This window comes from Steroidobacter cummioxidans, from assembly GCF_003104955.1.
Window position 1 is genome coordinate 115,344 of record NZ_LSRW01000022.1, and the last position, 115,343, is coordinate 230,686.

Genomic DNA, 115,343 nt, shown 5'->3' on the forward strand with positions numbered 1-115,343 from the left:
GCTCGCGCCGCCGGAACGCGCGAGCATGGCGAAGGTGTTCTCCCAAGTCGTCGACGGTCTGTTCATCGATCCGAAGGCGCAACAGCAGGCTGGTCCGAACGCCGTCATCTTGCCGCCGGCGAACATCGCGACTGTGGGGAAGTAAACGATGCGAGCCACATCTCACATAGTGGTCGCCGTACTCGCGCTCGCTGCCGCGCCGGTGCTCGCGGAGGGTATAGCGTCAGCAACCGTGCCTGAGGACGTGAAACCCATCCGCGTCTCCGGCCTCGGCATCCGAGTGAGCGACCTGGAGCGCTCGAAGCAGTTCTATACCGAAATTCTTGGTCTGAAGGTCGCAGCAAAAGTGCCCGCGCAAGGCGAGCCCCATGAGTACTTGCTCGGCCTGACCGGCAACATTCGCGAGGACACGCTGATCGTGATTCGCAAGGGCGAGGTCAAGCCTGGCGCCACCGAGTTCGGCTCGATCACCATCGTCGTTCCGAATGGCCGCGCCATGGCCGAGCGGGTCGTTGCGGCTGGTTATCAGAACGCGCGTCCGCTGGTGGACGGAACCAACTTCGTGCGCGATCCAGACGGTTATCTGATCGAGTTGTATCAGCGACCTGCGACACGGCGACCCTAGCCGATTTCACCTGGCAAACCAGCACTGGGAGCCTTGGTCACGTCTGAATCAGTAGTGGTGAGAACGTCAATAAAGCGTGCAGCGACGCGTCGCCTGCAAGTCGTCAGTCCATGGGGGAAACATGAAATCAAAAATTGCCATCGGCACCCTGATCGGTGTCACGAGCGGCGTCTTCAGCATCTGCGCGCAGGCTCAGGAAGCCAGGGCGCTGGAGGAAATCATAGTCACGGCCCAGAAGCGGGCGGAAAGCATCCAGGACGTGCCGATCGCAGTGTCGGCGTTTTCGGCGGAGGCGCTGCAAGAGCAGCGGCTCGACGGCGCCTACAACCTGCAGAACGCCGTTCCCAATCTGGTTTTCTCCGGCGGCACCGGCTCGACGCCGAACTTCAATATTCGTGGCGTTGGCTCCGCGAACGGCACCGGCTCGACGGGCGATTCCGGCGTACTGCCCCATCATAACAACGTACCGTTGACGGTGAGCCGCATCGGCGTCGCGGACTTTTATGACGTGGAACGCATTGAAGTCCTGCGCGGTCCGCAAGGCACCTTGTACGGTCGAAATGCGACCGGCGGTGTGCTGAACGTCATCACCGCCAAGCCGGAGCTGACGCAATTCACTGCCTCGACCTCGCTCGAGTATGCGGACTACGACACTCGCAAGGCGAAGGGCCACATCAACATCCCGATGGGAGATAAATTCGGTCTGCGTCTGGCCGGTAATTATCTGCAGCGCGACGGCTACACCGAGAACATCGCAACGGGCAATGACATCGATTCGCGCGACTTATGGTCGGCGCGAGCGACACTCGCATTCGAGCCGACAGATAACTTCCGCGCGTATGTGCTCTACGAGCGCTTCGAAGAGGACGACTCGCGCAACGGCGGAGGAAGGACGTTGTGCATAAAAGATTCCGGGCCGACCGCGGTCGGGTCGACGCCGATCAACAGCGCCGTTGCTCGCAACTACTTGAGCCGTGGTTGCTTGCAGGGCTCCATCTATCAGCCCGCGGCGTTTGGCACGGTAAACAGTGTGGCGACGTTCGGCGGCATGTTCTCGAACGTGCTCGGTCTGACGACCGGCGATACCTTCGCGGGGCAGATGAACGATCCTGACCTGCGTCGCTCCACTGCGTATCGCGATCCGAGTTACGACGCGACGAACGACTTGCTCGAGCTCGAAACGCAGTGGGATATCGTCGATGGGTTGACGCTGTCCTTCCTGGCGTCGTACACGAGCGATGAGGCGCTCTCGGCCAGTGGCAGTCAACAGTCCGAGATCGGATTCAACAACACTGCGGTGACCCCGGGCGGCGTGTTCAACGATCCCCAGGGCGGCCCGGGCACGGGCGTGCGCACGCTCGTCTATTCGACCAACGACGACATTCAACGCACCGGCGAGCTGCGCCTGCAATCGAGCTTGGATGGTGCGGTTAACTTCAACGTCGGTGTGTTCGCGCTGAATCTGCACCGCTCGACCACGACATTCACGTCGACCAACGCCACGAATGCGTTTCATCGAGCGTCGGGCAACACGAGCTTCTACGATCCGACGCCGGGTATTCCCGTGAGTGGGCTCGGTCACAACTACTTCTTTGTGTACACCCCATACCAGCTCGAATCGCAAGCAGTGTTTGGCGAGCTGTATTGGGACTGGACCGATGCGCTCAAACTGACCGTCGGGGCCCGCTACACCGAAGACGAGAAGAGCCGAGTGTATTACCCGGTCAATCTGCTGGCGCCCGCCGGAGAGGGCGGAGTCGTCGGAGCGCCGGGCTGGAACGAGAGCCGGGTGCTTGCAGAAAAGCTCGAATCGAATGCCACGACGGGGCGCGTGACTCTGGACTGGGCTGCCAGCGCCGACACGCTCCTCTATTTGACATTGAGCCGAGGTTACAAGGCCGGTGGATTCAACACCCCGACCACGCTGGGATCGGCAGCGCCCTATGATCCGGAGACCGTCGATGCCGTGGAGATCGGCGCCAAGAACTCGCTGTTCGACGGCCGCGTGATGCTCAACGTCACCGGGTTCATGTATGACTATCGAGACTATCAGTTCAGCAAGCTCGATGGCTTCGCGAGCCTGGTCGACAATCTCGATGCGAAGGTTCGCGGCATCGAGATCGAGGCCGTCTGGTCGCCGATCGATGCGCTGCGCCTGAATGCCCAGATCGGTTATCTCGACAGCAAGATCACCGCAGGCAGCTCGGTGGATCCATTCGATCGTACGCAGGGCGATCCGTCGTTACATTACGCGAAGTCGCTCGAAGGCGGCTGCGTCGTGAATCGGGCCGCACTGGAACGCGTGATCGCCGCAGTCAATGCAGGAACGCTGCCTGCAGCAGCACTCGCCCCGTTGCCGGGTGCTGGACTGTGTGGATCCGCGGCGTTGAATACGAGCTTCGGTCTCAATCGCAGTGCTGGCGTGCCGGTCGACCTGGCGGGCAATCAACTGCCCGGTGCGCCCGAATGGACTGCGGCAGTGGGCGCTCAGTACACGCTGGCGCTTAGTGCAGATTGGGAAGCGACGCTGCGCGTCGATTACTACCGTCAGGCGGAATCTTATGCGTCTCACTTCAACACGCCGGATTACGCGCTGAAGAGCTGGGACAACTACAACGCAAGTCTGCTGTTCCGTAACCGCGCCTGGGATCTGGATGTGCAGGTGTACGGCAAGAATCTCGCCGACGATGACGTCATCGTTGGCCTGGAGGTGCAGTCCGAGCAGGTCGGCCTGACGCGCAACGTGCAACTGCTCGAGCCCCGTTTGATTGGCGTGGCGATCACCAAGCGCTGGTGAGCAGGGGAGAAGTGCAAACAATGTTCGAAGATCTGTTCTCACTCCGAGATCGAGTGGCCTTGATCACCGGCGGCTCGCGTGGCATCGGCAAGATGATCGCGAAGGGATTCATTGCCTATGGCGCGCGTGTATATATCAGCTCGCGCAAGGCGGATGCTTGCGAGGCTACCGCACGTGAGCTGTCGAGTGGCGGAGGCTTCTGCGAAGCCTTGCCCATCGATGCGTCGACGAAGGAGGGCGTGGCCGCATTGGCGCACGCGTTCGCGATGCGCGAACCAAAACTGGATGTGCTCGTCAACAATGCTGGCGCCGCCTGGCTGGCCGAGTTCGATGAATTCCCTGAGAAGGGCTGGGACAAGGTCGTCGATCTGAACATGAAGACTCCGTTCTTCCTGACGCAAGCGCTGGCTACGCAACTGCGCGCGGCGGCGAGCCGCGACCGGCCTTCCAAGGTCATCAACATCGCATCGATCGACGGGATCACTCTGAATCCGCAGGAGACCTACTCATACGCAGCCAGTAAAGCAGGCTTGATCCATCTCACGAAGCGCATGGCTGCGCGCTTGGCTCGCGAGAACATCGTCGTCTCCACGATCGCACCGGGAGCCTTTGCGTCCGAGATGAACACCGGTGCCCGCGATCACGGCGATGAAGTAGCGAAGCGCATTCCTCTAGGACGCATCGGTACAGAAGAGGACATGGCGGGCGCGGCAATCTTTCTTGCGTCGAGGGCCGGCGACTACGTCGTCGGATCGACCGTCGCTGTCGATGGCGGTGTGGCCTATTGGCGGCAGGTGTCATAAGAGATCTCAGCAGCGCTAAAAGCTGATGAGGATCCGTAGCCCGGGATGCGCATCTTCCAAACGCAGGTCCGCCTGATGCGCTTTGACGATGGCGTGGACGAGGCTAAGTCCGAGGCCATGCCCCGGTGTCGAGCGGCTGCGCTCCAGCCGAACGAATCGCTCGAGGACGCGAGGCCGATCGGAGGAGGGAATACCGGGGCCGTCATCTTCGACCATGAGCTGCGGGCGGCCGAGTTGCGACTGCAGACACACCTGGATGCAGGTCCCCGGCGGTGTGTGCCGCATGGCATTTTCAACCAGGTTGACCAGAAGCTGTGAGAGCAGCTGGGCGTGCCCATGGATCTCAATGCCGTCGGCGACGGCAGCTTGCAGCTTGCGATTGCCGGCTTCCGCATCAGGGGCGAATGCTTCGACCACTCGACGAGCGAGCTCGCTCAAGTTCACGGGCACGAACGACGCGCGTAGTTCCAAAGATTCGATTTCGGAGATGTCCAGCAGCGCCGAGAATAGTTGCAACGCCTGCTCGCCGATGCGCCTCGCCTGCTCGATCGCGTGGCGATAGTCCGCCGCGTCTTTGCATTCTGCCAGCGCGAGCTCGAGCACTTGCTGCTGACGACCGAGCGGAGTGCGCAGGTCGTGAGCAATATCGGTGGACACCTGGCGCAGATTGAGCAGCAGCTCGGCGTTGCGATCGAGCATTCGATTGAGCGTTCCGGCGAGCACATCCAACTCTCCCGCACTCCGATCGCGAGGCATGCGCTGTTCGAGGTCACCATCGATGATGGCGAGCGCGACGTTGTTGAGTCGCTGGATGCGACGACTGAGCAGCACGCCGAACAACCAGGCGCCGCCTACGCTGATCAGCCCCATAACAGCGCTCGTGCCGAGGGTAATCTTCTTGATGGTTGCGTCGATTTCCTCGACGGGCTCGCGATCGGCCGCGACGACCAGGCGCTCACCGCCTGCCAACACGCTGGTCAAGGCATGCGCACGATGAGTACCGGCTTTGCTCTGTACCGACAACGATTCGGTCCAGCCGGGCTTGGGAACGGCAATCTCCAGTTCTCCGGCGATGCGCATACCGTCGGCAGCCACGAGCAGATAACCCATGCCGTTTGCGGTGTGCTGCCCATCGCGTCGCTCCAGCGCGGCGATGAGTGCGACCACGCCACCGGTTGTATATTCCTGGATGAGCAGCGCCGCTTCATCTGCGATGCGTCGATCGAGCTGGCGCTCCAGTTCCTCGTGCGCTGCGTACCGCGACACGTAACCTGTAGCGATGGTAAAGCCGCAGACGATGATGCTGATCAGCGCGGCCAGACCGAGCGTGCTGCGAGGAATCAGTCGTCGCATGTGCTACGGATCATATAGCCCGCGCCTCGCACGGTGATGATGGCGTCTTGCTCGAAACCCGCATTCAGTTTGGCACGCAGGCGGCTGATATGGGTTTCCACGATGTTGGTCTGAGGATCGAAACTGAATTCCCAGATCTGCTCCAGCAACATCATCTTGGTCATCACTCGATGCGGATTGCGCATCAGCACTTCGAGCATCATCAGCTCGCGTGGCTGCAGATCCAATCGCTTGCCGGCCCGGCGCGCCACGCGTCTACTGAGATCGAGCTCCAGATCCAGCACACGCAAGGTGGTTTGCGGTTCTGCCGCCGCCGGTCGTCGGACAATGACGTTGAGACGCGCGATCAATTCGGCGAGCGCGAACGGCTTTACCAAGTAGTCGTCCGCACCGCTCTCGAGCCCTTCGACACGATCCGCGATCCGGCTCATCGCGGTGAGTAGCAACACCGGTGTACGGTTGCCTCCCGCGCGCAGCATTTTGAGGACGGACAAGCCATCGAGCGATGGCAGCATCCGATCGAGGATGAGGGCGTCGAAGGATTCGCTCATCGACAGCATCAATGCCTGATTGCCGTCGCGTACGGTCGACACGGTGTGTCCAGCCTGAGCCAGGCCTCGACGGATGTACTCCGTCGTGTCCTCGTGGTCCTCGGCAACTAGAATCTTCACGAGCGGGATATTAGCGAAGCGAGGCGACATTTGCGCTAGGTTCGGCTGCATCGCTTTCCCATCCGCCGCCCAATGCGCGCAAAAGTTGTACTTGCAGCTGTGCGATTCGGCCACGGGAGGCCGCGACTTGCAGAGTCAAATTGGCTTGCGTGCGTTGTGCATCCAGCACCAGCAGATAGCTGTCTGCGCCCAGTCGAAATCGAGCCTCGGCGCGGCGCATCGCCTTGTCGCTCTCTTTCAGCGCCGCATCTAGAGATTGTGAGCGGTCTCGCTCCAATCGGTAATCGACGAGAGCTGTCTCAACCTCACGGAGCGCGCGGAGCAGGGCTGCGTCCCACGTCGCAAGAGCAGCGGCCTGCGCTCCTTTGGCCGCCGCGAATTTCTTTTTGCACGAGCCACGCTCTGATTGGGGAAGCTCCAGGTGATCAGTGGGGTGAGAAAGCTGTCAAACCCTCCTGAGATTCGGCCCGCCGAGCCACCGAGCATGATGCGCGGATATAGGTCGGCGGTGGCGACGCCGATGCGGTCGGTTGCGGCAGCGAGCCGGTGTTCGGCTTCGCGAATATCCGGTCGCCGCGAAATCAGCGAAGCACCATCTCCCACTGGCAGTGCTCGCGCAATGAGCGGTGGTGATTCGCAAGCGGGCCGCAAGGGCTCCGCTGCGGCTGGTGTCATTCCCTCCAGTGTGGCGAGTCGGAACAATGCGCGCGATTGATCGGCCTCAAGGGGCGGCACCGCCGCGCGCGCGCTTTCGAGTGCCGCGAGCGACTGAGCTTGTTCGAGCTGGGAAACTTCACCTTCGCCCAATTGATGAGTGACCAACCCCACGCTGCGCTGCTGGATGTTCACCAAGCCGGCAGCGATCTCCCGGGTCGCGGTGGCCGTGCAGTAATCGATGTAGGCCGACACAGTATCTGCAATGACAGCGACCCGCACGGTATCCCGAGCCGCCGTGCTTGCTTCCGTCTCCGCACGGGCTGCTCGTGAAGCAGCGCGCAGGCGACCGAACAGATCGATCTCATACGCCACTGTCGCGCCGAGCTCGTAGCTGGTTTTGAGCACGCTGCTCGTGCTGGGTTGACGATCCGCCCGCTCCGGGCCGGCGCCACTTTCGATGACGGTGGCAGGAAGCTGCGCTGCCTGCGCTAGACGCTGTGAGGATCGGGCGATGTCGAGATTCGCGACGGCTACGCGCAAGTCAGTGTTCGCAGACAGCGCGCGGCGCACATGCGAATCGAGCGCGGGATCATCGAAAAGATTCCACCAATCAGGCGCAGTGGCTTCGGAAGTAACACTGGCTGCGGCAGCACCGATGAACTCGCCCTCGGCACTCACCGAAGGGCGAGGAGGGCCATCCGGGCCGAGCGACATGCAACCTGACAGCGATGCGGCACAGATCAGATAGAAATAGCGAGGCGAGAAATTCATGCCGAGACTCCCGCGACGGAAAGTTCTGACGAATCGTGCTGATGCGGCTTGGCAAAGCGCAGATACAGCGTCGGCATCAGCATCAGATTCAACGCGGTCGAGCTCACCAAGCCGCCGAGAATCACCAGCGCCATGGGATGTTCGATCTCGTGACCGGGCGCATCGCCACGAACGACCAGCGGCAGCAGCGCGAGCGCTGCGCACGAGGCGGTCATCAGGATGGGAATCAAGCGCTCTTCAGCGCCGCGCAAAGTCAGCGCCAGGCCGAAGGTCTGTCCCTCATCGGATTGCAGGTGTCGATAGTGGCTCAGCAGCATGATGCCGTTGCGTGCGGTGATCCCGAGCACGGTTACGAAGCCGACCAGCGCTCCAAGCGACATGACGCCGCCCGACAGCGACACCGCGAGCACACCACCGAGCAGTGCGAACGGCAGGCTCAGGGCGATGAGCGCAACGTGTCTCAGGCAGCGAAACTCGATCCACACCAGCAGCAGAATGCCAGCCAGACACAAGACGCCTAATCCCAGCAGCTGTTGGCGAGAGTCTTGAAGCGCGGCGTACTCACCCAGGAACTCCGGATAGTAGCCACTGCCGAACTCGAGCTCGCGTACGCGCCGCTCCACCTCAGTTGCTACGGCTCCGAGGTCCGCGCCTGCGATATTCATCGTCACATCGATGCGACGTGAGCCGTTCTCTCGCTTGATCTCATTGGCGGCGGGGACGACACGAACGTCGGCGAGATCACCGAGTCGCACTGTCTCGCCACCGCGCGCCACGATCAGCAGATCGCGCAGCGCGTGCAAGTCGTTTCGAATGTGGCTTTCACCCCAGACTGCGACATCGATGCTGCGTTGATCGCGATAGATTTCTCCCGCCTTGGTGCCTTGGATCAGCGTCGCTGCCGCACGCCGGACCTCGCCCGGCGTGAGACCGTAGGCGGCGAGCTGCTCGGGCCTCGGCTTGATCTGGATCTGCGGAATCAGGCTTTGCTGCTCGACCTTCAGATCGGCGACGCCGTGGATGCCGGCGATGGCATTCTTGGCAGACTCGGCGAAGTGCCGCAGTGAGTCCACGTCCGCGCCGTAGATGCGCACTACGAGCGTGGCGCCGGCTCCCGTCAGCACTTCTTTGATACGTTCGCGCAGATAGGTAAGAACGTCGCGATACAGGCCGGGATAGCCGTCGATGACCTTCTGGATGGCCGCGACGCTGGCATCGTAATCCACGCTTTCATCCAGGCTGATCCATAGTTCAGTGAAATTGGGTCCGTAAACTTCATCGCCTGCTTCGGCACGACCGATGTGCGCGCCGAAGTTTCGGACCCCAGGGATTGCTCGCAACTCACTGCTGGCGCGCAGCGTGATGCGGTCCATTGCCTCGATGGACGTGCCAGGCTTCTCGACGAAGTGCATCAGGAAGTCGGTTTCCCGGAAGTTGGGCAGAAACTGATCCTGGAAGCTGGAGTAGCCGACCGCCGCGACCAGCAGGCCGACGACGATCACGCCCATGGCGGCGTGCGGTCGTTGAATGATCCTCGGCAGCAGGTGACTGTAACGACGCTTCAGCGTGCGGGAGAAACCAGTCTCATGACTGGCGGCATGTCCCTTGGGAAGCAGGAACATACAAAGCGCCGGCGTGACCGTGAGCGCGACCAGCAAGGAGCTGGCGATTGCGAGTACGTAGGCGAGGGCGAGCGGACGAAAGAACGATCCGGACACGCCGGTCAGGAACACGATCGGCAGAAACACCAGGATCACGATGAGGCTGGCGAAGAGCACGGCGCCTCGCACTTCGAGCGATGCGCCGAGCACGATTTGAAACGTCGGCAGCGGCGCCGCCGATTGGGCATTCAGTCGCAGCCGACGGCCGATGTTCTCCACGTCGATGATAGCGTCGTCCACGATCTCGCCCAATGCGATGACCAGTCCGGCGATGACCATGGTGTTGATGCCGATGCCAAACTTCGACAGCATCAGGGCCGCGGCGAGCAGCGACAAAGGAATGGCTGTGAGACTGATCAACGCAGCGCGCCAGTCGCGAGTGAAGAGCACCAGCACGGCGGCCACCAGCAGGCAGCCGATGACCATTGCTTCGACAAGATTGTGCAGCGAACGTTCGATGAAGGTCGCTGGACGGAAAATGGTGCTGTCGACTTCGATGTCGGTCAGGGCCGGCTTCAACTCAGCAAGCGCCTGCTCGATGCCGCGCGTCACGTCGAGCGTGTTGCCACCCTGTTGTTTCTCCACGATCAACATGATGCCGGGACGATCGTTGATGATGGCGTTGCCGATTGGCGCGCCGTGACCTTCGGTGATCGTCGCCACGTCTCCCAGGCGAATGGGTGAGCCGCCCGATAGTTTCACGACCGTGCGTGCCAGGTCTTCAGGTGTTTCAAGCGGAGAGAGGTGGCGCACAGCGAGACGCTGGTTGGCGGTATCGACAAAGCCTCCGCCGATGACGAGGGCAGCATCGCCAGCGGCCGCCTCAACCTCACTCAACGTGACACCCGCAGCTCTGAGGCGCGCGGGATCCACCAATACTTGCAGCTGTCGATCGCGCTGTCCCCACACCGCGACGTTGGCAACGCCCGGCACAGCCATGAGACGCGGACGAATCGTCCAGCGCACGGTATCCGACAGCGCAATCTGATCGAGCGTCTGCGAGGTTAGGCCGATCTTCATTGCTCTGCTGGTCGCCGACAACGGCGGCAGCATGACGGGCGGGCGAATGTTTGCGGGTAGTCTCGGCGCGATCACCGCGACTCGTTCCTGGACGAGTTGGCGCGCGCGAATGAGATCCGTACCTTCCGCGAAGATCAGCACGACCGAGGAGAGTCCGAGAACGGATTTCGAACGTAGCGTCGCAAGCCCCGGCACGCCAGTGACCGCAGCTTCCAGCGGTACGGTGACGAGATTCTCGACTTCTTCTGTCGACAAGCCAGGCGCTTCGGTCTGCACCTCGACCATGGGAGGAGCGAACTCCGGAAAGACATCGAGAGATACGCCGCGCGTCGCGTTGACGCCGAGCAGAATCAACACCGCGCTCAGCGCAAGCACGAGCACGCGTTGTTTCAGCGCGTTGGTAACGAGCCAGCTCAACATTGCTTGTCAGCTCCTACTTCGCGCCGAATTCGGTGCCAAAGAGTTCCGCCGCACCGGCGGCGACGACGCGGTCGCCCGGATGGAGTCCTCGTGAGAGAAGCGCAACGCCGTCTTGAACAGCGGCAACTTCGACGCGTCGGCGCTCGTAGGTGTGGTCTGCCGTCGTCACGTACACCCATTCGCCACCGTAGATGTCGAGCAGCACGGCGGAGTGGGGAATCGCGAGTCCTTTGGCCTGGCGATTGGCGGGTAGATTGATGGCGACACGCTGGCCGATGCGAAAGCTCGCACCGGGATTTTTCATTGCATAGTAGAGATCGACGGTGGCCCAAGTAGCGTTCGCAGAAGGTGGGCCAGGTACCGGCTTCGCCGCGGTCTGCTGCTGCCCACCGATGGCGCCCACACGTGCGTCGCCTGCGGATTGCACTCGTATCAGATCGCCGACGGGGACCGACACTCGGATCCAAACATCGGTCATGGTGTTGAGAGCATCGATGGCAGGACCAAACTGCGCGCGTTGTAATTGCGCTGCATGCAAATTCGCTCGGGCGACTGCGAGCGCCGCCAGTGATTCATCTCGCGCACGCACGCTGCCTGCCTCTTCGCGCAATAGTGCCTCGGCCCGATCGGCATTCCTCTGCGCGATCTCGAGATCGGCCCGCGCTCTTCCCAGATCCGCATCTGCCCGAGTTTGGTTCGCAGCCAGGGCGGCAAGATCGCTCGTGGAACTCACCGGCAGGCTGCCGACAGCAGATGGCGCGACGATCTCACCGTGCAGTGAAATCCAGCCTGCAACTGTGTTGTCCGTGGCGCTGGCCAGGTCGATTCCCAAGCGCTGCTCCGCCTCGGGCGTCAGCGTCAGGCGCAAAAGCTCAGTTTCATGAGCGATGAGTGTCGCGGTCGCGGGTGCCGACGCGACCTCGGGGAGGGTGGAGTCACAAGCTGCAAGACACCCGCCCGCAAGCGATATTGCGAGGGCGGCGGAACGCCGGAAGCGATGCATTGAGATTGATTCCGTGGGTACGTGGAGCGGACGACGATACCGGTGGCTGATTCGCGCCGGCTCGCCGTTTCTATACAGATTGCGAAGGTTCGGCCGCGAGAGTTATTGCGCTTTCGAGCCGATGACCTGTCCGTTGGGCAGGCGCACCCAGCCGTCCGCATCGCTCTGAACGCTATTGGTAGATGCCGGTGGGAACACTTGATTGGTCAGATCGACCACTGTGGTCTGCGATGCCTCGATGGCGACGGGAATGTTGATCAATCCGAAGCCGGGGGCGTTTGCGGTCACCGTGTAGTAGCCGACCGGCAACTCGACGCTCGCCGGTGCGCGCCCGGAAGGTGCATTTCGATTGTTCACCGAACGCAGCAGCTTGCCATCCTTGGACGACAGTCGGTAATCGCTGTGTGGTTCATAGTCTGAAGGGTCGGCGCCAGGCCGCTCCGTTTCGGTGTACACGATCAGTGAACCGGTCGCTGCCGTGGGCGCTGTCTGCAGCGGTCCGATGATTTCGGGCACGCTGAAAGGTTGCACCGGCGCGCAGCCCGCGAAGGTCAGCGCCAGGAGAACGACATGCGTGCGGAGGAATGTCATTGCGATGTCACCCAGGGCAGTCAGCTATCGTGATTGGATATCTGACTTCACCGTAGCACCGTTGACGGCCGCGGCTGAGGAAGCTTCGTAAACTGTATAGATGCGTACACCCGGCGGGAAGAGCGGGTGACGCGTAATCCGCCCGAGTAGCGCAGGAGGGAGAATCGCTGCGCTACAAGGGCGGGACGGCTGTTAGAACGACGTCGTGAGGGTGGCGCGGAATGCGCGAGGCGAACCCGGGGTGATGTTGGTGTTGTTGTGGGCGAACTGGTAGTAATCCTTGTCCAGCAGATTCTCGATGTTGACCTGCGCACGAATGCGGTCGCTGAACGTGAAGTAGGCGGCGGCATCCACGCGGGTGAAGCTCGGCAAGGTCACGTTGACTCCGTTTGGCGCCAGATTCTGCGTCGCTGCCAGCAAGTCATCTTTGCGGATGATGCCGAGACCCACGCCCCATGTCGAAGAAAAGTCATATCGATTCCACAACGAGAAGGTGTTCTTCGGCAATGCCGCCAGGCGCGAGCCTTTCAGCACCGTTGCGGATTGGTCGCGAGTCACTTCACCGTCCTGGTAGGCGAACGCACCGATGATGCTCCACTGATCGGTAATGCTGCCCGTGACGCCCAGCTCGATGCCTTGATTACGCTGACCATCGACGAGGATGGAGCGAGTGTCCGGATTGGCGGGATCCGGGATGGCGATATTGGCGCGCTCCAATCGGAACAGCGCGGCGGTCAGCGCGAGGCTGGGGGACGCATCCCACTTCGCGCCGATCTCGTAATTGGTGAATTCTTCTGGATCGAGCGACTCGTTGGTTGCCGACAGCGAGGCGAGTTGATCGCCAGCACGCGGCTGATAAGTCAACCCATAGCTGGCATACAGAGACAAAGTTTCCACAGGCTTGTGGATCAGCGCCAGCCGAGGCGAGAGCAGATTGTCCGTCGAGCTGAACTTTGCGCCGGTGCGATTGTTGGTCAGGTCCACCTTGAAGTTGTCGTAGCGCAGACCCGCAACGATGTTCCATTTGGGGGTCAGCACGATCTCATCCTGGACGTAGAGTGCTGCAATTTTCGCGGTGCTTTCGTTGTCGGCATCCGAGGGCGACTGACGCCAGGTGATTGGCGACGCCGTGCGCGGGTTACTCAATGGAACCTGAGTCGAGGTCGCGTCACCGAAGTAGCCGGTTTCCCGGAAATTCGTGGTCTCCTGCCGGCCGAGCTCGACGCCGGTCAGGAAGTTGTGTTGTACGGCACCCGTGTCGATCGTAAAAATCAGATCGGTCTGATTGAAGGCGTTCTGGCGCTGAGTGTCATTGTTGTATGCGGAAATCTGCACCGTGGTGCCGGCCGCATTGACGGCTCCCGGAAACACGTTCTGATAGAACTTGTCGTAGTCGCCATAGCGAAAGCGGCTGCGCAGCACGGTTGTGTCGCTGAAGCGATGCTCGACCAGTGCATTGGCCATCTTCACCGTCGTTGCGGTGGGTGAGCGGGCCGGGTCGCCGAAGAACGTTTCAGGATCGACATTCAAAGGGCGTCCGAGATAGGACGAAACGCCCCGGTCGGCAACCCGCTCATCGTGGAAGTACTCGACGCCAAAGGTGAGCGTCGTGGCGTCGCTTGCCTGCAGCGTCACGGTCGGGTTGATGCCATATCGCTCCAGCGTGACGCCGTCGCGATAGCTCTCCGAATCCTCGTACATGGCGTTGACGCGAAAGGCGAGTCCAGCGCCGAGGCCCTGGCCCACATCCACTGCCAATCGCTTGTTGTCGTAGGAGCCCGCTTGCAGCGTGATGTCTCGGACCTGTTGACCGTCGGCTTGCTTGCTGACGCGATTGATCAAGCCTCCGACGCCGCCGCGACCGAACAGCATGCCATTCGGACCCTTGAGCACTTCGACCTGTTCGATGTTGTAGAGATCGCGATAGTACTGGACGTCATCGCGCATGCCGTCGAGGAAGAAATCACCGGTCGAGCTGTTGCCTCGAATCACCGGCGTTTCACGGTTGCCTTCACCTTGCGCCATGCCGATGCCAGGGACGTAGGCAACCGCGTCACCGATGCTCTGCATGTTCAGATCGTTCATGGTTTGCCGCGTGACCACGCTGATGGACTGCGGGACGTCGCGTAGCAAGGTGTCCGTCTTCGTCGCAGCGGCGAACGGGGTGCTATAGCTTTCGGCGTCCGCCGTGGCACGTACTTTGGGAAGTACCGTGGGGCTTTCTTCGGCGTGCGCAAGAGCGCTGGCCAAGACTGACGCGACAGCAACAGAGATTAAAGAGTGGCGTAGACGAGTTGGGAGTGACATAGGGATCTCGATTTTCGAACGGCCAGAGGCTGTTGTATAATTGTAACAATAATGATTCGCGTTACGATAGCCGGAGTATTGTCGAATCTTTGGCAAAAGGAACGTGTGGAACGTTCGTATCTATGGGCGTGAGAGGCGCGGTCGACGTCGTCGAGCTGAGTCTGCGTGGTCAGCGCTTGATCGCAAGTAACAACACGCCCGCACCGACCAGAGAGATGCCGGCCCAATCCTTGAGCGCCGGGCGCTCGCCCAGAAATGCGACTGCGAAGATCGCTACCAGGATCACGCTCAACTTGTCGATGGGCGCGACCTTGGCCGCCTCACCCAATTGCAGCGCTCGGAAATAGCAAACCCAGGAAGCTCCGGTGGCCAGCGCCGACAGCACCAGGAAGGTCCAGTTGCGCGCCGAGAATGTGAGCGGGTTGACCCACTGGCCGGTAAAGCGAACGAACATTGCCAGCAGCACCGCGATGATGATGGCGCGAATCAGTGTCGCGATATCTGCATCGATGCCCTCCAGGCCCACTTTCGCAAAGATAGCCGTGAGTGCCGCGAATACCGCGGACAATAGTGCCCAATGCAGCCAGTTCATCTGTCATCCCAGAGTTCTGCGCGGCCGTCGCGCGTTGTGATTGTTATAGCACCGCCAGATGAGCGCGAGCCGGTGTAAGCGATCTTGGGCCAGGGCGGGATTTGACCGACAGCACTCGGCCACGGAAATTACTGTCTCGTTACGGCACTGCCTCAGAGTGAGAATCCAGTTCGAGGCGAACGAATCGACGCCTGTGTGATTTCATGCCGGAGAATTGTCATGGCTTATGAAGCAACCGTAGAGGACTTCCTGGGGCGGCATCACCTCGCACATGAGCTCGTGGAGCACGCACCCACAGGCAGCAGTCTCGAGTCGGCCCGGGCGGCTCATATTCCACCGCAGCGGATTGCCAAAGGCGTGCTATTGAATGCAGACGGTAAATATCTGCTGGCGGTAACGCGGGCCGATTGCAATCTCGACCTGGACGAGTTGCGCAGACAGTTGCAGCTGTCGGTCGAGTTGGCGACTCGTGCTGAGGTGGAGAGCGTGTTCGATGGTTGTGCGCGGGGCGCAGTGCCACCGCTGGGACCCGCTTATGGCATCGAGAGCGTTTGGGACGAGCAGCTCATGTCGGAGCCGGAGCTGTACTTCGAACTCGGCGACCACAGACACCTGGTACACGTACGCACCAGGGACTACCTGGCACTCCTCGACAACGAGCGCCACGGCTTGTTCAGCGAGCCCACGATGTCGAGCATCGGCCTGTGGGGAACGGCGTGACGATGAGTCAGCCGGCGGCTCTGAGCCTGGGACGAATGTTGCGCAGAATGACCGTATGGCCGTGCCCGGAGCGCTCGTAATCGTAGTCGCTCAGCGCCGATTCGAGCGCTGCCGTGCAGCCTGGACGATAGCGATCGTGCAGTTCGATCAATAGATTGCGGACTCTGCTCAGCCAGTCGGCGCTGTGGCTCAACACTTCCAGCTCCGCGCCTTCGATGTCCATCTTGAGAATGTCGATGTGATCGACGCCATGCAGTTGCATGACGTCGGCGATCGACACTGCTCGGATGTCGGTCGGCTCGTCGGACTCGACGACGCGATAGCTCCAGGTCGCCGCTTCCGGATTCTCGATTGCCAGCCACGTGCTGCGGCTCCACAGTCCCGCGCGCATCGGCCGGACTCGAGGATAGGCCCTGACGTTCTTGCACAGGACGTCGAAGTTGTTCGCGTCCGGCTCGATCGCGATCACCGCTGCGCCGTGAAATCTCTCGGCAAAGAACACGCTGGCCAAACCGATGTGCGCTCCGGCATCGAGGATGACGCTCGGAGCGGCAACGTCAATGTCGTATTCACGCGCCACGAACACTTCGTCGAATACGCTCTGGTCAGCCGTGCCCGGGCGAATGGCGAGTGCATGGCGGGTTTCGGCCTCGGCCGCCGAGATGAAGCAAATGTCCGGATGCAGCAGCAAGGCGACATAGCCGGTGAGGGCGCGCAGTATTCCGAAGCGGACGCGATACCAGCTCAGCCAGGACCACTGCGAGCGGCTTATCAGTCTGCGAGCGATGCGCTTGAGCACTGCTGGATGGGTCTATGAGAGGTTCAGCACGAGGCAAACGAGGTCGCGCCCTGACCTCGTTACTAAATATTAGACAGAACGCCAGCGGTCGCTGACCCCACCGTGACTTCCCGCGGTTCGAATGAGTCTCATGCTATTTTGTGCGCTGTTCGGGAGGAACCCGCCGTCACACACATGCACACCAAAGCCGAGCCAATTCGATACAACTTGCTACGCGATCTGTCGGTCTCGGCCATCGCTGCTGGCTTCGTGACGGTGCTGGTGGGATTCGCCAGCTCCGCCGCCATCGTGTTCCAGGCGGCACAGTCGCTTGGCGCCACGCCGGATCAGATCAGCTCCTGGGTATGGGCGTTGGGGCTGGGAATGGGCTTCACTTGTATCGCCTTGTCGCTGCGCTACCGCGTACCCGTGGTAACGGCCTGGTCCACACCTGGTGCAGCCATGCTCATCAGCAGCGCCGCCGGAGTGCCGCTGTCCGATGCCATTGGCGCATTCGTACTGTCGTCGGTGCTGATAACGGTCGCAGGCTTCACCGGTTTCTTCGAGCGGATGATCAGTCGTATCCCGGTGTCGCTCGCCTCCGGCATGCTCGGCGGCGTGCTACTGCGCTTTGGGTTGGAAGCGTTTCAAGTGGTCAGAACTCAGCTCGGGCTCGGGCTGACCATGTTCGCGGTTTACGTGCTGGCGCGCCGACTTGCGCCACGCTACGCAGTGATTCTTACGTTGCTCATGGGGGTCGCGTTCTCGGCTGCGACGGGGCTGCTGAACGTCGACGGGCTGGCGCTGCAGTGGGCGACGCCGGTGTTCATCGCGCCGACCTTTTCCATCGCCGCGATGGTCGGAGTCGCGTTGCCGTTGTTCATCGTGACCATGGCTTCGCAGAATGTCCCGGGTGTGGCAGTGATGCGCGCCTCAGGCTATAGCGCCCCGATATCGCCCACCATCGGTTGGATCGGCGTGACCAACACCGTCCTGGCGCCTTTCGGTGCGTTCGCGCTCAATCTGGCTGCGATCACCGCCGCGATTTGCATGGGCCGCGAAGCCCATGAAGATCCCGAGCGACGCTATGTCGCCGCCGTCGCTGCCGGCGTGTTCTATGTTTTGATCGGTTTGCTCGGCGCTTCCGTTGCCGCGCTGTTCACGGCGTTTCCGAAGGAGCTGATCGTAGCGATCGCCGGGTTGGCATTGTTGGGCACGATCGGCAACAGCATGGCGCAGGCGTTACGCGAAGAATCCGGACGCGAGGCGGCGCTGGTGACCTTCCTGGTTACCGCATCCGGCATCTCGCTCATGGGCATCGGGTCGGCATTCTGGGGATTGGTGGCGGGAAGTCTCACCCTGCTGGCCTGGAAGCGCTGACCAGAAGGCGGTCATGATGACTTCAGGGCTTCGGCCACGATCTGCTGCGCCTCGGCGATCAGCATCTGCAGGTGATGCGAGTCGCGGAAGCTCTCTGCATAGAGCTTGTAGAGATTCTCAGTACCGGACGGGCGGGCGGCGAACCAGCCATTGGCAGTCACCACCTTGAGTCCACCGATCGGCGCGTCGTTGCCCGGCGCGCGAGTCAATTTTGCAATGATCGGATCACCCGCGAGCGCTGAGGCTCGCACCGCCTCGCCGGAGAGCTTGGCGAGACGGGCTTTCTGTTCCGGCGTCGCGGGTGCATCGATGCGCGTGTAACTCGGAGCACCGAACTGTGCTGTGAGTTCGCGGTAGTGCTCGCCAGGGTCCTTGCCAGTGCGCGCAGTAATCTCGGCTGCGAGCAGTGCGAGGATGAGTCCATCTTTGTCGGTGGTCCACACTGTTCCATCCAGGCACAGGAAGCTCGCGCCTGCGCTCTCTTCGCCGCCGAAGCAGACCGAGCGGTCGAGCAAGCCCGGCGCGAACCATTTGAATCCGACCGGCACTTCGAGCAGTCGGCGCTTCGCTGCCGCAACCACACGATCGATCAGGCTGCTCGAAACGAGCGTCTTGCCCACCGCCGCGCTCGCGCTCCAACCCGGGCGAGCGTCAAGCAGATAGCGAATTGCGACCGCCAGATAGTGGTTCGGATTCAGCAGGCCCGCCGAGGGCGTGACGATGCCATGGCGGTCGGCATCCGTGTCGTTGCCGAAAGCGACGTCGAACCGGTCCTTCAGCCCGAGCAGGCCGGCCATCGCGTAAGGACTCGAACAATCCATACGAATCTTGCCGTCGTGATCCACGGTCATGAACGAGAAGGTCGGGTCCACGCTCGGATTGACCACATCGATATCGAGGCCGTACACGCGATTGATCGGCTCCCAGTAGTGCACGGCTGCACCGCCGAGAGGATCCGCTGCGATCTTCAATCCTGCGGCGCGGATCGCATCCATGTCGATGACCTGTCGCAGGTCCTCCACATACGACGCCGCGAAATCCTGTTCCCGGATCGTTGAATTACGCTGTCCCTCAGCGAGTGACACTCGCTTCACCCCGCGGTTGCCTTCGTGCAGCAGTGTGTTGGCGCGCGCCTGAATCCAACCCGTCACGTCGGATTCGGCCGGGCCACCGTTCGGTGGGTTGTACTTGAAGCCGCCATCCGCTGGCGGGTTGTGCGACGGGGTGATGACGATGCCGTCGGCCAGCCGGTCGGTGCGATCGCGGTTGTGCACCAGAATCGCGCGCGATATCGCGGGCGTCGGTGTGAACCCATCTGCGCTCTGGATGATCGTCTCGACTGCGTTGGCGGCAAGCACTTCCAAGGCGGTACGTTGCGCCGGCCCAGACACCGCATGCGTGTCGCGGCCCACGAAGAGCGGCCCACTGATGTCGTGCATACGCCGGTAGTCGCAGATCGCCTGACTGATCGCGACGATGTGCGCTTCGTTGAATGATCCGTTGAGCGGCGAGCCACGATGCCCGCTGGTGCCGAAGCTCACCAGCTGTGCCGGATCGTTCGTGTCGGGCTGGCGTGCAAAGTATTCACGCTCGAGCTGCACGGGGTCGATCAGCAGTTCCTTGGGCGCCGGTTTGCCGGCCAGCGGGGACAGAGCCATGCGATACCTCGTTAGAAAGCCGGGCAGGGACGCACGTGCCAGATCTCGCTGGCGTACTGCGCGATGCTTCGGTCGCTGGAGAACTTTCCGGATGCTGCCACATTCAGTATCGCCTTGTGCGCCCATGTGGTCGGATCGCCGTAGAGTTGTACCGCGCGCGCATCCGCATCGAGATAAGAATGCAGATCGGCGAGATGCATGTAGTGATCTCCGTGAGTCAGCAGCGCGTCACGAATCGGTGCGAACACGCCAGGCTCGTAGCGACTGAAGTGATCGGTGAAGATGAGGTCGAGTGCGGCCCGGATCTCGGGCTCATGATTGTAGTGCCAATGCGGGTCATACCAAGGGCGGGAGTCGGCCACCTGCTGCGCAGTCAGCCCGAACAAGAAGAAGTTCTCTTCGCCGGCCTCTTGTGCCATCTCGATAGTGGCGCCGTCGCGCGTGCCTATCGTGAGGGCGCCGTTCATCATGAATTTCATATTGCTGGTGCCGCTCGCTTCATAGCCCGCGGTGGAGATCTGGTTGGACAGGTCGGCGGCGGGCATCAGTCGTTCGGCGAGTGTGACGTCGTACTCCGGGAGGAACACGACCTTGATCCGTCCGTGCACTGCCGGATCCCCGTCGATCGTTCCGGCGACGTTGTTGATCAACTTGATGATCAGCTTGGCAAGCCAGTAGGCCGGCGCGGCCTTGCCGCCGAATATGAAGGTTCGAGGCTGCAACTGGAGATTGGGGTGCTCGCGCAGTCGGTTGTAGAGCACGATCACACGCAGCACGTTCAGGAGCTGACGTTTGTATTCGTGGATCCGTTTGACCTGGCAGTCGAACATGCTGTCGGGATCGATCGCTACATTGGTGCTTGCCTTCAGCCAGTTGGCGAACTGCACCTTGGCCGCGCGCTTTGCCTCGAGGAACTCGGCTTGGAAGCCACGGTCTGTGGCGAGCGCCCGAAGCGCGCGCAGCTCCTCTAAATTCGTGATCCAGGCATCGCCGATAGCGTTCGATATCGCGCTCGACAGTGCCGGGTTGGCCAGCTGCAACCAGCGGCGCGGCGTGACGCCGTTGGTCTTGTTGTTGAAGCGCTCGGGGAACATTTCGGCGAAGTCCCTGACCGTGTGAGTTCGCAGTAGGTTCGTGTGAATTTCCGCGACTCCGTTGGTGCTGTGGGAGCCGAGGATGGCCAGGTGCGCCATGCGGACATGCTTGCCCCCGGCCTCGTCGATCAGGCTCATGCGCGCAACTCGCTGATCGTCTCCAGGGAAGCGCGCCCGCACCTGGTCGAGGAACCGTCGGTTGATCTCGAAAATGATTTCGAGATGACGTGGCAACAGTAGCTGGAACCATTCCAGTGGCCATTGTTCCAGCGCCTCGGGCAGCAACGTGTGATTCGTATACGCGAGGGTCTGCTGCGTCACGTTCCACGCTTCGTCCCAACCGAGATGTTCCACGTCGAGCAGGATGCGCATGAGCTCGGCGACCGCGAGCGAGGGGTGGGTGTCGTTGAGTTGGATCGCAACCTTGTCGGGCAGCCTGTACCAGTCCGTGTTGGCGCGCCGAAAGCGTCGCGTGAGGTCTCCGAGCGAGCAGGCGACCAGAAAATACTCCTGCACCAGGCGCAGGCCCCGGCCACGCGTGGTGGAATCATCCGGATACAACACTCTAGTCAACGATGCGGCCAGCAATGATTCCGTCAAAGCCCCCACGAACTCGCCCGCGCTGAATTGCTGAAAATCGAAGTCGTCCGGGGCGGCGGCGCCCCATAGCCGCAGCGTGTTGACCGTCTGGCCGCCATAGCCGACCACCGGTCGGTCGAATGGCACCCCGATCAAGGTCGACGGGCGATTCGGGATCAGCTCGAAATTACCGTTGTGCATCACGAACGAGCAGCCGAAAGCAACTTCGAGGCACTCTTCGGGACGAGCGATCTCCCAGGGATCGGGGCGCCGCAGCCAATTGTCGGGCTGCTCGTGCTGCCAGCCGTCGCGAATGGACTGTTGAAACATGCCGTACTCATAGCGCAGCCCATAACCCATCGCCGGCAGTTGCAGCGTGGCCATCGAGTCCAGGAAACAGGCCGCCAGGCGCCCGAGTCCGCCGTTGCCGAGGCCCGGATCCGGTTCCTGATCGAGCAGGGCCAGCCAGTCGATGTTTTTCTGAGCAGCGGCGCTCTGCGCGAGGTCATCCAACAGCAGGTTCGTGACGTTGTTCGCGAGCGAGCGGCCGATCAAGAACTCCATCGACACGTAGTACACCATCTTGGGGTCCTGACGAGCGTACGTCTCCGTGGTGCGCGCCCAGCGATGTGCGAGCACATCCCGCACCGAGTGCGCAAAGGCATCGAACTTGTCTCGCGCGGACGCGGTGGCGGGATCCTCCGCCTTGTCGAAAAGAAGATGACGTTCGTAGAAGGTGTTCTCGTTGCCGGTGAGCTGGATTCCACCGCATCCATAGCGTGGAGGCAGATGCGAATCGATGTGCGGCTGCGCGCGCGCTGTAAGGGGCTCAGGCTCCATGGGGGCTCTCGTTTACGCGAGCTAGGAAGGCATGGCAGCGTGCGCTTAGCCTGATGAAAGCGTCAAGGCTGCGTACGATTGACATTACGAGAATCCTCGTAATATCGTATGGATCATGGAAACCAAGCATGCCGTCGAAGCCTTGGGTGCGCTTGCGCACGAGCACCGCCTCGGGATTTATCGACTTCTGGTAGAGAGGGGGCCCGCAGGGCTTGCCGCTGGCGCGATCGGTGAGGCCCTCGGCCTGGCGCCTTCGTCGCTTACCTTTCATCTGCAGAATCTGCACCGTGCTGGACTGATCGTGCAGCGGCGTGAGAGTCGCAGTCTGATCTATAGCGTGGATTTCGCTGCGATGAACGATCTGGTCGGGTATCTGACCGAGAACTGTTGCGCCGACAGCGGCAGTGCGTGTGTCACTGCCTGCAAGCCCGCTTCGTCGTCGAAGACGGGCAAGCGAAAAAAGGTTGCATAGCCATGGCCACGATCCCGTCCCATGACATCATGTCGCACCTGACTACGCAGGTACCAAACGTTCACGTCGACCATTTTCGGGCGCCGGGCAACGATCAACTACTCGCGGCTCGCCGTTCGGCTCACGCGCCGCGCATCTTGTTACTGTACGGATCGGTCCGCGTTCGTTCTTACAGTCGATTGCTCGCGGAGGAGGCGGGGCGCTTGTTGACAGTCATGGGCGCCGAGACGAGGTTCTTCAATCCTTCCGGAATGCCACTGCCGGACGACGCTCCGGAGAGCCATCCTAAAGTGCGCGAACTGCGCGAACTGGCGCAATGGGCGGAAGGTATGGTGTGGAGCTCGCCGGAGCGTCACGGCGCCATGACCGGGATCATGAAGGCGCAGATCGATTGGATTCCTTTGAGCGTCGGCTCGGTGCGTCCGACGCAAGGCAAAACGCTCGCCGTCATGCAGGTGTCCGGCGGATCGCAGTCCTTCAACGCAGTGAGTCAGATGCGGGTGTTGGGGCGGTGGATGCGCATGATCACCATCCCAAACCAGTCGTCGGTGGCAAAGGCGTATCAGGAGTTCGACGAAGAGGGGCGTATGAAGCCGTCGCCGTACTACGATCGCGTCGTCGATGTGATGGAAGAGCTCGTCAAATTTACGTTGTTGACGCGTGACGTAGCCAGCCATCTGGTCGATCGCTACAGCGAGCGTAAGGAGAGTGCAGCAGCTCTATCCCGACGCGTACAGCAACAGGCGATTTGATGGGATTGTCGCCCAGGCGGAATGCTGTCCCGCCACATTCCTTGAAAACAAGCTAGCGCTGTTGATCTAGCGCGGGACAGCAAGCATGCTCGGGTGGAGAACAATTACATTCACCTGCTACGACCCGGCCCATGAAAAGTTTCCGACGCCTGTTGCTGGAGAGACTGGTCGCGGGCCGTCCTCGCCGAGCATTGCAACTCAGCTGCGCGCACCTGGAAGTATGCGGTGTTCGAATGCGTGTGCCGCAGGACAGCCCGCTGTTTGACGCCAAGGGCGGAGAAATCATCGATTTGCCCATGGATGGGGTGATCGCGCCGTATGTGCTCGATCATGGGCGATGGCAAGCCGAGGAGCTCGATTTTCTAGGTGCGCATTTGCCGAATGGCCGCTGTGTGCTCATCGATGTCGGTGCAAACATCGGTCTGATCACGCGTCAGTTGATGCATCGCTTGCCAGCCATCGCGGCAGCAGTGTGTTATGAGCCCCATCCGGGAAATTTCCAGCTCCTCAAGCGCAACCTCAGTCATCTTCCGCAATGTCATCTGGTACAGGCCGCCGTGGGCACGGCGGAGGGGCAGCTGACTTTCTATGAAGACCAGCGCAATGCCGGCAACTATTCGCTCAATCTGAGCGCCATGCGAAATACAGAGTATCGAACCAGCGTCGTCCACTGCCTGCCGGCAACGGAAGCGCAACTTCTGGCACCGTTGGATGAGGGGTTGCGTCTGCTGCCGATGATATGGAAGTCAGATACTCAGGGGTTCGATGAGCTCATCATGGCCACGTTGCCCGATGAGTTCTGGGCGCGCGTGCATGGTGGCGTCATGGAGATCTCGCGAGTGGAGCGACCGCCCTTCGATCGCGCTCGACTGCGTTCCATTCTGGCGATGTACCCGATCCGGCGGTTCGGTCACGAGCTCGACCGAAATGTCTCAGTGAACGAGATTCTGGGGTACGCCGAGGGTGACGACGATCAGCATCGCGACTTGTTCTTCGCAAGGGCCTGACTTCGGGGAACGTCCGCAGCGCCAGACTGGGTCAGGTACAGCTCCAAGGTGCGCTGGCCGATGGCGTCCCAGTCGTAGGCGCTGAGATCGGCCGTTTGACCCTCATCGAGGCACGCGTCGTCCATTGCTTGCAACAGATGCTCGCTCGTCAGCTGGCCGCTGAAGAGAGTCACCCAACGCGCCCCGACGTGACTTTGGATCTCCGGCAGCGCTCCCAGGTTGGGGGCGAGCACGGCGCGATTGAACGACAGCGCCAGAAACACACTGCCGGAATTCAGGATGTCTTCAAAGGGCAACACTACGACGTCAGCGGCGCCGACGTATAGCGGCACTTTGTCATCGGGGACGAACTCCAACGACAGGCGGATGCGGCGGTCATCGGCTACCAATTTCTGCAGCTCGTCGGTGCGGATCATGTGACCTGGTTGACCGGCTATCACGAGCTGCACGTCCTGCCGCGGCAACTGTCGGAATGCCTCGATCAACAGGGGGACATTCTTGTAGGGGCGGATGTTGCCGAAGAACAGAAATGTGAATCGATGCTCGAGGCCCAGCTGGTTCCGACAACTCTGCCGGGGCGGCGCGTTCAGGTAGGCATCGCGATAGTGTCCATGAGGAATCACCGCTGCGGCCTTGTTGTGTAGCGGCGGGTACATGGCCAGCGCGGATGCCAGTCCATTGTTCGTGAGCGCGATGGCGTGCGTGCACGCGCGCGGGAACCACAGCGGGAACAGTATTTCCCCCAGTGGCAGATGGCGCTCATGCGGCTTCAAGTTGTGCACTGTCCAGACGATACGGGTTTTGAGCAAACGCAGCAGAGCAAACAACAGCGCGAGGCGCATATGCTTGAGGAGCGCGCGAAACGAAGAGCGGGCGCGTAGGTGCAGGTCGGGCCAGTGGATGTGCAGGACGTCGTAACGTCGTTTCAGTGCTCGTGCAAAGGTGAAGTTGTCGACGCGCACGCCGCGTCGCTCGAGACTTTCCGACAAGCTGCGTAGATAGGGGTTGTCGCCGTGCTTCGGAAACATCAGCACGCGCAGCGGCGAGTTCCGGGAAGTCCGATCCGATAGGTTGTTCTTGGTCACGGTGCCGACTTGAATCACGATTCGCGCCGATCGATTTGTAATGAGCCGCCAAGCGCGGCGAGTCTATAGCGGCGCGATGGTGTGCACAATGCGATCTGCGACCAGTGGAGCGAATGTTTGTTTTATGCGCGCCAGAACAGTGCCGCGGGTGGATGTTCTTGCACCAGTCTGAGATGGCGGCACAACCGTTTCGCGCCCGATACTGTCCTTTGGTTGGATCGACAGGCGCCAGAAGCTCCGTCTTCTGATCGTAACAACCCAACTGTATAACGCCACGCTCCGATAACCCGACGGAGCGTTTTGAATGCTGAATTTCGTACCGCGCGGTCCCGCGGCATGTGTCGTATTTGTTTCGGCTGGCGTACTGGGCGCGGCTTGCTCTGCCTCGGCACAAGAGATGCCAGAGGCCACGCTGGATACGGTCATCGTCACCGGCACGCGCGATGCCAAGCGCACGCAGTTCGACACGCTGACTCCGATCGATGTGATATCGAGCGATGCTGTCAATGGCTCAGTTGCCAACGAGCTGGGCGACTCGCTCGCGCAGCTCGTCCCGTCTTTCAGCGTTCAACAGCAGCCGAGTGCCAACGGTCAGCAGTTCGTGCGGCCCGCGCGCTTGCGTGGCTTGTCGCCGGATCAAACGCTAGTGCTGGTCAACGGCAAACGCTTCCACCGCTCGTCGCTCATCAGCGTGCGTGGTGCGCAGGCGCCGGATCTGGCGCAGATTCCATCCTTTGCGATCAAGCACATTGAAGTGCTGCGCGACGGTGCATCCGCGCAGTATGGATCGGATGCGATTGCGGGCGTCATCAACATCATCCTCGATGACTCGCAGGGTCTCCAAGGCTTCAGCCAGTACTCGAAGTTCTATGCGGGCGACGGAACGGATCGCCAGCTCGGCATCCGCGGCGGCCTCGCGGTCGGCGATGGTGGATCGGTGGTCGCGACCGCGGAGTGGGCGGATACGGATGCAACTTCACGCACTCGCCAGCGGCCGGATGCAATTGCGTTTCAGAGCGCGCACCCCGACTTGGACGTTTCAAATCCCGTGCAGCGCTGGGGCTTGCCGGAGAATCGCTGGTACCGCTCGGCTCGCTGGACATCTACAACATCGATGTGAGCAAGCGCTTCAGCCAGTCGCGAACGTTTGCTGTGACGCCTGCGATTCGTCAGCAGTTGATCGCGGCGGGCGTGCCGGGTGCAGAGTCGTTCACGGGCGTGAGCTTCTTTACGAACGACTTCGACACACGCACTCGTGGCGTCGATCTGGTCGCTGCGTATGCGAAGCGAGTCGGTCCTGGCCGGTTGAGCTTGACTGCTGCGTACAACTACAACGATACGGAAGTCACGTCCGGATCGCTCACAGCGGATCCGACGCAGCGGACGGTGTTCGAGGAAGGTATCCCTTCGCGGAACCTGACGGCCGCGATGGGATACGAGTTCGGTCCGCTGAAGCTCACGACGCGGGCTCGTTACTACGGTCCTTGGACCGATTCAACGGGCAATACGACGGGTGACCTGACGCAACGCTTTGGCTCATTCACTCAGCTCGATCTCATGGCGGAATGGACGCCGACGGATACCGTGTCTGTGGCGCTCGGTGCCGAGAACGTGTTGGATGAGTACCCCGACGAGGCGGTCTTCCAGGCCAGTCGAGGATTGATCTACTCGCGCAATTCGCCTTATGGTACGGACGGTGGGCGCTACTACGTGCGCATGAATGTGAAGTACTGATGATGCAAACACTCTCGCGGCGGACCTTCCTTGGCGCGAGTGCCGCCGCGAGTTTCATGGCAAGCGCGCCGGCCCAGCCCGTTTCTATAGCGAGCGCGCCGACCCTTGCCGCGGACGAGTCGTACTGGGCCAAGATCGCGGCCCAGTACGACCTGCCTAGCGGCGTCATTCAGCTCGAGAACGGCAATTGGGGCGTGATGTCACGACCCGTGCTCGCCGCCTACGAGCGTCACCAACGCATGGTGAACCAACAAAGCTCCTACTACACGCGACGCGAGTATGGACCGGACTTTCAGCAAGTCCGGGAGCGCGTTGCTAACGCGCTAGGCGTTGGCGCGGAGGAGATCGCTCTCACACGTAACGCGACGGAAGCGTTGCAGGCACTGATCGGCGGCTACAACCGCCTACGGCCGGGAGACGCGGTGCTGTATGCGGATCTCGATTACGACAGCATGCAGGCTGCGATGAACTGGCTGCGAGACCGGCGCGGCGTGGAAGTCATCCGCATCGCGTTGCCCGAGCCTGCGAGCTATCAGGGCTTGATCGACGCTTACGAACAGGCGTTTCGCAAGCATCCACGCATCAAGCTCGCTCTGCTTACGCACCTCAGCCATCGCACCGGGCTCGTGCTGCCGGTGAAGGAAATTATAGAGCTGGCGCGCACGCATTCGGCAGATGCGATCGTCGACTCCGCCCATGCGTGGGGCCAACTCGAGTTTCGGCCTGCCGACCTGGGCATCCAGTTCATGGGCGTCAATCTGCATAAGTGGATGGGCGTGCCGCTTGGGGTCGGCGCGATGTACATCCGTCGCGACCGCATCGCCGACATCGATCCCTTCATGGCTAACGACGAAGTGCCCGCCACGGATATTCGCGCTCGCGTGCATACGGGGACGGCGAATTTCGCTGCGTATCTAACCGTGCCGGACGCGTTCGACTTCCATGAGCAAGTCGGCGGCACACCGGCGAAAGCGGCACGTCTGCGTCATTTGCGCTCGTTGTGGGTGGCGCCGCTTCGCGATCATCCACAAATCCAGATACTCACGCCGGATGACCCGCGACTCAGTGGAGGCATCACTTCTTTCCGGTTGAGGGGTCGGGAGAGTGTGGCCGTCGCGAAGGAACTGCTCGAGCGACACAAGATCTTTACGGTACACCGCGTGGGTGTCTCAGCCGGACCTTGTGTACGCGTGACGCCAGGCATCTTCAATTCTGCGGATGATCTGCAAAAGCTGGTGCACGCGCTGAAGGAGATGGCGGGGGCTTGAACCAAAAGGTCACGCTCCCGCGCGCTCGATGTGCCAAAACGTCGACAGGTACAAATAACTGCCTACACTTTGCCACATGGCTCGCCCGGCGGCGCCGCGGGCATCCGCCCGCAATCAGATCACCCGCCATTCATCCGCACGGCGCCATCCCGCGAACAACGTCACTGCCGCGACGAGCGCAAGCCACAGCGCGAAAGGAACAATCGTCGCGATCCGAGCGCTCTCGGACGCTTCCGCCATGACAAACTCGGGTAACGCGAGCGGCTCCAGAAGGTTGAGTCGGCCGCGTGTTTCACGGACCCCCGGTGCCGGCGGCTGAGTAATCTCGGCCTGCACGAGGGGGTATACGTGAGTACGCAGCAGCTGCTGATATTGGCGAGCTGCTTGTTCGAATCGGCGTTGGCGTTCCGAGTCAGTGCCGGCGAGCGCGGCGAATGCCGTCTCCATGCCAAGCGTTGGCATGAGAAAGCCCGCGGCATACGCGACCCGCTCCTGTCGAGCGAGATGGTCGTCCATGGCGGATTTCAATGATGACAGGCGGCGCTCGGTTTCCGGCACGAGAAAGGTCAGTCGGGTCGCGTGGTCGAGGCTCGTGACTTTGCTCAGGTAGGGCGACAGATCGGGGCGAGAGCTCAGCGCCTGAGCGAGTAAGGTATCGCGCTCGCCGTCGATGGCATCGCGGACCTGACGCTGGTGATCGACATACTCGACCGCCGACGGTGGCGGATCGAACGTTGCGAGTAGCGCCGAACCCGCCATTGGTAAGCCGATGATGAGCAACGCCCAGATCGCGGCCAGCATGCCCAGCGCCGCGCCTGCGCCGGGCTGGCGGGCCAGCACGAACAGCGCGACGCCGGACCAGAACAGCACGTAGAGCAGGGTAAGTAACAAACTGATGGCCAGCGCCGGTGCGACTTCTCCCAGTGACACGCCGGCGATGGCGAGAGCGACGACCTGAGCGAGCAGCACGGCCGGAATGAACCAGGCCAGGATGGCCGTCATCCGTGCGCCGAGCCAGCGGCGTGGTCCAGTCGCTTGCGCGGCCACGAGGCGTAACATGCCTCGATCACGCTCGAATGTGATCAACAGCGCGCACAACAGAAGCAAGCCGATAGGTAGCAGCACCACGATCGCGAATGCGAGATCGAAACGTCCCAGCGCCAGGCCGCGCGGATTCTCGAAGTCATAAGTGTCGATGAATCCGAACGGCGTGTTGAGCTTGATTTCCAAACGGCTCGGTGCGAGGTCGCTCACGCCCGAGGCGAGCGGCGACAACGGCAGGTGCGGCTTGAGTGCGTGCCGCCGCACGAAATATTCGCTGTAGCCGGCGACGTTGGTCGGATCCTGCCAGTACGCCACCTGGCCCGCGTCTTCGGACACTTTGTCTCGATAGGCGAGCGCCCGCTCGAGTGTGTTCGCGATCAGCGCTTGGTCATCATTGCGTGCGCGATCCAAGGCGGAGCTCTGCTGAGCATGCTTGGCAGCCGTCGTCGCGGCGCCCCAGGTGAAGCTCGCCAGCAGTATGACCACGACCGACCACAGCAACGGCGAACGGCCGACGCGCAGCCACTCCCAAAAAAACAAATCACGAAACTTCGGACCACTCACGGCGTGATTCATGGGTGCAGCCCTCGGGCGGTAACGGTGAGCGACGACCCGGCAATGGCGAGCCAGGCGAGCAGTGCGACGAAGGCAGGCCACGCGGGCATCGAGGCCGTGCCAATTCGGGGCGCGGCATAGGCGAACTCGGGAATCTGCGACCACAGCCGTTCGTCATTCACGTGACGCTCGGTGCCATGGGCTGAATGCGCCATGCCGTCGGCATTCATTCGGTTGACGAGGTCGCGCCGGTAGCGCTCGGCAGTGTCGATGAAGTGACGGTGATGACTGAAGTCAGTGCCCGCGAGCGCCGGCGAACCCGCCTGGATCGCAATGGTGGGAGACAAAAAACCGAGCAGCGCGAACCAGCGATCCTGGCGCTCGACCCGATCGTAGAAGGGCTTCAGGACTCGATCGAACGCTGCATGGCTGTGTCGCTCCATGAAGTCGAGCTCGGCCATGCGCGGATTGGGAATATCTTCGAGCCGGCTCACGCCGTAGCGGGCCAGCAATGCCTGCTTGTTCCGTTGCGCCTGCTCGTCGGACCAGAAGGCCGGCGCTTCGCTTGCCATCTGCTGGTGAATCGACTGGCTGGAGGGCAGCGGGCTGGCCGTGTCGACCAGGGTGCTCGCGGCTCGGGGCAGTGCGAGCGAGAATGCGATCCACAATCCAAACAAAATGGTCATGGCCAATCTGGCGTTACGGGCTCGTAACGAGATCGTCACACCGATCGCGGCGAGCAGCGCGATGTACGCGGCCACAGTCGCGCACCATGCAAGGATCCTCGCCAATGTGTCTGAGCTCAGGTTGCCGAACAGGGCGAGCCCGCCGAGCGTGATTGCCGCGACAGGAACGATCAGCAGGGCGGTGGTACTCACCCACACTGCTAACGTCTTGCTGATGACGATGGTGCTTGGGTGAATGGCCGCGCCCAACGCCAATCGTGTCGTGCCTCGCTCGCGCTCTTGTGCAACGAGCGTGAAGGCGAGCAGAAACACGATCAGCGGTGCCACCCCGGCAATCAACGCGACCGGGCTGGCAAAGCCGATCCGCTGCAGGGGCGAGGCGTTCTGTTGCGGTCGGTACAGCATGTCATTCTGATGGTGGGCTTCGAGCCATACTGTCTGGCCGAGGAATGGATTGCCGCCCGGGTCCAGCGCGCTCAGCGCTGGCGCGGGTTTGAAGGCGAAAATGCTGTAATGAGCGGCGCTGTGAGGGTCTTTCTCACCCTGTCCCAGCCAGCGTTGTCGCTCGGCGGCCGCCACCTTTTGTTTGGTGGCATCCACGCGTGCGCTGTCCACGGCGATCGAGATGCAGGAAAGGACCACGACGATCGCGAGGGCCAACAACGACCACCAGGCGCGACGATCCCGCCGCAACATGGCGGTTTCCAATCGAAGCAACGAGAGAATCATGATGCCAGCCTCTGCAGATAGAGCTGCTCCAGCGCCACAGGATCCAGCGTCGCGGCGTCGCGCTCATCGACCATTCGCCCGGCGCGGAGAATGCCGAGTCGATGCGCCACGTCCTTGACGCGAAACAAGTCGTGCGTCGCCATTAGCACCGCAATGCCACGCTCGGATGCGGCCCGAATGACGTTGGAAAGATCGTTCGCGGCGCTCGCATCGAGCCCCGAGGTCGGCTCATCGAGCAGCAGCAAATGAGCCTGTTTCGCCAGTGCGATCGCGACCCCGACCTTTTGTCGCATGCCCTTGGAGAAGTTACCCGCCAGACGCTCATGCGCTTCGGGCTGCAGGCCCGCCTCACTGAGCAGCTGGCGCGCGGTCGCTGCGTCGATCTTTCTTCCTGCGAGCAACGCAAAGTAAGTAAGGTTCTCGATCGCGCTGAGCGAAGGATGCAACATCACAGTCTCTGGCAGATAGCCGATGCGTGCGCGCGCACCGAGCGGGTCGGCGGCAGCATCGGCGCCCGCGACCGTGATCGAGCCACGGTCGGGTCGCAGGAATCCGAGAATCATATTCAAGGTCGTCGTCTTACCGGCGCCGTTGGGGCCGAGCAGCGCATAAACCTCGCCGGGCTGCAGGTGCAGGGAAAGATCTTCGACCGCGTGCACGGCGCCGAAGGCAATCGATACGGAATCGAGCTCGAGTGTCGACATGGTCACCTCAGAAGCTGGCGAGCAGGGCGATTTCCACGGTGCGCGGTGCGCCGACCTGGAATTGACTGGGCGATACGTCCGAATAGTCCACGTAGAACTCATCGTTCAGATTGCGCCCACGCACCGAGATCTCGCCGAAGCTCACCTTGTAGCCGACCGCCGCATCGATGGTCGTGTAGCCGCGGGCGCGGATGGTATTGGCGTTGTCGGTGTAGAAGCTGCCGGCGTGCCGCAGTCCCGCGCTCAGCGTGACGGGTAGGGAATCGAAGCTGTAGAACGCAAACAGATTCGCAATCGTCTCGGGAATGCGCGGCGGCGTCTTGCCTTGGCGACTGATGCCGCCGGCTTCGATGAGCTCATCGAACTTCGCATCGAGTTTCGTGTAGTTCGCATCGATCCGCAGCTGTGATGTGACAGACGCGGACAGCGACAGCTCGACGCCGCGCGAGGACTGTCTGCCGCCCTGAATGCTCAGTGCGGGATTCGCCGGATCGCGCGTGATGATGTCGTCTTGGACCAGGCGATAGCCTGCAAGCGTTGCATCGATGCGATCGTCCCAGAGGCTGCTCTTAATGCCGAGCTCCACGGACTCGCCTTTGGTGAGGTCGAAGCGCGAATTGGCGGACGACAGGGACAGGATGTTGCCGACCGGTGCGACTGCCTTACTGTATTGCGCGAATAGTTGCGTCTTCGGCGCGAGGTCATAGACGGTGCCGAGTCGATAGGAGAGGGCGCTGTACTCACGCTCGAACTTCGGTGAGTTGACGATGAGTCGGTCCAGATCGATCCAGTCGTGACGCGCGCCGCCGGCCACCCTCCAGCGCGACGTGAGATCGATGGCGTTCTCGAAGAATACCGCCGTCACGTCCACTTCCGATTTTTGATTGATGGGCTCAAGAGAATCCGTGCCGCCCGGGAAGGTGCCGCGCTCCGGCTCGAACAGATCGACGGATGTGGTCGTTGCGAAGTAGCGTCGCGTGGCGAACGACAACCGGCTCGCCTCCGCGCCGATGGCAAAGCGGTTGCGCAGTCCGCCGATCGTGATATCGCCCGATAGCGTGGGGCGTTCGATCGAGTATTCGATGTCGTGGGTGACGATGCCCGTGGACCGATCCAGCAGCCCGCTCGAAGGGTTGAAGTTGAAGATCTCGGCGTTGATGAAGCTCCGGTCGGAGCGGTAGTTGCCGAATTCGTTGCTGAATGCGAGCGCATCGTTGATTTGCCAGCGCACGCGCGAGCGCAGCCAGAGCGTGTCGGAATCCAGGACGGCGTCGGTGACGTTGAAATTCGTTCTGCGCAGGGCGCGATCGATCACCAGATCTCCCGGTGCAGTTGCTGCAGACGAGGGACTACGAGCGATTGCACGTGGCACTAGCGGCGTGCCTAAGTCGGCCGTGTCGTAATCGTCCTCGCTGTAGTCGGCGGCGAACTCCAGCAGCAAAGAATCCGTCGGCTTGAGCGTTGCGCTGAGACTGGTCGCAAGGAGCCTGGAATCGCTGTCGTGCACCCAACCGGCCGATTGGCCGCGTGCAGCGATACCACGAATGGCCGCGCGCTCACCGAGCGGCAGATTGACGTCGCCGGCCAGGCGCACCGTGTCGTAGCTGCCATAGCTGGCGATGGCCTCGATTTGATCCGTGCCGAGCATGGCTTGCTTCGGTACCAGGTTGATGGCGCCGGCCAGCGCGCCCTCTCCGTAGAGCACCGAGGCTGGCCCTTTGAGAATTTCGATACGTTCGAACATGAAAGCGTCGCTGGCGCGCGAATAGATGAGCGGCGAAGCCACTCGCATGCCGTCGTACAGCAGGCCCACCGCCGCGCCGCTGAATCCTCGCATCGTCGGGGCGCCAGGACTGGTCGCCGGCAGCGAGGAAGTGACTCCCGGGGCGCGATTCAGTGCTTCGATGTTGGTGCGGGCCCCCAGTTCGGCGATCTGTCGTTCGGACAGAATGTCGACGATTGCCGGGGTCTCGCGCGCGGTCAGCCCGATTCGGCTGCCCGTGTCAGTGCGTGCATCCAGCAGCAGTTGACGATCGGCCACGCCGGTCACGATCACCTGTTCGAGCGTGCCGTCGGACTGTTGCGCGTGGCTGGTTGAAGTCAGGAGGACGAAAGAAATAACCGGCAGGCTCACGCCCGCCGAACGGATCGACTTTGATGAAATACGCATGGATCACCGTCTGCAAACAATTGCCGACCAGCAGCGCACGCTCGCACGGACCAAGGTCGTGCAAACGCAATGGCTGATGGAATAGCGGCCAGCTCAGGCGGCGTAGGGCCGGCCTGCGCAAGGGCTCGCGGAATGAGCAACGTTCAGACGGCGGGAGGTGCTCTGCTTCGATACGAAGCAGCAGCTTGGGAAGGGGCAGCCGGCAGGATTTCGGCGGGTGCCGCAACGTGCTGGCGATCAGAGGTGGCTACATATGCGACGACAGCGGGCGCCGCGCCGGCACTGGGCAGTGAGACGCAAAACGCGCATAGCTCTTTGTGGGTGTGTTGGCCGCCCAGATCTTCTGCCGGCACATGGAAGTGCGTCGCGGACGCAAACATCCAGACGCAAAGCATCATCGACAGCACGACGGCGAGGCGTCGTTGCAGGCGATGAGGCGGCAGTGATGAGGAGGACGATTGTCCCACGGTAGTTCGAGGCGCGACCAGGTCGGCGCGGACAATAACACAATGTTCGTGTCACGGAAGACCCTCGGCGTTCAGAAACATTCCCTGACGGTCCAGCAGCGATCGTTGAGACGAATGAACTTGACGACTCGAGGAACGCGGCGCGACACTTTGGTGCGATGACGCGATCGGTCACTCTCATCCGCACTTCCTCTCTGGCGCGACGTTATAACGTCATCGCGCTCGGGCTGGTGTTGTGTGCCTGGCTGGTCACGGCGGCCATGCACCTGCACGTCAAGGATCAGGACGCCGGCAACGCCGATTCGACCCACTGCGCCTATTGCTTCACGCTCTCGGCCGGCGCTGCGCCGGCCCCAGAGTTTCGCGTTCCGCCCATCATCGTCGTGCCTGCTGGCGTGGTCGCTTGCAGTGATACGACGGTCGACGATCGAACCACTCCGGCGTTTTATTTCTCTCGCGGTCCTCCCGCCGCCTGAAGTTCCCTTTGCTGACGATCCAAGTCGCGACGGCCACGAGTTCGTTCGCGATTTCGTGACGTTGGCGCTTCAAACATGAGTCCCATGGTGCGCGTGTCCGCTAAGGCGGATGCGTGCCGGTTGCGTCTGCGTGCGATGAAGTGCGCGGGCGGGAGGAGCTATGAAGAGTCCCGTATTTCTCATTGCGGCAACGGTGTTGCTGCCGCAATTCGTTCTGGCACAGCGGGCGGACGATAACGCCGTCACCGCGGCGGAAGATGCATTCGGCGCCACGTTGGGCAATGAAAGCATCGGTTTGTATTCCACCTCGCGCGTACGAGGTTTCTCCCCGGTGACGGCTGGCAACGTACGCCTGGAAGGCTTGTACTTCGATCGTCAGGCCTGGTTACCGAATCGCCTGGTCGAGGGATCGACCATTCACGTAGGCATCGCGGCGCAGGGATATCCATTCCCAGCGCCTACAGGGATCGTCGACTATCGCTTGCACAAGGTCGACGAAGCGAACGTCATCAGTATCGCGGGCGGCTTCAATGCTTATGCCGCGCCGTTGCTCGAAGTGGATGCGAAGATTCCGCTGATTCCGGAACGGTTTGGTTTGGCCGCCGGCCTGTCCTATGCGCACGAGGAATATTACGACGGCGCGGATGCCTACTACCTGCGAGCAGCACTTATTCCGCGCTGGCGGATCACGGAAACGTTCGAGGTCATTCCTTTCTGGGGGCTGACTCGGGGTCGCGACGAAGAGGTGGCCCCGACGATCGTCACGGCGGGATCCTTCGCGCCGCCCGAAATCGAGCGCCGTCGCTATTTCGGCCAATCGTGGGCGCAGAACGAGTCGGACAGCACGACCTATGGTGTCCTAACGAAGGCTCGCATCGGCGAGTCGTGGGCGCTTGCCGCTGGCGTGTTTCGCTCCGTCCAGGAAGAGATAACAAGCTTCGCGGACATCTACATGGGGACGCAGCTCGACGGCTTGACCAGTGAGCGGTTGTTTGCCGATCCGGAGCAGCGGTACGCCTCCACCAGCGGTGAGCTCAGGGCATCGCGCAGCTTCGTCGAGGGTTCGCGATTACACACGCTTCACATGTCTCTTCGCGCCCGAGAGCTTAGAAGCGTGTACGGCGGGTCAGTCGCTTACGATCTGGGATCACGCCTGTTGGGCAATCGGCTACCGGTCGAGCGTCCGTCCAGCTTCGCGTTCCGAGAGCGTACCCGCGACGCCGTCGATCAAACGACGATCGGTCTTGGCTATGAATTGCGCTGGCGCGGGGTGGGTGAGGCGAGCGTGGGATTGCAGCGTGCTGACTATGAGAAACGCATCCAGCAACCTGGACTGCCGGAAGTGAGCACCAAAGACGACCCCTGGCTCGTAAGTGCCACGCTCGCGGCCCATGCATCGTCGCGTCTGGCGTTCTATGCGGGCTTCACGCGAGGTCTCGAAGAGAGCGGCATCGCTCCCGACACGGCCGCCAATCGCAACGCGGCCTTGCCTGCTATCCGTACGCAGCAGATGGACGGCGGTGCTCGGCTGGCGTTGACCCAGGATCTGAAACTGGTTGCCGGTTTGTTCGAAGTCAAGAAGCCTTACTTCAACACCGACGAGAGCAACGTTTATACGACCCTCGGCGACGTTCGCCATCGCGGCATGGAGGTGAGCCTCAATGGCATGCCACATCCGGATTGGAGCGTCGTCGCCGGCGCGGTGCTGATGGAGCCACTCGTTACTGGTCAGCCGGTGCGGGAAGGGCGCATCGGCCGCAAGCCCGTCGGCCAAACGGAACGGCTGTTGCGACTCAATGTCGAGTATCGCCCGCCGGCGTTACGCGCGTTTTCGGTCGATCTCGCTGTCGCCAACTATGGTGAGCGAGTTGCGTCCAACGACGGGGGCGCCGTGCTGCCCGATTACACCCTGGTCGACATCGGCGCGCGTTATCGAATGCAATTCGGCGGAAAGCCCGCGACGTTGCGGCTCTGGGTGGGCAATGTCACGGATGAATTTTTCTGGGACGTCACCGCCAGTAACAGCTTCAGCTTGAGCGACGGGCGCCGCTACTCGGCGACTTTGTTCGTCGATATCTGAGTCCTGATTTGGCCGTCGCCTGCGATGACAGCCTGCTGGCACGAGGCGTACGATGAATGGCGGTACTCGAGCAGGAGCAACAGCGATGACGATGCGTGTGTTAGCGGGGCTCGCGATGACGGTCATCGCGGTGGCGGCGTTGGCTCATTCCACCGTGAAAAGCACCGTTCCGGCCAGCAACTCAACTGTGCCGGCGTCGCCGCCGGAGGTGGTCATCAACTTTAACGAGCCTGCACGGCTGGTTGCCGTGGTCGTCGCGCGAGCGGGCGCGTCAGAGCGCAAGTTGCAGTTCACGCCCGTCGGTGAAAGTACATCGTTCACCATTGCCGCGCCCCAGCTGGAAAACGGACGCAACGAGATCAACTGGCGGGCGTTGTCGAAAGACGGTCATCCGGTCAGCGGCACGATCGTCATCGTTGTGAAGCCCGGCGCCTGACACTCACTGTCCGTGCGGCGACGTGTATGTCGTGAGTATCGCCGTCGCAATGAGCACCGCGCCGATGCAAGCGAGCTCGGCGCCAATCGTCATGCGCAAGCTGCGAACGGCGCTCGCGTCTCCTTTCATCAGGCGTGCGGTGAGACGAATCTTGTTATAGCTCGCCAGCGCTAGAGCGAGCCCGGCGAGCACGACTTTGAGCGCCAGCAGCCTGCCATAGCTCGACAGCCAGGGATCGTTGTTGAAGTCCACCAATATTCCTATCAGCAGCAGTCCGGCGATCACCAATCCGCCGACCAGTCGGAAAGCGATAGGGCTGAAGCGCGCGACTAGCGCTGCGACTGTCGCGAAGTCCATGCGAGCGCAGGCGTCTCGCAGAATCCACAGCCCAGCGAACCACCAGGATGCGAACGAGACATGCAGGAATGCAACGAGCCCTGAGGCGAGGCCGTCCGCGGCGGCGTGACCGTTGAATGCGAACGACGCGGTCACGAGTGCGGCATTACTTAGCTGGGTGGCGCGGGCGGATTCATCGATTGGCTCCGTGCTAAGGAGCATCGCGGAGCCCGCGATCCGCAGGCACAGTGCCGCGCCGACTCCAGACAAGAACACGGCCGAGAGCGTGGCCGTATCGAATCCCGCGCCAAGTTGCAGGAATAAACATGCGGCATGGGCCAACGCCGCAAAAATCGTGAGCACGGCGCCGCCTCGCACGAGCCGAGACACTACCCATTCGCTGTCGGGTGGAGGGCGTAGCGTCGCCTGAGCGAAAACGCCACCGGCGCAGGATAGAACCCCCGCATACAGCAGCGCCTTCAGCAACGCGGCAAGCGCATCGAGCATTCGATTTGCCCCGGGACGTTCCCTGCGGCGCATTGTACCGAGGTTGCGTCCGACGCATCGGTTCTTCTGGATGCGCGAAAGATTCTAAAGACTCCGAAAATGTAGCTATAGTTGAACGCCGGGCGCAATAAAATTCGCCGCATGTCCATGCTTCGCTACTCCTCGCTTGTCCCGGTGCTCGCCATCCTGGGCGCGGTCACATTCCTGGCGCTCGGCACCTCCTGGGCCAAGTACGCTCTTTTCCCTTTGATCGGCGCCCAGGGTACGACGGCTGTGCGTGTCGGCTTTTCGGCCGTGCTGTTACTGCCGCTGTGGCGTCCGTGGCGCTGGCGCATTACCCGCGACGATGCCTGGAGAGTTGCCTGCTACGGCGCTGCCTTGGGCGCGATGAACCTGTGCTTCTATCTGTCCCTGCGCACGATCCCGTTTGGCGTGGCCGTGGCGATCGAATTTTCCGGACCGCTGGCGGTGGCGGTGTTGTCTTCGCGCCGTCCCATCGATTTCGTCTGGATCGCGCTGGCCGTCGCGGGGTTGGGCATGCTCTTGCCGCTCGGAGACAACGTCGGCGCGCTCGATCCTGTTGGTGTGATGTTCGCGCTAGTGGCGGCGGTCTGCTGGGGCACGTACATCGTGTTTGGCAAGCGAGTGGGGCACCTGCATGCCGGCCATTCGGTCTCGCTGGGATTGTTGGTGGCCGCGCTGGTGGTAGTGCCAGTCGGCGTGGCGCATGCAGGTGGCGCCTTGCTCTCGCCCTGGGTCCTGGTGGTGGGCGTGGGCGTGGCGGCGCTCTCGAGTGCCATCCCGATCTCTCTGGAGATGGTGGCGCTGAAGCGTCTTCCGCCGCAGACCTTCAGCATCATGGCTAGCATAGAGCCGGCAGTGGCGGCCTTGCTCGGACTGGCTTTGTTGGGCGAGCAATTAAATGCTACGCAATGGCTGGCTATCGGGCTGATCATGGCGGCATCGATGGGCAGCGCTGCAACGGCGCATCGAGCGGCAGAGCGTGCTCGTCGTTACGCGGATCCTGGGCTAGGAGGCTAGCACCTCCCATCGGCGCGGCAGGTCCACGCGTTCCGTCAGCGCTCTCGACGTACCCTATGCACCGCGTCCGCAAGAATGCGGACGCCACGCTCGATTTGTCTTGGGCTCAAGGCCGAGTACCCCATGACCAATCCGACTTTGTTCTGGGCGGTCCGGCTTGACTCATAGTGTGGAGTCACCGAATGAACTCCGACACCTGCGCTTCGGGCGGTCTCGATGAGAGTGCTTTCGAGTGAACGAGGCAGCTCGTCGAGCCAGACGACGACATGCAGGCCGGCATCGGCGCCTTCGATGGTGATGCGGTTTGCGAACGTGTGTTGAAGCGCGTTCAAGAGCGTCTTGCGTCGGTCGCCGTTCAGCCGGCGGGCCCGGCGCACGTGCCTGTCATACGCTCCCTCTTCGATGAGCGACGCCAATGCCTCTTGCTCGATCACCGGCGAGTGGCGGTCGGTGAGCTGCTTGGCCGATGCGAACACTTCCTGCAGCTCCGTTGGGACCACGAGATAGCCGATTCGCAGAGTCGGAGACAGCGTCTTGGAAATCGTCCCGAGGTAGATCACGTTGGCGTGGGATTCCAGACCGTACAGCGGCGGAACCGGGCGTATGTCGTAGCGATACTCGCTGTCGTAGTCGTCTTCGATCACAAAGGCATTGCGCTTTCTGGCCCATTCCAGCAACTCGTGACGGCGTGAGATCGACAGCACGCCGCCCGACGGAAATTGATGAGACGGCGTAACGTAGGCCAGCCGTGCATCGACGTCCGCCAGTAGCTCCGTCCGCAGGCCGTCAGCGTCTACAGGGATTGGCACGGGCGTGGCGCCCGTGCAGGAGAAGATGCGTCTCGCCATGACATAGCAGGGATCTTCGATCACGAAACGATGACCGGCATCGAGGATCAACCGGGCACACAAGTCCAGTCCCTGCTGCGAGCCGCTGACCACAATGATCTGTTCGACGTCGCACTTGAGTGTACGAGCACGCCACAGATAGGCCTGCAATGCGAGGCGCAGGCGGTGCGAGCCGCGGGGATCCTGATAAGCCAGCAGCTTCGGTTGCTGCTGCATGGCTGAGTTCATCGCGCGTTTCCAGACCGACGTCGGAAAATCCTCCGACGACAGACTGCCATAACGGAAATCGGCGACGAGTTTGGGAGCTGAGTAGTAAGGCCATGCGGGCAGTTTCCGAATGCGCTCGCCGAACGCCGCAAGGGGGAGCGGGCGCGAAGGACGTGGCGCTTTGTCGCGCGGTCCGTCGCTGATCCGGGAAAGGGCGACTCTGGGCCGCGAACCCTGTTGCACCTCAATGAACCCTTCGGCGAGCAACTGCTCATAGGCCACTGTCACGGTCGTGCGAGAAACACCAAGCTCGGTGGCTAACGTTCGGGAGGACGGCAACTGCCCGCCGGATCGGAAAACGCCGCTCGCGATCTGGCCCTTCAAGGTGTCGTAGATCGCTCGTGCGCCCGGTCGGTGGGCAACAGTCTTGCTCGGATTTTTCATCGGCTGGCAGAGTAACTGGCACAGCGAGTTGCTGGCAAACTGGACCTGTTCATCAGGCCAGCGCCTGCTGAGAATGCGGCTACGAAAAGCTTGCCAGGAGCATCATGTACGTTCCCGCCCACTTCGATGAGTCACGCATCGACCTGCTATACGATTTGATCGAGCACAGCGCGCTTGGTGTCTTGATCACCAATGGCAAGAGCGGACTCGATGCGAACCACATTCCGTTCGATCTGGACCGCTCGCAGGGAAAATTGGGATCGCTGTACTGTCACGTCGCACGCAACAATCCGGTTTGGCAGGACATCGGCAATGGCGACGAAGTGCTGATCGTCTTTCGAGCAGCAGACGCATATATTTCACCGCAGTGGTTCCCTAGCAAGCACGAGACTCACAAGCAGGTGCCGAGCTGGAATTATCTGGTTGCTCACGTCTACGGGCGCGTCACGATTCGAGACGATGAACGATTCGTGCGAGGCAACGTTGCTCGCCTGACACGCAAGCACGAGGCGTCGCAACCGCAGCCGTGGAAGATGACTGACGCGCCCGAGGACTACATAGATCTGATGCTCAAGGCCATTGTTGGCATCGAGATTGAAATTACGCGCCTGGTGGGCAAATCCAAGCTCAGCCAGAACAAGGAAGTGCGGGACATCCGCAGTGCCGGCGAGAGGCTCGTCGCTCAGGGCGACACGAGGGTAGGCGAGGCAATGCTGGTCGCTGCTGCCGCCAAAGCCGAGCGGGAGTGAGCGAATGCGTTCTTGGGGCGCTGCATGAACGTCCCGGATATGCGCCTGAAAGACAAAAACTGTTCTGATACGAGGTCAATTGCCAGGACAACGTGCTGCAATGCCCCGCGATGCGCCACCGAGTAGGGCCAATGTCCTGCCGAGAATCCGTGAGACTTGGCGCACGACGTAGCTTGGGAATGGGTCGATGAGTACCAGAGCAGAGGCATTCGATCGGTGGATCCGCAGTTCGTTTGTGGATCTCAATACGGAACTGGAGGAGCTGTACTTCGCTCAGGAGGAGCGAGCTCAGGTGCTGGGCGTTGGCGACCCGATCAAGGAGCGGCTGCGAGCAGAAGGGCACGTGCATGTTGTGGCACTGCTGGAGGAGGGAAACACCGGCGCTGGATTCGATACGGCATTCGGTGTGCTCGGCAACGTCGGCTTGTATCTGGCGGCGCTGCGTCGTCATGAGCTGACCAATCCCGCTCGCGAAGATCGCTCTCCATTTCCGGAGGCCTCGGCGCTCGCGTTGCATGTTGGCGTCTCGCTTGGCATGGCGCCGCGATTTGCCACCGCGCACCTTGCCATGAACAACCTCGCTGTCGCCGGCGTGCGCAAGAGTTTTACGTGGTTGCCGGATGAAGTGCTGTTCATCGATGAGAACACTCGCGGCATCTTGTCGCTGCAGACTGCCGCCGACGCTCTCATGCGCATCGTGCATCTCGGAGTCTCGAGCCCTGTCGCGGACGTGCTGTTTCGCACTACCAAGCAAGCACTGCAGGACGTGATGGCAGTCAATCAGCGACTGTTCGATCGCTTGGACATTCAACGATTTTTCTATTGCGTCCGCCCGTACTACAAGCCGCATCGCGTTGGCCGGCAGGAGTATCGAGGTGCCAACGCCGGCGATTTCTCCGGCATCAATGAGCTCGATCTGCTGTTGGGCCTGTGTCGGGCCAACGACCCGTACTACGCTCAGCTGCTGGTCGACAAGATGCTGTTCATGTTGCCGCAGGATCAGGCACGCTTGCGCGATTGCATGACACGCACCAGCTTGCTGGATGAATTGCTCAGGCTGGGGGAGCGGCACTCGCGAGCCGACTGGTTTCAGCAGAACGCTCGCATGTATTTGGAGATCTGCGATTTGTTCGGGCAGACGGCAGCCCAACATCACGACGCTCTGGTGAAGCGCTTCATTGAACAACCGGCGGCGGATCTAAAAGAGGACAAGCTGCCAGGCCTCACCGCCAGCGGCCCACCGTTGCCCGTCCTGCTGCGCTCCCTGGAAGTCCTGCGAGACATGCGGATGGCCGCCGACCGATCCGACATCGTCACTCGTCATCGCGACGTGGCTCGACTGCGAGCGCTGGTCGACGCAGGCGCCAGCGCCTGACCGCTCCATCCCTCAGAGAAAAAAACACATGACAAATCGCAGCGACGGACAGACTGCCGTAGCAGATGGGGCAGGGTATTTCTTATATCACTCGATCGGCATGTTCCGAGGCAAGCAGCAGCTGATCGAACAAGGGCTGAGTGCATACGCAAAGCTGTGGAGCGCGACCGATGATTCGCAGTGGCCGCAGGCGCTCGGCATTCGCCAGCGCTTCATCGATCGCTGGCGCGGGCTGATCAACGCCGACCCGGGAACGCTGACGACCGCGGACAACGTGACGACTGCACTCTACAGTTTGATCGGATCTTTGCCGGCAGCGATGCTCAAAGGGCGGCGACTGCTGGTCGGCGCCGACTGCTTTCCCAGCTTGCATTTCCTGCTCGCGGGCATGGCGCAGCGGAGCGGTTTCATACTGGATACTGTGCCGCTGAGAACCGGAGAAGCCTGGGTACGCGATGAGGATTTCTGCTCGCGATGGAGCGGCGATGTGGCGGTGGCACTGCTGACTCAATGCACGTCAACGGCATCATATCGTTGTGACATACCCACTCTCGTGCAGCACGCGCGCAGCGTGGGCAGTCTCGTCGGTGTTGATATCACTCAAGGCATAGGGTTGCTGCCGTTCGATGTACGCGCGCCCGAGGTGGATTTCACGGTGTCTACCAGCTTGAAGTGGCTTGGCGGTACGTCGGGTGCGGGGATTTTACATGTGCGCAAGGATCTGCTGACTCAATGCAGTCCGGAGCTGCGTGGCTGGTTCAGTCAAGAGAATCCGTTCTCATGGGCACTGGATGCCTTCGAGTATGCATCGGACTCGCGGCGCTTCGACCATGGCACCCCCTCAGTCGTTGCCTGCGCAGGTACGCTCCCAGTGCTCGAGTGGCATGCACAGCAGAATCAGAGTGAGCGTCTTGCTCACAATCGGCGTCTTGCTTCCAAAATCATCGCCGCCGCCGATGGAATTGGCCTGCCTCTGGTGAGCCCGCGCGAGGAGGAGCGGCGTGGCGGGAGCGTCATGCTCAGACTGCCTCCTTCTGCGGATACTCGCGCAATCATCGGCAATTTGCGTGCTGCCGGCGTGTACGCGGATTGTCGGGGTTCAACGCTGCGACTGTCGCCTGGCGACCTGACCACCGACGCCGGTGTCGAGCAGCTGGAGGTGTCTTTACGATCACTGCGTTATTAAAAAATGACATCCATGAAGTAACGCTTTGACGTGGCGGATACTGTGCTTGTGCTCGCGGCTTTGTGACGCCTTACGGATTTTCCATGAGTCGCGTGATGCGATACTCCCCAAACAGGGAGTCCAACATGCTGCCATATAAGAACGTCGTTGCAGCTTTCGTGCTGCTCTTCTCGGTCGCTCCAGCGGTCGTTGCGGAAGGAGCTCAGTGCCAGGGGCTACTCTGTGGGGCGTCTATACGCAGACGGCGCTAGCGCGTTGGTACATCGGAAATTCCAGCTGCAAAGCGGGAAGATCTATTATCTCGGCGCCATCACCATGAACATGCCTGAATGCGGCCCGGTAGACATCGCTCAGGTGGACAAGAGCGACAGAGATTTGGCCATTTTCCGCGAGCAACATCCTCAGTTCGCTTCAGCCGAGATTGAATTCCTGTCGTTCGACCTCGGCACGCGAGGAGTGCTCGACGGCAAGCGGCAGCCGATCGAGGATAGTCTGCGCTCGTATTTCACTCACTGAGGGCCCAACGTGCGCAACCTCGCCCTCATCGTACTGAGCGTCCTCACTTCTGCGTGTGGAACTGCCAAAGGACCGCCGTTTTCACCTGCGCAGCCACCCGGTGACGACCAGGCGCTCATCTATATATATGCGCCGCCTAGCGATGTCCCCGCATTGGCATCGTTCGGCTACGACTGCGGACTGGCATTGGACAATCAACAGATCGGTCGGCTGCAGCCGCACGGCTATACACACATTTATTTGCAGCCGGGGCGCCACGATGTGGATTCCTGGCTGGGGGCGTATACGTATCCACCCCTGAGAATCACTGACCGGTTCGAAGCAGGGCAGACTTACTACTATCGCTTCGAGGTGACCGGCAACCCACGGATGCTCCAATGGGCCATCCGCCAGGTTTCGTCGCAGCAGGCTCGTCGGGAGATCGTCGAGTACCGTCACCAACCGAACACGTACAAGCAGTAGAGGTCGCTGCCCGCGGCGTGTGCCGCATGGCGGTTGACGTACCGCGATCTTCCTCCTATCTTTCACGCCATCCTTGGTGCCCGCTTCCGATGAAGCCGGGCTGAAAAGGGAATCCGGTGACCGCTCGTGAACCCACGACGCGCATTCCGGAGCTGCCCCGCAGCGGTAATTGGGAACGAACGGCGCTTACAGCACTGGGTCCTCGGACCTGGGAAGCAGCGCCTAGTAGGTCGGCATTTCATGCCGGTGCCCATGAGCCCGAAGACCTGCCAAGGAGCGCGCGCCCGACTGCGGCGCGCATGCTGTCGGGCTCTCGTGGGAAGGGGCTGATGGAAACAGCCTCGCTACGTTCGTAGCCGACGCTTCTTTCCAGCTCCACTCATTCGAACCCGATTCGCTCGCGGGAGCGAACGCCAGCTATCGACGGCACCGTCAACCGGTGCGTACCGTCGTGGCCGTGTGTTCTCGCGAGTCATTCGATCGAAGGGAGCGCGGGATGACTTTGCGAGCAGTGCGTGGACCGTTCGTTACGGCGCCTGTAACGCCGTTAATCGGCGCCGCGACAACGTTAAATAACTTGTGGCGTGTGCGGCGCTGACGATGATCGCGCCATGAGTTGGAAGCGTCAGTTATTCCTCTGGCATCGCTGGACAGGCATCGTCCTGTGCCTGTTCTTCGCGCTCTGGTTCTTGAGCGGCATCTTCATGATGTACGTGGGCTTTCCGGAGCTCACCCGAGCCGAGCGTTTTGCCGGGTCGCAACCGCTGCGCTTGCCAGCGACCGCGCTGGCACCGGACGAGGCTGTTGCCAGGCTGACGCCACAAGACTTCTTGACGAAAGCCACGCCGACGGCGATTGAGTACCTGAATCCCAGTGCTGTCGTCACGGCGCGATCGATCCGGCTCGCAATGATTGCGGAGCGACCTGCTTACGTCATCTCCGCCAGCAATGGTGCTCAGCCTCGAGTCGTCTTTGCCGACAACGGCGAGGTTCTGCGCGAAGTCACGCCGGAGGCAGCGCAGCTCGTTGCGGCATCTTTCGTAAAACGCTCTGGCGCTCCAGCGTCGGTGGACTCGATTGCTTTCGATGCGCGCATCCAGACGGACCAATGGACCGTCTCCGGGCTCAACGAGCATCGGCCGTTGCTGCGTTTCCGATTGAACGATGCCGCGGGCACCGTGCTGTACGTCTCGTCGACCACCGGCGAAGTCGTTCGCGATACCCATTCCACGGAGCGGGCGCTCAACTACCTGGGCGCGGTCACGCACTGGATCTATCCCACGTTCATTCGCAAGTATCCGCTGCTCTGGGAATGGATCGTCGACGTCCTTTCGGTCATCGGGGTCGTGCTCGCGGTCAGTGGGCTTTGGATTGGCATTCTTCGTTGGAATCGGCGCGCACCGCCGGGCAAGCGCCAGGTTCCTTACAAGGGGCTGATGCGCTGGCATTACTTCACCGGCATCGTGTTCGGGCTGGTGACGATTACCTGGGTCTTCAGCGGGCTGATGTCGATGAACCCCCTGAGCATCAATCCGCCGCGCCGCGCCAGCGCCGATCAGCAGTTGTTGTATTCGGGAAAGCGGCTCACGCCGTCCGACTTTCAGTTGCCGGTCACCGGTTTCGGCGATCTCGCCATGGAGGCGGAGCTGATCCATTACGACGGCCAGCCGTTCTATCGAGTCACGGATGCCGACATGTCGGTTCGGCTCGTTGCAGGAGCGCCCACGGCGACCCGCCTGCCGGACTGGCAGACGATGGCATCACGCGCGCCGCAACTCATTCCCGATGCGCCGCTGGTGGAATCAAAGCTGCTGACGAGCTACGACAACTACTTCTACTCGCGACACCCCGAGCGCGGCGACCGGCGTCTGCCGGTCTTACGTGTGCGCTTCGGTGACGAGCAGAGCACTTGGTTCCACCTCGATCCAATCACGGGACAGCTATTGGATCGCAGCACGTTCACCAACCGCGTCTATCGATGGCTGTACAGCGGGCTGCATTCCTTCGACATCTGGTGGCTGTGGCAGCGCCGGCCGCTATGGGACATCTGCGTCATCACATTTTCACTGGGCGGGCTGCTGCTTTCGGTGATTGGTGTCGTGATCGGCTGGCGACGCTTGCGCTACAAGCCCATGCGTCGTGCGTCGAGCCGCGTCGATGAAATTGAAAAGAACAGTTTGGCAATTCGAGTACAGCGATCATGAGACGAGCATCGAAGCATTCCCTGCACTTCGTGGGATTGGGGGCGGGCATCCTGCTGACTTCCTTCCAGGTCGGTGCAGCCGAGGCGGATTCTGGAACCCTGCGCCGCATCCTCGTCGAGGATGCCAGCATCGATCAGCTGGGGCTGGATCGACCCGCCAGCAGTGCGAGCCGCTTGAATCTCACGCCGCTCGAAACGCCGGCGAACGTCGAGATCCTGTCCGGAGAGAGCATCGTCGCGCGCGGCGACTCCAGATTCGTCGATGCCATCAGTCGTGCGACGGGCATTACCAATGTCAGTTCTCCGGGCACGGGCAATTCGCTTACCGCGCGCGGCTTCTCCGGGCACACCTCGGTGATGACGCTTTACGATGGGATGCGCTTCTTCGCGGCGGCGAGCACGTTGACGTTTCCGTTCGATACCTGGTCTATCGATCGCATCGAGGTACTGCACGGACCGGCGTCGGTTCTATATGGCGAGGGCTCGCTCGGCGGTGCGATCAACGTGATCCCCAGAAAACCCAGTCGCCAGGAAAGCTATCAAGCGCGTTTCTCCGTCGCCGATCACGATACGTACCACTTGGGACTGGGCGCGGGCGGACCGCTTGGCGAGCGGTTCTCCTATCGCACCGACGTGAGCTATCGACAGAGCGAAAACTGGTTCGAGAACGGCGATGCGGAGAGCCTCGCGATATCCGGCGGTTTGCGCTGGGATCTGACGGACAGCCTCTCGGCCACGCTCATGTACGACTACGGCGATCAGGATAAAGCGCCGTACTACGGCGTTCCGTTGATCAATGGCCGGTTGAACAAGGCGTGGATCGAGCGCAACTTCAACTTTGGCGATGCAGTCATGAAGTGGCGCGACGACCTGACGCGTCTGAACCTCACTTGGAGCGTTGCCGAGGGCGTCGCGCTGACCAACGATACTTACTACATCAGCAGCAATCGCCATTGGCGCAATGCTGAAGCGTACGCATACGTCGCGGCCACCGGGCTGGTCAACCGCTCCGATTTTCTGGAGATCTATCACAATCAGATCCAGCGCGGCAACCGCACCAACCTGGTCGTGAATCATTCGCTATTCGGGCTGCAGAATGATGTCTCGATCGGCTTCGACATCAATTCCGTGCGCTTTCTCGGCCCGAGCAATTCCCCGTTCCGCGGTAGCGATGCGATCGATCCGGATGACTTCGTGCCCGGGCAATTCAACAGCCCCGATGCTACCCGGCTCACTTATCGGGCCGAGACGCAGCAGTATTCGATCTTCGCTGAGAATCGCTTGAAGGTGACCGACCGATGGGCGCTCGTCGGCGGTCTGCGCTATGACGATATTCAGGTGGATCGCGATCAATTCTTCGATGCCAACAGCTTCGAGAAGGGCTATTCGCCGCTGAGCTGGCGCATTGGCTCAGTGTTCGACATCACCAGGACGTTCGTGGTGTTCGGGCAGTACGCGAGCAACTCCGAGCACGTGAGCACATTGATCACCAGCTCCGTCGCGCAGGCACCGTACCGGCTGACGCGCGGCGAGCTCTACGAAGTCGGCGTCAAGCAGATCTTCGCCGATGGCCTCGGGCAGTGGACGCTGACCGCCTACGATCTGACCAAGTACGACATCCTCAGTCGTGACCAGGACAACCCGAACGTGCAACAGCAGATCGGTGCGCGCTCTGCGCGTGGATTGGAGTTCGCCGTGGCGCTCGCACTGGGCGAGAGCTGGGCGATCAACGCCAACGTTGCCGCATTGGATGCGCGCTATGACGACTTCAAGGAAGTCACCGGCGGTCAGATCATCGTGCGCGATGGAAAGACGCCGACTGGCGTACCCGAGCGAACCGCGAATGCCTATGTCACTTGGGACTTCCTGCCGGACTGGCAGGCTGGTGCGGGCTGGCGTTACGTCGGTAAACGCTATGCCAACAATGCCAACACGCTGACCGCCAAGGCATACAACGTCGCCGATCTCAACGTTCGCTGGCAAGCCATGGACGAGATGGGGTTGACGTTGCGTCTCGATAACGCCTTCGACAAGGTCTATGTCACGTCGACCAGTCAATCACAGTGGAGCATCGAGAAGCCGCGGACGCTGGAGTTGATGGTCGACTTCAGATACTGACCGCCGCCGAACGGCCCATAGGACACGTGTTCAAGAACCGCCGCTGGCGGCTCTGCGTTCGGTGCGCATTGCCCAGGTTGAACTGAGTATCCGCGCTCGGCATTATCGTGGGCTATGCCACCACTCGATTTCGTTCAGCTCGTCAAGAAAGCCGTCAATCTCTGGCTGGATCGGAATGCGTTCCAGCATGCCGGTGCATTGGGCTTCTGCACGCTGTTCTCGCTGGCACCGCTGGTGATCATTCTGGTGGCCATCGTCGGCTTCGTCTATGGCGAAGAGGCGGCGAGCGGAGAGATCTCGGCGGAGATTGCCGATCTCGTGGGAGCGCAGGCGGCAGCGGCGGTGGAGGAGGCCGTGCGCCGATCGCAATTGAAGGAGGCGGGGATTCTGCCCACGCTGCTTGGGCTGGGCGCGCTCGTGTTCGGCGCGACGACCGTGTTTGCGCAGATGCAAAGCTCGCTCAACCAGTTCTGGGGCGTCGTGGCCCGGCCCACGCGCAGCGGCATCCTGACCTTCATCACCGTGCGTCTGCTGTCGTTGAGCATGGTGTTGATCATCGGATTCCTGTTGGTCACATCATTCGTCGTCAGCGTCGCCATCACCGGCATCGTCCAGTACGCAGATCAGCTGATTCCCGTGCCGCCGCTGGTGGTGACCGGCATCGATGTGGCCGTTTCGCTGGGGGTGACGACGCTGCTCTTCGGAATGATTTTCAAAGTGCTGCCGGATGTCCGTTTGCAGTGGAGCGACGTGTGGCGCGGTGCTTTCATCACGGCCGTGCTGTTCGCGGTCGGCAAGTACCTCATTTCGTTCTATCTCACTCACGTAGCGCCGGCCTCGACCTATGGTGCGGCGGGATCGCTCATCCTCGTCCTGCTGTGGGTCTATTACTCCTCGCTGATTCTTTTCTTCGGTACGTGCCTCACCGTGGTGACGATCCTCACACGCGATGGCGCCGTCACGCCAAAGAGTACGGCTGTGCGCTTGAACATCGCCGTTCAAGAAGAATAGCTGCACAACAGCACGCCAGCGACTGAGCGTGCGAGAGCAACTTTTAGCAAGGCTGAACCATTACCCTGCATGGCGCCACTCACTACTCGAGTGCGCCGGTTCGAGTAACGGTTCGCCGAACAGCCGGGCTATACGGTGTGATTGACGCACCCATGCTCTCAATCCTGATCGCCCATTCCTACTTCCTATGCTTCGATCGCCGGCAGCTCGAGCGGTCAAAGCCCTATCCTCCGTTGGCCACTCTGCAGGTCGCCGCGCTGTTGCGCACAGCCGGTCATCAAATCCATTTCTTCGATGCGATGTTGGCCGAGGGTCTCGAAGAGTATGAACGCTGCCTGGCGAGCGCCGCGCCGCAAGTCCTGTTGCTTTATGAGGATTCGTTCAACTTCCTGAGCAAGATGTGCCTGGCGAACATGAGGCGCGCTGCCTGCGAAATGATCGCCGGCGCGCATCGCCGTGGCATACGGGTGATTGCCGCCGGCTCCGACGTCACAGACGCTCCAGGTGCATACCTCACAGCGGGAGCCGATGTCGCACTGCTTGGGGAAGGACTGCCTGCGCTAACGGAGTTGGTGAGGCGGCTCGACACTCATCCGACAGTAGTACGAGAGGAGCTCGTCGAGGGAGTGCCGGACATTGCATCTTTGCACGACGGCGCTGTGCGGACGATTCGCGTGCCTCGCACGGCATCGCGCACCACGCCCGACCTCGACCTGCCTGCGTGGGATCTGGTCGATATGGATCGCTACCGTGCTGCGTGGCTGAAGGCTCATGGTTTTTTCAGTCTCAACATGGCCGCTTCGCGAGGCTGTTCGTTTCGTTGCGCCTGGTGCGCCAAGCCGATTTGGGGCAACCATTACTTACAGCGCGCCGCGACCTCGGTCGCTGCGGAGATGGCATACCTCAAACATCACTTCAGGCCCGATCACATTTGGTTCGCCGACGACATTTTTGGCTGGCGAGTCAGCTGGGTTCTGTCATTTGCACACGCGGCCCGCGCCGCTGGCGGGCCGGTCGAGTTCACGATTCAGACGCGTGCCGATCTCATCACCGATCGCATGGCGCTGGCGCTGCAGGAGGCCGGCTGTTGCGAAGCCTGGATCGGGGCAGAAAGCGGCAGTCAACGCGTGCTCGATGCGATGGACAAGGGCACGACGGTCGCCGAGATCGTTACCGCCCGCGCGCGGCTGAAAGATTGCGGTGTGCGCGTGGGCTTTTTCATTCAACTGGGATATCTGCACGAGCAGCTCGAGGACATTCTCGCCACGCGCGAGCTGCTCCAGCAGGCTCGGCCCGATGCTGTCGGTGTCAGTGTGTCCTATCCCTTGCCCGGCACTCGATTCTACGAGCAGGTCAAGGAACAGCTGGGGAGCAAGACTCACTGGCGCGACAGCGGCGATCTCGAAATGATGTTCCGCGGCACATACCAGTCGGATTTCTACCGCTCGGTGCGGAATCTGCTGCACGAAGAGGTCGATCTGGAGCAGCCCGGGATCACCCGCGACGCGGCCGAATATCACCTGGCCCGGCAGCAGCTCGAGCGCCGCTGGGCGCTGCTCGTTGCCAAGGCGAACGATTATCTCAGTGATCCGCCAGTAACGGTGGCGGGCTGAGTGCGCAGGGGGGCAGTCAATGACTCATGTTCTGCTGACCCATGGCTACTTCCTCTCGGAAGACGAGAAGGAACAGCAGATCATGAAGCCGTATCCTCCACTGGGGCTGTTGTACCTTGCCGCCTACCTGAAAGCCCGGGAACAGTCTGTCGAGGTCTATGACAGCACGTTCGGTTCGCGCGCGGAACTGCTCAACCGGTTACGACGAACTCGCGGCATCGTTGGCATCTATACAAATCTCGTGACGCGCAAGTCGGTCTTGCAGCTCATTACCGCAGCCAAACAGGCTGATTGGACAGTCATCCTCGGCGGTCCGGAGAGCGCGAACTATCCGGCGGAGTACCTGCGAGCCGGCGCCGATGTGGTCGTCATTGGCGAAGGGGAGGCGACGTTGCTCGAACTGCTGGGGGCACTGTCCACGGTTGGGCCTCAGCAGTTGCATCGGGTGTGTGGTATTGCGTTCAAGAGCGAATCGGGTGAGGTCGTGCACACTCCGCAACGACCCATGCTCGCGGATCTCGATGCTCTGCCGCTGCCGGATCGCGATGCCATCGATCACCAGAAATATCTGGACGTCTGGCGCACCCATCACGGTGCCAGCAGCATCAATCTTATAACGGCGCGTGGCTGTCCATACAAATGCCAGTGGTGTTCCCATGCCGTGTATGGTCATTCGCATCGGCGACGCAGCCCTGCGGCAGTGGCAGAGGAGGTGGCGTGGATTCAGGCGCGCTACCGACCCGATCAGCTCTGGTATGCGGATGATGTTTTCACGATCAACCATCTCTGGCTGGAGCGCTACGTGCACGAGCTCGAGAGCCGGGGCATTCACCTGCCGTTCGAGACCATCACACGCGCCGATCGTCTGCAAAGTGAAGCGGCGGTGCGCGCTCTGCGCCAACTCGGTTGTTATCGCATCTGGATTGGCTCGGAGAGTGGCAGTCAAAAAATTCTGGATGCCATGAAGCGCGGCGTGACGGTGGAGCAGGTGCAACGTGCGGTCGGCCTGGCGCGGCGGCATGGTATCTCCGTCGGAATGTTTCTGATGTGGGGCTACGAAGGAGAACAGATCGAGGACATTGCGGCGACCGTCGAGCATGTCAGGCGCAGCGATCCGGATGTCTTCTTCACCACGGTCGCCTATCCGATCAAAGGAACTCCTTACTTCGAACGGGTTGCCGACAGAGTCGAACTGCCACTGAAGTGGGAGGAGGCTTCCGACCGCGATTACATCATCGGCGGCAGGCACGACAGGCAGTACTACCAGCTCGCCGATATCTGGCTGCGAAATGAAGTGGAGGCCTCACGGCTCGCGATGACCGACCCGCAGCGGGCGGCGCAGCTATCGGCTGCGGCGCGACAGGCTCGCGAGCAGATGCGGAGTTACTCATGAAGGAAAGCGATGCCATTCCCGCTCCGAAGGTTCTGCAGCAGGCCTTGCGCTCAACCACCGAAACACTGGCAGCAGAGCTCGCGTCGCCGGGATCTGTCGCGCCGGAGTGGTCCGAGCTGCAGTGGCAAACCGCTCGTGCGGTGGCTGCCATCCATGGTGTGTCTGCGCTGCTGGCCTCACGGCTGCGCTGGAGTGGTCCCGCTGAGTGGCAGTGTTTCCTGCGGCAGCAACGTGAGCACACTCTGATCCGTCACGGACGAATGCAGCAGCTGTTGCAAGCTCTTGACGTCAGCCTGAAACAGGCTGCGATTCCCGCGGTCACGCTGAAAGGGGCGGAGTTATATGCAATTGGCCTTTACGAGCCCGGCGAGCGACCGATGGGGGATCTGGACCTGCTCGTGCGCGGGCCCGACGTAGAGCGCGCCACTGCTGTCCTGCATTCACTGGGTTTTCGGGAATCGTATCCGCATTGGAAACACCAGGCCTTTGTTCCCGAGGTCGCGCGGACCCCCGGGCCGCTTGGCGAGCATGCCGACAACGACATCAAGATCGAGCTGCATGAGCGCGTCTGCGAGAGGCTCCCGCTTGACGAAATCGATATCTCGCAGATCGTGTTTCCCGCGCGGCCGCACGTGGGACTCAATGCCTATCCGTCGAAAGCGGCGCTGATCACCCATCTGCTGCTTCATGCGGCTGGCGCCATGATGTGGCGCGGATTGCGGCTAATGCACCTGCATGATCTCGCGTTGCTCTGTTCCCGCATGACTGAGTCCGACTGGACTCATTTCATGAGCGATGCCGCAGGTGGACCGGGAGTGTGGTGGGCGATGCCGCCGCTCGCGCTTACCGCTCATTATTATCCTCACGCAGTTCCGAAACATCTGCTCGCGATTGTTGCAGCGGACTGTCGGTGGGTATTGCGCAGGGCTTCGCGACAGTACCGACTATCGGATGTTTCGCTCTCACGATTGCACATCGAGGCATTTCCCGGGATCGAATGGGCTCAGTCGCTGCCGGAGGCGTTTCGCTATGCTGTCAAACGCGTTCGACCGGATGAGGAAGCGCGCGCCGTGTATGCGCATATCGTGAGCTACGAAGCGTGGGCTTCCAACAGCCCGTGGTTTCAGTTGCCGCATTACCGACGCGCACTGCGCTGGGTGACATCTCGTCCGACTCGGCAAGCCACCATGCATGCGGTTCGCGCCGCTTTCCGGGAGCGCTTGTGAGCGTCTGCACCAGCGAGATTGCTGTCACCGGCGCAGAGTATCTCGCGGCCATGACGGTGCGAGCGTCCGATCGTCGGGCTCGTGCCGCTTTTCAGTCACTAGCGATGGATGTCGCTGGACCTGCGGCAACGGTATTCGATTTTGGCGCTGGCCCCGGCGTTGATGCCCGTTGCTATGCCGAGCATGGTCGTAGAGTGGTCGCTTATGACATCGATCCGGGCATGGCCGCATTCTTTGCCGAGTATTGCCAGGATCTCATCCGGGACGAACGCGTCGAGCTCCATACCGGCAGCTATCAGGATTTTCTCGCACGGGGGGCGTTTTGCCAGCAGCGCGTCAATCTGGTCACCGCGAACTTTGCTCCTCTGAGTCTCATCACGGATTTGCGCGAGCTGTTTGCTTGCTTTGCCTGGATGACTCGGCCGGACGGCGCCGTGCTCGCGAGCGTTCTCAATCCATACTTTCTCGGCGATCTGCGCTATGGCTGGTGGTGGAGGAATGCGTACCGGCTGCTACGCGACGGACACTACAGTCTGCCGGGCGCGCAGGGGAACATCGTGCGGCGGGGCCTCGATGATTTTTCCAGGCAGTGTGCCCCACACTTCGTGTTGCAGCGAGTGTTTGCGGCGCCTTCGGCTGTATCGCTTTCAACGCGCGGCTACGCCGCACCGACCGGGCGCGGGCTGGCGTGCCTGCGACTCACCGCTTGTCGGTTCATGTTTCTACTGTTTCGCAAGCCGGTGCGTCGATCGGCGTCGCACGCCGATGGCCTCCTCGTATAGAGCTTCAAACGTGCGGGCTGTGTAGTCGGCATCTTGCCGCACCGCTCGCGACCAAGCCTCATGCGCGATGCGCAAGCGCTGTTCCTCGTCAGAGAGCAGTAGTGCGGCTTCACGAGCCAGGCTTTCAGCATCGCCAGGGCGTACGGCCACCGCTGCTGTTGGCGCCCACTCGGCAATGTGACCGACGGCCGATCCAACGGTTGGCACCCCCGTCATGGCGGCCTCGATCATCGCCACAGGGCCAGCTTCGTGCTGAGAGGACATCATCATGAGATGTGCCGATTGCATCAAGGCGCGTAGCGGCTGCTGGGGAAGAAATCCCCTGAAGCGAACGTTGTTCGACAAGGACAGACTGTGGCTCAAGCGCTGCATTTCACCGTTCAGGGTATCCGTCCCGACGACGTCCATCTCGAAGTCGATGCTTCTATCCCGCAGCCGCGCGAGCGCGAGTAACAAGGTCGGCTGGTCTTTCACGCGGTTCAGACTGGCAGTGTGGATGAGCTTCGCAGGCTGTGAGATGTCACGACGGCGCGGCTCGCTCGGCGTCCATATTTCAGTATCGACTCCGAGAGGAATGCGCCGCGCTGCTATTCCGAGCGAGCCCAAACGATCGATCATCGGCGCGCTCGGCGCGCTGACTGCGAACGCAGCTCGAAGAACGAGCGCTTCCCGGACGCGCCCGCGCCATGTCAGTCGCCCGCCATAGCCGATGTCTGCAAGCGCGACGAGCTCTCCACCCCCCAGATGCACCAGGCTCGGAATACCCAACATCCAGGCAGCGGACACGGCGATGAGTCCTGGGCTTCCTGAGAAGATCGCATGCACGACATCGAAGGGGCCGGCGCGATGCTCCGCCCGGATTGCGCGAACTGCTCTGATGCGCGTGTGCCGTACGCCGATGTTGTGAATACGCGCGCCCAACAAATCCCAACTGCGCGGCTGCGGCTCCTGAATGAGGGCGAAAACGTGCACCTGATGATGCAGCGAAAGGCGGCGAATCAACGCAAGCAGTGCCGGGATGACTCGGTACTCTCCCGAGGCATCGACTCCTCCAGGCACGATGAGCGCGATTTTCAAGCGGACTCCAGCAATTCACTCAGAACCTCCGCGGCTTCCAGCGGATGATCGCCTCTTCGCAACTCGAACGCTGGCAACAGCGTCAAGGCGCGTTCGAACGCGCTCCAGCCCGGCTGGTTTGCCGCGTAACGTTGGTTTTCCGCGAGTCTGGAAGCGAGCGCTTCCCGATGCACGGGAACGAGCAGCGACTTCCCGGGAGCAATGTCGTTCGAGAGGAACACGACCGCAATCGTGCACAGGGGCGAGGGCGCCAGCGCGTAGGAGGGGCCTCGCAAATCGATCTCCAGTTTCTCTACGCCACTCCTGCGCTGGATGACGGGAGAGTTTGCTATGGACGCCGCCTGCACGGGGTTCGTCAGGAATCGCAACGAGTCGTGACGCAGGTGTAGGAAACTTGCCAGTCCCGTCGCCAACAGATTTTCTGGTTGGACCAACACGCTGTCCTCAGCCAGAAATTCCAAGCCGCGCAGCACGCACTGGAGAGTGACTGTTGATTTCCCAGCGCCGCTCGGGCCCATCAACAGAATGCCGCAGCCGCTGCGGCCGATGCAGGCGGCATGCAACGGAATGAGCCCCTGCGCACGCGCTGCAAGTGTGTAGACGGCGAACTCGATCAACTCATAGCGCACGTGATACGGGAACGGGAGCATGCGCTCACTCACGACCAACAACGCCGACTGCCGCAGCGGGTCGATGATCGCGCAACTCGACTCGTCGAGCGCGCCACAAAGGATGTCATTGCCCGCGAGTGGCCGCATTTGTGGCGGTTCACTCGCTGCAACGTTCGTGCACGCGGACGGCGTCAGGAATAGCCGTACCGTAAAGCGGGGCGGGGGATGAGAAAAGGTGTGGGCCGGCAAGTTCTGGTACGCATGGCGCACGATTTCCAGTAACTCCGGACTGTCGGTCTCGAAGTGGAATTGCCCGCCCAGTACTTGCGCCTGTTGATGCAGAAGCGGCGGCTGCCGCTCACCGAACGGGTCCGCCGAAGGAACATCGCAGGCAACAGCGTCGCGCGACATGGCGAGCCCTCAGCGTAGATCGGCAATCCGTCGGAAGGCCTCTGAGCTACTCAACAGCGCGTCGTAATTGCCAGCGGCCGCGAGCTTGCCGTGCTCGAGCTCGAAGATGACGTCGCACCAGCGTACTGTGCTCAGCCGATGCGCCACGAGGATAATGGTGCAGCGTCCGCGCAGTCCGCGTAAGGTCGCAATCACTTCCTGTTCGCTGAGTCCGTCGAGCGCATTGGTCACCTCATCCAGCAGGAGCACGGCGGCATTTCGATACAACGCCCGCGCGATTCCCAGTCGCTGACGCTGCCCGCCGCTCAACGTAACACCTCGCTCGCGGACCCGATGCTCGTATCCGCGAGGCAGCCGCCGAACGAAGTCGTCGAGTTGCGCGAGGTGCGCGGCTTCGAGCAGCCGCTGCTGATCGATCGCGTGCGCTTCGACGCCGAACGCAATGTTCTGCGCGATGCTGGCATCGAGTAGAAAAGGTTGTTGTGGCACGTAGGCGAGATGCGACTGCCAGACAGTGCGATTCGAGGCATCGATCACTGTCCCATCAACTTCCAGAGCGCCGGCCGCCGGCTGCAACTCGCCGGCGATCAGATCGAGGAGTGTGGTTTTTCCCGAGCCATTGGCGCCGATCAGTGCGGCCGCCGCACCCGCCGGTATAGTCAGAGTGACCTCATGGATCGCTGGAGTATCTGCGGCGTTGTAGTGAAACGATACGTCGCGCAGCCGAATTTCCTTGCGAGGGATGTTGCATACCCCTGAAGGAGAGTCGGGCGATGTCGCGTGAGCCGCATTTGCGCATCTGAGATCTGGCGCAAGGTGTGCCAGTGCCGCCCGGTCCGCACGAATTTTCACGAGGGCCGCGAATGATTGCTGCAGACTCGGCAACAACCGGTATCCCGCAAATGCAACAAAGGTCAACTGACCGAGCCATGCGCCCATGCCATCCGCATCCGCCGTTACTGCTACAGCCACACTGACGAGGGCCGCGACAGCCACGCACTCCATGAGCGGCTTGGGACTCTGCCCGACCGTGTGATGGTGAGCTGCCGCCGAAGCGGCACCAGCGCTCGCCGACTCGAACCCGCGGCGGAAAAACTCCTGCACGTGCATGAGCCTGACTTCCTTGATCCCGCCCAAGCCCTCTTGAATGATCCGCGTCTGCTGTTCTGAGTAATGGGATTGCGCTTGCCCGGCCTGGAGCAAGCGATTGCGGACGCCGAGATAGATCAGAAGATAAGCGCCACCGAGCCCTGCGAGGATCGTCACAGCCAGCCATGGATTCAACACCAGCAGACACAGGATGATGAATGCAGCCGTGATGGTTTGGCTCGCGAGGGTGAATAGATTCTCCAGAATGCCGCGGGTGAGGCGGGGAACTTCGTAGAGTATGTTGTTCGACAACACTGCACCGCCGGCCAACGTGTGAAAGCCCAGCGGGCGGCGTAGATATTCGCCGAACAGTCGCGTCTGCAGCTCGGCCCCGATCTTGAGGGCCACGCGATTCATCGTCAGCGTGCCCGCCAGATTGATGCAATTCGCCAATAGCACGACCGCAATGAAGGCCATCCCCAGAGTCGTGATGAAAGTGTGCCGGCTGGTGAACCCTCCCTGGGTGTAGAGCCACTTCAGCAAGGTGTTGTGCTCGATCAGGCGCGGGTCGCCCAGCACCGAGAAGAACGGCACGATCGCCGTCATGCCGGTAATGGTAGAGAATGCCATCAGGAATGAGATGGACTGTGCAGCGAGTGCATATGCGCGTTGCTTCTGGGTGAGGATGCTCCAGATGTCTCGCACGACGCTCACAGGCTGACTCCTCGGCGTGACCAGGTCGATCCCCGCTTGCGCATGAGCAAGTCGTGATACGCGGCAGCCAGCTTGCGACCGACAGATTCAAACGACAGCTCGGCGTCGAAGTGCGCCCTGACGGCAGCGCGTACTGGCGAGCCAATGTGGTCCGTCATGGCTAACAGCGCCTCGCAGAGTGCGTGCGAGTTGTCCGGCGGCCACAACATTCCCACGGCACCTTGCCCCGTTAGCGCACGAAACGAAGGGATGTCGGTCACGACGGGCGGCAAGCCACACGCCAGTGCCTCGATGAGCGAGTAGCCACTGCCTTCGCGATGGCTGCCGAGAACAAACAAATCCGCGGCTCGCATCAGAGTCTCGATCTCGGCATGGCTCGCGCAACCCAACAGACGCACGCGATCGCGCAGCACGGGATCCCCATCGATGCGCTTGCGGACAGCGGTCAACAATGGCGCAGTCCCGAAGCAACACCAGAGCTGCGCGTCCGGCAAGTTACGCGCGGCGAGACTCAGACCCTTCAGTACAGTGAGCGGGTCCTTGTTGTCGTTGAGATGTCCGACCCACAGGATGAGGGGTGCCGCCGCGGCTACACCGAGCGCGCGACGCGCCTCTTCCTGATTTCCCGGAGTGAAGCGGCTGCTCGATTCGGGAATTTCATAGATTGGCACCCGCCGCTGCAGGAGTCCTGCGTCAGCAAAGCGTTGCGACTGTTGACGTGCGCAGAATGCAACTCCTGAAATCACCGCCGCATTGCGCCGCCAGGCTGTGCGTCGCCAGAATCGCGGGGGCGCGTCTGCATGATCCTGTAACAGGATTGGCGCGTCCGGCGCGATCTGGGAGAGTTGAAAAACATCCTGTCCAAATCCAAGCCCGTGGACATGGAACAGGTCCGGGGCGAGATCGCGCAGGACTCCAGGCAACGTGCCCAAGGGGGCAGTGGGGGAGGCCGCGCGGCCCATCGGCAAAAAGCGATAGCTCACTCCATTGCGATGGAAGGTCTGTGTATGTGTCGATGCCTGGATGACCGAGACCCGCACGCCGCTGCTCGCGGCACATTCCGCAATATCGACGAGCGACGGCCATGCTTTCAGGAGCTCCTCCGGTGCGCGCTGAGCCGGGTCGGCAAAGAAGCTGATCTGCGCTACGTGCATGCGAACGCCTGTATCGAAACTCAAAGACTCAATGCGCGCGGGTCTCGAAGCCGAGCCAGCTTTTTGGACAGCTCGAGCTCCCAGGGACGGTCATACTTGCGAAGTCCATAGCGCCAGGACGCCAGCGCCCGCAGCGTCCGCCGTTGCCAGGCGGGAGCCGTGACGTCGATGATTGTCGGGAATCTGCATCCCAACACGGTCGTGAAGTCACGGATGCGTTTGTGCAGGCGTCGCGAGATCCACGGCGCGTCCTTGTGGCACCAGTACGCGTGCCAGTGCGGCTCCGCCCAACCATCTGCCGTCGTGGGGAACACGACGGGGGTTCCCGTGACGTCGCGCAGACTGCTCATCTGGCGCACGACATGAGGATTCGCACCGCACGGCGGTGGCGGCAGAGGCGTGTAGAGATAAATCATGATCTCCGTTTCCGGATAGCGCCGCTTGAGGACGTGAATGAACTCGAACGTTTTCTCGGTTTCGCCCTCGGGATCCTCGGGCGGGGCCAGCATGAACGACAGCTCCGGAATCACTCCGTGGCCGCGACAGACTTCGATCGCGGCGAGTGTCTGATCTGAGCGCGTCCCTTTACGAATGTGTTTGAGTAGCCAGTCGCTCGGAGACTCGGCGCCGATGTAGGCCATCCGCAGGCGGCTCCTACGAACCCATTCCCAGGAGCGCTCGGAGAGCTTCACGAGCGCGTCTGCGCGGGCAAAGCACCACCAGGGCACCTGGATCTTTGCCAGGGTCTCCAGCAGCGGGGCCATGTCTGCTTCCCGGTCGAAGAAGTTGTGGTCGTAGAACTGAATGGCGTCCACGCCGAGCACGCGTGTGAGAAATGTCAGGTCCTGTTCCAACCTTGGCGCAGTCGGCAAGGCCATTCTGCCTTTGAAGGTTGCTGCCACTCCGCAAAAGGTACAGCGGAAACGGCAGCCGAGCGCCGCCTGGTAGCCGGCCGTGCGTTCGCCGAGGTAGGTGCGGGAAAGGTATTGCGTGGGATTCTCCAACGTTTCGTACGGCAGTCGGTCCCCCAGACTCGCCGCCGAAAACTCACGATCCGGGTTGTGGATGATGTCCTCGCCATCGCGCCAGCTCAGCCCACGGATCGCGGCCAGCGCGTTCGAGTCCTGGTGCGACAGCGCATCCAGCAGCTCGAGGAATGTCTCTTCTCCCTGGCTCCTCACTGCGTAGTCGACGTAAGGAACATTGAGGGTTGCGTGCGGACAGTTGGTGGGAAAGGCGCCGCCCCACACGATCGGAACGCTCGGGAAGCGCTCGCGTACGGCCCGAGAGGCTGTAATCGCCGTGCGCAGCTGAGGGCCTCCCATGATGGTCATCCCGATGGCGCCGATATCCCCATTGGCCAGATAGCGCAAGGTGGTGGCAACGAAGTCGCGGTCGATGTTGCCGTCGATGATCCTCGTTCGATACCGACCCTCCAGGGCGACAGACAAGCTCAACACCGCCAACGGAAAGCGTGCACTCGCACGCTGCGTTATCGTGGGATTGATGAGCAGGATGGTGGGCCGCTGCTTCATGAGAGCGCCTCTGGCTGGCACGATTTGAAGCGCTCGATCAGCTCGTAAGTGGCGCGTGTCACCCAGGGGCCCGGCTCGCCCTCCACATAATCGAACTGGGACCATTCCAGTAGGGTTTGCGGCAGGCGGAACCCGGCAGATACGGCTTCCAGGACGATGGCGCTGCCCGGATAAGGTTTGAAGTAGAAAATCGGCGTCTCGAAATTTGCGCTCAGCGAGCGCAGTCGTCTGGCGCAGTCGATCGTGGCAGTGACGCTCGCTGCGGATTCATCCGGAAAGCCGACGATGAACGGAAAGATGCCGGCCATGCCCAGCGCCTTCATCCAGTTCGCCGTGTGAAATACCTGGTCCAGCGTGATGTCCTTGCGAATCCGCTTCAGCATCGCGGCATCGCCAGACTCCACTCCGACGAGCAGCCGCCGCAGGCCCGACTGCCGGCACAAGCGCCAGGCTTCCTCGGGCAGGCGAGTCCCCTGGTCGGCTCGCATCGTGGCGGCCCATGTCGTGCGGGGGCCGGCGTCGATCATTTCCTTGGCGAGCGTCTGCACGCGTTCGCGGCGCGTGAAAAATGTTTCGTCCTGGAAATTCACGTCCGTGAAGCGATAGCGCTGCCAAAGGTCGCGCAGTGTGGTTGCGACCCGATGTGGGTCGAGTCCAACCCATTTGCGTCCGTAGACAAACGGATCGGAGCAGAAGGCGCAACGGAAGTTACAGCCCTGCGAGGTGATGAAATCGAGCTGTCGTTTGCCCTTGAGCTCGAAGTACCGTTCCACCGGGATCAGGTTGTAGTCGTGAGGTCGGAAGCTCTCGAGCGGCAAAAGGGCGCGTGGCGGATTCAGTTGCACCTGGCCATCCGGTCGCCGGAATGTGCAGCCTGCGCAGTCGTCGAGCGCACGGCCTTCCCGAACACGCTCCACGATGTCTGCAAACGTAGCCTCACCTTGGCCTTGCACTGTAACGTCCACGCACGGCTCACGAAGACACTCAGCGGCAAACATGGAGGGGTGCCAGCCACCCCAGATCACAGGAATATTCGGATGCATCCGCTTGGCGGCGCGTGAGATGCGAAGCGCATCGGCGATGGGCGCCCCAGTGAGGACCGTTACGCCCAAGCACAGCGCACCCTTCAGCGAGCGAAGGATTGTGTTCTCGGCCTCAGGATCGAGTCGCCCATCGACGATCACTACTTCGTAGCGCGCCGGATCGAGATGTGACCCGACCGCCAGCAGTGCCAGAGGCATCGTGAAGAAGACTGCGGTCGGGTTGTACAATACAACCCTGCAGCGTTGCCCGCGTTGCGAGCTCACGTCCGCGCCCCCGAAGCTGGATGCGTGACTTTGAAGATCGTCAGCTGTTCGCCCAGGTATTTACAGCGCGCGAACACCGACAGATCATGATCTCGTCGCTGCAGTTCTTCGAGAAAGCGCACGGAAGCGCCGAAGGTCGACAGCAACACTAGCGCGAAGCCTGAGGGCGTTAGATGTTCGCGCAAATCCGCTGCGAAGCGTTCTGCCACGTCGTTCGAACGCCAGGCGCGCTCCCGATCGTTGAGGGGCGTGCCGCGGAGAAAAGGGGGGTTGAACAGGATGAGATCGAACCGCTCTCCCGAGACTGCGTCGAATAGATCTCCACGACGCGCATCGATCCGCTGCTCGACCTGATTCAACAGCGCGTTGATTCGAGCACATCGCACTGCCGCTGGATTGACGTCGACCGCAACGACTCGCTCGGCGTGCCTGGCTGCGAACACTGCGCAGATACCTGACCCAGTGCCCATGTCCAACACGGTCGTCTGCGAGGAGACGATCCGGCCGTCCAGAACAGATGCGAAGAACGCTCCAGTGCGCAGCCGCTTCGGGTTGAAGACGCTCGGTGTGACCAGGATGGGAACGGATCCGATGCGCTCCACGATGAAGTCGTCATAGCGATGTCGGCCAAGCAGCTTCTGGCCGCGAAACAGCAGTTTCACGAGCAGCTGGGTACCCATCGGAAAACGCAGGGATGGCCAGGCCGTGTACATGGGTGCTCTTGGACTGAGGTCAGTTGATGTGGGAACTTGCTCGGGATCGCCAAAAGTCGGCGACCGTGCGCGCTCCCGGCTCCCGCCACATGGAGCAGACGCAACGTGCGCATTCGGGGCGGGCTCCTGTGCGGATCGCGTCGCGAACAGCAAGCAACCGCGGGCCGTTCAACGCAGTGTCAACGTCCTCAGGCAACGCGGAGTCTTGGAGACCTGCAATAAAGTAGCAGGGATTGATATGACCCTGAGCAGTGATCACAGCAGAGAATTCCGGCGCGTTACAGCGTACTTCGGGAAATTCGGCCGCGCCGCACAGCGCGGCGAAGTACTGATGTATGCGTCGTAGCTTCAACGGACTTTCGGCGATAAATCCGGACTGAAAGTCTGCCGCGTGCTCGCGTTCGAGCGACCGCATCAGTTGTTCGAGCTCCGCTAGCTCATCGGGACGCAGCGCCAGTTCGCTGTTGAATGGCCCGCTGCGGCCGAACGCATGGTCGTTGCCGACGTCGACCGCCAGGAAAGAGATCTGCCAGGCACCCAACTGACGCGCCAGATCGATGAATCGAGGCAGCTGTCGGAAGTTGGCCCGTTGCAGGGTCACGCGGACGCTGACCAGCGCGCTCGTTTCTGCCATGGCCTGGATTCCCTGACACACTTTATTGAATGCATCTACACCGCGGATGGCCGCATAGGTTTCGCGATCGGTCGCGTCCAAAGAGACGGTCGTGGCATCGAAGAGTTGTGCGGCACGTCGAGCGTGCTTTGCCAGTGACAGGCCGGAGGTCAGCAGCCACAGCTTCAGCTCGTGATCGCGCAGCAGTCTCGCGATCCTTTCCCAATCCGGATTCAAGAGGGGCTCACCGCCGGAGAGCAGGACTACTTGTGTTTCCAGTTTCCGCAGGCTCGGTAGCAAGCGCACAGTCGCTTCGAAGGTCATATCGACGCGCCCATGGCGCCAATAATCACAAGTGACGCAGCGGGAGTTGCAGCGCTCGCTCAGGTACAGGATCAACAGGGGCAGCCTGTGAAGCTCAGTGCCACATGCGGGCGCTGCGGTCATGGCGCAGCTCCTTTCCTCACGGCCTCGACAATGTAGTGGTCTGACCATGACGCGAGCGCCGTACAGCGCTGCCCGAGCGTTTCCAGTTTCATGAGCGCGCGTAGGAGAACGGCGGAGCGTTCCACCCACGGCGCTGCATAAGTCGGAGGAAGGGCGACGCCCAGTGGCGAGATGCGCTGGATGATGAAATCCTGCTCCAACAGTGCTGCGAGCTCGGAAGGCGGTGGATAACGGATGGTCAGTCCGCGCCAGCTCACGTCGTCCTGCTGCAACCGGCGCCACGCTTTGTCAGGTTGGCCACGAGCCAAATACCACGCCCATTCCCATGGAACGCGGCGGCCCAACATCACCCAGATAAGTACCGCGCCGGGCTCGAGGCATGTGGCGACGTCGCGCACGAGCCCTGGCAGGTCACGCACGCAGTTGATCGCTCCGAAGTTGGAGAGGACGCCATCGAACCCACGATCGTCCAGCACCCTTCGGAGGTCTTCCATCGATGCGCAGCGAAACTCGATTAGTTGCTGGCAGCCTGCGTTTTCAGCCTTGGACCGCGCCGCACGCACCATGTTGGCCGAGCTGTCGATCGCGACCACCTTGGTTCCGTTGCGGGCGAGCCGCACGGCGTCTTCTCCTGTTCCGCATCCGAGATCGAGGACGCGCCGCGAATCGCGCAGCGCTGTGTCCATTCGCGACCACACCAACGTGCGCAGCGCTTTGCCGATCGCCGTGTCCGTGAACGTCGCGTCGTAGTCAGCGGCTAGATCGTCAAATGCCTCGGCGTGCAACTTGCGGGCTCCAGCAACGCCTCGGAGAGCCGAGTATCTGTAAGTACGGCCGGATGCGGAAACGGTTCCCTGAGTGCCCGTGCTCCCTACGGGGCACGGTCGGAAGGTTGCAGGCAGCCTGTAGGAGACCGGCGAGCTGCGTTAGAACTCGAACGTGGGCCCGAGGGTCAGCGCCACATTGATAAGTCAAGCCGGGCGAGATGCAGCTATTGCTTGGCTTCCAACTGCTATGTGGCTTGTCCTACATAATTGCCACTTCACTCACACTCCGCAGCCAGTCGATTCGATAAATTCGCCCGCGACGGATGAGCTACGACAGGCGAGGCTGCTTTGATATTCGAATTCATTGATCGACTGCTCACAGAAGCAGAGATCCCCGGAAGCACAACACGCAGAACGAGAACACCCGCGAGGCGTGCATTCGCCATTGCACTGTCGCTGTTCTGCATGGCATCGGTGACAACGTTGGCCACTTCGCGCGCGAGCGCGAATGAGATCACTTTCATCGAGGCGCTTCAAAATGGCGTCGACGGCGTTGCCGGCCTGAGTGGCGCCAGCGATCCCGCGGTCTCTCCCGACGGCCGGCATGTGTATGTCGCCTCTTATGCTTCCAGCGCTGTCGCGATCTTTGCGCGCGACACCGTCACTGGGACGCTGACCTACTTGGGCGCCGAAAGCGGACTGACGGCGGCGTTCGGCGTCGATGTAAGTCCCGACGGGGCGCACGTCTACGTCGCCTCGCCGACCGGCAGCGCCATCGTCGCTCTTGCGCGTGATGCAGACACGGGTCTGCTGACTCGACTGCAGGACTACACAAACCCCGGTGGAACGGGCGGGTTCGTCACGGTCACGGCGAGTCACGACGGTAGATATGTCTATGGCGTCGGCGGCAGCCCCAGCGGTCTCGTCGTCTGGTCACGTGACGCTTCGACGGGCCTGCTGACCTTCGTCGCCGACTACCGCGACAACGTCGATGGGCACCTGCTCGGTCAACATTTCGGACCGACCACTAGTCCCATTAACAATATTGCGGTCAGCAGCGACCTGTCGTTCCTCTATATCACCTCGACAGCCGACAACGCTGTGTCGGTGTATGCGATCGACGCCACGACCGGCGAGCTGTCGCAAGCCTCGACGGTCGTCGATGGCATCGCAGGCGTCGACGGCATCCAGGCTGCGTCTTCGCTCGTGCTCTCGCCGGACAATAACTTTCTGTATGTCAGCGGACAGGGAGAGCATTCGGTCGCGATCTTCTCGCGCGATGCCACGACGGGTGCACTCACGTACTTGGGTAAGAGGACAGATGGAGTAGACGGTGTAGAAACGCTGGCTGGTGCGCGCAGCCTCGCGCGCAGCCCGGATGGCCGCTACGTCTACGTTAGCGCCATTACCGACAATTCGATCACGGTGTTCAACCGAGACGCGGTGACTGGCGATCTCTCGCTCGCCATGGCCGCAACCCAGGGAGTGAACGGAGTCAGCGGTATTCAGAGCGTCTCCGGCATGGTCACTGACCCGCTGAGCCGTCATCTGTACGCAGCCGGCCAAGGCGTGAACAGTGTCGCTGTCTTTTCGCTGCCCATTCCGGCGGTCGTGCTGTCGACGACGACCATCACCGTCGACGAAAACGGCCCGGCGGCCGTGCTCGACGCAAATTTGCAGGTATTCGACTCGGATGATCCGACGCTCGCCGACGCGCGCGTCTTCGTGGCCAGCGGCTTCGTCGTGGGCGACACCTTGAGCGTGACGCCTCAGGGGAACATCACTGCCAACTACGACAGCGCTACCGGCACTCTGTGGCTGACCGGCGTGGACACGCTGGCAACATATCAGGCCGTACTGCGCACGGTGAGTTTCCAGGCCGGCAACGATACGTCCTTGGAGACGGGGCAGACAGCAACGAAAGTCGTGTCCTTCCAAGTATTCGACGGCGCGAACGAAAGCGCCGCCGCGGATGTGACGATCACAGTGAACGGCGTCAGCGGGCCCAGCACCTACACCGTCACCGCCAGCGCATCCGGCAACGGTACGATCGGACCTGCGAGCGCGATTGTCGCCCGCGGCAGCACGGCGACGTTCAACGTCGTTCCCGCCAGCGGCGCGAGCATCCAGCAAGTCACGGGTTGCGGCGGCACGCTGTCTGGCAACACATATACAACGGCGCCGATCACGTCCGCGTGCGCGGTGACCGCCACCTTCGTTCTCAACTCGTCCACGGTGAATACCAAGAGTTCAGGCGGTGGAGGCAGCTTCGATCTGCTATTGCTGCTCGCGGCATGCGTCTTGCTGGCTCTGCGTAAACAGCGGCGCGTCGTGTTGAGCGCTGTTGCGCTGGGTGCGATGTCCAGCGCTGGGGCAGCAGAAGATACAGCCTCGCGCTGGTATGTAGCCGCAAGCATCGGGCAAGCTCATGGTGACATTGGTAGCGGCGAGCTCACCTCGGCACTGCGACGTGACGGCTACGATGTAACCGCAAAAGTCGACCATCACGATCGCTTCGCATGGCAAGTGCGCGGCGGCTATCAGTGGACGCGGTATCTCGCGATCGAGGCCGGTTACGCCGACCTTGGCGACGTGGAGGCTGAAATTACCGGTGCGATCGTCGACGTGCCGGGACTGCTCGCAAGCGTCAACGAGCGGCATCCGCACGCTCCGCAAGGCTTCGAGGCCGCGATTGTCGGCCGATTGCCCGTGAACGAAATCGTTTCCGTGACGGCACGTGCGGGCGCGTGGCGTTGGGAATCGGAGTTCGACGTCCGCTCCGCTGGGTTCGTCGGTCGCGACCGAGATGGTGTGGATGCCGTCTACGGCGCCGGCGCGCTGTTCGATGTGTGGTCCCGCATGAGCATCCATGCCGAATGGAATCGTTATCACGCCGATCGCGAGCGCATCGACGTGTATGGCGCCGGACTGAAGTTTCACTTTTGATACCGCTCATGGTGAGCGCGCCGGGTTCGGCGTGCTCACTATTCTCGGGGCCGCGGACCCGTCGCGAGTTCCTGCACCTACGGCAAGGCTCGGGGCCCTGAGATTGCGGCGCGAGTATCTTCCAGCGCAAGGTGAATGAGTGCCTTGGCAGCCCGAGCTGCGCGATCGGCATCTTTGTCGACGATCGCGGCGTAGAGTTCCCTGTGATCAGGAATTGCGTCGCGCGGCGGCTCGTGAGATCGATATTTGAAGTATGTGGTCCAGTGGATGGCAGCGCAGATCGACGCGGACAGCGTCATCAATGCCTGGTTACCTGTCGCCACCAGAATCGCTTCATGAAATCGCTCATCCGCAGCTCGGCCCTCGGCGGATGCGAGTCCCTGGCGCGCCATGGTCTCGAGTGCATTGCCTATGGAAGTCAGTTGCTCCCGAGTCCGGCGGCGTGCGGCCAGTTCGGCTGCGTGGGGCTCGAGAATGCCTCGAAGCTCGAACAATTCCTGGATGAAGGTCAGGCTGGGCCCGCTGTTGAAGGCCCAGCGCAAGACATCGGGATCGAGTACCTGCCAGCGTCGTCGATCGGTCACGTGCGTTCCGAGGTGGGGACGACTCTCAACCAGTCCCTTGGCAACCAACATGCGCACGGCCTCTCGGTACGCGCTACGTGACACACCGAAGTCGACGACAGCATCCATTTCCTTCGGCAACAGAGAGCCGACTGCTCGGCGGCCGCAGAGGATGGACGAGCCGAGCTCGCAAGCGATTCTGCCGTGAACGGACGAGGCTGGAATGGCGGCATGCATCGACCCGGCGATGTCCGACAGGGGAACTGCCCACTGAGGCTCTCGTCTTTGCTCTTTTCTGGGACTGCGCATGTGAGTGTCGAACTCGTGTGTAAAGAATGCGCTGGTGGCACGTTCGACTGTTGGCCACCGCGCACACGGCGATTCGGATGTGCAGGCAAACTATATCAACTATAAAAACGTTTGCATGTATCAAAGCAAAGCAAGTGTTGGCATGATGTCCCCACTTGCGAACGATCTCGCGCGGTATTTAGCGTTCGTGCACGAATCTGCGCGAATCTGCGCGTCGCGACATCGCTGCCGAATGTTTGAGAGAGGTTGAAGGTGAAAAGATGGGTGTTCGCCAGTGTCAGCACGCTGGTATGGGTCTCTTCAGCGTGGGCAGATGGCGATGCAGGGGCGGGTGCGAAGGTGTTTGCGCAGTGCTCGGCGTGTCACACAGTCGGTGCAGGTGCTCAGAACAGCGTCGGGCCTGTGTTGAACGGAATTGTGGGTCGGCCCGCGGGGACGTATCCGAGCTATCGCTACTCTTCGGCCATGAGAAAGTCCGGCCTCACCTGGGATGAGGACGCACTCAAGACTTATCTGAAAGAGCCGGGGAAGTTCCTGCCCGGCACGAAGATGGTGTTTCCCGGCCTCGCCAGCGATGCGGATCTTGCCAACATAATTGCGTATCTCAAACAGCAGCCGGCCGAGTGAGCTTCGCGGAGATCTCATCGGCGGCGCGCCGGATGGCGACGACAGTGTCCTTGATAGGCAGCGCTTTCGGAGTTTCGATGAACGGGCAGGTCAATGCGGCCGCTACGCCCTGTGGCGACATGATGGGGGCGGACAGATCGATGATGTGCCGGGTGACGTCGCTGTCCGCTCGAACATATTTTTTGGTGCGGGCCATTGCTGCCCGCTCTTCGAACGCTTTCCACGCGTTGCCGCTCACCGTAGGTGCAAGGCGGGTGCGCCACTCCGCGCGAATGTTGGGTGGCTGAAATGCATAGAGCACCAGCCCTGATGTAGACACGACCAATGGCCGGCGATTGCCCACTCGTACTGAGTAGCCTTCATTGCCGGGCGCTTCGATGCGAGCAATGACGACCATCTGCTCATTGCTGGCTACCGCCAGATGGCAGGATTGCCCGATCGCGCGAGCCAGCTTTGTCATCTCGGGCAACGCATGCTCGAGCAGACTCCGGGCCGGTGGGCGCGCCAGCGCGAGAGCGAACAACTTGTCTGTAAGCTCGAGCCCTTCGCCTGACTCCGCTGGAGCGATATAGCCGCGGCGTATCAACGCTTCGACCATGCGGAACAGCTCGCCGACTGAACGGCTCAGCTCGTTGGCCATTTGTGACAGCGTCAGTGGGCCGCCGCGCGCGGCCAGCAACTCGAGTACGTCCAGCCCCTTCTCTAGAGCGGGCGCGCTGTATTTGCGTTCTCGGTTTTCACGTTCGGTCATTTTTCAATTATAAATCAATAGCTGCTACCGGTTACCACGATTCAAGCGCAGGGGCGGCGGCAGACAGGCTGTCGATTGATTGCATCGAATTTCAGTAATGAAGTAGATTGTACTTGTGAAAGCGTGTATCTTCGGTTTGCGACAGTTACAACAAGAGCCGTGCGTGTCAGATGCCGCAGAACGCGGCGCAAGGACTCCGGCCCGGCAGGGGGTGTTGTGTTCGATTCGTGCTTGCGCGTGCAGCCGTATCAGGATCCGCCGAAGGTCAACGTGCGGCGCATCTCATTGCGTGGCTGCAAGGATTTCGAGCTGCAGCCGGGCGATCGCAACAACATTTCTTTCGAGTTATCACCTGGATCGGAATTCTTCGCGCACTCGAGCGTGCGGCGAAGCTTTTCTTGCGAGCGACGTTATCACGATGATGGAGGGAGCCGTCTCTCTCGAGAGAGATGACCGGCAGTAAACATTTGTCCGAGTATTGACGCGATTGGCGTCGCGGTGATAAGTACGCCACTGACCACACCCGCAAACAAGGGTGGGACTTCAAAGGGGGAACAATCAATGCAGTCGGTGACCAGGAATGGCGTTTTACGCGCCGCAGTTTTGGTAGCGCTAGCAATCTCGGCTCAAGCCAAGGCGCAGCAGGGCTCGTCCACGTCCGCTAATACCAGTGAACTCGAGGAAGTAATTGTTACCGGTATCAGGGAGTCGCTCCAGCGAAACCTGGATATGAAACGCGAGGCGACCGGCGTCGTCGACGTGATTTCCTCGGAAGATATCGGCAAGTTTCCCGACTCGAACGTCGCCGCATCGCTGCAGCGAATCCCGGGTGTGTCGATTCAACGCGCCGGCACGCGCGGCGAGCCGACCGGCATCACGGTGCGCGGCTTCGGTGGCGACTTCAACGAAACGCTGTTCGATGGCCGCCGCATTTCCACGGCCGCCGGCGGTCGTTCGGTGGATTTCAGCACGGTGGGTGCGGACTTCGTCGGTGCGTTGGCCGTGATGAAGACGCCGGATATCACGTTGTCCGCCAACTCCATCGGCGCCACCGTCAACGTGATGTTTCCCAAGCCGTTCGATCAACCCGGACTGCGGCTGGTCACCAGTGCCTCCGGTTCGATGCAGGATGAGGCCGGTGAGATCAAGCCCACCGCGGGCGTGCTCTTCAGCAATACCTTCGCGGATGACACGTTCGGCGTGCTGGCCGATGTGATCTATACCGAGCGCAGCACCGACACCAATCGCGTGTTCGTGTCCGGCTGGGTGGGCGGTCGCTTCGCGCCGTGTCAGCTGACCCCGACGTGTACCGGCAACCAGCTCGATGACAAGAGCGTCGTGGGTTGGTGGCAGCAGCAATACGGCGCCGAACAGTCGCAGGTGAACGATGAGCGCATCGACGGTCGCATCGCCTTCCAGTGGCGTCCGTCGGATCGCGTGTTGCTCACCGTCGATGACAACTATTCGCGCCAGAAGCTCGTCACCGAGACCTATGGCTTTGCGCTGTGGTTCGGCTTGAACGATCTGCGCAACGTGCAGATGGACGGCAACGGCACGGTGGTCGACTTCGTGCAGTCGGGCACGCCGATGGATCTGAACGCGGGCCTGACGACCCAGTTGCGCGAGACCAATCAGATCGGCATCAATCTGAAGCTCGATGCCTCCGACAACCTGTCGTTTGACATCGATGCCTCCTATGCCAAGAGCCGGCAGAACCCGAACGGGGAGGGCGTCGACAATGCCGATATCGGCTATGGCGGCAGCCTCGGTACCGCCTTGGGCGTGCGCGTGCTCGGCGATAGCAGCAACACCTTGCCGCAGTTGACCACCTACGGTCCCAACGGCGATCAATCGCGCTATCTCGATCCGAACGTGATTGGTTCGCACGTGCTGGTGCGCCAGTCACAGGAGAATACGGACGAGCTGAAGCAAGCGCGCATCACGGTGACCTGGAAGCAGGACAACCTGCAGCTCGACGGCGGCGCCAGCTATGTCGATGACAACTTCCAGCTGCAGCAGAGCAACACGTTCGCCAACAACTTCTGGCAGGCCTACTCCGGCTATGGCGCGCCCTCGGGCCGCTCCTCGGGCGTGCTCGTGCCGACCAACCTGTATCGAGGCACCATCGGGACGGGCGGCTTCATTCCGGGGTTCTCCGGCGGCGGCGCGTTGCCCTCACAACTGCTCATGTACGATCCTCGCGGTCTGTACGGCTACCTGCAAGGGCTGGGCAATCCCTATCAGAGCAACATCCCGGGGTTCAATTATCCCCAGAACGAGGACGGCTCCAACGCCTGCCTCAACGCCGCGCCACCGGCCCTGTGTAGCTACGCGGGGAGCCTCGATCTGGCTGCCGACCCGGGCAGCATTCAGGACATCACCGAGAAGACCTTGTCGCTGTTCGTGCGCGCGGCCTTCAACGTCGAGGTTGCGGGCCGTCCGTTCCATTTCAGCGCGGGCGTTCGCAACGAGCGTACCGATGTGACTTCGGCGGGTATCGGCCGCCTGCCGGTGTCATTGGCCCGGGACGCCGCCGACCCGACGTTGCTGACGACTACGTTCTCGCCGACTCGGTCGATCTCCACCGACAGCAAGTATTCCTATCTGCTGCCGAGCATGGACATGAAGCTGGAGGTCACTCCAGAGATTCATGCCCGCTTCAGCGCCTCGCGGACCTTGACGCGACCGGCGATCAACTTCCTGACGCCCGTGCTGAACGTGGGAGGGCTGCCGCGTATCGGCGCATTGACTGCGGATGGCGGCAACCCGAACCTCAAGCCGTATCTGTCGGATAACTTCGACTTCGCGGTCGAGTGGTACTACCAGCAGAACTCGTATGCGTCGGTCAACTACTTCATCAAAGAGGTGACCAACTTCATCGTGCAAGGCACGCAGCGCCAGACCATCAATGGCGTGATCGATCCGAGCACCGGTCAGCTGGCGCAGTACACGGTCTCGCAGCGGATCAATGGCCCCGATGCCACCGTCGACGGCTTCGAGTTCGCCTGGCAACACGTGTTTGGCGACACCGGCTTCGGCTTCAACGCCAACGTCACGCTGGTGAACACCGACAAGCCTTACAACCGCTACGACATCTCGCAAAGCGGCTTTGCGGTGACCGGTCTGGCGGACTCGGCGAACTTCGTCGGGTTCTACGACAAGAACGGCTTCGAGGTGCGCGTCGCCGCCAACTGGCGCGACGAATACCTGCTGCAGTTCGGTCAGAACCAGAACACCGGCGCGTTCGGTGCCGAGCCGACGTTCGTGAACTCGAGCCTGCAGATCGATCTGACCACCAGCTATCAGCTGACCGATCAGCTCAACGTGTTCTTCGAGGCGTTGAACGTCACCAACGAGACGATGAGCACGCATGGTCGGTTCGACAACCAGCTGCTCGACGTGTTCGCCTACGGTCGGCGCTACGCGTTGGGCGCGCGCTACCGGATGTAACATCGGCTGGGGGAGGTGGCGGTACATATCCCCTGTCCGGCGCCTCCCCCTTTTTTTGGTCGTGGTGCAAGCAGGTATGAGAGTTGTGATCGACATTTGCGAGACAAGTTGGGGGAACTCATGAAGTGGCTGACGGCAATCGCGTGTGTCTTGGCGGCGAATGTTTGTTGGGCGCAGGCGGACGGCGCCTTTCGACCGGCGAGCACCAACGTCTGGGATGCGCAATACCCCCGCATCGACGATGCTGGACGCGTGCAGGTGCGCGTGAAGGCGCCGGATGCCACGAAGGTCAAACTGAATTTCTGGAACGGTCCCAAAGTCGACATGCAGAAGCAGGCGGATGGCTTCTGGTCGGTGATCACGGAGCCACTGGTTCCGGGGTTCCACTATTACACCGTCGTCATCGACGGCGCTGAAGTCTCCGATCCGGGCAGTCAGGCATTCTTTGGCGGCTCACGATATGCGAGCGCGGTGGAAATTCCGGAGCCAGGCGCGACTTATTACTCCATCCAGGATGTTCCTCACGGTCAGGTGCGTGAGGTCTGGTACCACTCCAAGGTCACCGGAACCTGGCGACATGCGCTGGTGTATCTGCCGCCAGGCTATGACACGCAGGCAAAGGCCCGCTATCCAGTGCTCTATCTGCAGCATGGCGGTGGCGAGGATGAGACCGGTTGGATCCGGCAGGGCCGCGCGAATTTCATTCTGGACAACCTGATCGCGGCGCGCGAGGCCGAGCCCATGATCGTCGTCATGGCCTATGGCTATGCGCGTCGTGCCGGCGAAGCTCCGCCCGATATGTCATCTGTGGCGTTCGGCTCTCCGGCCATGCTCAAAGGCATGCTGGACATGGCCGCGACGTTCGAGGATGACGTGACGCAGGCACTGATTCCCTTCATCGACAAGACGTTCAAGACGCTGACCGATCGCGACAACCGCGCCATGGCTGGCCTGTCGATGGGTGGCATGCAGACGTTCCACGTCACGCTCAATCATCTCGATCTGTTCTCTCACATCGGTGGCTTCAGTGGCGCCGCCGGACTGCTGTCCGCCGATGCCGGCAAGTTCGATCCCAAGACGGCTTACAACGGAGTGTTCGCCGACGCTGCTGCGTTCGGCAAGCGGGTGCACGTGCTCTGGCTCGGCGTGGGCAGCGCGGAGGGGGAACGATTTCTCTCCGGCATTCGAGGCTTTCATGAAGGCCTGAACGCGGCCGGCATCAAGCACGTCTATGTGGAATCGCCGGGCACGGACCACGAATGGCAGACCTGGCGGCGCGCCTTGCAGGATTTTGCGCCCAGGTTGTTCAAGCATCGTAAAGCGCGGACCTGATGAGAACGGATGATGAATAAAGCCATTTGCCTGGTGGCATTGTTGCTGAGCGCCTGCTGCACGCAAGCGGCGCTGGCGCAGATGCAGACGCAGGCGCCGCCGGTCGTTCCCGGCGCCAAACCGGTCGCGCTCGAATCGATCAAGATCCATGCGAGCGCGGTCGCAGGCAATCTCGAAGGCAACGCGGTCGAGCGCGACGTACTGGTGTTCCTGCCGCCCGGCTATAAAAAGGAGTCGAAGCGCCGCTATCCCGTGTTGTACGCGCTGCACGGATACTCGATCGGCGCCGCGCAGTGGGCTCGCGAAATCCACGCTCCGCAAACCATCGAAGGTGCGTTTGCCAGCGGCGCGAAGGAGATGATCGTGGTGTTGCCTGACTCGAAGACCGTGCACAACGGCTCGATGTACTCGGGTTCGATCACGACGGGCGACTTCGAGAGCTTCATCGCCCGCGATGTGGTCTCTTACATTGACGCGCATTACCGCACGATTCCCGAACGGCGCAGCCGCGGCCTGGCCGGTCATTCCATGGGCGGCTACGGTGCCACGCGGATCGGAATGAAACATGCGGACGTGTTCGGCAGCCTCTACATCATGAGCCCTTGCTGCCTCTCGCCGCGCTCCCTGGGGCCCGGCAACGCCGAGTTGAGCAAGGCATTGGAAGAGGTGAAGAGTCCCGCCGACTCGGCCAAGTTGCCGTTCTTCGCGCGCGCGCAGCTGGCGGCCGCGGCGGCCTGGTCGCCCAATCCGAAGAATCCTCCGTTATTCCTCGATCTTCCGACACAGGCTGGCGAAGCTCAGGCCGATGTCCTGGCGAGATGGGCAGCCAACGCGCCGCTGGCGTTCATTCATCAGTACATTGGGAACATCCGGCGCTATGACGCGATCGCAATCGACGTCGGCGACCAGGATGGTCTGCGTACCGATACCGCCAGGCTGCATGACGTGCTCGACACCTATGGGATCGCGAACAGCTTCGACATTTATGCCGGCGACCATACCAACCGACTGGGCGATCGTTTCCAGAATCATGTGCTGCCGTTCTTCGGTAAACACCTTTGCTCCGATGCCGGATGTCGCTAGTGCTGTGACAGCTAAGGGGGTGTGTGAATGAAAGGAAGTGGCAGGTCTTTGCGCACGATTCCAACCTGTTTTCTGACGCTATGCCTGGCATCGAGCGGCGTGACGATGGCCTCCAATGCCAGTGAGGTCTCTTTGCGAGCGCGCGCCGATGAAAAGGCAAAAGCGCTGGTCGAGCAGCTGACACTGGCGGAGAAGGTCGAGCAACTGCTCAACACGGCGCCGGCGATCCCGCGCCTGCAGGTGCCCGCATACAACTGGTGGACCGAGTCGCTGCACGGTGCAATGGGCCCGGTGCCGACCACGAATTTTCCCGAGCCGATCGGGCTTGCAGCGTCGTTTGATGAAGCCATGATGCACGACGTTGCGGCGGCAATCAGCGTCGAAGTGCGCGCGCTGCATGCGCTGGGACGCAAGACGGGGAAGTTGGGCCGCATCGGCACCGGGCTCGATACCTGGTCGCCCAACATCAACATCTTTCGCGATCCGCGCTGGGGTCGTGGACAGGAAACGTACGGTGAGGATCCATTCCTCACGGCACGCCTCGGTGTGGCGTACGTGCGCGGCATGCAAGGCCCCGATCCAGAACGTCCCGACGTGGTCGCCTCGCCCAAGCATTTTGCGGTCCACAGCGGCCCCGAGTCGACGCGCCACGAAGCGAACGTGTTCGTGACGCCGCACGATCTCGAAGATACCTATCTCCCCGCGTTTCGCGCGGCGATCGTCGAGGGTAAGGCGGGATCGATCATGTGTGCCTACAACCGCGTCAACGGCGCGCCGGCATGTGCCAGCGATCTGCTGTTAAAAAATCTCCTGCGTGACGCGTGGAAGTTCGATGGCTACATCGTGTCCGACTGCGATGCCGTCAAAGACATCAGTGACAACCACAAGTTCGCGCCCGATGCCGTCGCGGCGGTCGCGGCCGGGCTCAAAGCGGGAGTCGACAGCGAGTGCAGCAATGCCACATTGTTCGATATCGACGGTCTGGGTGCCCGCTACCAGCAGGCCTACGAGCGCGGCATGATCAGCATGCAGGATATCGATCAGGCGCTGATCCGATTGTTCTCCGCGCGTTACCGCAACGGCGATCTGCCGGGCCTGGAGGGCCGGCCGCCAATCAACACCCCGCCCAATGTAGTGACCACGCCGGAGCGCGATGCGCTTGCATTGAAAAGTGCCGAGAAGAGTCTGGTGCTGTTGAAGAATGATGGGGTGCTGCCACTGAAAGGCACCGAGCGCATCGCCGTCATCGGGCCCCACGCCGATGCTACGCGCGTGCTGCGTGGGAACTATTCATCGGCGCTATCGAGTCCACCAGTCTCACTGGTCGATGGTTTGCGTCGTGCTTTGCCGAAGGCAACCGTGACGCACGTGCCCTGGTCGGCGTCGATTACCGATGGCGATCCCATCCCGACCACGGCGTTGCGCTCGCCGCGCGGTGAGCCCGGATTGCTGGCGGAATACTATGACGCCGCGGAAGCACAGCCCAAACGGTTCGCCTCACACGCCGCTTTCGCCGAGCACGCCAGCAAGGTGAAGTTCAGGAGCAAACCGACGGTCACTCGCGTCGAGCCGGGCATTGCCATGCGCGGCAACGAGCACGCGCAACTGTCGGAGTATTACCGCGTGGTGTGGACGGGCTTCGTCGTGCCTCCAGAAAGCGGCACTTATCGAATCGCGCTCAGCGGACCCAATGCGGAGCTCACATTGGATGGCAAGGTGCTCGCCCGCCATCGCAACCAGCCGTGGGGCACGCGCTCCGAGATGACGACTATCGAGCTGGAGAAGGGACGGCGCTATCCGATTCGCGTCAGCGCGGATGCGCTGTTGCTGTCCGGCGTCGAAGTCCTTTGGAAACGCGTTTCTACTCAGCCTGAAGCAGACCTGCGCGCCGCTGCCGCGCAATCGGACGTAATCGTCGCCGCCGTTGGCCTGAATTCCAATCTCGAGGGAGAGGAGATGAAGGTCGAGCTGGAAGGGTTCTCGGGCGGCGACAAGACATCCATCGATCTGCTCGCCGATCAACGCCAGCTGCTCGAACTGGCGAGCTCCCTGGGTAAGCCGCTGATCGTCGTGCTCATGAACGGCAGCACGCTCGATCTGTCGTGGCCCAAGCAGCACGCCGCTGCCATCGTCGAAGCCTGGTACGCAGGGCAGGCCGGCGGACTTGCGATCGGCAATGTCATCGCTGGCAAGACCAATCCGGCGGGCCGACTGCCGCTGACGTTCTATCGTAGCGTCGCCGATCTGCCGCACTTCGAGGACTACTCGATGCAAGGTCGCACCTACCGATATTTCGCCGGTACGCCCGTGTACCCGTTCGGCTACGGCTTGAGCTATTCGACGTTCGAGTACGGCGCGGTGAGCATACAACCGGTGGACGGCGCTCCGGAACGTGGGCTGCGTGTCACTACCACGGTTCGAAACACGAGCAGCAGAGCAGGCGAAGAGGTGGCTCAGCTGTATCTGGATCCGCCGCACTTCGAAGGCGCGCCGCGACTAGCGTTGCGGGGCTTTCAACGTTTCGAGCTCAAGCCAGGTGAGCAGCGGACCGTCACGTTCGAGCTCACTCCACGTGATCTGAGCTTTGTGACACGGGATGGGGTACGGCAGATCTTCGCCGGCGAGCACCGTGTGAGCATCGGATCCGGACAGCCGGGATCGGGTGTGCCCGTGCAATCCAGTGCGTTCGTGACGACGCATGTCGTCCCTCTGGCACTTTGATCGTATCGACATTCTCGGCACGAGTAATTAGCAGGACGTAGAGGCCCTAATGAATCTGAAGGCAGCACTATCAGCGCTCTTGGTCGGTGTAACGGTGTCCGCTGGTGCAGCGTATGGGCAGAGCGTCACGCTGAAGGTCGAGACCGACAAGCCCGGCGCCAAGATCGATCGGCAGTTGTTCGGTCAATTCGCCGAGCATCTGGGCCGCGGTGTCTACGAGGGCGTCTGGGTCGGGCCGGATTCACGCATCCCAAATACGCGGGGCATTCGCAATGACGTGGTTGCGGCACTCAAGGAGCTTCGCGTGCCCAACGTGCGTTGGCCGGGCGGCTGCTTCGCGGATGAATATCACTGGCGCAATGGCATCGGTCCGCTGGCCGATCGCCCTGCGACGCTCAATCCGAACTGGGGCGGCGTCATCGAGCCGAATACGTTCGGCACGCACGAGTTCATGGATTTCGTGCGGCAAATCGGCGCCGAAGCCTACCTGTCGGTCAACGTCGGCTCGGGCACGCCCCATGAGGCCGCCGACTGGTTCGAGTACCTGACGACCAACCAGCCAACCGCCCTGGCGAAGCAGCGCGCGGCGAACGGTCATCCGGCGCCCTACGGCATCTCGTTCCTGGGCATCGGCAATGAGAGCTGGGGATGTGGCGGCTCCATGACGCCGGAAGAGTATGTGAATCAGCTGCGCATCTACGCACGCTATACACGCAACTACAACGCCGATCATCCGATGCTGAAGATCGCAGTCGGCCCCGATTCGGGCGATACCGGGTACACCGAAGCGGTGATGAAGGCCTGGAAGGAGCGCAACTGGAGCTGGGACATCGACGGACTGTCGCTGCACTACTACACAGTCGGCGGCGGTTGGCCGCCGAAGTTTGCCGCGACCGGCTTCGGTGTCCAGGAGTACGCAACCCTGATCGGTCATACGTTGCGAATGAACGAGTTGATCGGCACGCACGGCGCGATCATGGACAAGTACGATCCGGAGAAGAAGATCGCGCTGGTCGTGGACGAGTGGGGTGCCTGGCTCGCGCCCACGCCGGGAAGCAAGGAAGGGTTCCTGGAGCAGCAGAACAGTGTGCGCGACGCAATCATCGCCTCGCTCAACATCAATATCTTCGCGCGTCACGCCGATCGAGTGCGCATGGCGAACATCGCACAGATGGTCAACGTGCTACAGGCGATGATCCTGACCGATCAGGACAAGCTCGTGCTGACGCCTACCTATCACGCCTTTCACATGTACGTTCCATTTCAAGATGCAACGTTCCTGCCGGTGACCTTCGACGCGGGTAGCTACGTGAACGGTGACATCAAGTTGCCGAAAGTCGATGCAATCGCTGCGAAGGGCAAGGATGGCAAGATCTGGTTGGCAGTCACGAATATCGATCCGTCCGGCCCGGCGCAGTTTGAACTGACGACCCGTGCCAAGCGGGCTGCAGGAAGGATTCTGTCGGCGCCGAAGGTCGACAGCGTAAACACGTTCGACGCGCCCGCGACTGTCGCGCCAAAGCCGTTCGCAGTGAAGTCCAGCGGCAACAAGATCGTCCTCAAGTTGCCGCCGCATTCGCTGGCCGTGATTGCGTTGGAAGAGTAGGCCTGATGATTACACGCCGTACACTGCTGCATTCGACGCTGGGTGCGGCTGTATTGGGGGCGACACCACCGCTGTTCGCCGCCTCGCCGAAGCGCAAGTTCAAGTTGAGGCTCGCTCCGCACCTCGGTCAGTTCGTGGGCCATGCAGGGCAGAGCATCGTCGATCAGCTCAAATTCATGGCGGACGAGGGTTTCACGGCATTTGAAGATAACGAGATGATGCAGCGCTCGGTCGCCATGCAGGAAACGATCGCCCGCACTTTGCAACAACTCCAGATGACGATGGGCGTGTTCGTAGTTGCCGTGGGCGGCAACGAGAACAGGTTGTTCACGACAGGTCATCAAGACAATCCCGCGAGGTTTGCCAAGGCTTGTCAGGATGCGGTCGCAGTCGCCCGGCGCGTCAACGCCAGGTGGATGACGGTCGTGCCTGGCGTGTTCGAGCGCAAGTTACCGATCGGCATACAGACGGCAAATGCGATCGACGTGCTGCGTGCTGGCGCCGAGGTGTTCGAGCGGGAGGACCTGGTGATGGTTCTCGAACCGCTCTCCGACTCACCCGATCTGTTTCTGCGTACGGCCGATCAGGCGTACGAGATCTGTCGTGCCGTCAACAGCCCCGCCTGCAAAATACTCTTCGACATGTATCACCTGCAGCGTAACCAGGGATCGATCATTGCCAGCATCGACCAGGTCTGGAGCGAGATTGGCTACTTTCAAATCGGCGACGTTCCGGGCCGGCTGTGGCCGGGCACCGGGGAGATGAGCTACGGCAACATCTTCAAACACATCGCGACCAAGATGCAGCGCAGCGGTCGCGATTTCATCTTTGGCATGGAGCACGGACCGTGGCAACCGAACAAGGAGGGGGAGCGTGCATGCATCGAGTCGTACGCGGCAATAGATGCCGTGTTGTGACTCGTGACGCATCGATCGTTGATGCGCGAACTGGTTGTTCGCGAGTAGGGGGGCGTGATGTCGACTCGTCGATGAGGGCGAGCGGCAACGCGTGATCACATGTGTAAAGTCTCGAATGAATCCGCAAAGGCTCATGAGAACAGATAACTCAGATCGAAGAGAACAGACCATGTTTAACAAATTTTGCAAGGATGGCGCTGGCTCCGTAAGGAGAATTACGTCGAGTCGCTTTCAAACGTTGGCGGCTTGCGGGTTACTGATCCCACTGTCGGTGCAGGCGCAAGTAACGCCTCCCGAATCCGCTACCTCGGGGAGGGATCAGCAGAGCGGCGGGCTCGAAGAAATCCTCGTCACCGGCACGCGCATCATGTCGAGCGGGTACAACGCGCCGACGCCGACCTCGGTCATCAGCGCTGAGCAGCTTACCGCCAATGCGCAGCCGAACATTTTCACCACAGTTGCGCAGTTGCCCTCGCTTCAGGGATCCACTGGCACGCAGACCAATACGTTCAGCACCTCCAGCGGCGCGCAGGGCTTGAGCTCGTTCTCGTTACGTGGCCTGGGAGCGATCCGCACGCTGACCCTGCTCGACGGCCAGCGCGTCGTCGGGGCGAACGTCACGGGCGTGCCCGACGTGAGTCTCTTTCCTCAGCTGCTGATCGAGCGCATCGACGTAGTCAACGGCGGCGCATCGTCTTCCTACGGCTCCGACGCGGTGGGTGGCGTGGTCAACCTCGTTACGAACACGCGTTTCGAAGGGTTCAAGGGAAACATCCAAGGCGGCATCACCAACTACGACGACAATGAAACGATCGTCGCGCAGCTGGCTGCCGGCAGCAGCTTCCTCGATGGCCGCCTGCATGCTGTGGGCAGCGTCGAGTATCACGATGAAAAGGGTGTGGGCCCGGGTCCGTACGGCGTCGGCCTTGCGGGTGGTCGCGACTGGTTCACGCAGCGGACGCTCGTCAATCGCAACGTGCTGAATGACGGCTCGCCGCAATACACCGTCATCGATTACGCGCAGCCCTATAACTACACCAAGTTCGGCCTGATCACGTCCGGGCCGCTGCAGGGTATTGCGTTCGACGCAGCCGGCAACCCGTTCGATTTCCAGTATGGCTCGAACGGAGTTCCTGATGGTAACGCGGCCGGCACCGTCAGCGGCTGCCTGCCGGGCTTCTGCGTCGGCGGCGATCTGTCCGGCAATGTCGATTCTGGCCGCACACTGCAGTCTTCACTGGAGCGGGTCAACGGCTATGGCCGGGTCGGATTCGAGTTTGCGGATGACCAGGAAGTTTATTTAACGGTCAATCTGGCGCAGGTTCAAACCCACAATCAGCCGATCAACGGCATGAACCGGCCGAACCTCACCATCCAGTGCGACAATCCGTTCTTGCCGGCATCCATCCAGACGCGCTGCGCGGACGCTGGAATTACCAGTTTCCAATACGGAACCAGCAACGCAATCCTGCCGAGCACGCAGGTGTACACCGACCGCCGTCAATATCGTTTCGTGTTGGGCGCGATGGGTAAAGTGCCCTTGTTGGGCCAGAAGTGGAACTACAACGGCTACTACCAGCATGGGGTCAACTTCTCCGACATCGATGTCGAGAGCATCATGCTGTCGCGTCGCTTCAATCAGGCGATCAACGCGACCACGTTGAACGGCAGCATCGTTTGCGCCGACCCGGTCGCGCGGGCGAACGGCTGTGTGCCCATCAACATCTTCGGTGGCATGCGACCCTCGGACGCAGCGTTCAACTACATCATGCCTGACAAGGGGCCGTATCAGCGGACGCGACAGAACCAGGCAGTAGCCAGCTTCAACGTCTCCGGCGAGCCGGTGGACCTGTGGGCAGGGCCGCTCGCGGTCGCATTCGGTGTGGAGTATCGCAAGGAAGAGTACCGCGTTCGCGCCGATGCCTATGGCAACGGCATCAACGCGCAAGCGGGCATCGAGGGTACGCCCTACGATGCAAACTATCCGGCCGATCCGGTGCTGCTGGACACTGGCAACAACTGGTATGCAGGCAACTACAAGAACGGCGAGGGCGAGTACAGCGTCAAGGAAGCCTATCTGGAATTCGACTTGCCGCTGTTCGACTCGGGAAGCGCCGGTCGAGCGAACCTCAATGCCGCCTCACGCGTGACCGATTACAGCACCTCGGGAACGATCGACGTCTGGAAGGTTGGCGGCACTTGGGATACTCCGCTCAATGGGCTGCGCCTGCGCGCAACTACCTCGCGTGATGCGCGTGCGCCCAATCTCTCGGAATTGTTCGCAGCGCCAGTCACCACGACGCTGCCGAACTTCCTGGATCCGTTCCGTAACATCAATGTACTCGCGATCCAGAATCAGGTCGGCAATCCCGCCCTCACTCCGGAGGTCGCTCGCAATACTTCGTTCGGTGTGGTGCTGTCCGAACCGGCGTGGCTGCCGAACTTCAGCGTGTCGGTCGACTATTACAAGATCAAGATCGACGACGTCATCTCCAGCTTGAGTGCCAACGACATCGTCAACTTCTGTTTCCGGGGCGTCCTGCCGCAGACCTGTAACTCGTTCAATCTGAACAACCCGAACGGACCGAACTTCATCAACGTGCAGTCGTTCAACTTCGCGTCGATCGAAACTTCGGGCTTCGACATCGAAGCGAGCTATCGCTGGCAGCAGGCTTTCGGTTTGCCCGGGACCATCACGGTGCGCGGACTGGCGACACACATCCGCGAATACATCACCGACAACGGCTTGCCAGGCACGGTTCCGATCGACACCGCTGGGGTGAACATCGACACCAAGGCCGATTGGAAAGTCCTGGCGATCCAGAGCTACGAGACCGACAAATTCTCGTTCATGCTCCAGCAACGCTGGATCAGCGACGGTGTGTTGGGCAACCAGTACATCGAGTGCAAGCCGGGAACCTGCCCAGCCTCTACGGTGAATCGGCCGACCATCGACAACAATCACGTCGACGGGGCGTTCTATCTCGACATCGGTGGGTCGTACCAGCTGATGCCGAACGCGACCGCCTATTTCAAGGTCGACAACGTGCTCGATGAGGATCCGGCGCGGGTGACGATCTTCAGCAACCCGGCGCTCTATGACGCTCTGGGCCGGGTGTATCGACTCGGCGTGCGCTTCACTCTTTGATGCGATGACGAACAGGCGACCCGGCCCCCCGGGTCGCCTTTTTTTTGCAGCTCCGCAACCCAGCCAGAAACCATGAAACTATCGCTACGTCATCTCCTGCCGGTGAGTGTTGCAGGACTGCTGCAGGCCACTGCAGCTTTCGCGACCAATCCCCTGATCATGGATCAGTTCACTGCCGATCCGACGGCGCGCGTGTTCGAGGGCAAGGTCTACGTTTACCCTTCGCACGACATCAAGGCGCCGCCGCAGTACAAAGGGCGCCCGAACTGGTTCGTCATGGAGGACTACCACGTATTCTCCTCGGAGAATCTGACGGATTGGACAGATCACGGTGTGATCTTGAAGCAGACGGATGTGCAATGGGCCGATCCCACTGCGTACAGCATGTGGGCGCCGGACAGCGTCTTCAAAGACGGCAAGTATTACTTCTATTTCCCGGCGATCGCCAAGAGCGGCGGGTTCAGAATCGGTGTGGCGATCGCGGACCGGCCCTACGGGCCGTTCAAGCCCGAGGCCACTTACATCGAAGGCGTGAAAGGCATCGATCCCGCCGTGCTCATCGACAAGGACGGCACTGCTTACCTGTACTACTCCTTGGAAAAGCTGTTCGTTGCCAAACTGAAACCGAACATGCTCGAGATCGACGGTGAGCCGGCGGTTTTCGACAATCTGCCGAAGAAGGGATTGCAGGAAGGTCCCTTCGTGTTCGAACGCAACGGCATCTACTATCTCACCTATCCGCACGTGGAGAACAAGACCGAGCGGCTCGAATACGCCACGAGCTCATCGCCCATGGGGCCGTTCAAGTGGGCTGGCGTGATTCTCGATGAGGCGCAAAGCGGTTGCTGGACCGTGCACCATTCCATCCTCGATTACAAAGGACAGTCGTATCTGTTCTACCACGACAAGGATCTGTCGCCCGCGTTCGACAAGAACCGCGCGATCAGGGCCGACAAGTTGTTCTTCAACGCCGACGGCACGATCCGCAAAGTCATTCCGACGCTGCGTGGTGTCGGGCTCGTGGAGGCGAAAAGCGAGATTCAGATCGACCGCTACAGTGCCACCAGCGACGCTGGAGTCGCCGTTTCGTTCCTGGATGAGTCGAACCCGCATGCAGGCTGGAAAACCACGTTCAGCGCCGCGAAGTCGTGGGTGCGATTCAACGAAGTCGACTTCGGACAGGGCGGCCAGAAATCGATCCAAGTGCGTGCCAGGGCCGTCGGTGGCGGCGCGCTCGAGATCCGTCTGGACAAGCAAGACGGGCCGGTGCTCGGGCGCGTCGAAGTCGGGCAGGGAAGCGATTGGCGAACCGCGAGTGTCGTCGCGAAAAACATTCCTGCGGGTGTCCACGATCTCATCGTGACTCAGGCCGGAGCCGAAGCCGTCGAGGTGGATTGGGTGAGCTTCCGCTGAGTGAGCCGCCGTCGCAAGGTCATCGGATGGTTTGGAGAAAGGTTGATGTCATTGTCTCGGGTGTTGTCGATTTTGGCGTGCTGCGTTTGCCTGCCGGCATTGGCGCAGCCTGTGGAGACGAAGATCACGATTCGCGCGGATGCACCGGGAGTCACGATCGATCCGAACATCTATGGCCAGTTCGTAGAGCACCTTGGCCGCGGTGTCTATGAAGGCATCTGGGTGGGCGAGCACTCGAAGATTCCGAACGTCCGCGGCATTCGCAGCGACGTCGTGGCGGCGCTGCGCAAGATCCGCGTTCCCCTGGTGCGTTGGCCGGGCGGATGCTTCGCTGAGTTGTATCACTGGCACGATGGCGTCGGGCCACGCGATCAACGGCCGAGAGGCATCAACGCCGCGTGGAACGACGAGCCTGAAACGAATGCCTTCGGCACCAATGAGTTCATGGACTTCGTCGAGCAGATCGGTGCCAAGCCGTTCCTCGCGGTCAACGTCACCAGTGGCTCGCCTGGGGAGGCGCAGGCGTGGCTTCAATACCTGACCGGTCCGGAGGAGTCCGCGGCTGGAAAATTGCGTGCAAGCCATGGACGCAGGCAGCCGTATCAGATTCCGTTCATCGGGATCGGCAACGAGACGTGGGGATGCGGCGGCAACATGACGGCCGAGTACTACTCGGATATCTACCGGCAGTATCTCGCAGTGCTGCGGCCGTACTCGACTCTCATCGTCGCCGACGCGAATTCGGACGACTATGCGTGGACGGAGAAGATTCTGCAGAAGGCCCTGTTTCGGCATGCCGAGCCCACGCCGCTGGCATATATCAATCGCAGTCCGCAGATCGGCATGATGTCGATTCATTACTACACCCTCGCCGGCAACGACTGGTCGAACAAAGGTGCGGCCGTCGGTTTTCCGGAGAGGGAGTGGGCGCTCGCGGTGGAACGCGCGCACAAGATGGACGAGATCATCGCCAAGCACTCGGCAATCATCGACAAGGTCGATCCCGAGCGCCGCATCGGTCTGTCGATCAACGAATGGGGCACGTGGTGGACTGCGCCCAAGGATGCGCCATCCAACCTATACCAACAGAACACGCTGCGCGATGCGGTGATCGCAGGACTGACGCTGAACATCTTCCAGAATCACGCTGAGCGCGTTCGCATGGCGAATGTTGCGCAGATGGTGAACGTGCTGCAGTCGATGATTCTCACGCGCGGGAGCCAGATGATCGTGACGCCCACCTATCATGTGTTCGACCTGTACCAGGTCCATCAGTCCGGGTCGCTGCTGCCCGCTGAGGTGACGGGGCCGGACTACACATTCGATAACGTCACGCTGCCTGCGATCAGCGCATCGGCCTCTCGCGACAGCAAAGGCGCGATTCACGTGTCCATTGTGAACCTCGATCCGAACCGGGCGGCTCGCGTCGTGACGCAGGTGCAGGGCGCTCGTGCACGACAAGCGACCGGTCGCATCCTGACGGCCGATTCGATGGATGCCCGGCCGGATTTCGATCGTCCGGATCGCGTGATGCCCGTGCCTTTGCAAGGAATCAGGGTGAGCGACCGTTCGATCGACGTGACTGTGCCGGCGAAGTCAGTGGTCGTGCTCGAACTGCGGTAACCCTGCAGCGACTGCTTGCAACCGGAGCCTTGAAAGGCTTGCAGAGCCTGAGTGAGAATCGGGCGGCCAAGTTGTCGGCCGTCGTCGCTGAGCAAGAGTTCAGACCGAATAGAACTCACGGCCGGCCGTACCCCTTCTCACCACGCAATCCTGATGCTCAAGAAGCCAGCTCAAAGCGTAGCCATCGGACCTGAAGCGGGGAATGCGCAGGCGGAATACGGCCTGGACGGCGCAGCGGTGCAGGGATTGCTTCAGGGCGCGGTGCTCAAAGGGCGCGACCCACTTGCCATCCTGCGCGATGCGGCGATCGATCCAGAGGTTTATGGAAATGCGCACGCTGCGATCGATGGCCGGTCGCTCGTCAGGTTGGTTCGTCGCATCCAAAGCTCGATCGATGACGTGTATCTCGGCTTCCTGGGGCAAGGCTGCAGACTGGCGCTCGAGACCGAGCGATTGCTGTCCTTCTTGCACTGTGCGACTTTCGGCGAAGCACTGCGTGTCAGCATCCGGTTCACCGATGCCATGTCCACGGACGTCGGTCCCTGGATTGCGGAGGAGCACGGCGCTGGATTGCAGCACATATGCAAGTACCACACGATCGCAGGCGTCGATCGCGACATTCTGGTGTGGATCAGATTCGTCTGGATCTATCACTTCTTCAGCTGGCTGATCGGCCGTCCTTTGCAGCTGCGCGGAGTTTCCGTGCAGGGCGACCGGCCGCTACAGACGAACGGGTTCGATCGATTTGCGCTGTTCCGCTGTCCGGTGACATTCAACGCACCGGTCGATGCGCTCTGCTATAGCTGGAGCGACCTGACGGTCCGGTTGGTCCATGGCTCCATCTCGGAATACGAAGAATATTATGCAGGCGCGCCCGACTGGTTCGATTCGCCCGGGCTCGGACTGAGCTGGCACGAACAAACCAAGCAAGTGCTGATCGATCTGCAAAAAGCCGGTATGTGGTCCGCGCCGATCGAGGTCGTTGCCGCGCGCCTTCGCACCCGCCCTCGGCGACTGCGCCACGACCTGGCGCTCGAAGGCGAAAGCTTCCAGGACATCAGGACGCGCTTGCGAGGCGAACTCGCGAGTGCGTATCTGCTGGCGAGCGATATGCCGATTACGGGCATCGGTCTCGCGCTAGGTTTTAGTGAGCCTGGCAGCTTCTCGCGCAATTTCTTCGCATGGGCGGGCATGGCGCCCTCTGCGTATCGTGCCGAGTACATCTCGGATGCGGCGAAGGTTGCCGCCGCTACCGCTTTGCTCAGAGAGCGCCGCATCGCGTAGCGCAGGGCCGAGCCGCTGCTTGGTCACTTCTGCCAACTCCGTCTGTCACTCCCGCCATGGCGTTTCCCCTGGCCGATGGCATCCTCGTCCGCACTCGCTAAAGGCAAACAGCCCAGCGACGAAACCAAGAAGAGGGGGACGGGGGATGAAACTGAATCGCACCGCCAAGCTGCGCGGCAAAATGCTGTACCTGGGGGCCTCGACGCTCCTTTATGGATTCGGGCTCACCGCCCAGGTGCAGGCTCAGAGCCAGACGCGGGAGGAGCCAGCGCGAAGCGCAGATCGAGATACCACGATCATCGAAGACATCGTGGTCACGGCCGAAAGGCGCAGCGAAGGGTTGCAGAACGTGCCCATCGCGATTACCGCTATCTCGGGAGATACGCTGCAGGAGGCTGGCGTATCGAGCGTGGGCGAGCTGGTGCAGCTTGCCCCCAGCCTGCAATTCGGTGAACGGTTCGGCAATGTGTTCATCGCCGTGCGTGGCATTGGTCAGGCAGGCCAGGACATCGGCAGTCAATCGGGCGTCACGGTTTCGCAAGACGGCGTGCCGTTGCTCAATCACTTCATGATGGACGGGACGTTCCTGGACGTCTCGCAAGTCGCAGTTCTGCGCGGCCCGCAAGGCACCTTCGAAGGGCGCAACGCAACCGGCGGCGCGATCAATGTTTATAGCAACCAGCCGACCAGCGACTTCGACGGTGCGATCGCTGTCACCGCCGGGGAATACGATCGCTTGGGAGTGCGAGGCTTTTTCAGCGGCCCGCTCGTCTCCGATCGCCTGATGGCTCGGGTCGCATTCCAAAAAGAAGAGGCCGATGGCTGGCTCAGGAACGACTATCTCGGCATCGACAAGAACGATACCGATCTGACTCAGGTGAGAGCGTCGCTGCTCGGCAAAGTCACCGACGATTTCACTGTGCGCGCCATCTTCGAAGCGACGCGGGATCGTGGCGATGCTGCCTTCGCAACCGTACTGGGACGTGCGCGCCCCGACAGGCCGACGGCCGTCGAAGCGCTGGGGTTGCCGCAAAACGATCTGGAAGGGCGGGTCGTGTACATGAATCGCACGGATCAGCGCGATACCAAAAACCAGAAATCGATTCTGATCGCGAATTGGGACGTGAGTCCGAGCGTCGCGCTCACCTCGACGAGCGGTTATATCAGGCACGAGCTCGTCATGACCGACACCGACAATGACGGCACCACCGGCGATTTTTCGGATTTCCCCTACATTGCCATCCGTGTGAATCAGTTCACCCAGGACCTGACCGCGACCGCCGACCTGAGCAGCACGACCGATCTCATCGTCGGCGCGTTCTACATGCAAGGAGAGTCCAGCCAGCCGCTGATTCTGAGCGTGCCGCCGTCGCTGATCGCTGGGTTCGTCTATCACCCGGTCGAGAAACTCGACTCCTATGCCGTCTACGCTCAGCTGCGGCATCAGTTGACGGACAGCCTGCGCGTGACCGTCGGTGGGCGCTACACGATCGATGAGAAGGACTTCGAGATGGACGCGCAGGTCATCGGTGCAAACGTCGTGAGAACCGCCGACGACTCTTGGGGCGCGTTCACGCCGCGCTTTGTCATCGACTATGTTCCCAACGACAACACGCTGCTCTACGTGAGCGCGTCGCGCGGCTTCAAGTCCGGCGGATTCAATACGTTCGGCGACGTGTCCCAGCCCGTGAATCTGTTCAACCCGGAGTTTGTCTGGAACTACGAGGCCGGTCTGAAGGCGGCTTTCTTCGACCGGGCGCTGCGCATGGGCGTTACCGGTTTCTATTCCGACTATACGAACCTGCAGCAGACGCTGTTTCGAATCAATCCGCAAACCAACGTGAGATATCCCAGAGTCGAGAATGCCGCATCGGCAGGGATTACGGGTGTCGAGCTGGATGTCGAAGCGATTCCGTTTCGCGGCTTGCGGCTGAAGGCCTCGGCGACCTGGCTGGACGCGCAGTTCGGTCGCTTCTCGAGTATCGATCCGATCTATCCGGAACGGGGCGAGCAGGATCTGACCGGCAACCGCCTGCCGCAAGCCCCAACGTGGCAGTTCGGCGTATCGGGCCAATACAGCCTGCCAATATCCAGCACCTTGGAGGTTACGGCGCGGGCCGACTACAAGTGGCAGAACGAAATCTATTTCGATCTGTTCAACAATCCTCTCAATACTCAGGATTCCTACGGGCTGCTCAACGCTTCGCTTGCGATCGGCACGCAGGACCAGCGTTGGTCGCTCACGGCCTTCATTCGCAACGCCTTCGATGAGCGCTATGTGAGTCAGTCTGTGACGTCGGCGAGCGATACTGTTCCGGCCCGTGTCGGGCAGTTGGGTGCGCCGAGTCAGTATGGTGTCACGCTCAGCCATCGGTTCTAACGCGCCCAATGCCGAACGATGAACCGATGCCGCAAATGCGGCTTTACCGAGAGTGGCTCGAGCGCAACTACGGCCTTACGTTCGCGGACTATTCGGCGATGTGGCAGTGGTCGACGACGGATCTGGCGGGCTTCTGGCGCAGCATCTGGGACTACCATCAGCTCGAATCCCCCACGGCCTTCAGCGCCGTGGGGGATGGCTCGGCGATGCCAGGTACCCCATGGTTCGATGGCGCGCAGGTCAACTATGCGCGCCAGGTGTTTCGTCATGTCGAGCTCGCCGCAGCGGCCAACATGCCGGCAATCGTTGCGGAGAACGAGAGGGGCGAGGTCACCGAGCTGAGCTGGAAAGAGCTGCGGCGACGAAGCGCTTCGCTGGCGCTGGAATTGCGCCGTCACGGCATTCGTCGTGGAGATCGCGTCGCAGGTTATCTTCCCAACATTCCTGAAGCGGTCATCGCTCTGCTTGCTTGCGCCAGCGTGGGTGCGATCTGGACGGTGTGCTCGCCCGACATGGGCACGCCTGCCGTGCTCGACCGCTTTCGACAGACGTCTCCCAGGGCGCTGATTGCCGTCGACGGCGTATTTTATGGCGGCAGGGCGATGGATCGCAGCGCCACCGTCACGCAAATACGGCGGGAGCTGCCGAGCGTCGTGGCGCTTCTGGTCCTCCAGACCGGGCATGGCGAGGCGCTCGTTCCCGATTCGAGCGATCTCGAGATTGCGCTGTCACGAGACGACGATGAGGTTGCCGCGTTCGAGCCGGAATGGCTGCCATTCGATCATCCGCTGTGGATCCTGTATTCGAGCGGGACGACCGGTTTGCCCAAGGCGATCGTGCACGGACACGGCGGCATCATCGTCTCGGCATGCGCCGGCCACCAGCATCTCGACTTGGGCGCGAGCTATGCGCCGAACAACTTCGGGGAGCGGTTTCACTGGTACACCGCCACCGGCTGGGTCATGTGGAATCTGCAGGTCGGCGCGCTGCTGGGAGGTACGACGATTTGTTTGTTCGACGGCTCGCCTGGTGGAGCCAAGGGCAAGCCCGACTGGCGCGCGCTTTGGGCTTTCGCCGCACGTCATCGGGTGACTTGGTTTGGCGCAGGTGCCGCGTTCTTCAACAGTTGTCGCAAGGCTGGAATAACCATCGGCGACGCTGGAGATTTGAGCGCGGTACGCGCGCTTGGCAGCACCGGCTCGCCATTGCCGGCTGATGTTCAGCGCTGGGGTGTCGATCAGTTCGACGCCATCGGTCGCTCGAACATCTGGTGGTGCAATATCAGTGGCGGGACCGATCTTGCGGCGGCGTTTCTGGCGGGCAATCGAGAATTGCCCGCCACACCGGGCAGGCTTCAATGCCGCCATCTCGGCGCCGCTGTAGAAGCATGGAACGAGGAAGGGCGCACCGTTCTCGGGCAGGTGGGCGAGCTCGTCTGCACGCGTCCTTTTCCCAGCATGCCTCTTTACTTTTGGGGCGACGAAGACGGCAGCCGGTACCGTGCATCCTACTTCGGAGAGTGGCCTGGCATCTGGCGACACGGCGACTGGTTGCAGATCGAGGTCGACGGCAGCTGCACGATTACCGGCAGAAGCGACGCGACGATCAATCGCCACGGGCTGCGCATGGGGACTGCCGATATCTATTCCGCCGTGGAGCATTTGCACGAGGTCTTCGACAGTCTGGTCATCGATATCGAAGACGGTCAGGGCGATAGCAAGCTGCTGATGTTTGTCGTTCCCGTGGAAGGACGCCAGCTGGATGCGGAGTTGCAGTCGGCCATGGCATCGGCAATCCGCAATGCGTTGTCACCTCGCTTCATCCCGGACCATTTCATTCACGCGCCGGGAATACCTCGCACGTTGACCGGCAAGAAGCAGGAGCTGCCCGTCAAACGTCTGTTTCAGGGATGGCCCATTGCGAAGGTTTTCAACCTCGATGCGATCGCCAATCCCGAGGTCGTGCCATGGTACAAGGCGCGCGCGAAAGCCTGGCAGGAGGGCAGGGCATGAGCGTGGAGGTTGTTGGCGACACGCCCGCTGCGCGCCCCGTGCGGACCGGGCTGGTCCTCGGCATGCTGTGCTTCGTCTACGTGCTCAACTTCCTGGACCGGCAGCTGATCTCCATCCTCGCCAAGCCCATTCAGGATGCTCTGCAGATCAGCGACAGTCAGCTGGGCCGGATTACGGGTTTCTATTTCGCGCTCTTCTACTGCTCCATCGCCATTCCGGTCGGCTGGCTGGCGGATCGCACGAATCGCATGAAGGTGCTGTCGATCGCGTGCGCGCTCTGGAGCGGGGCGACTGCTGCGTGCGGAATGGCCGGCAGTTACGGTCAATTGGTCATCGCACGCATGGCAGTCGGAGTCGGCGAAGCTGGCGGAGTGCCGCCGTCCTACGCAATCATCTCCGACTATTTTCCGCGTGAACGGCGTGGCTCCGCGATGGCGATCTTCAATTTGGGGCCACCGCTCGGGTCGGCGCTGGGAGTCGCCTTCGGCGCTTCGCTCGCTGCAGCCTTCGACTGGCGACTGCCGTTCTACGTCATTGGCGCAGTCGGCGTCGTCACTGCGATCGTCGTTTACATCGTCGTCCCCGAGCCGAGGCGTGGTGGATACGACGCTGCGATCGGTGCGCCGACCGAAAGCGCGGCGCCTGCAGGCTTCGTCTCGACCATTACGCGATTCTTCTCGAATCCGATCCTGTTGCTCGCGTCGGTTGCGAGTGGCGCGGCAAATTTCATCACTTACGGTATCAGCAACTTCGCAACGCTGTTCCTGATGCGCGAGAAGGGCATGCAGCTGAGCGAGGTCGCGATCTGGTATGCGCTGGTAGTGGGCGTGGCCATGAGCGCCGGTATCTACGTCTCAGGACGGCTCATCGACAGGTTCGGTGCCCGGACGAAGGCGGCTTACGCCGTCATCCCGGCAATCTCGCTGGTGCTCGCGTTGCCTTTCTTTCTCGGCTTCGTCTGGGCGCCGCACTGGCAGCTGGCGCTCATTTTCCTGTGCGTTCCGATGTTTCTGAACTCGTTCTTCCTGTCTGCAACGGTGACTTTCGTGCAGGGTGAAGTGCATCCCGATCAGCGCGTGATTTCAGGGGCGTTGCTGCTGCTGGTGATGAACTTCATCGGTCTCGGCCTGGGGCCGACGTATGTGGGGATGGCGAGCGACTTCTTCCAACCTGGTTACGGTGTTCACGCGCTGCAGACTGCATTCTTCGCGCTGGCGCCAATGTATCTGATCGCGGCGCTGCTGTTCCTCGCGCTCGCCCACCGGATCAACAAATCCCAAACGCTCACAGGAGAAAGTGCGCGATGAAACTTCGGTCGCTCTCTTTCGCATTCTTCGTCGGTGCTTACGCCCTATTGTGCGGATGTTCGGACACATCCGTCGTTGCAGCGAGCGGGGCCGCGCCTGTCGTGAACATGCCTGCGGGAACTGTGCGCGGTATACGCGAGGGAGATGCGAACGTCTTTCGCGCGATTCCCTATTCGTTGCCGCCAACAGGTGAGCGCCGGTGGCGTCCTCCCGCACCGATGCCGCGATGGAGCGGGGAACGTGCGGTCCAACAAGCCGGCGCGGCGTGCATGCAACCCGCGATGGCGGCAGGTCCTTATGACCGCGGCACGCAGATGGTGATGAATGAGGACTGCCTGACGCTCGACGTCACCGCGCCGGCTGACGCTCGCAATGCGCCGGTCATGGTGTGGATTCACGGCGGCACTCTTATCTGGGGGACGGCGCAGTCCAAGATGTACGACGGCCGCGAGTTCGCCAAACGAGGCGTCGTCCTGGTGTCGATAAACTATCGGCTCGGCGTGCTCGGCTATCTCGCCCATCCCGAGCTCAGCAAGGAGTCGGCGGACGATGTCTCTGGGAACTATGGATTGCTGGATCAGATCGCAGCACTCCAATGGGTGCGTGAGAACATCGCCTCATTCGGAGGTGATGCACGAAATGTGACGATCTTCGGCGAATCCGCTGGCGCCTTGAGTGTCGAGTATCTGCTGGCATCTCCAGCGGCGCGCGGGCTCTTTGATAGGGCAATTGCGCAAAGCGGATATCTGTTCACGATGCCCGAACTGCGAAATGCGCGGTATGAGGAGCAGTCGGCCGAGAGTATCGGCGTTGCGCTTGCCACCAAGCTTGGCGCTCCCGGGATTGCGAAACTGCGAACGATGGGGGCGCGAGAACTCGTCGATGCCTCTGCTGCCGCGGGATACGCGCCGTACGGAACAATCGATGGCAGAGTTCTGCCGCGCCAACTCGTCGATACGTTCGATCGCGGTGAGCAGGCCCCAGTGCCGCTGATGGCGGGGTTTACCAGTGGTGAGATTCGCAGCCTTCGCTTCCTGATGCCTCCGGCGCCGGCCAGCGCGGAGACATACGCGAACGAAATAAAGGTGCGTTACGGCGATCTCGCGGATGACTATCTTCGGCTCTATCCGCCGCGAGATCTGGAACAGACGCAACTGGCGGCTACGCGCGATGTGGTTTTCGGCTGGGCTGCCGAGCGATTGGTGCGGACTCAGGCCGCCATCGGACAGAACGCTTTTCTCTATTACTTCGATCACGATTATCCGAGCGCGGCCGCTGCGGACCTGACGGCGTTTCATGCCAGCGAGGTGCCGTTCGTGTTCGGAACGTTCGAGCACCTTCCCGCGGGCTGGCCGGCGATCCCGGACACGACGGGCGAGCGACAGTTTGCCGGCGCGATGCTCGATTATTGGACCAGCTTCGCGCGTGACGGCCGGCCATTGGCAACAAACGGCCCTGCCTGGGAAGCTTTCGCGCCGAACGGCACATATATGAACTTGGGCGAGACGCCGCGGCTCTCGAAACAATTCATGCCCGGCATGTATGAGCTGCATGAGCAGATCATGTGCCGCCGTCGAGAAGCCGGCGCGCACTCGTGGAACTGGCGTGCGGGTTCCATTGCACCCACGATATCCGGACCGACGGCGCAATGCTCTAGCGGCGCAAGATGAGGGCGACAGAAGCGTCCTCGGTCGTGCGCGACCCCGGTTGCCACGATCAACGTAGCCGCGGGCGAAACCGGGCGACCTTCGTTCGACTCTGACATTTCGTCGAGCAGAATCGCTTGGTGCCATTCTTCGAGGAATCGAAGAGGGCGTGCCCGCAGTCCTCCTTCTCGCGGCGGTCGAATCGATCCGCATTCCCTTCGCCCACGGAGACAGAGCCAGTAGCTTGGGCTCTGATCCCGCGTCCAATGGTCGCGCGCTCTGCGGAACTGGTCTGGCCAATATATGCGCATGTGCCGGCCGCTAGATGCGTTTGGCCAGACCTGCCCAAGCTCCCGGACCCTCGCCAAGGCGCGCAAGTGGCGAAATTTTCCGCCCGGACGTACCTGGATGGCGCTGATCGGCTCGAAATCGGTCAGTGAGGTACCGCTACCAAGATTCTCTTGCGGTCAGGCCAGTTGTTGAGCTATGGTCTGACAAATGTTTTAGCCATGGTCGGACCGGTTAAGGCGACCTGAGCACCAAATCGCAGGAAAAAACCGCACGGGATTGCGGCCAGGCACCCGGCGGTCAGGGCTTCGAATAACCAAATGTTGGGGGAATCTATGTCCAAGCGGAAAGCGCTACTTGGCAGTCATCGCACTTATGCGGTAGCGGTAACAATGTTCGCAGCCGGCGCTACGGCAAACGCGCAGGCGCCGCAGACTCAAGAGCTCGAGGAAGTGGTCGTCACGGGCTTCCGTCAAAGTCTGCAGGATTCCACGGACGCCAAGCGCGAAGCGATCGGCTTCGTCGACTCGGTCTTTGCCGAGGACATCGGCAAGTTTCCGGACACCAACATCGCGGAATCTTTCCAGCGCATTCCCGGTATCCAGATCAGCCGCGAAATCAGCGGCGAAGGCACAACGGTCGCGATTCGCGGCTTGAACGCGAACTTCACGCGCGTGTTGTTGAACAACGCGCCGGTCGCGGTCGCCGCGGCTCCGCAGGAAGGCTCGGGCGGCAATCGCGAGGTGCAGCTCGACATGTTCCCGCCGGAGTTGTTCTCCAAGCTGGAAGTGTTCAAGACGCCGTCGGCGAGCCTGGTCGAAGGTGGCGCCGCCGGTACCATCAACATGCGCATGGCGCGGCCGTTCGACAAGGAAGGCGCACATGTGACGTATGCGCTGCAGGGCACTGACAACAGCAACGGCAACGACATGGGCGGCCGTGCTTCGTTGATCGCCAGCAATACCTGGGACAAGTTCGGTGTGCTGGCCGGCGTGACTGCAGTTCGCAACCTGATCGCGACCACCGGTTTCGAGACGGTGGGTTGGGCGAGCATGGCGTTGACGCAGGCACAGTGCGGCGGCGGCACTGCGCCGTGTAATACGACCGGCGGCAATGGTCCCAATACCCCGATTGTGGTGCCCAACAATGCCAGCACGATTGGAGCGGGCCTCACTCCGGGTGCGACCATCGATCGGGCGTTCCTGTTGGCGAACAACCCTGGCCTCACCACGCAACAGATCGACAACGCGGTGATCCCGCGACTCGGCCGCACGATGTTCGAAGAGGGCGAGCGCGATCGCTACAACGCGGTGGTGAGCCTGGAATTCCGTCCGACCGAGAACATGCAGTTCTTCCTCGACTCGATGTACGGCAAGATGGACAGCGAGTTCGATCGCCAGGCGACTGCCTGGGCGGTCCGTGCGGGCAGCCAGGGCGGCCGTCCCATTCCGACGCAGCTTCAGGTCGATCGCGACGACTGCCTCAACGGCTGCGTCGCTACGGCGGGTGTGTTCCCGAACTCGCAGTTCATGCTCGAATATCGGCCTTACATCGAGAAGTCTGAGTTCTGGGGCACCAACCCCGGCATGACCTGGCAGATCACCGATAAGTTGAGCCTGGACGTACAGGGCAACTACACCAAGAGCGAGTTCGATCGTCAGGCCTCGACGGTGCTGTTCATCTCGGACACCACCACCGTCCACTACAGCAATCAGGGCGGCAAGACGCCGACCATCACTTCCAGCCTGGATCTGAACGATCCCAACAGCTGGGGCTGGCTGGCGACCGATCGTGGCAATGCGCCCAATGGCAGCAATGTGGACGTGGGTCGCGTCAACCTGCAGGACGAATATCGCGAGACGGAAACGGCTGGCGCTCGCTTCGCCGTGACCTGGGGCGACAGCTCCTTCAGCGTCAGCGGCGGTGGCGCATTCGACCAGGTTTCGCGAGACATTCGTCCGTCCGCGGCCGATGCGCTGTGGCAGGCACAGGTGTGCGGCGGCAATCCCGCCAACTTCGCGTTGAATCCGAACACCCAGCCCCTGTGCCGTGGTGACACCGCTGCTCAGATCGCTCCGGGCACCAACGGTTATCCGACCTACGCCGGACCGTTTGGCGGTTCGCTCATTCCCGACAGCGCCGTGCCGAATTACCTGCGTCCGTCGCGATACGGAGCGGCTACCGTCAACTGGAATCAGTTCCGTCGCGATTCGAACTACGACAACGCTCGTGCCAACGCGATCGAAGCGGGCGCGACGCCGTCGACGGCGCAATGGGGTTCGATCGACGAAGACGTGACGGCCCTGTTCACGCAGGTGAACGGCGATCTCGAGGTGGGCGACAATCGATTGCGCTACAACGTCGGCGTGCGCTGGGTGCGCACCGATCAGGCGATCACTTCGCGCGTGACTTCGTTCAACCCGGCCAATGGCGACCTGAACCTCCCGGATGGCCAGCGGCTGCCGGATCTGGTGGACATCTCCACGGCCGACTCGACTTATGAGAACTGGCTGCCGTCGGCGAACGTGGCGTGGAACCTGACGGACAACGCGGTGGTGCGTGCCGGTTTGTCACGGAGCATGACTCGTCCCAACCCGAGCGCCATGCTCGGCGGCGTGTCGATCCCCAACGCCGACGTGACGCAGGTCAATCTCGGTAACCCTCAGCTCGATCCGTATCTGTCGGATAACATCGATCTGGGCTTCGAGTACTACACCGGCAACGAGGGTTACTTCGGTGCCGCTGCGTTCCGCAAGGGCATCGATGGCTTCACGCAGCAGCTGGTGCAGAACGTGACGTTCGGCGACCTCGCGGTGTACGGCATCACGCTCGACTCCATCGGCGCGCAACAGTTGCAGGCGGTGAATCAGCGCGGTGGCCTGGCTGCGCCGGTCCAGCTGCGGCAGACCGTCAATGCCACCGGCCGGTTGACCATCAACGGCCTGGAGTTCAACTGGGTGCAGCCGCTCGGTACCTTCGTGAACGCGCTCGATGGGTTCGGCTTCACGGCCAACTACACCATCATCGACCAGAAGGGCGAAGGCAGCGCGCCTGCGATTGCAGTGGGTGTGCCGCCTGAGAGCTACAACGCGACTCTCTATTACGACAAGAGAGGTATCAGCGCGCGCGTGTCGGTCACTCATAGCCAGGGCGCGCAGAATAGCGGCCCGAACAGCAATCAGTCGAGCGTGGTCGGCGCCGAGTTGTTCGGCGACGACTACACGCAGTACGACTTCTCCTCGAGCTTCGATTTTTCGGAGTTGTTCGGCTGGTCGAAGCTGGTGCCCCAGCTCACCGTCGATGTGATCAACATCAACGAAACGACCCGGCGCTCGTATCAGCAGTTCTCGAACGCGGCCTTCAGCTACTACGACTCGGGTCGGGTCGTGATGGTTGGACTGCGCGGTCGGTTCGATTGAGTTAGGGGCGTCGAGCCTCAAACCACACACGGGCTTTTCCCTCTGGTCGTGTGTGTCACGCCGGCGCTTACGCGCCGGCGTTCTTTTTTGTCACCGCCCAGTCCGTCGGCACCTGCGGTAACCGCTACTGGATAGATATGAACTCAGCCGGCGGCAGATCGGCCTATGCCACCGCGATGATGACATTCTCGATGGACCTGAATGTCTATATCCGCGCGGAGGACGCGGGCACTCGCGTATTAGGCGAGTGTGGGCTTCTACATCTTCGTCTCGAAGTGAGGTTGAGCGCCGCGGTCTCTTCTGCTCCCGAGCGGAGAGAGCCGCGTCGGACCATGCGCTTGCAGGAAGGGATGTTACGAAACTGAAGTCGGGCTGTTCCAGAAGAATACCAATATAGGACCATTGCGCCGCCAGCAGCTGGCACATCCCCATAATCATTTGAAAATTGACAATTAATTTTCTCTCGGCGACAAAACTTGGCTTTGGTTCGTTATTGGTACTATATTGGACCTACGTGGCGGAGCCACGCACTCACGCGCTATCGAGTCCAAGGAGGGCTCGAACAGCCCCAGGCGGCGTCAGACCGCGGGCGCATGCGCAGCTGTGATCCGGGATCGATCGGCTATCTACTACGGAGGGATTTGTTGTGAGCACATCGATTGAGCGCGTTCCAAGAAAATTGGCGGCGGGGCTCGGCACCCTGATCGCCTGGGCGTTGTATTCATCGTCCGCAATGGCTCAGACCGCACCATGCTCCTCGCCGGCATGGAGCAGTGCTGCGGTTTACACGGCAGGCAATCGCGTTACGCATCAGAGCGCGGCCTACGAGGCGAAGTGGTGGACGCAGAATGAAAACCCGGCGACGCGGTCCGGCGAATGGGACGTGTGGCGCAAACTGCAGGATTGCACCGGTGGCGCCAACCAGCCGCCGACGGCAAACGCGGGCCCCGATCGTTCCGTGTCTCCAGGCGCGGCTGTCAGCCTGCAAGGCTCGGGCACCGATAGCGACGGCAGCATCGCCTCGTATCGCTGGACACAAACCAGCGGACCTACCGTGACGCTAAATGGCGCGACCAGTGCGACAGCGACTTTCACGGCTCCGCAAGTTACAACGAGCACGTCGCTCACATTCCGTCTCACCGTCACAGACAATCTGGGCGCGACCGGGACCGACGATGTCACTGTCGTGGTGAGCACGGGCAATACGGGCGGCGGCGGCAAACAAGTCGGCTCGTACTTCACCCAGTGGGGTATCTACGGTCGCAACTATCACGTCAAGAACATCGAGACCAGCGGTGCCGCCAGCAGGCTCACGTTCATCAACTACGCGTTCGGCAATGTGTATGACGACGGTCGTTGCAACATCATTACCCGCGCCGAGAGTGGCAACGGCGATGGCGGCGACGGCTATGCCGATTATCAGAAGTCCTATGACGCCGCGACTTCCGTGGACGGCGTGGGGGACACGTGGGATCAGCCGCTCAAGGGCAACTTCAATCAGCTGAAGAAGCTCAAGGCGCGTAATCCGCAGATCAAGTTGTTCATCTCGCTCGGCGGCTGGACGTGGTCGAAGAACTTCAGCCGCTTCTCGATGACGGCCGCGCAGCGCCAGACGATGGCGTCGTCATGCATCGATCTTTATTTGAAAGGCAACCTGCCGGTCGCGGACGGCGCTGGCGGTGTCGGTGCGGCGGCGGGAGTGTTCGACGGTATCGACATCGATTGGGAATATCCGGGCGGTGGCGGTCAGCCCTACAACACGGTGAGCCCGCAGGATAAAGCCAACTTCACACTGCTGCTGGCGGAGTTCCGTCGTCAATTGAGTGCGTTGACTGCCCAAACCGGCCGTCAGTATTACCTGACGATCGCAGCGGGCGCCGGCGCGGACAAGATCGACAATACCGAGCCGGGCGCGTATTCGCAGCACCTGGATTGGATCAATCTGATGACGTACGACTACCACGGCGGGTGGGAAGCGCAGGGGCCGACCAACTTCCAATCCAACCTGTACATGGATCCCAACAATCCGGCGACGGGCGTGGTGAAGACGTACGCGACCGAGACCACCATCAACAAACTGTTGGCTGCAGGCGTGCCGGCCAGCAAGTTGATGGTCGGTATTCCTTACTACGGCCGCGGTTGGACCGGTGTCGCCAGCGGTGGCACCAATGGTTTGTATCAACCCGCAAGCGGCCCGGCGCGTGGCACGTATGAGCAGGGCATCGAGGACTACAAGGTGCTCGCGCCCCGCAACGCGCCGAAGTTCTATCACCCGGTGACCAAGCAGCTATGGACTTACAACGGCACCGAGTTCTGGAGCTTCGACGATGCGACGGTCATTGCTACCAAGGCGGCGTACGTGAAGAGCCTGGGGCTGGGCGGCTTGTTCTCGTGGTCGCTGGATGGCGATGATGCCAACGCGACCTTGACCAAGGAGATCGCCAAGGTTCGCAACTGACGAAGCCGCGATGTGATGATGGACGGCGTCGCTTCGTTGGCGACGCCTGTCCTTCGCGTGTGAACAGACTGTCGCCGTCAATGCGACTGCAAGCCTGCAATCGTCTGCCTGCAGACAGCTAAAGACTGTCCAAGCACCATTCCGCGCCACAGATCGCTGTCGACGTAGAACGCGCTCAGAATCTGCTGCTTGATCGGGTTCGGCCAGGATGCCTCTGGATTGCCGTGCGCATGCAGCCAGTTGTCGGCGCGCAATGCATCGAGAACTTGCAATAAAGGCACGGTTCCAAATTCGATGGCAAGCGCACTCACGAGCGCATTGGGTAATAGTTTCGCAGCTGCTGAGAGCCAATCGCCGCCGATCGTTGCGGAGGCGGAGTCGGGCCCCCCGACCGGGGTGACGGCTGCTCCATACCAAGAACGCGCTCGCTCGTACATGTCGCTGCCGAGCGGCGCATTTACCATCAACTCGCCGTACCCACAGGGGCCAAGTCCAGTGTGATAGTCGATGATGCCGACGCGTAGCGCTGCGGACAGGCGGGCGGAGAAAATGGATTCCAGTGTCTGGCGCGCCGCGGTCGGCGCGATACCGCCATAGAAAAGACCTCGAGCATGATGGTATTGCCCGCCGCTCACCGCTTCGACGAAGGTAGGAAGGCCATGCTTGTCGATGTAGCCGCGTAACGTCGCCCAAGTCTGAGCTCGCGATTGCTCGGTCCATTCGCTGGGACAGAGTGCTGAGGCGATGTCGTCGTACTCGCGTCGATGGGGGAGCGCGCCGGAAAAGTCGATCCAGTTGCGGTTCAGGTCAACATTCTCGTGCGTGACACGACGCAACCAGGCGAATCCGTAAGGATTGATCGCGTGTACCAGCATCGCCGCCGTGGTAGGTTGCAACCGCGACGCTTCGCCTCGACTCAACCAATCGATCTGCGCGGCCGATCCACAAAAACCTTCGACACCATGAGTGCCGGATACAGTGACCAAGACATTCTCGGCATCGCGCGGTCCGATCCACGCGACATCTGTACTCAAGTCTTCTCCGCTCGGGCCGAACATCGGATAGGTGTGCGTGTCGAGACTGGCGCCGGCCGCAGCGGCAGCTTCACGAAAGCGAGTGCGAGCGCTGGCAAAGTCCCGACTGAAAGCCGATTGCGTCATCTCACCAGGTCCGGGATTGGGCGATGACTCAGAGTATCCGCGGGTGCCGCCTGAAACGCGAGTAGGCTCGCGCCCGTCTCGTTTCGATCGGCTGTGTAAGCTTGACTGCGCCGAAAAGTCATGAAAAAAAGCTGAGCATGATGAAAAAGGCTGCGCTGACCCTCATCCTGGTATCGCTGCTCTGTGCTGGATGCGCGACCACAGGAGGTTCCAATGAAGAAGAGCCGACGCTGACCGACGCAGTGCTCGTCCCCACGGCCGAGGCGGCGGCGCTTGTGGAAACCGCTGCCATCGTCGCGGAAGGCGGTTCGAAGCAAGAGGAGGGCGAGGTTCCCCTGGTCGTTGCGGAATCGGAGAAACCCGAAGAGGTCATTGTTCAGGGACGCAACGAGCCTCACCAGGTGATCCACGATCTCGTCGCCGAGGCGCAGACACTGCTACATGACGTCGAGCTCCAATATGTCTTTACTGGCAAAGGCAGGAGGCAGGTGCTCCGCGGTCGCCCTGTAGCCTTTGCGCTGTGGAGCGATACGAAGCGGGAATGGTCCGTCGCTCACATCGAGCTGCCGCGTCCACCGATCAATTGGCGACCCGGTCGGAAGCCCTTGCCCTTTCGCACCATCACACCCGGTATTCAGGCGCGGCACGTGAAGGGCACCGGAGCCGAGCGGCTGATGTTCGCCTTTTCCCAGGACGGGGAACCCTTGAAGGTCTACGGACGCAAGTTTCCCGTGTTCGACAACGACCTGCTCAAGCGCGGGCAGTGGCGCGCGGTCGTTCAGACTGCGAAGCCGATCGTCTATCTACCGTTCACCGAAGACACCTTCGATCCGGGATTCGTCAGCAGCGGCAAAGAGTTTCTGGTCGCCACGGCCAGCAAGGCAATCGAAGAGCTGCGTCTCGCGCAGGTGCGCAGTGCGGCCTTTCCCGGGGAACTGCTGGCGGATGCCATTCCTCTGTCGGTCATCACGACACTTGCTGTCATCGAGCAGACTGATGATGCCGACTACGTCGAGAAGCAGGCGGTCGCCTTCGACGAGGTGCTGAGCCAATACGGGCTCAAGCAGGAGGAGGCGTATCGGTACAGCGTCTCGAGCGCAAATGCACTGGGGCCAATGCAATTCACCAACCGCAGGGGCAACGGGACCTACTCGCTCGTGGTCAGGCGCTGCCGGGGCGCAAATCTCGACCCGGTCTTCGAGAGCGGGGCGACGAATCTGCTGAACGCCATGAAAGCGGCCGTCTGCCTGCTGGATATCGAGCTGGCGCAAATGCGGGCGGACATTCGCCGCGCGTATCGTGACAACCCGACCGTCCTGGGTATCTTTCCCGTCGCCGCGTACAACGGCGGTCCCAGAAACGTCACGAAGCTCCACGGTGTCCTGACTCGAATGAAGGTCAAGCTCGACCAGCTCAGCCGCCCGGGAGTGCAGCTCGCAGGAACTTCGGTGCGTTGTCCCTGTGTCTGGAAATCGGACGGCACGGACGTCCGTCCCGTCACGATCCCCAGATACAACAACGAGAATCGGTGGTACATCGAGAAATATCAGAGCATCGTGAACCTGTTCGAGTGAGAGCGTGACCGTGTCGTCAGCGCCTGCCTCGCGGGGATGCGCCTGTATAGCGTCTGAATATGCGCCGGAACGCTGCCGGATCGGCGTACCCCACGCGCGTGGCAACTTCCTCAACGGAAGCATTGCTGGTTTCTAGCAGATGCGCGGCCTGTGCGACCCGGAGGCGTTGCACTAGCTCGTTCGGCGTCATGCCCAGTCCCGCATGTACGCGGCGAGCGAGTGTGCGGGGCGAGACAGAGGCGCACTGGGCCAATTCATCCAGCGTGATCTGTCGGTCGATGTGCTGCGTGATGAATCGCTCGATTTTCTGTAGCGCCGGATCGGTCACGCGCAGGTGCTCCATCACCATATAGCGTGCTTGCGACGGTCGATTGTCGACGACCAGATAACGAGCGACCAACTGGGCCAGCGATGGCGTGGTGATGCGCGCCAGCACTGCCAGCATCAGATCCGCATGTGCGAAAGCCGATCCGGCAGTAAGTACACGAGCCGTCTCGACAACCATTCGGTCAGTGTCCAAAGAGACGGCGGGAAAGCGGCGTGCGAACTCAGGCCCAAGCCACCATGTCGTCGTCGCTCGCTTGCCATCCAATACGCCCGCTGCGCCCAGCATAAAAGTGGCGGAACACGACGCGGCAAGCATCGCTCCCTTTGCTGCCGCGCATGCGAGGGCTGTTGCCGCACGCTTGGTCGAATCCTGTGCCAGCAAGGATTCAATGGACTGCTCGGTGACGGAGAAAATGCCGGGCACCACGAGGACGTCCGAGGCGCCCATGCCGCGAAGACTCAGTGCGCCATCGACCGCGATGGTTCGGCCTGAACCGGAACGCACCGGCTGGCCATCGAGTGACACGACGCGCTGACGCAGCAGCTTCGCTGGCCCGGCAACTTGCGCCAGCCCACTGGAGGTCCGCCGTGCGGCGGCACTGATGATGTCGATGCCGACACCCAGCGAGCTCTCCGCCACGCCATCGAGTACCAGGTGGATGACCATTGGCAATTATGGACCGAAACGAGTCATTAGTGCCACTCGTGCCAAATGACGCTGCGACCTACGATGGCGGCAGGAATTCGGAGCAGACGTGATGAAAAGCTACATCGTCGGAGCGGCGCGCACGCCGCGTGGCAAGGGAAAAATGGGCAAGGGTGCACTGACCGGTGTTCATCCGCAGGAGCTATTGGCCACCGTGTTGAAGGCCTTGCCTGAAAAGGCGGGCTTCGATGTGAGCGACGTGGGCGATGTCATCGTTGGCGCCGTCTCCCAAGTCGGCGCACAGGGCGCCAATATTGCGCGTAATTCAGTGCTTGCCGCGGGATGGCCTCAGGAGATTGGTGGTGTGTCGCTGAATCGCTTTTGCGGGTCGGGGCTGCAGGCCGTCAACTTTGCGGCTATGGGCGTTGCATCCGGCGCGCAACCACTCGTCGTCGCAGGTGGTGTGGAGAGCATGTCGCAGTTCGGTCTCGGCGCGGACGGCGGCGGTCAGGATGGCGGCAATGTCAAACTGCGACAGCGGGTATTCCAAATACCGCAAGGGATCAGCGCCGACCTCATCGCCACGCTCGATGGCTTCAGTCGGGAACAACTCGACGAATGGGCATTGCGTTCGCAACGTAACGCAGCCGTCGCTATCGAGCAGGGATATTTCAATCGATCGCTCATTCCCGTCCACGACCCGCTGACAGGAGCATTGCTACTGGCGCGCGATGAGTTTCCCCGCCCGGATACCACCGCTCAGGGGCTAGCAGCATTGCCGCCTGCGTTCGAATCGCTCGGCAGAACGAGCGTGGGGCCGAATGGAGAAACCCTCGACCAGATCGCGATGGCAGCGTATCCGCAGGCGGGAACGATTCGGCACGTTCACACAGCAGGAAACTCCAGCGGCATCGTAGATGGTGCGGCCGCCGTGGCCATCGCTTCGGAGGACTACGTCAAGGCACACGGCCTGAAACCCCATGCCCGCATCCGTGCCTTTGCCACGATCGGCAGCGAACCGCTAATCATGCTGACGGCACCTGCCGCGGCTAGCCAGAAGGCGTTGCAAGCGGCCGGTATGCGAGCCAGTGATATCGATCTGTGGGAAATCAACGAAGCGTTCGCGGCCGTGGTTCTGCAAACGATCCGAAAACTCGACATCGACCCGGATCGAGTCAATGTCAACGGCGGTTCCATTGCCATCGGTCATCCGCTGGGAGCAACGGGAGCGATGCTGATCGGAATGGCACTCGACGAACTGGAACGCAGCGGGAAGTCCACTGCACTGGTCTCGATGTGCATTGGGGGAGGGCAGGGAATCGCCACCATCATTGAGCGCATCTGACTGCAGGCTGCTTGTCACATGTCAGAGAAGCCAATGATCGATTCGATCGACGAAGCAAATGCTGGGCGACCTTCGGGTTTGACGAATCGCTTCATCCTCGCGTTACTGGCCAGTCTGGCGGCGCTGGCCTCGCTTGCTACCAACATCATCCTGCCTGCTTTCTCCGATATCGGGCACTCGCTGTCTGTGCCGACCAAAGATCTGGCCATCACGCTCAGCGGTTTCTTTGTTCCCTTCGCGCTCGGACAGTTGCTGGTCGGTCCCGCATCGGATCGCCTCGGTCGCAAGTGGCTGGTGCTGGGCGGTCTGACAGTGCTCGTCGCGGGCAGTGCCATCTGCGCCACGGCCAACGATCTTGAAGGGCTGGTGCTGGGTCGAGTGGTCCAGGGTTTGGGCGCATGTGCAACTTCCGTTCTGTCGCGTTCGATTGCCCGAGATCTGTTCAATGGCGTGGCATTGTCCCGTGCGCTTTCCTTCATCATGGTTGCTATGGCCGCGGCGCCCGGATTCTCCCCGCTATTGGGTGGGCTGTTGGCTGATCTTGCGGGTTGGCGTAGTGCATTCTGGTTGGTTGCCACGCTGGCCCTGGCGCTTGGTGTTATCTATTTTGCCCACATGGGCGAAACCCATCCGCCTGCAGCGCGACAGCGCGCAACGGCCTCTGAAATCTTCGGTGACTACATCCGCCTGCTGAAGGACTCCCGTTTCGTGTTGCCGGCAGTTTCTGTAAGCATGGTTGCAGGAGGGCTATTCACTTTCTTTGCAACGACGCCGGCGATCTTGATGGATGGGCTCGGGTTGACGCCCATCGAGCTGGGCTACTTTTTTGCTACAACAGTATTCGTTGTGTTCGGCGCCGGAATCGCAACCCCAAAGCTTGCTTCCCGCTGGGGCACACATGCTACTGCGATAACTGGGAGCATCATTGCGCTGGTCGGTGGTCTCCTGTTGCTGTCCGGCTCGGCAAACCTGCTTCACTTCAGCGTTTCTCTGAGCATCTTCCTGTTGGGAATGGGTTTGGTGAATCCGCTCGGTACGGCGATGGCACTACAGCCGTTCGGTAAACAGGCAGGCGCTGCATCGGCCCTCTTGGGATTCTTGCAAATGGGCACGGCAATCGTAGCTATCAGTGTTGCCACATCGCTCGATCGGCCAGCCAGTCTCTCGCTTGGCTGTGTGCTGGCGGTTTGCATGAGCCTGGCGTCCGCGTCGCTGTTGCTGCTCTACAAGCGGCAGTCTGCCGCTTTGGCTGCCGTCTCTTGAGTTGTCGTTTTGTCTTGGGGGTGTGCTAGGGTCGGGTTTCAACAACGAGGAAACCGAGCCATGGATAGTTCAATACCGAAGCACGCTGCACGCTCCACCCGATTCATAGCGTCGCTGGGTGCTGCTCTGTGTGTCGTCTTCAGTGCTCAGGCGGCGGTCGCAGGAGAATCTGGCCAAGTGACGATCACGAGAATGGCCCTCGCCTCGAACTTGGGTGAGTTGGTTCACATCAAGTTGAGCGGCATGACATCGAAAGGCTCGTGCTCGAATAATTCGACATGGGATTACGTCCTGGATACGAGCAACGCCTGGGGGAAGGCAACCTATGCCATGCTGCTGGAGGCGCGTGCGGCGGGCAGACAAGTTTGGATTTCGGGGACGAATCTGTGCCCGACAAATCCACTCCTGAATATTGAGTATGTACGTTCCGTGACCACCTATGAGTGACGGCGCGCCGGGCGGGATCTGGAGCAATCCCGCCGCCGGTTATCTCATTGCGCGGCGATCAGGCGCCGAGTTTCGTTACGATGACGACGTCCTGGATGTCTTTGCGGGAGACATCGAAACCTCGATACATGCCTCCTAGTGCAGCGATGCGTCGGATTCGGACCTGCGAAGCGAGCGGATGCGCTCGCGCACTTGGGGCTCCAGGCCCTTCAATCCCCAGGCCTTACCGATGGCAATCGCATCCTCTTCCGACTTTCCATCGATCCACACGCTGCGCAGCGCAGCCATGGCGCCGACACGATTGCCACTCGCGCAATGAACGAGCACCGGCCTCTTCGCATTTCGCATCATCTGATCGAAGGCGATCACGTTCTCTCGCGTCAGATCCGCGGCATCGCGCACCGGTAGATTCGAATAGTCGAGGCCGGCGGATCGAACTGCGTTCGCCTCGTCAAAGTCGGGAGTCTCATCGTCCGGCGTAAGATCGATGATCTGTTCGATGCCAGCATCCTTCAGTTGCGCGATGTCTGCAGGCTTTAGCCGGCCTGCGACCACGATGCCCGGGGATGGGGAGATCGCAGCGGCGACGTGAGGCACTGGGGGTTGCGACATTGCTGTCGAACAGCCAAAACATATGGAGAGTGCAAACGACACGGCAAGCAACGAATTCTTCACGACGCGATCCTCAAGCTCGGTTGATCAGCCGATGCAGCAGCATGCCGCCGATCATCGCTGGTACGAACCACAGTGCTTCCAGTGAGCCGATGCCCAGTGCGGCCAGGGCTGGCCCCGGGCAGTATCCTGCGATTCCCCAACCGCAGCCAAACAAGGCGGCACCGCCGAGCAAACGTCGATCGATCCGACGCAGGTTGGAGAGATGAAATGTGCTTGCAAGGACCGGGCTGCCGCGTTTGAGCACGAAGCGGAACAACACGACTGTAGTGATGACGGCTCCGCCCAGTACGAACAGCAGGGCGGGGTCGAAGTCGCCGAAGACATCGAGAAACCCGACTATCCGCTGCGCATCGGTCATGCCGGACATGGCGAGACCGGTGCCGAACAGCGCACCCGAGACGAGGGCGGCGATTACCAGCGATCCCATTTTCAACTCAGCACGTGTTTGACGAGGAAGGTGGTGGCCATGGCCGTCGCCATGAAGGTGAGTACCGCGACGAACGAGCGCAGCGAGAGTCGGGCCAGCCCGCAGACCCCGTGCCCGCTCGTGCAGCCGTTGCCCATGCGAGTGCCGAATCCGACGAGCAAGCCCGCAGCGAGTAGCGCTGTGCGCGAATAGTCAGTGCGCGGCAGCGGGGCGCCCGGCACAAACGCCATGTAGGCGCCGCCTGCGACGATGAGCCCGATGAGAAACGCATAGCGCCATGCGACGTCGCCTTTGTTTGGGAAGATCACACCGTTGAAAATCCCGCTCACGCCGGCGACGCGGCCGTTGAGCCACAACAAGAGAGTCGCGGCCAATCCGATCAGCACGCCGCCTGCGAGCGCGCTCAGCCAGGTTGTCATCGTGCACCCCGATATGTCTCATGCCACAGTGGGCTTGTGCAGTAGTTGAGCATGAGCTAATTTAGAGATCGCTAAAGTACGCGTCAAGCTCGTCGTGCCACTATCGTATGAAGCATCCAGTTCAGTCGAAGCGCCGTGCCGCCCGTAAACTTCCGGATCCAGCCGAGATGGCGCGGCATGCCGAAAGCGCAGCCGACCTGCTGAAGGCGTTGGCTCACCCCGCGCGGCTTCTGGTACTGTGCCGACTCGTTGAAGGCGAAACATCCGTTGGCGAGCTTCAGCCTCTGGTAGGCCTGAGCATGTCAGCGCTATCCCAGCATCTTGCGACGTTGCGGGAGATGGAGCTGGTGACTACCCGACGCGAGGCGCAGGCAATCTACTACTCGCTCGCCGACGGGCCGGCAATTGGCGTACTCGATGCGCTTTACGCCGCCTACTGCGAGTAAGCGGCTGAACCTGAGTCAGCGGTAATGAAAGTGCGTCTCACAACCGAGCGCTGGCTACCCGCAGTGAGCTGGCTGCGCGGATACGATCGATCGAACTTCACCGGCGATCTGTTCGCAGCGCTCATCGTTACGCTCATGCTCATTCCGCAGAGCCTTGCCTACGCAATGCTTGCCGGCTTGCCGCCGCAGATCGGATTGTATGCAAGCATCGCCCCGCTGATTGCCTACGCGGCGTTCGGATCGAGCCGCACATTGTCCGTCGGCCCGGTCGCGGTCGTCTCGTTGATGACGGCGGCAGCGGCAGGGAAGATCGCAGGATCGGGCTCGGCCAGCTATGTTGAAGCTGCGCTCGTCCTCGCGCTCCTGTCCGGTGTGGTGCTGCTCGCCATGGCGGTGCTCCGTCTGGGATTTCTTGCGACTTTCCTCAGCCATCCCGTGATCTCTGGATTCATTACTGCGGTGGCTGTGCTCATTGCGGCGAGCCAGCTGAAACATCTGCTCGGCGTAGATGCCGAGGGCGATACGCTCATTCAGCTGTCGCCGGCACTGATCGAAGCGGCGCCACGAGCCAACCTGCCGACGGTTGCGATCGGCCTCATCGCGACGGTTTTTTTGTTTTGGGCGCGCCATGGTCTCAAGCCGCTGTTGTTGCGCTTCAACGTGCGCGAGCGAATCGCAGATAGCCTGGCCAAGGCGGGGCCGGTCGCTGCAATCATCGCCACCACTCTGGTTGTGGCGCTGGCGGATCTGCGTGAGCAGGGGGTGCACGTGGTTGGCAGCGTGCCGGCCGGACTGCCACCACTGTCCCTGCCACGATTCGACTCGACTGCGTGGGCCCAGTTGCTGCCCGCGGCTGCTCTGATCAGCCTCATTGGGTTTGTGGAATCCATTTCAGTGGCTCAAACGCTGGCGGCGAGGCGCCGTCAGCGCGTAGACGCGAACAAGGAGCTGGTCGGCCTCGGTGCAGCGAACGTCGCAGCCGCGATCACCAGCGGCTATCCAGTCACCGGCGGTTTTGCACGCTCGGTTGTGAACTTCGATGCCGGTGCGCGCACGCAGCTGGCCAGTGTATTCACGGCTGCCGGCATTGCACTCGTGGCGGTATTGTTCACTCCACTGTTCCGGAATCTGCCACAAGCTGCGCTCGCGGCAACGATCATAGTCTCGGTGCTCTCGCTGATCGATCTTGAAACTGTGCGACATACATGGCGTTACTCGCGCAGCGATTTCTCCGCCATGGCAGCCACCATCGTCGTAGTGCTCGTCGTAGGCATTGAGGCCGGCATCCTCGCAGGCGTCACGCTGTCCATCGTGTTGTACCTGTGGCGAACCAGTCGTCCGCACATCGCCATCGTGGGCCAGGTTCCTGGCACCGAACATTTCCGCAACGTCGAGCGCCACAGTGTGATCACCAGTCCTGCAGTGTTGTCGGTACGGGTCGATGAGAGTCTCTACTTTGCCGATGCCCGGTATTTGGAAGATTGGTTGTACGGTGAGGTGGCGCGGCGCCCCGACATTCGCCACGTCGTGCTCGTTTGCGCCGCCGTCAACTACATCGATGCGAGTGCGTTGGACAGTCTGGAAGTGATCCTCGATCGCCTCAAACAAGCCGGAGTGACCCTGCATCTGTCCGAAGTCAAAGGCCCGGTACTCGATCGACTGCAGCGCTCGGACTTCCTGCAGCACCTTACCGGCAGTGTCTTCATGAGCCAGCATCAAGCAATGTCGACCCTCGACCCGGAAATCACTGCTCGCGCAGACGCGGCGCCGGCACAGGTGCAGCTGTCGCGTGAGACAGCACGCTGAGGGCGGGGTTCTCGTCATCTGGAGGAGTACGCCATGATCTTTCGTCAGCTCTTCGAGCCGGTTTCGTCCACCTATACCTATTTGCTGGCATGTCCTCAGACCCGCGCGGCAGTGTTGATCGATCCGGTCATGCCGGCATGGCAGCGCGATCTGGAGGTCGTGAACGATCTGGGCTTGAAACTCGTGATGACGATCGATACCCACATCCATGCCGATCACATCACATCGGCAACGATGCTCAAGCGGGAGGCGGGCAGCCGCGTCGCGCTGCCAGCTCTGGATGCGCTGGACTGCACGGATGTCGGCCTGCGCGACGCGGTGCCGGTGCAGGTTGGCGGAGTTCGGCTCGACCCGATGCACACTCCTGGGCATACGGACAATCATTTCGCCATTGTCGCAGGCGATCGCGTCTTCACCGGCGACGCGCTATTGATCGACGGTTGCGGTCGCACTGATTTTCAAAGTGGAGATGCGCGTGCGCTCTATGCGAGCGTGCGTGGGAAGTTGTTCCATTTGCCGCCCGAAACGCTCGTCTATCCTGCGCATGACTATCATGGCCGATGGGTGTCCAGTATCGCTCAGGAGAAGCAACGCAATCCGCGTCTCGGTGGCGAGCGAACGCTCGAGGACTTCGTGGAGTTGATGCAGAACCTCAATCTGCCTTACCCGAAGTTCATCGATTACGCGATCCCTGGGAATCGACAGTGTGGCAAGTGCCCTGACGGTCTACCGGAGAGCTTGCAGCAGTACTGTCGCGAGATGGAAGAAAGCCCGCAAGGTTGAGCTATACGGCGACACAACGCCGTGTGCGATCGTGACGCAGAGCGCGCCGTGACCACTTCCTCAGGGCAGCGCCGAATCGTTGCCTCTTCTGCGCAACTCATACGCCGGATCGGTGATGGGCTTCAGCCGCTTGAATCTTGCGACGGGCTTCTCGCTCATGAAGCGATAGCAGCGCTGCAGATCCCACGACAGTTCTTTGTCCGGCACCAGTTCGATTCCCGCTCCCAGCGCACCGGTGTTGATCTCGTGAACGAGACGCGCTTCACCGGTGAACCGGCTGCCGTAGTTGAACTCATAATCGT

At 61.3% G+C, this 115,343-nt stretch carries 88 protein-coding genes, 2 pseudogenes and 1 riboswitch (2 of these 91 cut by a window edge); of the genes and pseudogenes, 53 read left to right on the forward strand and 37 right to left on the reverse strand.

Annotated features, from left to right (window positions below; translation table 11 throughout):
- The 4 genes from D0550_RS14050 to D0550_RS14065 all read left to right on the forward strand — a co-directional run.
- Positions 1-145: the 3' portion of a hypothetical protein gene (locus D0550_RS14050; protein WP_116809820.1), read on the forward strand. The gene continues 1,118 nt to the left of window position 1, outside the view; the window shows 145 of its 1,263 coding nt (coding positions 1,119-1,263); its start codon lies off the left edge, out of view; its stop codon occupies positions 143-145.
- 3 nt (positions 146-148) lie between these two features.
- Positions 149-625 carry a VOC family protein gene (locus tag D0550_RS14055; protein WP_116809821.1) on the forward strand — a complete coding sequence of 159 codons (477 nt, stop codon included), beginning with the start codon at positions 149-151 and terminating at the stop codon, positions 623-625.
- A gap of 121 nt (positions 626-746) precedes the next feature.
- Complete coding sequence (locus tag D0550_RS14060; RefSeq protein ID WP_116809822.1) at positions 747-3,422, forward strand: TonB-dependent receptor; 2,676 nt, start codon at positions 747-749, stop codon at positions 3,420-3,422.
- 20 nt (positions 3,423-3,442) lie between these two features.
- On the forward strand, positions 3,443-4,225 hold the full coding sequence (locus D0550_RS14065; RefSeq protein ID WP_116809823.1) for an SDR family oxidoreductase: 783 nt from the start codon (positions 3,443-3,445) through the stop codon (positions 4,223-4,225).
- Between the two features lie 15 nt (positions 4,226-4,240).
- On the opposite strand, the gene D0550_RS14070 is transcribed toward D0550_RS14065, so the two are convergent.
- From D0550_RS14070 to D0550_RS14110, 9 genes and pseudogenes are all read right to left on the reverse strand, one after another.
- On the reverse strand, positions 4,241-5,578 hold the full coding sequence (locus D0550_RS14070) for a HAMP domain-containing sensor histidine kinase (RefSeq protein WP_116809824.1): 1,338 nt from the start codon (positions 5,576-5,578) through the stop codon (positions 4,241-4,243).
- Positions 5,566-6,249, reverse strand: coding sequence for a response regulator transcription factor (locus tag D0550_RS14075; RefSeq protein ID WP_116809825.1), 684 nt, complete (start codon positions 6,247-6,249; stop codon positions 5,566-5,568). The genes D0550_RS14070 and D0550_RS14075 overlap by 13 nt, the downstream gene beginning before the upstream one ends.
- Positions 6,250-6,259: 10 nt before the next feature.
- Positions 6,260-6,670 (reverse strand): TolC family protein, encoded by a 411-nt coding sequence (locus tag D0550_RS37140; protein ID WP_116809826.1) that lies wholly within the window; start codon positions 6,668-6,670, stop codon positions 6,260-6,262.
- An 83-nt stretch (positions 6,671-6,753) separates the two neighbouring features.
- Positions 6,754-7,677, reverse strand: a pseudogene (locus tag D0550_RS14085) (TolC family protein); the annotation flags it as partial.
- A complete protein-coding gene (locus D0550_RS14090) occupies positions 7,674-10,778 on the reverse strand; it encodes an efflux RND transporter permease subunit (RefSeq protein ID WP_116809828.1) in 3,105 nt (1,034 codons plus the stop codon). The gene D0550_RS14090 and the pseudogene D0550_RS14085, both read right to left, overlap by 4 nt.
- A 13-nt stretch (positions 10,779-10,791) precedes the next feature.
- Positions 10,792-11,610 (reverse strand): efflux RND transporter periplasmic adaptor subunit, encoded by an 819-nt coding sequence (locus tag D0550_RS14095; protein ID WP_153067167.1) that lies wholly within the window; start codon positions 11,608-11,610, stop codon positions 10,792-10,794.
- Positions 11,611-11,883: 273 nt separating this feature from the next.
- Complete coding sequence (locus D0550_RS14100; protein ID WP_116809830.1) at positions 11,884-12,372, reverse strand: PEGA domain-containing protein; 489 nt, start codon at positions 12,370-12,372, stop codon at positions 11,884-11,886.
- Positions 12,373-12,564: 192 nt separating this feature from the next.
- Entirely contained in the window at positions 12,565-14,622 is a 2,058-nt protein-coding gene (locus D0550_RS14105) for a TonB-dependent receptor (protein ID WP_206606278.1), read from the reverse strand.
- Between the two features lie 226 nt (positions 14,623-14,848).
- Complete coding sequence (locus tag D0550_RS14110; RefSeq protein WP_116809832.1) at positions 14,849-15,271, reverse strand: EamA family transporter; 423 nt, start codon at positions 15,269-15,271, stop codon at positions 14,849-14,851.
- Between the two features lie 219 nt (positions 15,272-15,490).
- Here D0550_RS14110 and D0550_RS14115 point away from each other — a divergent pair, with 219 nt between their 5' ends.
- Positions 15,491-15,991 (forward strand): aminoacyl-tRNA deacylase, encoded by a 501-nt coding sequence (locus tag D0550_RS14115; protein ID WP_116809833.1) that lies wholly within the window; start codon positions 15,491-15,493, stop codon positions 15,989-15,991.
- Positions 15,992-15,998: 7 nt separating this feature from the next.
- Here D0550_RS14115 and D0550_RS14120 read toward each other — a convergent pair whose 3' ends face one another.
- A complete protein-coding gene (locus D0550_RS14120; RefSeq protein WP_116809834.1) occupies positions 15,999-16,790 on the reverse strand; it encodes an FkbM family methyltransferase in 792 nt (263 codons plus the stop codon).
- A gap of 174 nt (positions 16,791-16,964) precedes the next feature.
- Here D0550_RS14120 and D0550_RS14125 point away from each other — a divergent pair, with 174 nt between their 5' ends.
- Positions 16,965-18,149 (forward strand): benzoate/H(+) symporter BenE family transporter, encoded by a 1,185-nt coding sequence (locus tag D0550_RS14125; RefSeq protein WP_116809835.1) that lies wholly within the window; start codon positions 16,965-16,967, stop codon positions 18,147-18,149.
- Between the two features lie 11 nt (positions 18,150-18,160).
- Here the strand turns inward: D0550_RS14125 and pgm are convergent, their stop codons facing one another.
- Both pgm and D0550_RS14135 read right to left on the reverse strand, forming a co-directional pair.
- Positions 18,161-19,807, reverse strand: coding sequence for a phosphoglucomutase (alpha-D-glucose-1,6-bisphosphate-dependent) (pgm, locus tag D0550_RS14130; RefSeq protein ID WP_116809836.1), 1,647 nt, complete (start codon positions 19,805-19,807; stop codon positions 18,161-18,163).
- Positions 19,808-19,818: 11 nt separating this feature from the next.
- On the reverse strand, positions 19,819-22,320 hold the full coding sequence (locus tag D0550_RS14135) for a glycogen/starch/alpha-glucan phosphorylase (protein WP_116809837.1): 2,502 nt from the start codon (positions 22,318-22,320) through the stop codon (positions 19,819-19,821).
- A gap of 115 nt (positions 22,321-22,435) precedes the next feature.
- Between D0550_RS14135 and D0550_RS14140 the strand changes: the two genes are divergently transcribed.
- The 3 genes from D0550_RS14140 (at position 22,436) to D0550_RS14150 (ending at position 24,551) form a co-directional block, all read left to right on the forward strand.
- Positions 22,436-22,792, forward strand: coding sequence for an ArsR/SmtB family transcription factor (locus D0550_RS14140; RefSeq protein WP_116809838.1), 357 nt, complete (start codon positions 22,436-22,438; stop codon positions 22,790-22,792).
- 29 nt (positions 22,793-22,821) lie between these two features.
- On the forward strand, positions 22,822-23,544 hold the full coding sequence (arsH, locus tag D0550_RS14145; RefSeq protein ID WP_116809930.1) for an arsenical resistance protein ArsH: 723 nt from the start codon (positions 22,822-22,824) through the stop codon (positions 23,542-23,544).
- Positions 23,545-23,675: 131 nt separating this feature from the next.
- Entirely contained in the window at positions 23,676-24,551 is an 876-nt protein-coding gene (locus tag D0550_RS14150; protein WP_116809839.1) for an FkbM family methyltransferase, read from the forward strand.
- On the opposite strand, the gene D0550_RS14155 is transcribed toward D0550_RS14150, so the two are convergent.
- On the reverse strand, positions 24,518-25,654 hold the full coding sequence (locus D0550_RS14155; protein WP_116809840.1) for a glycosyltransferase family 4 protein: 1,137 nt from the start codon (positions 25,652-25,654) through the stop codon (positions 24,518-24,520). The two genes, D0550_RS14150 and D0550_RS14155, sit on opposite strands and share 34 nt — an antisense overlap.
- Before the next feature lie 286 nt (positions 25,655-25,940).
- Here D0550_RS14155 and D0550_RS35470 point away from each other — a divergent pair.
- From D0550_RS35470 to D0550_RS14165, 3 genes and pseudogenes are all read left to right on the forward strand, one after another.
- Positions 25,941-26,708 (forward strand): annotated as a pseudogene (locus D0550_RS35470) (TonB-dependent receptor plug domain-containing protein); the annotation flags it as partial.
- 44 nt (positions 26,709-26,752) lie between these two features.
- The gene (locus tag D0550_RS35475; RefSeq protein ID WP_206606280.1) at positions 26,753-27,370 is read left to right on the forward strand and encodes a TonB-dependent receptor domain-containing protein; all 618 of its coding nucleotides are present in this window, start codon (positions 26,753-26,755) and stop codon (positions 27,368-27,370) included.
- Complete coding sequence (locus D0550_RS14165; protein ID WP_116809841.1) at positions 27,370-28,638, forward strand: aminotransferase class V-fold PLP-dependent enzyme; 1,269 nt, start codon at positions 27,370-27,372, stop codon at positions 28,636-28,638. Before D0550_RS35475 ends, D0550_RS14165 begins: the two co-directional genes overlap by 1 nt.
- A gap of 114 nt (positions 28,639-28,752) precedes the next feature.
- Here the strand turns inward: D0550_RS14165 and D0550_RS14170 are convergent, their stop codons facing one another.
- From D0550_RS14170 to D0550_RS14185, 4 genes are read right to left on the reverse strand one after another with little or no spacing between them, the layout of a single operon-like run.
- Positions 28,753-30,258, reverse strand: coding sequence for a DUF3526 domain-containing protein (locus D0550_RS14170; protein ID WP_116809842.1), 1,506 nt, complete (start codon positions 30,256-30,258; stop codon positions 28,753-28,755).
- The gene (locus D0550_RS14175) at positions 30,255-31,652 is read right to left on the reverse strand and encodes an ABC transporter permease subunit (protein ID WP_116809843.1); all 1,398 of its coding nucleotides are present in this window, start codon (positions 31,650-31,652) and stop codon (positions 30,255-30,257) included. Before D0550_RS14175 ends, D0550_RS14170 begins: the two co-directional genes overlap by 4 nt.
- Entirely contained in the window at positions 31,649-32,356 is a 708-nt protein-coding gene (locus D0550_RS14180) for an ABC transporter ATP-binding protein (RefSeq protein WP_116809931.1), read from the reverse strand. Before D0550_RS14180 ends, D0550_RS14175 begins: the two co-directional genes overlap by 4 nt.
- Positions 32,357-32,363: 7 nt before the next feature.
- On the reverse strand, positions 32,364-34,526 hold the full coding sequence (locus tag D0550_RS14185) for a TonB-dependent receptor (RefSeq protein WP_116809844.1): 2,163 nt from the start codon (positions 34,524-34,526) through the stop codon (positions 32,364-32,366).
- Positions 34,527-35,151: 625 nt separating this feature from the next.
- Here D0550_RS14185 and D0550_RS14190 point away from each other — a divergent pair.
- From D0550_RS14190 to D0550_RS14200, 3 genes are all read left to right on the forward strand, one after another.
- Positions 35,152-35,469 (forward strand): hypothetical protein, encoded by a 318-nt coding sequence (locus tag D0550_RS14190; protein ID WP_116809845.1) that lies wholly within the window; start codon positions 35,152-35,154, stop codon positions 35,467-35,469.
- Between the two features lie 160 nt (positions 35,470-35,629).
- Positions 35,630-37,549 (forward strand): TonB-dependent receptor domain-containing protein, encoded by a 1,920-nt coding sequence (locus D0550_RS14195; RefSeq protein WP_116809846.1) that lies wholly within the window; start codon positions 35,630-35,632, stop codon positions 37,547-37,549.
- Positions 37,550-37,634: 85 nt separating this feature from the next.
- Complete coding sequence (locus D0550_RS14200; protein ID WP_161965822.1) at positions 37,635-37,985, forward strand: copper resistance CopC family protein; 351 nt, start codon at positions 37,635-37,637, stop codon at positions 37,983-37,985.
- 3 nt (positions 37,986-37,988) lie between these two features.
- On the opposite strand, the gene D0550_RS14205 is transcribed toward D0550_RS14200, so the two are convergent.
- Complete coding sequence (locus D0550_RS14205; protein ID WP_161965823.1) at positions 37,989-38,828, reverse strand: copper resistance D family protein; 840 nt, start codon at positions 38,826-38,828, stop codon at positions 37,989-37,991.
- A 141-nt stretch (positions 38,829-38,969) separates the two neighbouring features.
- Between D0550_RS14205 and D0550_RS14210 the strand changes: the two genes are divergently transcribed.
- A complete protein-coding gene (locus D0550_RS14210; RefSeq protein ID WP_116809849.1) occupies positions 38,970-39,869 on the forward strand; it encodes an EamA family transporter in 900 nt (299 codons plus the stop codon).
- Between the two features lie 35 nt (positions 39,870-39,904).
- On the opposite strand, the gene pdxR is transcribed toward D0550_RS14210, so the two are convergent.
- Positions 39,905-41,368, reverse strand: coding sequence for a MocR-like pyridoxine biosynthesis transcription factor PdxR (pdxR, locus tag D0550_RS14215; RefSeq protein WP_116809850.1), 1,464 nt, complete (start codon positions 41,366-41,368; stop codon positions 39,905-39,907).
- Between the two features lie 104 nt (positions 41,369-41,472).
- Here pdxR and D0550_RS14220 point away from each other — a divergent pair, with 104 nt between their 5' ends.
- The 12 genes from D0550_RS14220 (at position 41,473) to D0550_RS14275 (ending at position 56,002) form a co-directional block, all read left to right on the forward strand.
- The gene (locus D0550_RS14220) at positions 41,473-42,117 is read left to right on the forward strand and encodes an FMN-binding negative transcriptional regulator (protein WP_116809851.1); all 645 of its coding nucleotides are present in this window, start codon (positions 41,473-41,475) and stop codon (positions 42,115-42,117) included.
- Between the two features lie 187 nt (positions 42,118-42,304).
- Entirely contained in the window at positions 42,305-43,492 is a 1,188-nt protein-coding gene (locus D0550_RS14225; RefSeq protein ID WP_116809852.1) for a PrnB family protein, read from the forward strand.
- Between the two features lie 28 nt (positions 43,493-43,520).
- Complete coding sequence (locus D0550_RS14230; RefSeq protein WP_116809853.1) at positions 43,521-44,678, forward strand: aminotransferase class V-fold PLP-dependent enzyme; 1,158 nt, start codon at positions 43,521-43,523, stop codon at positions 44,676-44,678.
- Positions 44,679-44,933: 255 nt separating this feature from the next.
- Complete coding sequence (locus D0550_RS14235; protein WP_116809854.1) at positions 44,934-45,194, forward strand: hypothetical protein; 261 nt, start codon at positions 44,934-44,936, stop codon at positions 45,192-45,194.
- 9 nt (positions 45,195-45,203) lie between these two features.
- Positions 45,204-45,656, forward strand: coding sequence for a DUF2846 domain-containing protein (locus D0550_RS14240; RefSeq protein WP_116809855.1), 453 nt, complete (start codon positions 45,204-45,206; stop codon positions 45,654-45,656).
- Positions 45,657-45,713: 57 nt separating this feature from the next.
- Positions 45,714-45,944, forward strand: a riboswitch (cobalamin riboswitch).
- A 323-nt stretch (positions 45,945-46,267) separates the two neighbouring features.
- Complete coding sequence (locus D0550_RS14245) at positions 46,268-47,860, forward strand: PepSY domain-containing protein (protein ID WP_116809856.1); 1,593 nt, start codon at positions 46,268-46,270, stop codon at positions 47,858-47,860.
- Positions 47,857-49,977 carry a TonB-dependent receptor gene (locus D0550_RS14250; RefSeq protein ID WP_116809857.1) on the forward strand — a complete coding sequence of 707 codons (2,121 nt, stop codon included), beginning with the start codon at positions 47,857-47,859 and terminating at the stop codon, positions 49,975-49,977. The genes D0550_RS14245 and D0550_RS14250 overlap by 4 nt, the downstream gene beginning before the upstream one ends.
- A 114-nt stretch (positions 49,978-50,091) precedes the next feature.
- Positions 50,092-50,988: a YihY/virulence factor BrkB family protein gene (locus D0550_RS14255; protein ID WP_116809858.1), complete on the forward strand. Its 897-nt coding sequence runs from the start codon at positions 50,092-50,094 to the stop codon at positions 50,986-50,988.
- Positions 50,989-51,140: 152 nt separating this feature from the next.
- On the forward strand, positions 51,141-52,601 hold the full coding sequence (locus D0550_RS14260; RefSeq protein WP_116809859.1) for a B12-binding domain-containing radical SAM protein: 1,461 nt from the start codon (positions 51,141-51,143) through the stop codon (positions 52,599-52,601).
- A 19-nt stretch (positions 52,602-52,620) separates the two neighbouring features.
- Positions 52,621-53,994: a B12-binding domain-containing radical SAM protein gene (locus D0550_RS14265; protein ID WP_116809860.1), complete on the forward strand. Its 1,374-nt coding sequence runs from the start codon at positions 52,621-52,623 to the stop codon at positions 53,992-53,994.
- Positions 53,991-55,220: a nucleotidyltransferase family protein gene (locus D0550_RS14270; RefSeq protein ID WP_116809861.1), complete on the forward strand. Its 1,230-nt coding sequence runs from the start codon at positions 53,991-53,993 to the stop codon at positions 55,218-55,220. Before D0550_RS14265 ends, D0550_RS14270 begins: the two co-directional genes overlap by 4 nt.
- Positions 55,217-56,002, forward strand: a complete 786-nt coding sequence (locus tag D0550_RS14275; protein ID WP_116809862.1) for a class I SAM-dependent methyltransferase — start codon at positions 55,217-55,219, stop codon at positions 56,000-56,002. The genes D0550_RS14270 and D0550_RS14275 overlap by 4 nt, the downstream gene beginning before the upstream one ends.
- Here D0550_RS14275 and D0550_RS14280 read toward each other — a convergent pair.
- The 9 genes from D0550_RS14280 to D0550_RS14320 all read right to left on the reverse strand — a co-directional run bounded on the left by D0550_RS14280 (position 55,943) and on the right by D0550_RS14320 (position 66,458).
- Positions 55,943-57,079 (reverse strand): glycosyltransferase family 4 protein, encoded by a 1,137-nt coding sequence (locus D0550_RS14280; RefSeq protein WP_116809863.1) that lies wholly within the window; start codon positions 57,077-57,079, stop codon positions 55,943-55,945. The genes D0550_RS14275 and D0550_RS14280 overlap by 60 nt on opposite strands.
- Positions 57,076-58,101, reverse strand: a complete 1,026-nt coding sequence (locus tag D0550_RS14285; RefSeq protein ID WP_116809864.1) for a serine kinase — start codon at positions 58,099-58,101, stop codon at positions 57,076-57,078. The genes D0550_RS14280 and D0550_RS14285 overlap by 4 nt, the downstream gene beginning before the upstream one ends.
- A gap of 9 nt (positions 58,102-58,110) precedes the next feature.
- Positions 58,111-59,904 carry an ABC transporter ATP-binding protein gene (locus tag D0550_RS14290; protein ID WP_116809865.1) on the reverse strand — a complete coding sequence of 598 codons (1,794 nt, stop codon included), beginning with the start codon at positions 59,902-59,904 and terminating at the stop codon, positions 58,111-58,113.
- On the reverse strand, positions 59,901-61,058 hold the full coding sequence (locus D0550_RS14295) for a glycosyltransferase family 4 protein (RefSeq protein ID WP_116809932.1): 1,158 nt from the start codon (positions 61,056-61,058) through the stop codon (positions 59,901-59,903). Before D0550_RS14295 ends, D0550_RS14290 begins: the two co-directional genes overlap by 4 nt.
- Before the next feature lie 20 nt (positions 61,059-61,078).
- Positions 61,079-62,593, reverse strand: a complete 1,515-nt coding sequence (locus D0550_RS14300; RefSeq protein ID WP_116809866.1) for a B12-binding domain-containing radical SAM protein — start codon at positions 62,591-62,593, stop codon at positions 61,079-61,081.
- The gene (locus tag D0550_RS14305; protein WP_153067168.1) at positions 62,590-63,834 is read right to left on the reverse strand and encodes a B12-binding domain-containing radical SAM protein; all 1,245 of its coding nucleotides are present in this window, start codon (positions 63,832-63,834) and stop codon (positions 62,590-62,592) included. The genes D0550_RS14300 and D0550_RS14305 overlap by 4 nt, the downstream gene beginning before the upstream one ends.
- Positions 63,835-63,896: 62 nt before the next feature.
- On the reverse strand, positions 63,897-64,613 hold the full coding sequence (locus D0550_RS14310; RefSeq protein WP_116809868.1) for a methyltransferase: 717 nt from the start codon (positions 64,611-64,613) through the stop codon (positions 63,897-63,899).
- A 19-nt stretch (positions 64,614-64,632) separates the two neighbouring features.
- The gene (locus D0550_RS14315; protein ID WP_161965824.1) at positions 64,633-65,673 is read right to left on the reverse strand and encodes a radical SAM protein; all 1,041 of its coding nucleotides are present in this window, start codon (positions 65,671-65,673) and stop codon (positions 64,633-64,635) included.
- Positions 65,670-66,458, reverse strand: a complete 789-nt coding sequence (locus D0550_RS14320; protein ID WP_161965825.1) for a class I SAM-dependent methyltransferase — start codon at positions 66,456-66,458, stop codon at positions 65,670-65,672. The genes D0550_RS14315 and D0550_RS14320 overlap by 4 nt, the downstream gene beginning before the upstream one ends.
- 447 nt (positions 66,459-66,905) lie before the next feature.
- On the opposite strand from D0550_RS14320, the gene D0550_RS14325 reads away from it, so the two are divergent.
- Positions 66,906-69,386: a beta-propeller fold lactonase family protein gene (locus tag D0550_RS14325; RefSeq protein WP_116809871.1), complete on the forward strand. Its 2,481-nt coding sequence runs from the start codon at positions 66,906-66,908 to the stop codon at positions 69,384-69,386.
- Between the two features lie 77 nt (positions 69,387-69,463).
- Here the strand turns inward: D0550_RS14325 and D0550_RS14330 are convergent, their stop codons facing one another.
- A complete protein-coding gene (locus D0550_RS14330) occupies positions 69,464-70,258 on the reverse strand; it encodes a FadR/GntR family transcriptional regulator (protein WP_206606281.1) in 795 nt (264 codons plus the stop codon).
- Positions 70,259-70,510: 252 nt separating this feature from the next.
- Here D0550_RS14330 and D0550_RS14335 point away from each other — a divergent pair, with 252 nt between their 5' ends.
- Positions 70,511-70,885: a c-type cytochrome gene (locus D0550_RS14335; RefSeq protein ID WP_116809933.1), complete on the forward strand. Its 375-nt coding sequence runs from the start codon at positions 70,511-70,513 to the stop codon at positions 70,883-70,885.
- On the opposite strand, the gene D0550_RS14340 is transcribed toward D0550_RS14335, so the two are convergent.
- The gene (locus D0550_RS14340; protein WP_116809873.1) at positions 70,863-71,636 is read right to left on the reverse strand and encodes an IclR family transcriptional regulator; all 774 of its coding nucleotides are present in this window, start codon (positions 71,634-71,636) and stop codon (positions 70,863-70,865) included. The genes D0550_RS14335 and D0550_RS14340 overlap by 23 nt on opposite strands.
- Before the next feature lie 561 nt (positions 71,637-72,197).
- Between D0550_RS14340 and D0550_RS14350 the strand changes: the two genes are divergently transcribed.
- The 14 genes from D0550_RS14350 to D0550_RS14415 all read left to right on the forward strand — a co-directional run bounded on the left by D0550_RS14350 (position 72,198) and on the right by D0550_RS14415 (position 97,582).
- The gene (locus D0550_RS14350; RefSeq protein WP_116809875.1) at positions 72,198-75,086 is read left to right on the forward strand and encodes a TonB-dependent receptor; all 2,889 of its coding nucleotides are present in this window, start codon (positions 72,198-72,200) and stop codon (positions 75,084-75,086) included.
- Positions 75,087-75,206: 120 nt separating this feature from the next.
- Complete coding sequence (locus D0550_RS14355; RefSeq protein ID WP_116809876.1) at positions 75,207-76,418, forward strand: alpha/beta hydrolase-fold protein; 1,212 nt, start codon at positions 75,207-75,209, stop codon at positions 76,416-76,418.
- 9 nt (positions 76,419-76,427) lie between these two features.
- On the forward strand, positions 76,428-77,501 hold the full coding sequence (locus D0550_RS14360; protein ID WP_414717292.1) for an alpha/beta hydrolase: 1,074 nt from the start codon (positions 76,428-76,430) through the stop codon (positions 77,499-77,501).
- Between the two features lie 105 nt (positions 77,502-77,606).
- Complete coding sequence (locus D0550_RS14365; protein WP_349770718.1) at positions 77,607-80,222, forward strand: glycoside hydrolase family 3 C-terminal domain-containing protein; 2,616 nt, start codon at positions 77,607-77,609, stop codon at positions 80,220-80,222.
- Positions 80,223-80,271: 49 nt separating this feature from the next.
- Positions 80,272-81,828: an alpha-N-arabinofuranosidase gene (locus D0550_RS14370; RefSeq protein WP_116809878.1), complete on the forward strand. Its 1,557-nt coding sequence runs from the start codon at positions 80,272-80,274 to the stop codon at positions 81,826-81,828.
- Between the two features lie 5 nt (positions 81,829-81,833).
- A complete protein-coding gene (locus D0550_RS14375) occupies positions 81,834-82,745 on the forward strand; it encodes a hydroxypyruvate isomerase family protein (protein ID WP_206606283.1) in 912 nt (303 codons plus the stop codon).
- Between the two features lie 169 nt (positions 82,746-82,914).
- Positions 82,915-85,893 (forward strand): TonB-dependent receptor plug domain-containing protein, encoded by a 2,979-nt coding sequence (locus tag D0550_RS14380; protein ID WP_116809879.1) that lies wholly within the window; start codon positions 82,915-82,917, stop codon positions 85,891-85,893.
- A 72-nt stretch (positions 85,894-85,965) separates the two neighbouring features.
- On the forward strand, positions 85,966-87,306 hold the full coding sequence (locus tag D0550_RS14385; RefSeq protein WP_116809880.1) for a family 43 glycosylhydrolase: 1,341 nt from the start codon (positions 85,966-85,968) through the stop codon (positions 87,304-87,306).
- Positions 87,307-87,417: 111 nt separating this feature from the next.
- A complete protein-coding gene (locus D0550_RS14390) occupies positions 87,418-88,929 on the forward strand; it encodes an alpha-N-arabinofuranosidase (RefSeq protein WP_206606284.1) in 1,512 nt (503 codons plus the stop codon).
- Between the two features lie 153 nt (positions 88,930-89,082).
- Positions 89,083-90,213 (forward strand): AraC family transcriptional regulator, encoded by a 1,131-nt coding sequence (locus D0550_RS14395; RefSeq protein WP_116809882.1) that lies wholly within the window; start codon positions 89,083-89,085, stop codon positions 90,211-90,213.
- A gap of 145 nt (positions 90,214-90,358) precedes the next feature.
- Positions 90,359-92,593 carry a TonB-dependent receptor gene (locus D0550_RS14400; protein WP_161965826.1) on the forward strand — a complete coding sequence of 745 codons (2,235 nt, stop codon included), beginning with the start codon at positions 90,359-90,361 and terminating at the stop codon, positions 92,591-92,593.
- A gap of 26 nt (positions 92,594-92,619) precedes the next feature.
- Positions 92,620-94,605: an acetoacetate--CoA ligase gene (locus tag D0550_RS14405; protein ID WP_414717296.1), complete on the forward strand. Its 1,986-nt coding sequence runs from the start codon at positions 92,620-92,622 to the stop codon at positions 94,603-94,605.
- Positions 94,602-95,912: a spinster family MFS transporter gene (locus tag D0550_RS14410; protein ID WP_116809936.1), complete on the forward strand. Its 1,311-nt coding sequence runs from the start codon at positions 94,602-94,604 to the stop codon at positions 95,910-95,912. Before D0550_RS14405 ends, D0550_RS14410 begins: the two co-directional genes overlap by 4 nt.
- Positions 95,909-97,582, forward strand: a complete 1,674-nt coding sequence (locus D0550_RS14415; protein ID WP_116809885.1) for a carboxylesterase/lipase family protein — start codon at positions 95,909-95,911, stop codon at positions 97,580-97,582. The genes D0550_RS14410 and D0550_RS14415 overlap by 4 nt, the downstream gene beginning before the upstream one ends.
- 46 nt (positions 97,583-97,628) lie before the next feature.
- On the opposite strand, the gene D0550_RS36830 is transcribed toward D0550_RS14415, so the two are convergent.
- Positions 97,629-97,784, reverse strand: coding sequence for a CGNR zinc finger domain-containing protein (locus tag D0550_RS36830; RefSeq protein ID WP_206606286.1), 156 nt, complete (start codon positions 97,782-97,784; stop codon positions 97,629-97,631).
- A 397-nt stretch (positions 97,785-98,181) separates the two neighbouring features.
- Here D0550_RS36830 and D0550_RS14425 point away from each other — a divergent pair, with 397 nt between their 5' ends.
- Both D0550_RS14425 and D0550_RS14435 read left to right on the forward strand, forming a co-directional pair.
- Entirely contained in the window at positions 98,182-101,265 is a 3,084-nt protein-coding gene (locus D0550_RS14425) for a TonB-dependent receptor (protein ID WP_116809887.1), read from the forward strand.
- A 646-nt stretch (positions 101,266-101,911) separates the two neighbouring features.
- Complete coding sequence (locus D0550_RS14435; protein WP_206606287.1) at positions 101,912-103,723, forward strand: glycosyl hydrolase family 18 protein; 1,812 nt, start codon at positions 101,912-101,914, stop codon at positions 103,721-103,723.
- Between the two features lie 77 nt (positions 103,724-103,800).
- Here D0550_RS14435 and D0550_RS14440 read toward each other — a convergent pair whose 3' ends face one another.
- Positions 103,801-104,883 carry a M14 family metallopeptidase gene (locus D0550_RS14440; protein ID WP_116809889.1) on the reverse strand — a complete coding sequence of 361 codons (1,083 nt, stop codon included), beginning with the start codon at positions 104,881-104,883 and terminating at the stop codon, positions 103,801-103,803.
- A 137-nt stretch (positions 104,884-105,020) separates the two neighbouring features.
- Here D0550_RS14440 and D0550_RS14445 point away from each other — a divergent pair, with 137 nt between their 5' ends.
- The gene (locus D0550_RS14445; protein WP_153067169.1) at positions 105,021-106,457 is read left to right on the forward strand and encodes a hypothetical protein; all 1,437 of its coding nucleotides are present in this window, start codon (positions 105,021-105,023) and stop codon (positions 106,455-106,457) included.
- A gap of 16 nt (positions 106,458-106,473) precedes the next feature.
- Here the strand turns inward: D0550_RS14445 and D0550_RS14450 are convergent, their stop codons facing one another.
- Positions 106,474-107,451, reverse strand: coding sequence for a GlxA family transcriptional regulator (locus tag D0550_RS14450; protein ID WP_116809891.1), 978 nt, complete (start codon positions 107,449-107,451; stop codon positions 106,474-106,476).
- Between the two features lie 88 nt (positions 107,452-107,539).
- Here D0550_RS14450 and D0550_RS14455 point away from each other — a divergent pair, with 88 nt between their 5' ends.
- Genes D0550_RS14455 through D0550_RS14465 form a run of 3 tightly spaced genes read left to right on the forward strand, consistent with a single transcriptional unit; the run spans position 107,540 to position 110,485 of the window.
- Positions 107,540-108,775 (forward strand): acetyl-CoA C-acetyltransferase, encoded by a 1,236-nt coding sequence (locus D0550_RS14455; RefSeq protein WP_116809892.1) that lies wholly within the window; start codon positions 107,540-107,542, stop codon positions 108,773-108,775.
- A gap of 33 nt (positions 108,776-108,808) precedes the next feature.
- On the forward strand, positions 108,809-110,038 hold the full coding sequence (locus tag D0550_RS14460) for a multidrug effflux MFS transporter (protein WP_116809938.1): 1,230 nt from the start codon (positions 108,809-108,811) through the stop codon (positions 110,036-110,038).
- Between the two features lie 60 nt (positions 110,039-110,098).
- Positions 110,099-110,485 (forward strand): hypothetical protein, encoded by a 387-nt coding sequence (locus D0550_RS14465; RefSeq protein ID WP_153067170.1) that lies wholly within the window; start codon positions 110,099-110,101, stop codon positions 110,483-110,485.
- Between the two features lie 135 nt (positions 110,486-110,620).
- Here the strand turns inward: D0550_RS14465 and D0550_RS14470 are convergent, their stop codons facing one another.
- The 3 genes from D0550_RS14470 to D0550_RS14480 form a co-directional block, all read right to left on the reverse strand.
- On the reverse strand, positions 110,621-111,097 hold the full coding sequence (locus tag D0550_RS14470; protein ID WP_116809894.1) for a protein tyrosine phosphatase family protein: 477 nt from the start codon (positions 111,095-111,097) through the stop codon (positions 110,621-110,623).
- 73 nt (positions 111,098-111,170) lie between these two features.
- Complete coding sequence (locus tag D0550_RS14475) at positions 111,171-111,587, reverse strand: DUF6691 family protein (protein WP_116809895.1); 417 nt, start codon at positions 111,585-111,587, stop codon at positions 111,171-111,173.
- 2 nt (positions 111,588-111,589) lie between these two features.
- Positions 111,590-112,006, reverse strand: coding sequence for a YeeE/YedE family protein (locus tag D0550_RS14480; protein WP_116809896.1), 417 nt, complete (start codon positions 112,004-112,006; stop codon positions 111,590-111,592).
- Between the two features lie 107 nt (positions 112,007-112,113).
- On the opposite strand from D0550_RS14480, the gene D0550_RS14485 reads away from it, so the two are divergent.
- Genes D0550_RS14485 through D0550_RS14495 form a run of 3 tightly spaced genes read left to right on the forward strand, consistent with a single transcriptional unit; the run spans position 112,114 to position 115,041 of the window.
- On the forward strand, positions 112,114-112,452 hold the full coding sequence (locus tag D0550_RS14485; protein ID WP_414717294.1) for an ArsR/SmtB family transcription factor: 339 nt from the start codon (positions 112,114-112,116) through the stop codon (positions 112,450-112,452).
- 24 nt (positions 112,453-112,476) lie between these two features.
- Positions 112,477-114,258 carry a SulP family inorganic anion transporter gene (locus D0550_RS14490; protein WP_116809897.1) on the forward strand — a complete coding sequence of 594 codons (1,782 nt, stop codon included), beginning with the start codon at positions 112,477-112,479 and terminating at the stop codon, positions 114,256-114,258.
- 33 nt (positions 114,259-114,291) lie between these two features.
- A complete protein-coding gene (locus D0550_RS14495; protein ID WP_116809898.1) occupies positions 114,292-115,041 on the forward strand; it encodes an MBL fold metallo-hydrolase in 750 nt (249 codons plus the stop codon).
- A gap of 60 nt (positions 115,042-115,101) precedes the next feature.
- Here D0550_RS14495 and D0550_RS14500 read toward each other — a convergent pair whose 3' ends face one another.
- Positions 115,102-115,343, reverse strand: partial view of a TylF/MycF/NovP-related O-methyltransferase gene (locus tag D0550_RS14500; RefSeq protein WP_161965827.1) — the 3' end only. It continues 655 nt past the right edge of the window; the window shows 242 of its 897 coding nt (coding positions 656-897); its start codon lies beyond the right edge, outside the window — the gene reads right to left on this strand; it ends in the stop codon at positions 115,102-115,104.

Coding starts and splice junctions, on each gene's coding strand:
- D0550_RS14055 (WP_116809821.1), top strand. CDS start 149: ATGCGAGCCACATCTCACATAGTGGTCGCCGTACTCGCGCTCGCTGCC.
- D0550_RS14060 (WP_116809822.1), top strand. CDS start 747: ATGAAATCAAAAATTGCCATCGGCACCCTGATCGGTGTCACGAGCGGC.
- D0550_RS14065 (WP_116809823.1), top strand. CDS start 3,443: ATGTTCGAAGATCTGTTCTCACTCCGAGATCGAGTGGCCTTGATCACC.
- D0550_RS14070 (WP_116809824.1), bottom strand. CDS start 5,578: ATGCGACGACTGATTCCTCGCAGCACGCTCGGTCTGGCCGCGCTGATC.
- D0550_RS14090 (WP_116809828.1), bottom strand. CDS start 10,778: ATGTTGAGCTGGCTCGTTACCAACGCGCTGAAACAACGCGTGCTCGTG.
- D0550_RS14100 (WP_116809830.1), bottom strand. CDS start 12,372: ATGACATTCCTCCGCACGCATGTCGTTCTCCTGGCGCTGACCTTCGCG.
- D0550_RS14110 (WP_116809832.1), bottom strand. CDS start 15,271: ATGAACTGGCTGCATTGGGCACTATTGTCCGCGGTATTCGCGGCACTC.
- D0550_RS14115 (WP_116809833.1), top strand. CDS start 15,491: ATGGCTTATGAAGCAACCGTAGAGGACTTCCTGGGGCGGCATCACCTC.
- D0550_RS14125 (WP_116809835.1), top strand. CDS start 16,965: ATGCACACCAAAGCCGAGCCAATTCGATACAACTTGCTACGCGATCTG.
- pgm (WP_116809836.1), bottom strand. CDS start 19,807: ATGGCTCTGTCCCCGCTGGCCGGCAAACCGGCGCCCAAGGAACTGCTG.
- D0550_RS14135 (WP_116809837.1), bottom strand. CDS start 22,320: ATGGAGCCTGAGCCCCTTACAGCGCGCGCGCAGCCGCACATCGATTCG.
- D0550_RS14140 (WP_116809838.1), top strand. CDS start 22,436: ATGGAAACCAAGCATGCCGTCGAAGCCTTGGGTGCGCTTGCGCACGAG.
- arsH (WP_116809930.1), top strand. CDS start 22,822: ATGTCGCACCTGACTACGCAGGTACCAAACGTTCACGTCGACCATTTT.
- D0550_RS14150 (WP_116809839.1), top strand. CDS start 23,676: ATGAAAAGTTTCCGACGCCTGTTGCTGGAGAGACTGGTCGCGGGCCGT.
- D0550_RS14165 (WP_116809841.1), top strand. CDS start 27,370: ATGATGCAAACACTCTCGCGGCGGACCTTCCTTGGCGCGAGTGCCGCC.
- D0550_RS14170 (WP_116809842.1), bottom strand. CDS start 30,258: ATGAATCACGCCGTGAGTGGTCCGAAGTTTCGTGATTTGTTTTTTTGG.
- D0550_RS14175 (WP_116809843.1), bottom strand. CDS start 31,652: ATGATTCTCTCGTTGCTTCGATTGGAAACCGCCATGTTGCGGCGGGAT.
- D0550_RS14180 (WP_116809931.1), bottom strand. CDS start 32,356: ATGTCGACACTCGAGCTCGATTCCGTATCGATTGCCTTCGGCGCCGTG.
- D0550_RS14185 (WP_116809844.1), bottom strand. CDS start 34,526: ATGCGTATTTCATCAAAGTCGATCCGTTCGGCGGGCGTGAGCCTGCCG.
- D0550_RS14190 (WP_116809845.1), top strand. CDS start 35,152: ATGACGCGATCGGTCACTCTCATCCGCACTTCCTCTCTGGCGCGACGT.
- D0550_RS14195 (WP_116809846.1), top strand. CDS start 35,630: ATGAAGAGTCCCGTATTTCTCATTGCGGCAACGGTGTTGCTGCCGCAA.
- D0550_RS14200 (WP_161965822.1), top strand. CDS start 37,635: ATGACGATGCGTGTGTTAGCGGGGCTCGCGATGACGGTCATCGCGGTG.
- D0550_RS14205 (WP_161965823.1), bottom strand. CDS start 38,828: ATGCTCGATGCGCTTGCCGCGTTGCTGAAGGCGCTGCTGTATGCGGGG.
- D0550_RS14210 (WP_116809849.1), top strand. CDS start 38,970: ATGTCCATGCTTCGCTACTCCTCGCTTGTCCCGGTGCTCGCCATCCTG.
- pdxR (WP_116809850.1), bottom strand. CDS start 41,368: ATGAAAAATCCGAGCAAGACTGTTGCCCACCGACCGGGCGCACGAGCG.
- D0550_RS14220 (WP_116809851.1), top strand. CDS start 41,473: ATGTACGTTCCCGCCCACTTCGATGAGTCACGCATCGACCTGCTATAC.
- D0550_RS14225 (WP_116809852.1), top strand. CDS start 42,305: ATGAGTACCAGAGCAGAGGCATTCGATCGGTGGATCCGCAGTTCGTTT.
- D0550_RS14230 (WP_116809853.1), top strand. CDS start 43,521: ATGACAAATCGCAGCGACGGACAGACTGCCGTAGCAGATGGGGCAGGG.
- D0550_RS14245 (WP_116809856.1), top strand. CDS start 46,268: ATGAGTTGGAAGCGTCAGTTATTCCTCTGGCATCGCTGGACAGGCATC.
- D0550_RS14250 (WP_116809857.1), top strand. CDS start 47,857: ATGAGACGAGCATCGAAGCATTCCCTGCACTTCGTGGGATTGGGGGCG.
- D0550_RS14255 (WP_116809858.1), top strand. CDS start 50,092: ATGCCACCACTCGATTTCGTTCAGCTCGTCAAGAAAGCCGTCAATCTC.
- D0550_RS14260 (WP_116809859.1), top strand. CDS start 51,141: ATGCTCTCAATCCTGATCGCCCATTCCTACTTCCTATGCTTCGATCGC.
- D0550_RS14265 (WP_116809860.1), top strand. CDS start 52,621: ATGACTCATGTTCTGCTGACCCATGGCTACTTCCTCTCGGAAGACGAG.
- D0550_RS14270 (WP_116809861.1), top strand. CDS start 53,991: ATGAAGGAAAGCGATGCCATTCCCGCTCCGAAGGTTCTGCAGCAGGCC.
- D0550_RS14285 (WP_116809864.1), bottom strand. CDS start 58,101: ATGTCGCGCGACGCTGTTGCCTGCGATGTTCCTTCGGCGGACCCGTTC.
- D0550_RS14295 (WP_116809932.1), bottom strand. CDS start 61,058: ATGCACGTAGCGCAGATCAGCTTCTTTGCCGACCCGGCTCAGCGCGCA.
- D0550_RS14300 (WP_116809866.1), bottom strand. CDS start 62,593: ATGAAGCAGCGGCCCACCATCCTGCTCATCAATCCCACGATAACGCAG.
- D0550_RS14305 (WP_153067168.1), bottom strand. CDS start 63,834: ATGCCTCTGGCACTGCTGGCGGTCGGGTCACATCTCGATCCGGCGCGC.
- D0550_RS14310 (WP_116809868.1), bottom strand. CDS start 64,613: ATGTACACGGCCTGGCCATCCCTGCGTTTTCCGATGGGTACCCAGCTG.
- D0550_RS14315 (WP_161965824.1), bottom strand. CDS start 65,673: ATGACCGCAGCGCCCGCATGTGGCACTGAGCTTCACAGGCTGCCCCTG.
- D0550_RS14325 (WP_116809871.1), top strand. CDS start 66,906: ATGGCATCGGTGACAACGTTGGCCACTTCGCGCGCGAGCGCGAATGAG.
- D0550_RS14330 (WP_206606281.1), bottom strand. CDS start 70,258: ATGCGCAGTCCCAGAAAAGAGCAAAGACGAGAGCCTCAGTGGGCAGTT.
- D0550_RS14340 (WP_116809873.1), bottom strand. CDS start 71,636: ATGACCGAACGTGAAAACCGAGAACGCAAATACAGCGCGCCCGCTCTA.
- D0550_RS14350 (WP_116809875.1), top strand. CDS start 72,198: ATGCAGTCGGTGACCAGGAATGGCGTTTTACGCGCCGCAGTTTTGGTA.
- D0550_RS14355 (WP_116809876.1), top strand. CDS start 75,207: ATGAAGTGGCTGACGGCAATCGCGTGTGTCTTGGCGGCGAATGTTTGT.
- D0550_RS14360 (WP_414717292.1), top strand. CDS start 76,428: ATGATGAATAAAGCCATTTGCCTGGTGGCATTGTTGCTGAGCGCCTGC.
- D0550_RS14365 (WP_349770718.1), top strand. CDS start 77,607: ATGGCCTCCAATGCCAGTGAGGTCTCTTTGCGAGCGCGCGCCGATGAA.
- D0550_RS14370 (WP_116809878.1), top strand. CDS start 80,272: ATGAATCTGAAGGCAGCACTATCAGCGCTCTTGGTCGGTGTAACGGTG.
- D0550_RS14375 (WP_206606283.1), top strand. CDS start 81,834: ATGATTACACGCCGTACACTGCTGCATTCGACGCTGGGTGCGGCTGTA.
- D0550_RS14380 (WP_116809879.1), top strand. CDS start 82,915: ATGTTTAACAAATTTTGCAAGGATGGCGCTGGCTCCGTAAGGAGAATT.
- D0550_RS14385 (WP_116809880.1), top strand. CDS start 85,966: ATGAAACTATCGCTACGTCATCTCCTGCCGGTGAGTGTTGCAGGACTG.
- D0550_RS14395 (WP_116809882.1), top strand. CDS start 89,083: ATGCTCAAGAAGCCAGCTCAAAGCGTAGCCATCGGACCTGAAGCGGGG.
- D0550_RS14400 (WP_161965826.1), top strand. CDS start 90,359: ATGAAACTGAATCGCACCGCCAAGCTGCGCGGCAAAATGCTGTACCTG.
- D0550_RS14405 (WP_414717296.1), top strand. CDS start 92,620: ATGCCGCAAATGCGGCTTTACCGAGAGTGGCTCGAGCGCAACTACGGC.
- D0550_RS14410 (WP_116809936.1), top strand. CDS start 94,602: ATGAGCGTGGAGGTTGTTGGCGACACGCCCGCTGCGCGCCCCGTGCGG.
- D0550_RS14415 (WP_116809885.1), top strand. CDS start 95,909: ATGAAACTTCGGTCGCTCTCTTTCGCATTCTTCGTCGGTGCTTACGCC.
- D0550_RS14425 (WP_116809887.1), top strand. CDS start 98,182: ATGTCCAAGCGGAAAGCGCTACTTGGCAGTCATCGCACTTATGCGGTA.
- D0550_RS14440 (WP_116809889.1), bottom strand. CDS start 104,883: ATGACGCAATCGGCTTTCAGTCGGGACTTTGCCAGCGCTCGCACTCGC.
- D0550_RS14445 (WP_153067169.1), top strand. CDS start 105,021: ATGATGAAAAAGGCTGCGCTGACCCTCATCCTGGTATCGCTGCTCTGT.
- D0550_RS14450 (WP_116809891.1), bottom strand. CDS start 107,451: ATGGTCATCCACCTGGTACTCGATGGCGTGGCGGAGAGCTCGCTGGGT.
- D0550_RS14460 (WP_116809938.1), top strand. CDS start 108,809: ATGATCGATTCGATCGACGAAGCAAATGCTGGGCGACCTTCGGGTTTG.
- D0550_RS14465 (WP_153067170.1), top strand. CDS start 110,099: ATGGATAGTTCAATACCGAAGCACGCTGCACGCTCCACCCGATTCATA.
- D0550_RS14470 (WP_116809894.1), bottom strand. CDS start 111,097: ATGTCGCAACCCCCAGTGCCTCACGTCGCCGCTGCGATCTCCCCATCC.
- D0550_RS14475 (WP_116809895.1), bottom strand. CDS start 111,587: ATGGGATCGCTGGTAATCGCCGCCCTCGTCTCGGGTGCGCTGTTCGGC.
- D0550_RS14480 (WP_116809896.1), bottom strand. CDS start 112,006: ATGACAACCTGGCTGAGCGCGCTCGCAGGCGGCGTGCTGATCGGATTG.
- D0550_RS14485 (WP_414717294.1), top strand. CDS start 112,114: ATGAAGCATCCAGTTCAGTCGAAGCGCCGTGCCGCCCGTAAACTTCCG.
- D0550_RS14490 (WP_116809897.1), top strand. CDS start 112,477: ATGAAAGTGCGTCTCACAACCGAGCGCTGGCTACCCGCAGTGAGCTGG.
- D0550_RS14495 (WP_116809898.1), top strand. CDS start 114,292: ATGATCTTTCGTCAGCTCTTCGAGCCGGTTTCGTCCACCTATACCTAT.